The organism is Saccharolobus solfataricus (assembly GCF_900079115.1).
In the GTDB taxonomy this organism is placed as follows: domain Archaea; phylum Thermoproteota; class Thermoprotei_A; order Sulfolobales; family Sulfolobaceae; genus Saccharolobus; species Saccharolobus solfataricus.
In genome coordinates, this window is record NZ_LT549890.1 from 2912441 (window position 1) to 3027783 (window position 115343).

Consider the following 115343-nt stretch of genomic DNA (forward strand, 5'->3'; position numbering starts at 1 on the left):
CCCACCCTGCAGCAGTTCCCCTCTCTTTAGCTCCAAAATATGCATTTATGGATGTCATACCTTGACTAGCCGGACCTATGACGTGGAAGAAAAAGAACAAGAAAGAGAATACTGCAAAGTATATTAAGGGTAGATGATAGATATAAGTAAGTGCAATTAATCCTACTGAAATACCCTCACCTACAGCCCCTATCACATACTGAGATTTAGTACCTATTCTAGGTGTTAGCCATGCAGTTAAATAACCCCCTATTACTCCTCCACTATATAAGAAAGCTGAAGCGATAATTGCAGCTAAAGGTCCTGCTAATTTTAATGCCAATAAGATGTAAGGTACATAAAATCCAAATGTATAAAATATGAAGCTTTGTTCGAAATTACCATTAAATGCATATATTAATTCTCTCCATTTAGTTTTTCTAAATATGCTGAAAGCACTTTTTAATCCTCTTGCTGGAACTCTTATATTTAGATCTACATCTGGTACATCAGCTAGATCAATTCCGTAAGTCTGCTTTAATATTCTTTTCGCAGTAGCTAATTTGCCTTGATATGCAAGCCAAAGAACAGATTCTGGTATTTTACTTCTTAGTAATAATATTATTATTGCCAACAGTCCTCCAACTATCATGATAATTCTCCATAATAATGGTGATGTTAAATCACGCGTAACAAAGTAAAATGGAACTACAATAAAAGCTATTGTGACTTCGTACATAATATACCATTGTATTTGCCATAAATTTGACCAGAATAATCTTTGCTTTTTTTCTAGATATTCGAATATATATGCAAAACCGGTAGCAGTATCTGCACCTAATGCAAAACCTAATAATCCTCTAAAAATAGTTAGCTCAGTAATATCAGTAGATAAACCACCTAAAATTGCCATAGCTACAAAAAGTATCATATTTAAGATGAACATGTTTCTTCTGCCTATACGATCATTTAACCAACCGCCTATTACTGCCCCTATGACAGCACCTAACTGAACAGCGGCTATTGCGAAAGAAATCGCAATTGCAGGTTGTTTAGGAAATGTAGCTTTAAGAGATGCAGTACCAAAAGTCAGTGAGGCGAAATCATACGCATCAAGCCATAAACTAGCTAACGCTAAAATTATTATATACCTTGCAGTTATGTTCTTAGTACCAAGTACTACATCATATATCTTTTTTATACCTTTTTCTATCTCTTCTTTAGAATATTGCGACATATCCTTCTTAAAAGAAACTATAATTATGGATATATTTAAATATATAGCTTTACCAGTAAAGATTCTTAATATGCCTTATTTTTTTGTATATCATGACATAATTTTAAGGAAAAATTATTCATCAGATTCCTAATAATTCTCAGAAGGGAACTTTACTTAAATAAGATTTAATATATACAATATTATGCCTTAACCCTTGAGCTTAATCGAGGTTGCAGTAAATTCTTCTTTGGTCCATTAACAAGATAACCTATTATATAGAAGGCCTCGACTAATATCCGTTTACGAATGTCATAAGACATTTGAATTTTTACGTCTTTTCGCCATCACCTATACGTAATATATGTTCACATTTAGTAATGCATTGAATACTTTCTCGATCTAATGACCAGCATTATAAACTATATAGTTAATTAGAAACTTCTGACTGTAACTAAAATGTTCTTCTTAATTTAAACCTAAAGTTATTTAATACAAAAAGATTTTACCAGAATTATATCTTTCAATTTTTAGCTATACTATCGAGAGCTTGATTTAAATATACATTGTATAATTACATATTTTTGGTAAATAGTAAACTTTATTAATTATTGAAGAATAAAGTCTTTTATGGGAGGAAGGGAAATAAGTACGACTCAAGTGATTAAGGTAGCCGTAGGTACTTCCCTAGGTACCACAATAGAATGGTACGATTTCTTCCTATATGGTTACGCAGCCTCACTAATATTTCCTAAACTATTCTTCCCCCCAACCTACTCTCCAATAACGGCTTTACTAGTATCCCTCTCTACATACGCAGTGGGATTTGTTGCAAGACCAGTAGGCGCAATGATTTTCGGACATCTGGGGGATAAATTAGGTAGAAGAACGGGATTGCTATGGGATTTAATACTAATGGGTATAGGAACTGGGATAATAGGCTTACTACCAGGCTATTCTTCCATAGGTTTTCTGGCCTTAACAATTGCAACAATCTCTAGAATTCTACAAGGTATTGGCGTTGGTGGTGAATGGGGAGGAGCCACAACTTGGCTAACTGAATACGCTGCAAAATCAAGATGGAGAGCTTTTTGGGGAAGCTGGGTTCAGCAAGGGGTACCCATAGGCTTACTATGGGCTTCCGCAATGTTAGGTCTTTTTGCATCTTTTCCAAGCAATTCACCTCTCTCATTATTAAATTATGGATGGAGGATAGCTTTTTGGGTAGGAGCTATCGCAGCAGTAATAGGTATAGTAATAAGATTAGCATTATTGGAGAGCCCATTATTTGAAAGAGTAATAGAAAAGGGAGAAGTATCGAAAGTACCATCAATAGAAGTTTGGAGGAAATACTGGAGCAAAATACTTCTATTGGCTGCCTCATGGGCAGCTCAAAACGCGGGATTCTATCTATATTCGGTCTATTCAGTAACCTTTCTTGCTGGAATAGGTTTCCCTAAGACTCTCGGCCTCTTAAGTGTGACAATATCCGCGCTAATAGGCATATTCATAACGGTACTATTTGGAATCTTAAGCGATAGAATAGGGAGAAGATTAGGAATGATGATAGCGTTTGGATTTGGCTTAGCCTTTAGTTTTCCGTACGTTCTACTGCTATTTTCAAAATCATTTTCGTTAGTACTTTTGGCACAAGTACTCATGGTAGTAGCAGTGCTTGGATCTTACGCTATAATTCCGGCTTTCTTCGCTGAGAATTTCCCTACAAAATATAGGTATTCTGGAACTGGTTTATCTTACCACATGGCAGCGCCATTTGCAGGTGGTCTTGCCCCCATAATAGTCGCCGATCTAGTAGGAGAGAATTACTTAGGAAATTGGTGGGCATTTAGTGCGGTTTTCTCTGCTTACTTCATTATATCATTAATTGCACTAGCTGTACTTAAAGAGACTAAAGGGAAGGAGATGGATTAAAGCTAGCACTGTAAAAATCCATCTTTTAATTCCTTATTTTTTGATAACCACTCCAATACAAGTTCCCTATTTTTCTTGCTTAAGTAAATGAAGTTTCTACACAATGTCTTCCCTAGTTCTGTTGTTAACTTACTATTTAAAGAGAGAAGTTTGAATAGGTCAAAGTCATTTATCCTTCTCCCAATCTGTTCAATAAAAGGTTGTAAATAGTCTTCACGTTTGATTATCAACTCTAATACCTTCTCTTTATTATCGAAAAAGAATACCGCATTGAAAGTAGTTAGAAGTCCATTAGCGAAGTTATCATTAGATAAGGCTAAATCCAAAACTCTTTCTTGGTCTTCTTTCTTCAATTCATAAACCCTACCTCTAATGAAACCAATGAAACTTCCTAAAGACTCACTTATACCTTCCCCAAACCCACGTGCGAAATCGGGATTTCCTTGAGACATGTTAAAGGCAAGACTCTTTAAATCTTCAGTCAAATAGGGTAAAGAATTTCCGAAATTTCTACCTAATACTCTAGACAATTCTGAATCACTCTCTCCTACCTTAATTATTACATCCAAGAATTCGTCTTCCAATAATGAAAGATCAATTGATGATAGAAATCCTGTAGCGAATTCTTTATTTTCTTTCACCTTTTCTATGATCTTCTTCTTCCAGTGGTACGATAAGTTTTGAAAACCCTTTCCTATACCTATGCTAATACTCGGAAAATTGAGTAATTTTTCCTTCATTTTATCGTTAACCTCATAAAGCCTATAGCCTATTATTTCGTCAATCTCCTTAATTTTATTCAAGAAATTCTCAATATTATCTACCTTGTTTAAGTTAACGGTTTGTAAAAACTCATAGAGGAACATTGAATTGTCCTTAAATATCTCTAATATCTGTCTCCTAATCTCAAAAGGTAATTTATCGAATTGTCTCGCGATATTACTCCCCACATTTGGTATATGCTTTAATTGCGATACGTTAATCGCCAAGATCTTCATGATATCTGGATATTTGTAAAGTTCTAGATTGGCTAACATTTCCATTGCCATAACTAGGTTTAAATTTCCCAAATAGAGTACCAAATCCCTATCTAACTCATTCCCGTCCATTCCTCTCGCTATTCCCCTACATAAGCTATGATAATACTCGCATGAGTTGACAAGGACTTTTAATGTTTCTTTATTAATTCTATTTACAACCTTTCCTATACTTAAACCCAACTGATAGAAATTAACATCCCTATCCAGTCTATTCCAATTATCAGTAGTTAATATTTGAATTAATGCCTTAGCATAATCTGTAGGAAGGTTAGAAAGTAAATCTCCTATTCTCTCCACAATAGAAATTTTTAGATATTAGGATAAAAAAGAGTTCATGATTTACACTTATACTCTTCAAACACTCCATCTCTAATTGTATAGCCTAACCCCGGTCTATCCGGAACTACTAAATGACCATTATCAATTTCTATATTCTCTTTGAATATTTTATCTCTTAGATCATTTTTCCTTAGATGCATCTCTATCCAAGGTGAATCTATTGCAGCAGCCACGTGTAAATTGCCAATAAGGGATATACCACCAGCTGAATAATGTGGAATTAGCGGATATCCCATTATCTTTGCCATATTGCCTATCTTCACCATTTCAGATATTCCACCAGTCCACATTACATCAGTTTGTACAATATCTACTGCCCTCTTCCTCATTATCTCATAAAATTCCCATCTAGTGTAAGCAGTTTCGTAACCCGCTATTGGAACTTCCAGCTCCTCGGCTAGTCTTGCACTTAAATCAAGATAATCAGTTTGAATTGGCTCCTCGAAGAACCAAATTCCTAACTTCTCTAATCTTCTTCCCATCTCTAGGGCTTCTTCAAACGTATAAACATTATTAGCGTCCACAGCTATTTTTACTTCCTCTCCAACAACTTCCCTTATAGCCTTAAGCCTCTCGATATCCTCCTCCATGGTTTTAGCGCCAATCTTTACCTTAATTCCCTTAAAGCCCATCTTAACGTAATACGCTTCCTCATCTCTAAGTCTTTCAAGATCCTTCTTTTCGGAATAATAACCGCCAGTTATGTAAGCTCTTACTTTCCTTTTACTACCCCCAAGTAACTTATAAATTGGCTTCTTTGCCTTCTTCCCCATTATGTCCCATAGAGCAGTATCTACACCACTAATTCCAGCTATCACTATTCCTCTTCTCCCGAACCTTAAGGTAGCTTTATACATTTTATCCCATAGGTGCTCAATGAGTTCCTCATCTTCTTTAAGGAGCAATGGCTTTAATACTCTCTCTATTGTAACTTGAACTACATCAGAGCACCCGTATGCCAATGACTCACCATAACCTACATAACCGTCCGAAGTCTCAATCTCGGTCACTACAATCTCCATTGGATGCTCTGCTAAACCTTTAATTGCTAAAGCATCCCTTTCATCATTTATCCCTTCGTAGCACAACTTATACGTTCTGATATCTTTTATCATGATAATAAGTAGCCCATATTGCTTATAAACATGAATCCTAACAAGGTAAAGTTTGAGAGAAATTAATAAGTACTTTTGCAGATTTATTTTTCATGAAGATTATAAGAGACCCAATCCACGGTTACATTGAGGTTGAGGATTTTGTATTACAGATTATTTCAACTGAAATATTTCAGAGGTTAAGACATATTACACAAACCGGTTTAGCTTACTTAGTCTACCCCGGAATGAGGCATACCAGATTTGAACACAGTTTGGGAGTTATGCATTTAGCTAAAGAACTTACCAGATACATTAAGATAAATTCTGAGCAATATACTGATTTAGATTTCATTAATGAGGAATATTTGAAACTAGTAGGTTTGTCGGGATTACTTCACGATATAGGACATCTACCCTTTTCTCACACTTTTGAAAATGCCCTATCCTTAGCCAAAGAGGTTTATGGGATTGATGTGGAATATTATGGTAAGAAAACTCACGTTATATTTGGGAATAGAGTCATAGACTATTACTTGGGTAATTACCTAGATAAGCTGTCTAAGAATTACGATGTTGTGAACTTTGTGCAAAGAGTGATATCCTCTACTCCAAGGACTAAGGAGGAAAGCCTAGCCTCACTGATAATTTCAAGCCCCTTAGATGCGGATAGGGGAGATTACTTACTAAGGGACTCTTACTTCGCCGGAGTTGGATACGGAAACTTCGACATTGAGAGGATAAAGAGATCCCTAATTTACGTTAATGGAAAGTTGGCAGTATTGAAAAAGGCCATCCCAGTGGTAGAGCAATTCCTCTTAGCTAGAATGTACATGTATGAGACCATATATTTTCATAGTGTAGTAGGGTTATATAACGCAGTCTTATCCCACGCAGTTGTTAAATTGATACAAAAAAATCTTATACCTAATGTTGCTCCTGAAAACTACTTAAAGCTGAATGACGTTGTAATCATGTCTAAATTAAATGAGGCAGGAAGGGAATTCTTCGATGCGATAGTATATAGAAAGGGCTTTAAGAGATACAAGAAAGACCTAACTGGTAACTGTTATGAAACATTGGAGAAGAAAAGAAAAGAGATCAATGAGATAATGAGGGAGAATAATGGATTAATATTATATCATGACTTTTATGATGTGCCGTATAGTGAGGATGAAATTTTTGTTTACGATGACGATGAACTAAAACCGCTAAGTACTGAGTCTAAAATTGTCTCATCCCTAACTATTATTAAAAAGGGTATCGTAGGATACCATGAGAGTGCAGAGGATAAAATGAAAAAAATTTATGAAATTTTACAAGAGTGTCCCCTTTGAGGATTAATCTCTCATGAGCGTTCATGAAAGCGTATTTGTATGGAAATGATATTACTGTTCAAAAATAAATCTCATTCTATAGTAACTGGGATTCCTTCCCTCGCCTTAACTTCGTTTAGTTCAGTGTCTTTGACATATAGTAATGTGCCATCTGCCTTAGGAATTACTACGTTATCACTGACTATTACAGTAAATGGTGGTAAAATATACTCTCTTAAACCTATTACTCTGTTACTCTTCGGAAAAGTAATAACAACCTCGGCGTCAAGCTCTCTTAGCTTAACATTAAATTTACCTACTCCGAATTCCCCAGAGAATACTTTGTAGTAGTAATAGTCCTCGTTATTATTATACTCTTCCTCTACCTCACCACTATTTAAGTTAAAGAAAGCAATGGCGTTATACCCCTTTACCTTACCCTTGAGCTTCAATAAAACCCTTTCCCTTAATGGGTCTTTAAACAATAAATCCTCAGTTATTAAAGCCGGCTCATCTACTCTAATAACTTCACCATTTGGGAGGACTGCCATTCTCAGCAGTTCGATGTTTGTCCTCTCTGGATGTCTATCCGTTATATAAATTGGCCCTCCGCTGAAAACTCTTGCAACTAGATGAACCTTTGCGTAGGGATCATAAGACATGAACATATCGTAATCTGGATAAACTATATGAGATGTTAACAAGGAATTATAAGCATTAAACATAATGTGAAGTTTTGTCCCATCCTTCCAGAAGGGTACGTAGTCTATAGAATTCCTCATCACATTACTATAAAAATAGTTACAATAATTTTCAGGATTCATTGACATGCAGTTTATAACGTCCTTCCCTACTGAATATTGCAAAGCAATTTGAATATTCCTACTAGCTAGACCTATTGGGAAGCTATCATATATTGCGTGAATTACCCATTGATTATCAACCTTAACGAGATCGAAGTCCCTTAAGATATTTCCATCAAAGGCTTTGTAAAAACCTATTGCATCCTCAAGATTTGGAGATGGTACGTAACTATTGAGGAAATTGGTGAAATATCCATTAACGTTGAGTGATTTCATTAACTCTTGAGACATCCCTCCCCAATGCGCATTTATGGCGTGCCATAGACCAACATATTTAACACCTAAAGACTTTATTGCTCTTACAGTATTTTTAAATCCATTTGGGAATTTCTTGTTGTCAGGATTTAAACTCCTTATCGCCCTATCGTTATTTTGGTCTTGCCAACCATCATCTATTATTACCCAATTTAACCTCAGTCCCCTTTCGATTATCCCCTTTACAACTTTAATCAAATTCTCCTCATTGAGATCTTTAGTTAAAAACGCATTCCAACTACACCATCCTAGCCCATTCATTACTTTGTCCGGAAATCCCTTTTCCTTTCTCAATTTGAAAGTAAAAGTTTCTTTTGACGCAATATTTATTGCATTCTCTATCGCCTTATACGGATTATCTGAAGTACCAATAGAGAGGAAATAACTCCTCTTAATTTCGTCAGTATTAAAACCAGTGTAGAGTCTAACTGAGTCTCCAAAAAGATATGCCGTAACGTAATTGTTAGAAAGTGTGAAGAACGCTTCATAGGAATTTCCACTCTTAACTAACGCAAAAACAGTGTAATCTGGAATATTGTTAAAGACGGGATAAAGCCAGCACGGATATGTCCTTATGTACTTTTCATGGTCAAGGCTTTTAATATCATACTTTAACTCTTTAGGAGGTTCAGTGACGGGTTCCATGTCTATTGCCAATTGATTATAATACGTAAAGGCTTTCCCATATACTTCAGAGTAAATTTGCTGAGTAGTTAGTGAGAGAATCTGATCAGCCTTCAGGTTAAGCTTTAATGTAATGGGAAATTTAGATAGTTTGACAAATGACTTCCCCTCTATGCTGTATATTTTACCGTCATTGTTATACTCTTTTGTATTAACCTTAACTATTGCTAAATTCTCGCAATTTCCGTTACTGTCACACTGATATTTATTCCCATTCTCGTCTTCTATCCAAATCATCATAATAGTAATTCATCATTATGTATAAAAGTACTTTACCCTATAACGCTCATAACGTTGTCCGATTTGACAAAAATTGGGAAAATTATCACCACTATAATATTTCATGTGATATGATGTGTACTAAATTCAATTGCAAGGAAAGATACATATAAAGCAATTTTAGATGATTTTAGTGTAGTTTAAAGCAGAAACAGAGTCCGTAGCTTAATGGTTATACTCTCAAATACATTCAATTGGTCAACTTTAATCTAAAGGAATTTTTATTGTTTCAACTTCTTTAGTCTTTTCTATGTCTTCGTCAGTTGTGATAACTTTCCCTTTGACTTCCTTTGCTGTAGCTATTAAAAACGCATCAGCTAGTGATAGATAAGAATATTTACTCTTCAATAAAGCGGCATTTTCAGTTATTCTTTCATTAGGAGATATTACTTTAATTGGAGAATTTCTAATATATCTATGCCTAGCTATCGCAACATCTTTCCCCTTCTTTAAAATATAAATATAGAGGAGTTCAGCTAAATTTACCTCACTCATATAAATTATCGCATCGCCTGTATAAATTTCTTCAAAATACTTTTTAATTTCTTTTCTTCCGGCAAATAATAAAGATAAAGGTCCTGCATCAAGAACGTATTTCTTTCTCAACTTCTTTCCTCCTTTCCTTAATTATTTCCTTAGCAATTTCTAAAGCCTCGTCTCCGTCTATTCCAAAAAGATCCAAAAGCGTCAAAGGTTTCTCTATGCTTATCCTATCTCCATTAACAATTAATTCTATTATATCTCCCTCTTTTATTCCAAGCTTTTCCCTTATTTCTTTAGGAATAACTATTATTCCTTTTTTATAAACCTTTACTCTACGTCTTTCCATAAATAGATGTTAAATTGTAAGTATAAATGTTTAACTTAGCGCTAGTTAAAAGTTTAACCTATTCTTATCTTTTGGACCTTATAGTTTATGCGATTTAGTTTAAGAGTTATTAGTGTGAGAAAGGGCATCATCATTTTCACCCCTCACAAAGGTGAACTACTCTTTACATGTAAAACCTATTATTATGATGGTAAAGTCGTTCGGATACATTAAAAGTCAATGAAATAAAGTTTATAAAGTACTCAAAAAGATATATCTTAATGTCCGACAATTACGATCTAAAATACGCTTATAAAGCACTGTTTATCTTAGCTCCAATAGCGATTGCAGTAATGTACACTGAAGCAATGCTAATACCATCTTTGCCCACGATTGCGAACGACTTTAACGTTAATTCAGCAACTGTAAGTTGGATTTTAACCGCATATCTAGTTAGCGGAGTAATTTCAAATCCCATTGTAGGAAAACTAGGTGACATTTATGGAAAGAAACGTATATTAGTTTACGTAATGATAATCTACACAATTGCAGTTACATTCAATGGATTCGCACCGAACTTTACATTGTTCATAATTTTCAGAACAATTCAGGGAATTGGATTAGGAATGTTTCCACTAGCGTTTAGCCTAATAAGGGAAGAATTTCCTCCACATTTAGTCCCTAGAGCCCAAGGTATTGTAAGCGCAATGTTCGGTATAGGCTCAGCAATAAGTTTGCCAATAGCGGCAACAGTGGCTCAAGATTTAGGATGGCAATATAATTACCACTTCATAATACCATTTGTAATATTACTAACTTACTTAACATCTAGGGAAATTAGAGAAAGCAAGTACACTAATCCAAACACTAAAATCGATTACATAGGCGCTTTAATATTGGGACTCTCTTTAGCATTAATGACAATAGCACTTTCAGAGGCTCCTACTTGGGGTTGGTTATCCCTTAACTTTTTAACAACAGTGCTTATTGGAATATTCCTCTTCTTTGGATTTATACTATACGAAATTAGGGCCCCATTTCCATTAATTTCAATAAACTTGTTAAGGGAAAAGAACGTATTAGCTGCGAATATAGCCGCATTTGTAGCAGGGTTTGGAATCTTTATGGCGTATCAAGCAATAACTTATCTCCTTGAACTTCCGAATCCAGTAGGATTCAACCTAGATATTCTCACCACTGGACTGCTAATGTGGCCCGTATCATTAATGCAAATGATAGGAGCCCTATTATCCTCTAGACTTATACTGAGAACTGGTACTAAATTCATAGTAGTAATTTCATCCATCATTTTATCGTTCTTCTATTTCATTCTAGGTTTACTAGCAATAGGAGGATCCTCAAATAATCTTGCTACGATAATAACACTTTCCTCCTTAGCTACGTTAGGAGCTGCAATGCTTAACGTTGTATTAATAAACATCCTAACCTTTTCAGTTGAAAGAAGAGTATTAGGAATTGCGACTGGAATGAATACGGTATTTAGACTCATCGGAGGAGCTTTTGGACCATCTATTGCTGGGTCTCTATTATCAACTTACTATCAGTATTTAGTATATCCAATGATACTAAATGGTCAAGAAACGTTTTTACCAGTTCAACTTCCATCCGATTACGCATTCCAACTCACATTCTTTATAGCATCAGTAGCCGGTTTAATGATGGTTATAATAGGAAGCATGACAAGGGATATAAAAATAAGAGGAACTATAGTATCACAAGAATAATATATATAGTAGTAATCAGCTCTGCAAAAAGCTTTTTCTCGTCATCACTCCTTTGTCCCAGCCCTCATCATACTGAAGTACTTATTTTTCAAATATTCTAATACCTTAGGAATATTTATTTTCATTGGACATACCTCCCTACAGTTACCGGCATGAGAACAAAGTAAAGCTGGTTTATAATCGTTATATACTATACCACTCCACATTGCTCCCATTGGACCAGAATATGGAGGATCACCCCATTTACCATCTAAAACTCTGTAGACTGGACAATGGAAATGACACCTCCCACATCTTATACAGAGTAACGCTTCCCTCAACACCGGATCTTCATTAGCCTTTCTCCTACCATTATCAACCAAAATCAAGTGAAACTCCTTGGGACCATGAGCTGGAGAAACTCTCTTTTGCTCAACATCACCAGTCGATGAAGGACCAGATGTAACGTTTATGTAAGTTGGGGGATATAAACCAGCATAAGCTGCTTGAACTAAGGCTTCGTAAATTGCGTATTCTAAGTTTGGCAAAATCTTCTCCACACCAGTGATCGAAATGTGTACTGGAGGAACTACACTACTCATCCTTATATTTCCCTCATTCTCAACTAAAACAATAGAACCAGCATCTGCAGCTACCGCATTAGCCCCAGTAATTCCTATATCAGCAGTTAAGAACTTCTGCCTCAAGAATTCCCTAGCGACTTTAACAATATCCTCATGCTTATCTCCAGGATCTACACCTAATTTCTCCTTTATCAGTTCTCTTATCCTCTCCCTAGTCATATGAACAGCTGGGGCAATTATGTGAGAAGGAGGCTCATCAGCGAATTGTATAAGCAGTTCACCTAAATCAGTCTCCCAAACCTCATTCCCTAAGGACTGCAAATATTTCCTAATCCCCGTCTCATATGCGACCATTGACTTACCCATAACAACCCTCTTACCATTACCGACGATTTTACCAACAATTTCCCTAGCTTGCTCAGCGTTTTCCACAAAATATGCCTTACCTCCAATCCTCTCCACAGATTTCATGGTCATCTCTATGTAATAATCTAAATTGCTAAGAACCTCCAATTTTCCCTCTCTAACCTTCCTAGCTAGATCTTCTAAATACGGGTGTTCCCTCAGTACCTTAAATACTCTAGGAACGTTATGCTCTACTCCCCTCTTTATCGCAATATCCCAATCATTCACCACTTATCACCTCTGCGAAATCGTAAGCCTCCACATAAGGAGAGAGATTAGCATAACAGAATGGACAAGCTAAGAGCACCTTATTGTGAACACTCTTTAATGCCTCAGCTCTATTTCTAGCTATCTTATCACTGGTTTCCTTATTTATCGGGGCTAAAGGACCCCCACAACACATTGAGGTTTCCTTCCCAGTTATCATCTCATCCTCCTTCAATACTATTCCACTACTCTTAATCACTTCCCTAATGGAATCCCTCATCCCTAGAAACCTCGAATAAAGACAAGAATCATGAAATACGAAAGTACCCTCACCCTTAACCTTAACGTTTTTAATAAGTTCGAAGTAGTTCACAATCTCCACATTCCACGATGGCGAGAGCATTTCCTTTATCCTAAAGAGCGTATAATGAGTGTGGGGGTCTACAGTAATTATCCTCTTAACGCCATGGGAGTCGAAAACTTCAACCAATTTCTTAGCGTATTCCTTAAATTCCTCCACCATGCCCATTTCAAGTAAGATTGTACCACTGTAGGGCTCATCCTCATATAAATAGCCGAAATCAACACTAGATTTTAGAACTGAAGCAATATTCCTCAAAATCTTATATGAACGTGTATCCTTAGGCTTGTAGAAGACCTTCAATATCGACGAAAATCTTTCTACACCCTTAAATTTGGATAATGCAGGCAAAATTTCGTCAAATCTCTTTCCCAATTCAGCCAACTGATAGGAACAGCCAGTGTAGATTATCGTCTCCCCTCCTCTCCTTATATTTAAACCATTAGCCCATTCGTAACAAACACTCCTATTTACCGGAAATGGAAGGTAATCCTCCATTAAATATTTCACTAGATTCTTTCTAATGAAATTGAGCTGATCTTCGTTTATCATTAAATTGTATTATCAACTCCTCATATAATAAGTTTTTATCCTAACGTGTGTAAGATTATATATAATGATTGTTAAAAATTTCATTACTGGACCACTTGCAACAAACTCTTACCTAGTAATTGCGGGAAAGGAAGGGGTAATAATAGACGCTGGAGGAGATATGAGCGAACTAATACAAACAGTGAGAAAAGAGAAAATCAACATAAGGTATATAATAGCAACGCATGGTCACTTTGACCACATCATGGGAGTGAACCAAATAAAGAGGGACTTCCCTTCATCAACTTTCCTAATTAACGAAAAGGACTTAGGATTACTAAAGAGGGCTAGTAGTATGGCACAGTCTTTCCTTAACCTATTAATTTCAGATGTGACTAAACCTGACGGTTTTGTAAAGGAAGGTGATGAAATAGAACTAGGAGGGGAAAAGTTGAAAATTATTGAAACTCCAGGTCATACCATGGGAAGTATCTGCATTATAGCAAATGGATACATATTCACCGGGGATACGTTATTTTACGGAACTGTTGGTAGGACTGACTTAGGTGGATCTGAAAAATTACTGAGAGAAAGTTTAGAAAAACTGAAGAAATTACCAGATGAGATAATAGTTTACCCAGGGCACGGTCCATTTACAGTATTAGGATATGAGAAAGTAAAGAATCCTTTCCTAACCATGGACATATTGCCATAAGTTAACCCAGCTTACTTTCCAACTTATTTTTCAAATCATCTAAAAACACACTTAACTTCCTAGCCACCTTTTTCTCCTGTATTGATTGAATCTTATCTGTTATTTCGTTCAAAAGTTCTTCTGCATCTTCACACTCATCACAATCCTCAGATGAACAATTAACACATTCGTCCACTAACTTTTCAGCCTTATCCAGTAGTTTTCTAACCTCACTTTCCATACCTCTATATATTATGAGGTGCTATATAACCATTTAGCAAGAAATGCCTTGTTAATGTGTTTTCCTAGTGAACTACAATCATACTCGTTTCTACTAATGTATGATTATACAATTTAGGAATGATTCAATTATTCATTGCGAACTCACTTTATTTTCAAAGTTTACTACGAATTTGACTTAATGAAAACTACTGACTAGCAGAAACACGTATTTACCAATATTAACATTTTTATATCTACATTATTCACAAATTACAATTGACAAAGGAGGGCTGAATCACCACCAATTTAGATTCTCGACTACCCTTGAATATTCTGGAGAACTCTATAAGCCAGTTTATCCCTACACTATCATTTCACTTATTTTATATCTATTCGTAATCAAGTGTAGGGACTTAGTCCTCAACCACCCTTACTGGATCAGGAACTCCTTCGAGTCCAACGGCACAGGGCTCACATAAATGCTTAACCTCATCCAACCCTTTTTGGAATCGCCCACGTCAGTATGGGAATCTCATTTTTCTGATATAAATGATAATATATGTAAGATTGAACCGTACCAGTTTTATTCAAATATAACTGCATATATTTTATGAAAATGACAGTTAATAAGTCAGTTTTCAATAGCAGAATATAAATATTAGGAATTAATTTCACGTAGCTGGAAGGAGGTGCATAGGGTTAGCTGGAGTCTAGGGGAATGGCGTCTTCACTTCACGGAACGCGCGTCCTTGTTCCACTCTTACCTCCCTAGTGCTTTCAGAAAGTTTATAGCTTTAGACAAAGGATATACCACTAGATCATAGTCTAAGAACTTTTCCAAAATACTACCGATCGAGGAGATTCGAGAGGGAGACCGAGAACTCCCACAACTTAACCTTCCTCCAAGAACGGATCAAGAACCAGACATTCAAGAGAAGATAGGAAAGCAGAACGAGAACCAGTTCCTTCCTCACGTCACAAGTCCTAGTCCTGACCCTAAACTCCTCAAGAGAGCGAAAAGCATTCTCAATCCCCCACCTCTCCCTATACATCTCGGCAAGGACTATGGCATCATAAAGATCCATCTCCCTCCTCACGAGGAAGGCAATAATCTTGCCGTCTTCCTTCCTCAGAATAATGAGATAAGCTCCACTCCCATGTCTCACGCAGAGAAATCCAGTATATCTAACTCCGCCAAAACTCACATCCACATCCTGCAACATCCCCTTGTACTTCTTGTACATCTGGGCCTTGGCAGATATGACGAAGTCCAAGCCCAACTCCAAGAGGAACCTAATCACTTCGTTCACTGCGAACTCCCTGTCCGCGAAGACCATGACGAGCCTCAGCTTGTCCTCCTCCAACTCCTTCACGATTACCTCCATCACCGCCTTGAAACCTTCAGCTACGTTCTTCACGGTCACTGGGATCACGTCCAAGAAGCTCCTCGTCCTCCCCAGGAGGAAGATCGCAGCTTGAACCAGTCCCCACGACGTCCCCTTAGTTGGCTTTATCCTACTCAAGAAACTCTTGTCAGCGTGGTATTGAGGTATGGCATGGAAGTCCACTGCTACCCTCCTGTCCCTGACTCCCCTTAACGTCATCCTCCCCATCTTCCTCAACGCATCCCTCACGTCCTCAACTTGAACCGCGTTCAACTTTCTCAACGCTCTTCTCCCATCTTTTCCCAACCTGCTCAAGTAGCTCCCACTTGCCTTAAGCAAGGCACTGAGGAGTTCCTCAGGGAAAAGTATTTTAGTGAGGACCGAGTAAATTATCTTGAGGGCGGACCTGGCGAAGTCCCGGTTGAACTTCGCCGGTTTAGTTGTATTCTCATGTTTCATATGTTCAAGTCCGCCCTCGTATATACAAACTTTTCTACAGAAATTCTCATCCTCTCAACTTTTTCTGTATTTCATTCATCTCGTTTTTTACGCAAAAAATGAGATTCCCATACTGACGTAGAATTAGAATTACTGAAAAATAATGAGAAAAATGAATATAAAAAGATCTATGTTAACATGAAAAGGATTCAGCCCCTAAGTGGCTAAAACTCTATATGCTACGCTTCTAACAAACCTAATCTGAGGAATTTTCACTGTGAAATCATCTTTCTCTCTCCCTTAAAATACTTAAAAGCTTAAATTAGTTCTTATAATTATGAGCCAAGAAGAGAGTGGACCATTCTTTGAGGATTTCAAAGTTGGTCAAAAATTCAAAAGCAAAGTTGGGAGAACAATAACAGATGTTGATAATATTTGGTTTACACTTTTAACAAATAATTCTAACCAAATTCACTTTAACAAGGACTACACAGAAAAGTATTTTCCGGGTGAACCTTTTAACGGTAGGCTAGTTGTGAATGGCTTCCTAACCCTCACAATTGTAGCTGGACTATTAGTTGAGCAGACAAGCCAAAATGGGTTTATGCTGGGAATAGAGAACGTTAAATTCCTCCACCCAGTATTTTCTGGTGACACAATTTACGCTGAGGCTGAGGTCATTAAGGTTAGGGAATCTAAGAGTAGACCAGGTTTCGGGATAGTCAAGATAAGATCGTATGGATATAACCAAAAAGGAGAGAAACTCATAGAGTTTGATAGAGTATTTATGGTGAGGAAAAGAGGTGCAAAGTGGTCTAGCTAGTGAAGGCTGTTTCGTTAGGGTAAACTTGAGCAAACACTGTAACGTTATAACCACTAATTTGGAGGACAACAGGATAGTCCCATACGTATCCTGGTAATGAGAAATTGTAAATTAGGGGCTGTGGAAGGTTCCCATTAATAGGATTTGCTTGCCCATTAGCTATTATGAAAGGTATTACTTTAGAAGTAATATTATAAATCACACCACCCTTCATGTAATAAACACCAGTTAACGTATAGTTAGCATTACCCTTCAGTACAATGAGAGTAGAATTAGCCCAAACTGAACTTGAAGAACTTTTTGGATAAGTAGAGTTGAAGAATATTAGAATTCCACCACCATTTATCTGATTCTTTAGAACTTGAACATAGTCTAATTGTTTGGCTGAAGGTACAGAGTAATTACTAAGTATATAAAATAAGGGAATGACTATTAATACTATTATTATTATAGCGATTATAAAACCAATATATTCAGACTGAGCCTTTCTCATGATTACTCACTACGACAAGGATGTCCAATATATTATTATATCGTAGTAAACTTCTATATTCATTGGTTGATTTATTATGACATAAGAAGGAATATTTGGAAATATGTATTCAAAGTAAGTTCCATTAGAGTACTGGAATGTTACTGTTTGTGCACCATAAGAATAGGGTATATTTACTATACCAGTGGGAGAAAAACTATAGTTTCCGCCTATTATCCAATAATATTTATTATAATTGTATACTGTGTCATTTAAGATTAAATTTACACTTCCTGGTAACTTATAACCATAAATATAAATCTCGTAATAATTATAATTGTTATAATATTTTATATAAACTACAGGAGTTTGCGAACTTGAGGGAGGTATAAATAGTATAAATGATCTTGCAGTATAGACATTTCCATTATAAGTAGAGTTTGAGTAAATATAGTGCTTTATTATTCCTTGCTGTTGCTGAGTTGTATCATTAAACTGTAATGTATATAACGTAATGTTTACATAGCCTGCAGGAACTTGAACAGTATAACTTCTTGTAATAGTGTAGTTGCTTCCATCTATATTTACAGTAATTGGAACGTTAGGATCATTAGTACAAATTTTAAGGTTAACCGTGGTTGTTATCACACTATAATTGGCTATTAGCACAAGGGGTTGACCTTGTAAGGTCACTTTAACTCCTTGAGTTGTTGTGGAATTAAGAGTACCTGAACCCAATTTTATCCAGTTATAAAATACTCCAGTTACTATTTGACCCTTACTGTTTTGATAGTAAACGTATTGTGGGGCTTTCACAGTAAAAGTGCCAGTTTGATTAGGAAAAGCAACTGGAGTAGTATAATTCTTAAGTGACCCGTAAATATTAGATGTAATATTAGCTGAAACCGATAATGGACCGTTTTTAGTATAGATTTGTGCTAATATTTCAACTCCACCTTTACTTGCTGTAGCAAATGGTCCTATTGACGATCCAGGTTGTAGGAAGAATATGTTACCTAAAGAAGTTACTATAATTATAGGTTTACCAGAAGTATAGCTTGGCAAATTTATGAGCTGCCCTTGAGATACTACTAAAGGATACTTAATTGAGGTTACGTTTACCCATATTCCATTAGAGTTAAGATAGAGGATAGAAACTATAGTCAAATTCGAAGGAGGTACAAAAGTACCATTTGAGTATATTAGGAAAATAGAACTACCATTATAATAAAGGGAAGGGTGACCAGTAGTTACTTGAGATATTTGAAGGTTTTTTAGATAGACGTAATTGTTAACAACCGACTGAGTGACAGCATTATATTGTGATGAATATTCCAAGTAATATAACATGGGGACTAGAACCAACAATATTATAAATATTAAAATTATTACTGAAATCACATTCGATAATCCCTTATTCATTATCATTACCCCCCATCTTGGTAAGGTTCTCCATAGTATTCCCACTGCTGATAATTTATCAGTATTGTGGGTGAGTTAATATATATTATCCCATAGTTACCTTCATAAGGCTTAGGAGAATAGTTATAAGGAGTATATAGGTTGTATAATGTTAGGTTGTATAATGTTACGTTTGTTGGGTAAGAAAGAAGATAGCTCGCGTTAATTTGACCAAATTGAAACGTACCATTCATCTCATTTAAATAATCTAATGTGATCAATAAATTCGTACCAGCTTTAAAGTAGATTTTCTCTGGTATATAATTCTGAGGATTACCTAATACTATTTGCTGATCGGTTCCTATTTGAACTTGTAATAATTGTCTTGCTATGCTCCCATTAACTGGCGTATTGTTATATGTAGCCCATACCCCGTTCGGAAATTGAAAATAATTCATCGCAATCACTAAATAGTATATCGAATTATTATTATAATTAGCTGTTATTTTTCCACTACCATTAACGAAAACTGTATAGGAGTTTATTACACTTATTTTACTAGTGTTTGTTGATAAACCTTGGAGTTGATAACAATTTATTTGACCACCTTGTATCGTCACTTCTCCATTATTCTGTTTGGATAAACCATTCTTAATTGGTACTGCATTATAAGCGCTTTGGTAGGCACTTGAGGTATAGTTAAATGTTATATTGTAATATGATGGGAATTGTATTATATGATAGCCATAAGTTAATTGTAATTTTATCCCATTAGAGCCTATATAGTATTGTTTACTATCTATTAACACTGGTATTGTTTTATTAAGTGAGGTTAAGGTAACTTGATTATTATTCTGATTTATAGTGCTTCCTAGTGGTAAACCATTAGTATTTATTAATACATTAAATTTCTGTAACTGCGCCTTATATATCGCAGTCAAAACTAGGGGTCCGGTTACGGTAAAAGCGGTAGAAAGTTGAGAAGGCGAATTCAGATTCCCATATCCTACTAGGGTCCAGTTCTGGAATGTAGCGGTCAACCCATAACCTTGTAAGAATATGGTAGAACCGTTCTTGTCACTAATCGAATACGTACCAGGATTTAGATAATAGACTTGTGGAGTTAAGAGTGACGGGTTTGCCCCTAAAATCACTTGGACGCTTACTGGAATTACTTTGCTTCCATTTATTACAAATGCGGTAACGTAAACCGGTATCTTACCCGAAGGTCCCGATATGGTAACTGTGGTAACTGAAGTGTTTGGATTTAGGAAATAGAAGTTGGCTTGAGAAGACACTATTATGATAGGCTGGTTGAATGCAACACGTGGCAAATAAATGTTCTGGTTTCCAGCTACTACTATTGAATTTTTGAGAACTGGAACCCATATACTACCGTTGAAATAGTATATTTGTGTTATGTTAAGTGGATATGGTATTGAGTTATATAGAAATTCCAGATAAGGATGAATAGAGGAATTATAATATATGTTGGGATTTCCTCTAAATACTTGATTTTGCTCATTCTTCTGAAGTTGTTGATAACCAGTACCGGCAATCTGCCCTTGACTTGAGTATATTGGAGTTGAGTTAAATATTAATAATGCTGGTATTAATACGGAGAGGAGAATTATGAGCGTTATTATTAAGAATATTGCGGAAGATAATGCTTTCTTCATGTTGAAGGCACCCCCGTGAAGGTATACCCTATTCTAAACCAATAACCATTTGAGTTATATAACACCCAGACAATTAAAATATAATTACTCCCACCAACTCCATTTACCGTTATAGTAACTGGAGTATTAAAGGGCACTGTGTATGCTGTTATTTGAGAATCATAAATTATCCTACCATTTACATCGTATATTGGAATACTTATTGTAAAGCTTTTGGCTAATTTTTCGTTTGATAAATAAACTGAAAATTGTGGAGGTGACTGAGGTGTTACTAATCCCACATCTTGCTGTAAATATGAAGGTTCTGGGAAGACTATTAAAGTAATGTTTCCAGATATTGCTGGATTATACGCTTCAATTACTGTACTAGCACTACCTGAGTTAAATATTAATGGCCCTACTGACACAGTTGTTGAAGAGGATATGGAGCTAGCTTGCTGTTGAGCTAAACTGAATATCTCATGAGGTATGAAATATGAAGTTACGAAACCAAATAGTACTAATCCTATTAAAACTACTGCAATAATTATAATGAACTCTTCCGTAACCTCTGAAGGCATATCTATTCTGTATATTAAGAAAAAGTTATATATAAATCCTCGCCTATTATTCTATATATGCCTAGTGCTGTCACGAATTTGCTGATAATAATCGCTACTGTTATAATCACACTATCTGCTTTCGCAATATATTCAACATTCCTTTCAGTACAAGGTGTTACATTTTTGCAAGAGGAGAATGTGATAAGTATTTCAAAAACTGTTCAGGTAGTTGTTTCGCAAGTTTCGTTTAAGGGTCTACCACCTAGTTATAATTACTTTAATGTTAGTTACTTACTCTGGATTAACTCACCTACTAAATATGTTACTGTTATACCTTTTGTTGCTTCACCCCGGTTAAACCCATTTTACACTCTTCCTAGCAATAGCCAAAATGCAAGCATATTCTTTTCTACCCCTAATGGTTATACTTCATTAAAATCTTTTGTTTTTAGTAATAATGTATATTTACCCCAACAAAGTCAATTAATTGCAAAAACTAATGGCGTTTATGCTTACAATTTGACCTCAAATCGAAGTTATATCTTATCAGCTAAAGTTTCGAACAGCCAAATAATCGTACTATGGATCTTGTACTATTATCAAGGAAAGTGGTATAGACTAGATTACACATACTTAAACCCATCAAATGCGGGAGTAGGGGTTTATGTATTATCTGGGAGTGGAAACTACGTTGGGAATTCTAAAAATACTAATTTTACACCTCCGCATCAAGTAGCAAACCAGAAGGGTTTGGGCTTTGGATTATGGTTTAAGCTTATCTCTAATGCGACTACCAAGACTTATCTTTTTAATGAAACTATTACACCTACTGATAATAAAAATTTCTCAATTTTAGCTTGGGTTATTGGGAATAAGTTGTACGTTGGAATTTACAGTTCGTTAGGTAATACCGGAAATAAACTTAGCACAAACCAAACTTATCTGTTAACGCTCTCTCCTAACAATTGGTATTTTATTAACTTTAGTCTTGGAAGTATACTAGACTTCTCCAAAAGTCCTGGAAGTCAACTATCGCCGTCCCAAAGCGTTAATTTTACAATTTATAATTTGAGTAGTCAAAAATGGCTTAACACTACTACATTAGGAGTTGGGGAATCTAATGGATATATATCAATAGTGAAGTTTGGCTCATCCTCAGCAACCATTACGATATCTCAAGCTTATTTTGTAACCTTGCAAAATAAGCCGAGTTTAACTAACTTCTATAACGTTTCGAGTATAATGTTCAAAGATGGTCCGTTATATAACAATACTTATAATTACAATAGGACTATAGTGAGTTCTAATAATTTGTACGCAATAGGTTATTGGTATTTTATATATCCAAGTTATCCGCCTCCTTCCACAATCCCGGGAATACTATGGTACTGGCCTATAGGAAATGGCCAAAGTAACACTAAATATCCACAAATATACTACATACCGGAACAAGGTTACAATACGTATGTTTTAATATGATAAAAATTGCACTTTTTTTAAAAAAAAGTTTATTTTGATAATTCTTCAAGTTCAATCTTTGATGCCTTAGGTCCTAAAATTGCTACGTCTAGAGTTACTATAAGAGCCATAATGAATACTATAGTGTACATTGCAACTGGTCCATTACTATATAATACTATTGGTAAGAGGGTTAACCAAATGTAGTTTCCTAACCTACTTAAGGAGTATTGTACACCATCTGCAAAAGCCCTTACTCTCGTAGGGTATAATTCTGCACCGTATTGATGGAAAGCGTTAGAGAATATGTTTGATAGGAAACCGAATGTGAAACCAGTTACTACTGCCTCCAGAGGAGAGGATGAAAATCCAAAGGCTAATCCCACCAATCCCATTAGTAACATTACAATACTTACTTGCCATTTTCTATCAAACTTTTGACTATCTATGATAAAGATTGATGCGAGAGAACTTATAAAATATGAAGTATAGATTATCATCGTGTACTGTAGAGTATGCACCAATGTGAAACCTTTCGCAAATAGCACTGAAGGAGCTAGAGACGCAAATCCATAATATACACCAGCTTGTAAGAATTCAAATATCCAAAGCATTACCGTCCTCTTTCTATACAATGGCGAGAATAGTTCAGATATTTTAACCCTTTGTGAAGTTATAACTTGAACCTGTATTGGTTCTCCTAATTGTCCCTTCTCCTTAATTGCGATCTCCTCCATTTTTCTAACTGTTTTTTCAGCCTCATCCAATCTTCCCTTACTTTCTAACCATCTAGGAGATTCTGGTATTAGGAACCTAAATGGTATTATTGTCAGTATCCCTAACCCTCCTATTATGAATAACCATTGCCATCCGTACAGAAAATACTTGTGAGGCAGAAGAAAATAAGCTAGAACTGCAACAACGATAGGGGCAGTCCACGCTATGGTATAGCCAATTGCTAACGCCTTACCTCTAACGTTAGATGGGAAGAACTCCGTTACTAAAACATCCAAAACTAATATTGCTTCTGGTCCAACACCTACTCCAGCAAGGAATCTTAATATCCCCAAAGTTAGAATATTGGGAGAGAAGGGAATGAGCAACAGAGCGATAGAGGTTATTGTCATATTAATTATTAGTGCTGTCCTTCTACCTACTGAATCTCCTATATAATTGAAAATTATTGCACCTACGAATGCTCCTAGAAAGAAGATTGCAACTGTATAGTAGATTCCAGTTGCTGATGAGACTTTGTAGAATGAGGCTATCTGTGATGCGACAAATCCTCCAGTAAATAGATCGTATAGTTCAAAGAATTCTCCCAGGGTTAGGATAGCTAATAATCTAGTATGAAAGGATGTCCAAGGTAGTCTTTCTATTCTTCCAGCTATACTCATATGTATTAGTAAGGTAAATAAACTAATAAATTTTCTAAAGGAGAGATGTTCGAAATCTGCTTGAGATAGTCTTATTTATCCTTAATTTTCTAACGTAAGATATGGATAAAATTAGGGTTATCGAACTAGGGAGTAACATTTCCGCACCTTTAGTTGGTACCATATTGGCTGACTTAGGAGCTGAAGTAATTAAGGTTGAACCACCACCTTACGGTGATGATAGGAGGAGAGTTAAGCCTGAAATAAACGGAATTAGTGTATATTTTGCGAGTACGAACAGAGGTAAGAAGAGTGTGGTAATTAACTTGAAGAGTGATGAGGGTTATGAGATCTTCCAAAGGCTAGTTAAAACTGCAGATGTTATAGTTACTAACTATAGGCCTTCCGCATTAAAGAGGCTTAAGGTTGACTACGAGAGTGTCAAGAGGATTAATCCTAAAATAATTTATTGTTCAATAACCGGTTTCGGTAATTTAACTGAAGAGGCTGATAGACCAGCTTACGATCCTATCATACTGGCGTTAAGTGGTTTAATGGACATGACTGGTGAGGAAAATCCGGTGAAGTTTGCCACTTCAATTTCAGATATTACCACTGGGTTACTTGCAACTGTGATGATACTATGGGCTTTAAATAAAGGAGGGCCAACATTTATTGACGTCCCAATGATATATACTCAATTTTATTTAACCTTAGAGGACGCTTATATGTATTTAAATACTGGGAAAGTTCCTAAAAGGATGGGTTCTGCACATAGATACCTAGTACCTTATCAAGCGTTTAAGGTTGTTGATGGTTATATATACGTTGCAGTATTCAATGATGAGCAATATCTAAAGCTTTGTAAGGCGTTAAATAGGGAGGACTTATGTAAATTTGACACGTTACAGAAGAGGGTTGAAAATAGGGATTATTTAATAAAAGAATTGGGGAAAATTTTTGAGAAGAATACTAGAGATTATTGGGTAGATTTATTAAGTAAGGCTGATGTACCAGTTGCCCCAGTATTAAGCCTAGAACAAGCGTTTAAAAAGTATGGTAATAGGTTGGTTTATGAGATTGAGGGCGTTAAGTATATTGATTTCCCCATAAACATAACGTCAAATAAGAGTAAAGCACCTAGACTTGGCGAGAATACTAAAGAGGTTTTACTTGAGTTAGGGTATTCGGAAGGGGAGATAAATAGACTTGCTGAAAAGGGGATAATAATGCTAATATGATTTAGGAAGGCCCAGTATATGATGAGCAATGTAAGCTAGGATTAAGTTTTGCGATATTGGGGCTACCTTATATAATCTGGTCTCTCTAAGTTTTCTCTCTATTCCAGTTTCCACAGCATACCCATAACCTCCGTAAACGTCCATTGCGACATTTCCAGCTTCCCAAGCTATCTCAGTAGCTAAGTATTTGGATATATTCGCGTAACTTCCAACAGTTTTTGTATCTTTCCCCTTTTCTATTACTCTTAAACCTTCATTAAAATAAGATGAGAGGGATACCAACTTAGCATATACCTCAGCTATTGGAAACTGAACACCTTGAAAACTACCTATTTGTTTGTCGAAGACGACTCTGTTCTTTGCGTATTCAACTGCTTTGTTTATGAACCACTCCGCATTGCCGATCATTTCAGCTGCTATCATAAACCTTTCCGCATTTAATAGGTCAAGTAAATAGTAGAAACCCTTTCCGACCTCTCCTATAACGTTATCCTCTGGCACTTTGAGACCATCTATAAACACTTCATAAGCATTAGTATTTGACATGGTCTTTATTTCCCTCATCTCAATTCCATCCCTTCCCTCTCTTAGATCAACTAAAAACAAGGTTATCCCATCTGTCTTCTTTTCAACTTTTTCATAGGGTGTCGTTCTTGCTACTAATATCATAAAGTCAGTGTACTTTAACCTAGAAATGAATATCTTGTGACCCTTTATGAAGAAACTATTCCCAACTTTTTCAGCAACTGTCTTAATTTTCGTCGTATCCGACCCAACTTGTGGCTCAGTTAAAGCTAATGATAGTACTTTAGCACCATTTGCAAGATCCTTGAAGTACTTTTCTATTATCCTCTTACCGCTATGTTTTGATAGTAAGGCAGTGTTATAATAATGTCCGTGTACGAAATATGAATTACCACCTCTTAGATTTATATTATAGAGGATTAAGGAAGCTAGTCTGACTCCTTTCCCCACTCCACCATATTCTACTGGTATCAGAATTGATCCCAATCCTAACTTCATAAAGTCATTGAGGAAGTCTATAGGGAATTCCCTCTTTTGATCCTTATCCAACCAATACCTTTCGTTGTATTTGTCCATTAATTGGTCAACTGTTGAGAGGATCAATTTCTCTTCTTCATCTTTTGGTTGCAATAACATACAAATAAAAGGTAATTAACTTGTTTATATAGATTTTCCGTCAAATTTCAACCGGAATTGGTAATCTCCCAACATAACCTCCTATAAAACTCTGTAAGACGACCGAAAACCCAACTAGTACTCCCACGTACGTTAATGGAATTAGGATGAAGGAGTAAAATAGGGCTGGAATCTGGGCATAGAACTCTTCAGTTTGTAGTGAAATATCTTGTAAGACGAAGTTTTGGTTTTGGAGAGGGGAACTGTTGGATATGAGTATTGGTAAAAGTGGGAGCCCCACATAAAACACTATGGTAAAGGATATTAACATGGCTCCAATTCCCTTACCCATCTGAAATGGCAAAGCCATCAATAGTATTCCAATTGCGATTAATACCATATAAGACGATTGGATGAAAATACCTAAATCCATATAGAAGTTTAATAGAATTAATATATCTGTTAGGAATGAAATGTATTGTAAAAGTGGTGTTACCAAGGAGTAGAACTGGCTAGGTACCTTAAAATAGTAGAGTATTAGCGCTATAATGCCGTATAGGAATTTCCCCATATTGATGGCCACACCGGTTTGGATTTGAAGTAGACCTATATCTAAGTAAAAGGTACTCCAATTCGCTCCTACTATGTTTTGTAATTGTGACAATATAGAAAGAATGAGGCCAAAGATGTTGGCTAATACTGCTACGTAGATTGAGTTAACTATCATTTTATGACCCATTTCTTTGAATCCTCTTACTGGTATTGGAGAGCCGTAAAGTAGTGCACCTATAGTGTAAGAGAGGGAGTCTATTATAATCGCTAAATACAGTATTTCAAATGGTGAGTACACGGGAATTTTTAATAGACTATATTGTCTGAGGGAAGACCGATATTATTTTTTAGCTAAATGTTAAATGTTAAACGAGATGAGCTCACTATCAAGCAGGGAAATTAAGTTAATATTCCTAAATTTCATGAGTTATACATTTCTAGTATATAATTATTCGATATTGTTAGTATTTAACTCACCATATATCTCTCAAACGTTATTTAAAGGTTCGTACGTACTCTCACTATTAGGGGTTTATGGCTTACTATTAATAGACGTAGTTATGAGAGTGCCTGGGGCTTACGTATTGGGACCAATAAGCGATAGGTATGGTAGGAAGCTAGTTACCAGAATATCCAGTTTAGGCTCAGCTTTGCCTTTAGTTGCAGTAGCCCTAATACCAGATCCCTCTCCCTTGTTATTAATAATACTATATGTGATACAAGGTTTCTTTACGGGAGGATTATCAGCTGGGATAACTGTAGTAGGTGTCGAGGATTTGCCGGAAAGACATAGGGGTTGGTTTGGAGGATCTGGATTTGCTGTTGGTGGTTCAGCGTACCTTCTAGCGTCAATAGTGTTTTTCATAATAATTACCGTAATAGGTAGTTATAACTATATTGAAATAGGATGGAGAATAATGTTCTTGACCTCTCTTCTTATCTTGCCCTTTGGGTTCTTAATGCCTGAGTCCTTAAGGTTTAGGAGAAATAAGGAGAGGGTAAAATCACCTGCTAAGCTGTTAATTTCGTCATACAAGAGACAATTTATATTGTCATCAACGTTAACGGCTCTTTGGGCTTCGATGAATGCGTTAGTTAACGTCATGTTACCTAATTTTCTTTACGCCGTTAATCACTTATCAAAAGTTGAAATAGGATACATGTCCTTGATATACAGTGTAATAGCTATCATTTCGGCATTTATGGGAGGTGAATTGAGTGAAAAAATTGGCAGAAAGAAGGTATCAATGATAGGTGGAATTTTTGGAATTTTGCTCTCACCAGTTTTCATACTAATGTCCCTATCTTCAAGGTCGTTAATTCCCATTTTTGTTTCAATTCTGGGCTTCGTATCTGTATTTGGAGGTGGTGGGATAATGAGCTACGTAAATGAGAATTTCCCAACCAAAATTAGAAGCACTGGGGTATCCTTAAGCTGGAATATAGGGTTCTTAGTTGGAAATTTCGTCCCATTACTTCTCATAACTGTCCTTTACCTTACTTCAATAACATTATTCCCACTCGTGGAAATGGTAACTATGATCATTCTTGGCGCATTAATAATTTCGGTAAGCGTTATCTCGCATGAGACAAAGGGCAATATAGAGAAGGAGTAGTTTCTTCCAATCCTCCCTAAATTACACCTCAATTCAATTCCTATAATGATGTCTAACAGCAGCGAACTACCCTCACCGGCAGACCCAAAATGACCCCCTTGAAAATAAATCTGTAAGATTATTAAGCGTTTCCTTTGTTTTAATGGAATTATCCTCCGGTATTAATGTAATAAAAGGATGAGTAAAAGTCTTCCCTCTTCACATCCTTGAATGTGGTGAAGAGGCACCACATGCTTCGCCTCTAACAAAGTGGACTGTGGCAGTAACGTGATTTTCTGCCACCGTGGAAGGAAGTAGAGAGCTATCATGAAGATCAGCTTACGGAACGCGAACTTGGTTGAGCTTATGAACGGGAGAAACGACTTGATATTCCTATAGGAAGTCTCTATTGGGTTCACCTTGCTGTAAAGCCTAAACACCACATCCTTGGGTAGATCTAGGTTCGTGGCCCTAGCGAAGTACTCAATTCTTCCTCCTAATCCCTACCTTGAACAATTAACTTGAACTTCACCTGCTCGTCCCTCCTATGTCTCTTGCTATTCTTCGCCTTCATCGAAATCGTCGTAGATTTTCAAGGTACCTACTGGGACTGCAACTTGAAATGGGAGATGAAGTTCAACACGTCTAATGAGTAGAATCCTGCGTCAAGTGTTATCACGTTTACTTTTAGACCCATTGGTGAGATCTGTTCAATAAGTAGCTTGACTATGTCGTCTTTTGTTATCCCTTTTTCTTGTTAGATGAATGCTAGTATTTTCCCGTTGTGTTTTGTCGTTGCAGTTGCGTAGTTCCATGAGTATCCATCTTCTGAGCTACCTAACCTCTCTACCGGTCTGCCACCTTATCGTGGTCCAATCTATTGATATGTTTACTTTCCTCACTGCTTTTAGCATTTCAAGGGATAGTTGCTTCACTCGTTCGAGTAATTTCTCAGCTACTTCTTCTTTCTCGGCGTAGTTCCTCACTGTTTGGCTTGAGGTCTCGAACATCTTTGACTTGTTCTCGATTGAGTCGTTCCACGGCTGTGACGAGGGTTTCACTTGTTCTTTTCCCTTTCTTCCCTTAAAGTCTATCATGGAAAGTAATTTATACCCTATTTGCTGAATTTAGGTGGGGAAAGTCGAGTATTATCATTTGGAATTCACTTCTTGGTAATATAGATCTCCTCACCTTAAATCTTTCTTTAGTCGTTGAGTTCCTAACAAAGCTATAATTTCTATTATTTTTCCAGAATCTAATATTACTCAAACAGAATTATTTTTTGTAAAATAATTTTGGGTCTACCGAGTCCCGAGGGTACCGATCCAGCTCCTACAGCCGAGGTCTAAGAAAATTTTCACATATAACTATAAAAACGTTTCTATAAGGGGGCTATCCATCTCTCACGGAAGGGGACTTTCGCCCCCTTAACCCCCATTAAGTCAAATCCCTCTTTTTATTTGGGAAACTCGATTAGTAGTTTTAGGAAATTCCCTTATCATAAAAAGTCAAAATATTTATCCATGTGTTTATAAATATCTTTCATTGTACTTCTTAATATTATAGCTTATTAATAAACATTTTTCATCTAACCAGGAAAGATTTATTATATATTTTTAACGTAACGTAAAAGTGTAACGATTTTCCTATAAATGCTACTCGATGTTCCAAAATTACGTTAAAATAGGAAAAACATACAGATTATTAAGAATAACCCAGTTTAGACTGTAACACATTTGCATAACTTTTAAATACTTTTAATCATTTCACAATATGATCTTTATTATGATTATGTTTATATATTATTTCCTCTACATTATAAATTGATGAACTCCATACTGATGACGGGCTATGCTCACGAGGTATTGGGGGCGACAAATACGGATGGGAGGGTAGTGGTGTTTCCCTCGACTAGCCCCAATGAGTTGAGGGTGAGTGTGTATGAGCCCTCAAGAGGGGTGCCCGTGGCGGAATTAGAAGTGGTTAAAAGTAAGCAGAAGTTACGCCACGGGTAAACACAGCTAGGATAAGTCTATTCACTTTCTTAACCTTACCCTCTAAAGAACTAATAGCAAAGGATTTAATGAATGACGCTATGGGACCACTTATTACGGTGTTCTTTATCAAACCAATATAATCTTCACCAATCTTGAGCACTATAGCTCTCTGTACTGGTTTAAACTCTACTTTCTCATCCTTTATTGCATTATTCATGGCAACTTCGCCAGCCTGTAAGGAAACTTGTGCAGATTGTGGAATAAACCCATCCTTAAAGTTAGCACAATCCCCCGCGCCATAAACGAAATCATAATCGATTGATCTGAGATATCTGTCAACTAGCATTCTATTGTTCTTATTCGATAATGCCATTTCCTTTATTATTTTAGGACCGGAAAAACCTGCAGAGAAGATTACATAATCACTCCTTATTCTTCCTTGCGTGGTAACTACCTCATTCTGATTTACTTCCTCTACCTTAGCACTTAAAATTACGTTAACGCCTTGATTTTCCAAAACCCTTTGAACTTCCCTAGAGAAATCGGAGACCAGATAGGGTAATAGTCTACTTTCTGCCTCAACTAAATTTACAATATGACCCCTCTTCCTCAACGCTCCAGCCAACTCGACTCCTAACGCTCCTCCTCCGAGAATTGTAACTACGGAACCCTCTTTAAATGACTTAATCTTTTCTATATTTTCCAAAGTAAATCCTATACCGTAATTTTCAGCTCCCTTTATCTTACTTAAATCTTGCTCATAACCTAAGGCAATTATTAATTTATCGAACTTGATTTCACCATTAGTCGTTATTACCTTCTTCTCCTTAAAGTCAACCTTTAAAATCTTAGCCTTAACGTCAACTTTCCTATGAATTAAGGCGTATGATAAAGGAAGGTTCTTCTCTATAACCTCTACCAGCCTTGGAGTAACTACCATGAAGTCCTTTTCGTCAACGAGTATTGCATTAGGATATACTAACTTAGCCGCAATACCTGCAAATCCTCCTCCTAATATTACTACTCTTTCACCTTGCATATGTTTATACTTTACACATAACTATTTAAATATTACAGCTAATCTCTTAACTAATGAGTCATTCTTTAGTATGTTTTGTTTTGATAGATGACGATACTTATATTTCTAGCAACTTTTTAAGAGCGTAAGCGTTTATCATAGTATGAAAAGTGAGGATTTTTTATTAGTGTTAGCTTCCTCCGTAGGTGGAATAGTTTGGGGAGCTAACACGGTTATAATGGCGTTATATCTGAAATCGCTTGGTCTAAATCCCTTAACAATAGGAGTAATATTGGGAAGCGCTATAATAGTTAATACGTTATTATCCTTATTCTGGGCAGTATTGGGAGACGCTTACGGAAGGAAGAAATTCGTATACATATCTAGAGGTGTCGGAGGACTCTCCTTTCTTCTACTTCTAATAACCCCTTATGCATATCTTTTTATAAACCAAGGTTATGGCCTAATCTCCTCAATACTAGCTGAGAAAAGTGGAGATTTGGATAAGGCAATGGCTTATAGGTCATCCTTAAATACAATCTTCTCCGTAGTAGGTTCCTTACTGCCAATAGTGCTAAACTATAGAAGCATTATAGCAGTTGACAGTATCGTAACGTTCTTATCGTTATTACTTCTCATTCCAGTTAAGGAAAATTATAGGGGAACAAGGAAAGTGACGCTTAAAATCTCTTCCTTTAAGGTGTTAGGAAAACTCTCAACCGAGGCAATAATAGGATTGGGAGCAGGGGTCTTGTTACCTATGCTATCTTTATGGTTCAACTTAAGGTTTCACGCCACAGCTTCATCGCTTTCTCCAATATATGCAATATCAGAGATAACCTTAGCATTGGGTACCTTAACCTCGCCGTTTTTAGCTAAAACATTGGGTAGAATAAGAGCAATAGTAATAACGCATTTTGCCGCAATAGCCCTCCTATTTATAATGCCATTTTCCACTTCCTTATTTATTGCTGGAGTAATTTACGTAATGAGAAACGTATTAATGAATTCGACTGGGCCATTGATGAATAGCTTAGTTTTCAAAGTTGTGAAAGAAGAGGAAAGGAGTAGGGTAAATAGTATGCTTCAGCTCCTTGATGCAATTCCCCGATCTTTAGGACCCAATCTGACAGGTTATTTATTTTATATTGGGAACTTAAATGTACCCTTCTTTATAACGGGATCGTTGTATCTAGTTGCGACAATTCTCTTCTATAACTTCTTTAAGGATATAAAAATATGAAATAATAAGAAATAATTACTTTAAAAAAGAGGAATGTATTTATACAAACGGAGTCCATTTAGCGAATCCAGCTAGGTGGCTAGGCACTGCCTCTAAACCTATATATCCTGCCATAAGTGCTGCGAGGATCAATAGTACTGCATCAATTATTAGGAATACCTTGCTGACCTTAACGTTATCAAGAAATACGGCAACTGGATAAAAGAAGATGGAAGATAAACCTGTTAATGCGTAAAGTGCTAATAATGCTATTGGTTCAAGGGTCATATTGTATAAATAACCAGTCACTCCATAGTATATAGTAACTAGTCCGTACAATAATCCCATAAAACCTAAAACTTCCAGCTTATAGTCATTTTTTACACTAACTGCAATGCTCATTAATCCAATTCCTAAAATTGGGTATAAGTCGTAAAATAATATGTTGTAGCTACTAATCAATGGCCATACTAACAGTCCGTAAATTCCAGTAATTGTCATAAATATTCCTAATGCTAGGAGTGGCATATATGCGCTCTTCATGGCGTTCCTATAGTCGACTACTGTACTGTGGACTCTATAGGTCTTAAATAACGCATAAGCTAATACTAAGAAGCTAACTGCCATAGCTATGAGTTGACTTGTTAACGGATCTATGAATAAAGCCATTTTATCACCATTTATAATTATGGATATATTTGACTATAAGCAACACGTGTTAAAGTATATACTTTTGTATTGAAGTAAGATATAAGTATATAGTATTTAGAGCCCTTCGGGTATACATTCTTTTTTAAATCTTTTAGATTTATTCAAAATGTCCAACAAATTTAAAGAGAATAATTGAGTTAGCTTATAAATGTTATGTGTATAAATGTATTGAAATAAACGCTTATGCAGTGGTGTTTCACCAATTTTACTCAAAATGATACAATTTCTATGGAAGAGAAAAATATCAGAGCGAAGTTAGAAAATCGGCTTATTTCAACACAAGAAGCAAAAAATTTTCATATTTGTTGAAGAAACTAACAGAAAACGAGTTTATATATAAAGAGTAATACCATTTGTCTAGTATTATCAATAGAGGAAAGTAGGTGGAAGGACGAGATGAACAAGAAAAGGTTAAAGCGAGGGACTCCATAACTCCGTTATGCAAACCATACAAGTATCCAAAACGGAGCTGAAGTCCCTCGCTATAACTTTAGCAACAAACAATATTAACGTTATCTCTCAAGATCTAGACCCGGAAATAGTGAAAGCAGCACCATCCTTGCTAACCGGAAACAGAGGAAAATACTACTTGAAGGTAGTAAGACAAGGCGAGAAAGTAATTAGTAAAGGTCAGAGAACCTTCAAGTTCTACCCAATCTACAGAGAAGTAAAGGGAGAGACCAACGTAGTCGCTGTAGATGAGACCGGATTAACCGTGGGAGAAAAGGAACAAGAAAAAGCAGAGGGCTTTCTACTCTACAACTGGAAGAGAAAAGGAATAAAGATGAGATCCTTGGACCTCGTATATCCCTTAAGGTTACCCCTCCTAGTGGAGGTAGCAGATTTGAGAAGCGACAGTCCATCACAGTTCCTACTCAGGAGCGTGAGGGAAGTAAGCCAATACATGGAAATAGATTACGTTGTAGCTGACGCCGGATTCTTGAACCTAGGGGTCATCAAGGAAATGCCCGTGAAGACCATTGTGAGAGGAAAGTCGAACTTGAAGGGATTCAAGGAACTATCTAACGTTCCATTAGTTGAGAAGAGATACGAGGTTAAGGACAAGGTTTACGTTGCGTATAGGGTCTTGGAATTTGAAGGGCTTTATTATTACGATGTGGTTTACGTTAAGGGAAAGCCGAGGCACTTCATGTTCGTAACGAACTTCGAGGGAGATCCCTATGAACTGGCTGAACTCTATAGGTTGAGGTGGCAGGTTGAGGAGGGTTTTAAGGTTAGGAAGGCAAGGATAAGGTATGTTAGGAAGTTGAGTAATAAGATCTTCTTGTTCCTCTATTATACGGTTCTGGATTCTGCGTGGAATCTAGTGAATCATCTTCTCTTTAACTTCAAGTCCACGTGTAAGAAGGTTTTGTCCTTCGATTCATTCGTCAAGCTTCTCTAACTTTCTCGGTGTTCAGAGGAGACTATGCACGTCGTTTTCACCACGTGAGAAAAATTCAGAATTCTCCTCTTATTATTAGAATTGTACGCTATATTTTTTGCAAATTATTTTAACATGTTATGTTTCATAATAATTTTATTGTTTTTCTCTATATCAATCTCTTTTTGAAAGTGCTAATATTATATCTTTCAAATGAAATAATTTGGTGAAACACCACTGACGCTTATGTTATAGGTTTTTATGATTCTAATGTCAAATTATCTGAAAGATGATTAGACGGTAAATGAGCTTGACAATTTGGCTTCCTCATTCTTTGGAGTAAGCTTTATATTTTTAAAATCGAATATATTATTTTTAATATTTAGCATTCTGTAGACGACATCTGTTATTACATAGAAAAATAGAGTAAAATTTTAAGCTATTAATAGTGTTATAGAAATATAGGTGATAAAAAATGATAGGAAGAATACTAAGTGGTATAGGTGGTATTATTGCTCTAATAGCTAGTTTAGTGAGTATAACTACAAGAGAGCCACTAATTAATCATTTAGTAAAAATATTGCTCATAACTGGAGATGCAGTAGTAGGTATGGGAATAATAGGACTCATCGGCTCTCTAACTACAATATATGGTGTATATAAGAACAACTGGAAGTACATGGTTAGCGGAGGTATACTAGGTCTATTTGCTCCGTTACTACTTCCAGTAAGTCTATAGTCTAGTATTATTTTATAAAATATTATTAAAAATAATTCCATTGTATTGGCCTTAATGAATACATAAAGCTTATCAACTTGATTAATTGATTCCTTGTTATCACTATTTATAAGAAACTTATTAATGAATTATAAAGTGTAACAAATTTCTGGAAACAGTAGTGTATACTTTCAATACTAAGTATTATAGGGGTTTGGGCTTCATGGGATTTCATGATATTTAATATCAATCCTCAGCCCTTGGGCTTCACCAAAGTCACGGGGAAACCCGTTCATCCCTCTCCGCCCCATTAGCGGAATAACCCCAACCCACACCCGCGGAATATCACGGATGTGAGGGAATCCGCACATCTTGAGATAAATATTCAGTGACGCGTTCAATTGCCTATCCAACTTGAACCCACACCTCTCACACTCAAAGGTCTTACCAACCTTTCGGGATACAAACCCACATCTGGGGCAAGACCTAGATGTAAAGTGTGGGTTCACTTCCTTAACGAAAGAACCGTAAAGCGGAGCCTTGTACTTCAACACTCTATGTATACTCCCCCAAACAGTCCTAGAAATCTTCCTCGAAAGAGAGCCATTAGCATCCTTAAACATACTCTCTTTGCTAAGCTTTTCCACAGCGAAAAACGTCATGGGATATAGGTCTAGTAACGCATTTACAAATTTACGAACGAAGTCCAGAACGCGATTCCTCTCCCTATGCGAATACTTCCTTAACAACTCTCTCCCCCTCTTCGTGTGCTTTGATGCAAATGATTGCACCTTAGCCCTCTTCACCTCCATGGAGTACTTAAGGGAGTACAACTGCTTTAGTGAGATTGTAATGAACTTCTCTCCGTCGTAAGCGTCTAACGTGTATAAGTTGGAGTCAATGGCCAAGAAGTTTAATGGTGTTGCCCAAGGTAACTTGTAACGAAATGGCAAATACACTTTCTCCTCCTTAATTATCGGTTCACCAAGTTCCAACTCCCTAACCCTTCTTGAGAACCACAAGTTACTCCACGAGAAGGTGATGTACTCATAAGGTCTTACAGTTATTCTAACGCTTTCCCCCACAACCTTCCTCAGAGTCGTCTTTATCCTAACGTAAGCATTCTTCACCCCTGGTTTTTCAATCGAAGCTCTCCCCTTTATAGCCCTTTTCCTCCACGACTTCAAGATCGAGAATGCGTCATTAATTGCCTTATCGACGTAGTGTGACGCGAGGTGATTGATCTTCTCCAACTCTTCCCTAAGTGGTTTATACACCTCCTTCTTCTTCGGTAGTGTTATCTTGTAATTACCGTTCTTTCTTACTTGTATTTTCGTTAAACTCCACAAGTAGTCAATTGCTTTCTGTAGTAGTGTTCCGTATTCTTTAATTAACTCTTTGCTCTTCTCCCTCTTGTCGTTCTTGATGGAGTACGTGAAGTACACGTATTCCTCTTCCGGTTCAAATTTTCTAATTCTTAAGTTCTTCAGCACATTTCTTCACCTTTTCGTATTTATGACTCCTCATGCCATAGAGTTTCCCACTGAATGAGACTAGTATTGAGACTAAGTCTTCAACCAGTTCTTCCTCTTTGTCCTCTTGGTTTAGTACTACTATTTCACAACCATGTGCTTTACAAGTCTCCTCCAGGATTTCGAAACCGAATCTGACTAGCCTATCTGGGTAAGCAACAACTACGCGTGATACTTCGTTATTTAATATCATTCTCAACAACTTCAAGAACCCCTTTCTCTTCATGTTTAACCCGGAACCTATGTCAGTAATTACGAGGTCGTATTCTTTGACTTGTTCCTCTAGATACTTCACTTGGTTTACTAGTTCGTCTTTTTGTGTGGAAGATGATACTCTAGCGTATAATATCACTTTTCTCTTTCTAATAATTCCCATTAGCCTCTCTACGTCCTCTTCTCTGAACCTCCATTTTCCGCTCTGTAGTATAACTGGTTTTATGTATCCTTTCTTAACGTATTCTCTAAGTGTTGCATAGGATATTCCTAGTCTTTGGCATGCTTCCTTAGGTCTTAGCATTGTATAAGAGTTTGTGGCAAAATAATATAAACTTTACGGTTTATCTGAAACTGTTGGCAACGGCGGAGTATTGGAGATTAAGGGGCAAAAGGTTTCTAAATAACTTTTTTGACTAATTTTCCTTAAACCGATATTTTTTGCCCCTAGTTTAGTTGACTTTTTTAGTTGTCATGAAATTTTTACCTTATGGAGTGCCCTAAAATCCTTGTCCTATTCTATGGATATGGTTCGATAGTAGATTTAGCTAAAAACGTAGCAGAAGGAGCAAAGGAAATAACAAAAGAAGTTAAGTTGGCTAGAGTAAAAGAATATTTTCCACAAGAAATAGTTAACAAGTTTAGAATTCCTATTGATACTGTTAAGGATATACCGGAGGCTACATTATCTGATCTTGAATGGGCTGATGGAATTGTAATGGGATCTCCAACAAGATATGGAAATATGACTGGCCAATTAAAACTCTTTCTAGACCAAACTGCTGAATTGTGGATAAAAGGGTCATTGTACGGAAAACCAGTGGGATTCTTCACTGAAGCATCAACAATGCATGGAGGGCACGAAAGTACAATATTGGCAATGGCGAATTACGCTTATCACCATGGAATGATAATAGTTCCAGTAGGATATGGAATAAAGGAAGTCTCAAGTACTATGACTGGAGGAAGTCCGTATGGAGCATCGCACTTGGGAAATAAGAAGGAGTTAGATGAAAATGAGATCAATATAGCTAAGTTCTTAGGCAAAAGAGTTGCAGAAGTTGCAAAGAAGTTGAGATGTTAACGTTTATAAATGAACTCTTTTTTTGAGTACTTTTCGTTAGCCAGCCTCATTGCAAGCTTCAATTCCTCATCACTTATATCGTCGAAAAAATAGTCATCGCAACGTAAGAGTGACGAGAAACCTCTTATGAAAGCCTCAATCGCTTCATCATAGGTTATATCGCCTTTTACCAAGTTTGAGAGATTGCTTACTCGATACTTTATCATGTTAATATCTTTTTTTCTGTAATTTTTAGGAGGTATTATTAGTACCTTATGCAATATATCCAAATTAGATGAAACGAGAAGAGTGCCGTGTAAAAGATACTTATCCTCATTTATATATCCAGCATTGCCAGAAATCTTGTAACCCTTAAATGCAATATCAGTTTCGTTATAAACCTCAACTCTATCATTTACCAAATTCTCTATTGCGCTAATCGTACCTCTTAGCAAATAACCGTAAAGATAATCTATGCCACCTTGACCGCTTGTTATGAAAGTATAGTTTATGTTCCCCATATCGTGAAAGACAGACCCTCCACCGCTAATCCTCCTAGCCAATTTCACATCGTATTTCTTAATCATTTCTAAATTAACCTCATCACTTATACTTGACAATATTCCTAAAACTACACTCTTCTCGTTTCTCCATATTCTTAAAATAGGGACGTATTTACTGTGTAATAAAAGCGCTTCGTCCATTGCAACATTCAAATAGGGGTCATTGGGATATTCCGTTAATAATACCCTAAGCTTCACTATGCTTTTTATTTTCCATTATCAATTTATAGTTTGTGCAAGCCGAGTTAAAGATCCCAGAAGATATATGGCCTAGAAGAAGGGATTGGGGAGGGGAAATAGTCTCATTATACATAAAAGAAGGAAGTGAGATTAAGGTAGGAGATGTTATAGCTGAGGTTGAGATCGAGAAGGCAATATTAAAGATTTTATCCCAGTACAATGGTAAGGTAATTAAAGTTTTGGTAAGAGAAGGAGATAAGGTATCGCCAGGATCAGTTATAGCCTTAATAGAGGTTTAGATAATGGAGAAAAAAGTTCAAATTGCAGTTTACGAGAATGAAAACTTCAAAAGAGTAGCAGAGATTGTAAAGAAGAAAAGTATTGCTACTGTGTGTGAAGAGGCGCTATGCCCAAACATTATGGAATGCTGGGGATCTGGAACTGCAACATTTATGATCATGGGGAGCATTTGTACTAGAGGTTGTAGGTTTTGTTATGTGTTAAAGGGAAAGCCCTCACCATTGGACGATGAAGAACCTAAAAGAGTTGCAGAAGCGGTAAAGGAGATGGAACTGGACTACGTTGTAATAACCAGTGTTGATAGAGACGACCTATCCGATGGGGGAGCACAACATTTCGCTAACGTGGTGAAAACAGTAAAAGAACTTAACCCGGGTATAATAGTTGAAGTGTTAACTCCAGACTTTAGGGGGAATATTGACGCAGTTAAAAAAGTAATTGATGCTGGAGTTGACGTATTTGCACATAACGTTGAGACCGTAAGAAGACTAACGCCAATAGTAAGGGACCCTAGAGCCTCATATGAGCAAAGTCTCAATGTTTTAAAATATGCTGAAAACGTGATAAAAAAATCCTCAATCCTCTTAGGTCTCGGTGAGACTTGGGATGAGATAGTAGAAACGATGAGAGATTTGAGAAGTGTAGGAGTTAGTATATTGGTACTTTCACAATATATGAGACCTAGTCGTAAACAATTGGAGGTTAAGAAGCGTTATACTTTAGAAGAGTTTAAGGAACTTGAGGAAATAGCCTACTCAATGGGTTTCTCAGCTGTGATCTCCTTACCATTAGCTAGAACCTCTTATAAGGCGAAAGAGGCCTATTTTAGGGCGATTGAAAATGCTAAGAATCATAGTTGATGGTCCTAGAGATCCTTATTATAATATGGCAATTGATGAGGCAATAATGCTGACTAGAAATAGTGTTAATTATGATACGTTAAGACTATACATGTGGTCTCCATCAGGTGTAAGTTTAGGTAGGGGACAAAACGCTAATGCTGCGTACTTAGATAACATTAAGGAGTTAGGGTTTAAATTAGTGAGAAGGCCAACTGGAGGTGGGGCATTACTACATCCAGAAGATAACGAAATTACATATAGTGTGGTATTGTCAGCTAGCAATACAATAGCTAAATTAAGTGTTGATGAGTCTGCCGTAGAGATCGCTAAGGGTATATTATACACTCTTCAAATCTTAGGTGAAAACGTTGACATTAGAGGTTTGGGGGATATGAAAAAACACGACTTATGTTATTTGAGAAGTGGATCAAGCGATGTGATAGTTGCTGGGAGAAAAATATCTGGATCAGCCCAAGTAAGGGATGATAAAGCGTTATTACAGCATGGTACATTGCTACTTAGATTTGAACCAGAAATTTGGTTAAAGGTGATTAGAGCACCAGGAGTTACTGAGGAGTTCTTAAAAAGTAGGATAGTAGGCTTATTTGAATTTATGGAAGTTGAAATAGATCAAATTTTTGACGCAATGATAAAAGGTTTCAGTAAGGCGTTAAATGAAATAGACGTATTTATGGGAAGTCTGACTCCGAAGGAGATAAAATTATCTAATAAACTTTACAAAGAAAAATATTCTAACGAGAAGTGGAATTTACTAGGTATCCAATAAATCAGCAATATGGTATACGTCATAACCCATTGACCTTATGGCTAATGCACAGACACTATTAGTTACAATAACCTTTTTAGCTTCGCTTTTGGCTATCTTACCCCTCTTAACGTTCATTACCATATCAGATAGCTTAGGATGAGATAACCAATAATCACCACCAGCACCACACTCGAAATGTGGATCCTCCATCTCCCTTATTTTAATTCCCATTTTCTCAGCAACATTACGAATATGTGAAACTAGCTTTTGTCTATAGGCATGACAAGGATAGTGAACAGTAAATGTATCGTTAACCTTAGGTAGTTCAATGCCTTCCTTTATTAGAAATTCAGCAAAATCATATGCGTTAATTTCTATACCAAACCATTCCTTATACTCCTTCATAAATGCTGCACAATTAGACTGCAGCGTTATAACTTTTTTACCCTTCACTTTTTCAGCAAGTCTAATTGCTAACTTTTTAGCCCCTTCATAATTTCCGTTGCTTATGTGAGCTAGCCCACAACAACCATTAATAATCTTTACCTTGTATTTTTTACCTAAATATTTGTAAGCCTTCTCAACAGTTTTCCTAAAGATAACTGATTCTATACAACCAGGGAATAGTATTATGTCCCCTTCTCCATCAGTTTCCAATGGTTCTGAGACTTCATTAGGTTTAACGAATTTCACAAACCTCTGTACTTCTGGATAACTATTCGCCTTGCTTAATAACTTTAACGATTTGGCTAATAACTTTGGATTCTCCAACATTTTTTCCATTACGGTTTTCTTTAGAGAACTCTTCCTAACCGGCGTAATGATTTGGGCGTATTTCACACCCGCTGGGCAAGCAGTTTCGCACAATCTACAATACATGCACGTCTCGAATCCGGTACTATTTATTCCAATCCTCACTGCCTCTATTCTACCCCTCGGTGAGTGCACTTCATTTCTAGTTACAACGTACGTTGGGCAAGTTTCTAGACAAAATCCACAGTGGGTACACATTTCAGTTAATTTTAAGGACGAGATCATATATCTCCCTCTAATAAGTAAGTATGTATCCTATTTACCGTGTTGCATATTTCATTTTTAGCTGGAGGAATCAACTTACACGGATTTAGAAGCCTCTTGGGATCAAATGTCGCCTTTAGTCTTCGCATTAGGGTCAAGTCGTCTTCTGAGTAGTAAAGCTTCATAAACTTTATCTTCTCTATACCAATGCCGTGTTCTCCACTAGGTACTCCGCCTACTTTTATAGCTAATTTTGTAATCTCTTCAGCTGCTTTAATTGCTTTAATTGTTTCATCAGCGTTCTTAGGATCAAAACCTATTAGCGGATGTAGGGTACCATCTCCAGCGTGGAAACTGTTAGCAACGGGCAATCCATATTTCTTACTAATTTCATACGTAAATCTTAACATTGTAGGTAAGGTCGATCTGGGAACATTAGCGTCTAATGTTAAATAAGCCGGAGAGTAATAGGCAAATGATGGAAAAGCTCCCTTTCTACCCCACCACCATCTATTTTTCTCTTCCTCATCTTTAGGGATAAACACTTCACCATTATTATTCCTTATCGCACTCACTACTCTGACCTCCTCCTCTTCCACATTAACACTATACCCGTCAAGTTCTATTAGGAGAATAGCTTCAGCCATAGGATAATTTGCTTTATATTGAGTGTTCTCTATGGCAATTATGGAATTCTTATCTAGAAATTCCATTGCTGCTGGTGTTACTCCAGCTTTATATACGCTTACAACTGCTTTCCCAGCATCGTCAATAGAATTAAATGAGGCTAGAATAGTCTTACTAACTTCAGGTTTCGGGAATAACCTTAGCGTCGCCCTTAAGATAACTCCTAAAGTACCCTCTGCGCCTACAAATATTGATGTAGGATCAAAGAAATTACTACTACCAATCTCCTCAACATGTCCATTACTTAAAAGAACCTTTAACCTAATTATACTGTCGAACGTAGTGCCATATTTTGGAGTATGCATCCCACCTGAGTCGTGACTTATATTACCGCCTATAGATGATACCACATAACTTGAAGGATCTGGGGCGTAGAAAAGGTTAGAATTACCTAATGTTTTATTAATTAAAAAGTTTGCTAATCCTGGTCCTACCGTAATTTCAAAATTATCCAGTGAATAAATTCTGTTTAGCCTTGTTAACGAAATTACTACTTCACCTTGTGTTGGTGTGGTTGCCCCACTTAAACTTGTCCCAGAACCCCTTACTATATACTTTATATTATTCTCATTCAGAAAATTTACTAAAGAAATTACCTCCTCCTCACTTCCGGGTAAAACGACAACTGGAGGTTCTATTTTTAATGGTATAAATGCCGGGTAGGAATATAGTTTAGCTTCATCTCCAGAAATTACCCACTCCTCGCCCACTATTTCAGCTAATTTGCTAATCACATGGTTAACGTCTTCAAAATAGTTTATAAATTACCTTTTATATTTTATCTTTATCATATATAAACTTCCATATTAAAGTATCAACCCAGGTTGAAGAATATTATTGGGATCAAAAGCCTCCTTTAACATTTGTAATGTTTCTTTATCCCTTATTCCCCAGTAATCCCCATTATAATATCCTCTTTCAACAACTACTTGCTCATCAATTTCTCGCCTTAATACCTCAAGATTATCGAATGAAGCCACTTCCAATCTACAATAACCAGTACCAACTATTCCTATTCCCCTTTTAACCCTCATGATACTCTTAGCCTTCCTAATCACATCAACCTCCTTTCCCCTCACAGTATGGATTGAAATAACCTTTTCATCACTAGTGTAATCTATACTATAGAAGCCATCTTCCCCTTTTGCTCCAATCTCTTCCCCTATCTTCTCTATGGCTCTTCTAAATCCAATAAACGTAACGTAAGTCTTATCTCCTTTCTCATCAGTTTCATATATTATAGAAATTGGTCTATATTTGCTAGTTAAGTTAACCTTATCTGTCTGAAATGTTACGATTACTTCTGGAAAAGGATATATTTTTAACGTTGCTTCTAGATAAATACCCAACCAGCCTAACATACCAGATAAGATTTTATGTATTTTATAACCGGAGGAGAATTTAAGGGTCTTCCCGCCTCCCTTGGCTATAATACCGTCTCCAGTAATTACCTTAGCCATTAATATTAAGTTCTTAGGATAACCGTAAAATGAGGAAAAAGGCGTAGGTAAATTAGTTGCCAATAACCCTCCTAAGGATCCATCGTAATATGCTGGAAGAAATAGACCCTTAGCCTTTATTATTTCAAATAAGTCAGAAACTCTTACTCCGACTTGCGATGTAACGTAAAGGTCATCATCTGAAATCTCAACAACATTATTAAATTGGCTTAATTTAACGCCAATATCTATACTAACAGGGGGACCTATATGGTGCATATTGAATGAAAAGGGATAAATAGACAGCTTTTTTTCGTTAGCAAACTTAATTACATCCCTAAGCTCTGCGTAAGTTTGTGGAATGGCTGTAATTTTCCATCTTGCAGGACCCTCATCTTTCCCGTTAGATACTTTGACAATCTTGCCTAATTCATCAACCCAATCCATTAATAGAAAAGGGGACAAATTATAAAAATAGTTTTTGATCAAGAGTATAATATTAATGCCAATATACATTTACTGCATAGATAAAGATAAGTTGATTTACTGCAACAATACTGGAGAACTTTATTATGTGTTTGAGTATACGAGGAATAATGAGTTATTACTATCTAAATGCCGAAACAGTAAATGCGAACAAGTAGACGATGTAATCTCAGAATTAGGAAAATATCGTTTTGCCAATGAGATAGATAATTTCGATGAGATAATGGGTAAGATAGACGAAATAACTTCATTTCTTACGAAACATAATCTAAAGATATATTTTATTGGCGATAGTTCAGTCTTAGAGGCCATATACACACCATTACTATTTTATTATAAATATTTTGGATTAAAGGAAGCCAAGGATAAGGTAAATTATGTAAAATCATGGCTTGATAAGCTTATTTTAGCTAGAAGAGTTCTAGATAAAATAGGAATAATGGAATTCAAATCCCATATGGATACCTTAGATGGAAGATATGCTATTTGGTTGAATACTGAAGACGAGTCTACATCTTTTATCTCAAGTGAAGGGGATTTGGTTAAATGCTGGATTTCATATAATGACTGCGATCTACTTATCGAGAGAAAAGGAAAGAGGATTTGCATTAAGAGTAATTAGACTCTTTCCTCATTTTCTCAATCCCAATTTCTATTAACCTTCTAATTGCGCTATAGGCGTCGTTTATCGTTTCGTAACCATTTATCGTAAACACCCTACTACCTTTAACTTTCCCAATACTAACGATATCTTCACCTTTAATCAACTTTAGATCAAAATCCCCATTAAAGTAGCCGAAATTTATCCTTAGATTAATATCAGATACCATATCATTAATAGAATCTATAATATTCCTTATGATAGTAAACCTTTCCATGAGAGTTCCTACGCTATTTATCGTTAGCAACAGATAATAATCATCAGCTCCTTCCATTCTACTCTCGTCGTAATTAATTATATAATCAACTATTTTATTTATTCCAGTTTCAATATTATCGACAGTATCAAATTTTAACTTATCGATATAATATATCCTATCATAAAAAAGGATAGCTACTTGCTCGGCGTCACTATCATCTTCAACATTAGCAAAGGCGTAAATTTTCTTACTTTCCATTAACGAGACTACCACACTTAATATTACTGTCTTATCATTACTCTTTATCAAATATTGGACTTGATCTTCAATTTTATTCCTACCCAATACTGGATAATTTTCTTCAATAATCTTATTTACAACAGAAAATATCTCAGATCTAACGTAAAGAAATCTATTTGAAGTAACCTCAATAGATCTCTCCTTGACAAACTTTGAAATCGAAAATAGGCAATACTTTACGGATTCCTTATAATCATTAAACTTATACAGACCTTGATTAATGGAATCATGAACTTCATTTAAATCGAAGATTTCACATAGTTTTACCTCTCCATAATAGAAAGTAGTATTACTAATTACAGAACTAATATAGCCCTTGATTTCAATAAGAGAATCGTCTAACGATACCAAGAGAACATCTCCCATGTCGCTGATTACAGTATCTTTTATTGCCTCTTGAAAAGTTTCATATAACGATCTCGGAATCTCAGCTCTTATCATTCAATTACCAGTAATTATATATAAAAATTTAAATTTTAAGTTCAGCTATTTCAAACAATTTAGAAAGTATCCTATATGTCATCCCCCAAATTCTATATTGTTTATAATAGAACGCGTTATCACCCCTTACAAGTTCACTCTCATGAACCCAAAATACCTTATCTACCTCAACCGGATTTGGCCTTGGTTCTATCAGTTCATCAAGTAATGCAATATATGCCCTAACTTTTATTTTAATATTATTAGGCGAAAATACCCCTAAACTAGACCTTATATTTGGCCTGATTCCAACTTCCTCCTCACACTCTCTAATAGCTGCTTGAAAAGCGGTCTCGTTATTTTCTCTATGACCACCTGGCAAAGCCATTTGACCGGACCATGGATCCTTTGGATTGCTTACTCTCTTTATCAATAGGATGTACTGACCTTTAGCTATTAATACTACAACTGCGGCGTCGCTCTCGTTATCATCAGTCAGTGGTAGCTGAAGAAGTTTACTAATATTCATAATTAGAACTCGAAATAGTCTCCAATTAATTTTTATGCAGTACCACGTGCACCATTAATCCAAAGTACAAAAAACCTTTTAAGGATATATAGGAATAAAGAAGTATTCCATGGCTAGAAGAACTTGTCCTAAATGTAGTAAGGTTGTTGAAATTTTAGTAGAGCATGTTAAAAATAAGGTTGTGAAAAAATGTCCAAATTGTGGTTATATATTTATAGAGTACGAAATCAACTCTAATTCATCTGAACTTTCATCTCTCTCTCCATCTACTAAATCTAACGGAGAGGTAAAAGAACAATATAGATTCGAATAACAGAACTAGAAACGATAAGAGTAACATTTCTATACTCGTACTAACCAAATTTGTAATCCCTTGTGAGAATATTGCAGAAGCAGTTGTCGGTAATATGAGCAGGGGTATGTAAAGGGACTTAGGTATTAATGTGTAAGGATAGAATACCGGTGGTATTATAGTTAAAATGCTAGATAAGAGACCAGCAAGACCCCAACCATATCTGGTATGAGGGACTAAACTAGCTAAGAAAAAGCCTATGGAGGATGTCGCAAATAAGAGTAGAGTAATGTCAATTAATAATGGTATGAAGTTGCTTAATGTCAAGACGTGGTACAATATCGCAAGTATAATATACAATATGAGTCCAGGTGAGGAGTATAGTAGATTGGCAAGGATTAATCCAATTATGTAGTCAGAAGGCCCTATACTGGTTGCGACTAACAAATCTTGAAGTCTACTTTCAAGTCTTAAAAATACTAAATCACCAATTAAGGAAAATCCATTATTTGCCATGACGCTAATTAATCCTCCAACAATAGCGAATTTAACGAAATCTCCTCTCGTGATAATATATATTAGGAATAATTCAGCTAAAGGTATACTAAGATAGGTTAGTATATATACAAAGCCTCTCTTTATTGAGGACAATCCGTAAAATATTGTAAAAGCTAGCAGAAAACTACTCTTCAAGACTCTCACCACCATAAATTATGAATAAATCCTCTAGTGTAATTGGTTTGATAACATATTTCCCCACGTAATCTGATGCCTCATTCCTATCCACATAACTAATCCTCAGTCTTCCTATCTTATATTCACCAATACCCTCTATTCTAACCTTATTATCGAATTTAGTCAAGAGCTCTTTTATGCTTCCTTTAGCTATGAGCTTACCCTTATGCAAAAGGATTACCTCATCTGAAAGCTCTTCAGCCTCTTCCATATAATGTGTAGTTAACAAAATCTTACTCTTTATACTCTTTAACACGGACCAGACTTCTAACCTAGAATATGGATCTAAGCCTGTGGTAGGTTCGTCTAATAGTACCAACTCGGCATTTGATGCTAAAGCCATAGCCACAAAAATCTTCCTCTTCATTCCACCTGAAAGCTCATCACTCGGTTTATCCCTTACTTCCCATAGGCCAACTTCTTTGAGAGCGCTTCTGGATATTTCAGTAGCTTCTTTGAACGATAGCCCTCTAGCTGTTAAGTACATGATTAAATGTTCCATGGGACTAGCTATACCTATTGATTTGGCCTCTTGAGGTATTGAAGCTATTATTTTCCTAACCTTCCTGGCGTCCTTTACTACATCATATCCTTCAACTCTGGCAATTCCGCTAGTTGGTAATAATTGTGTTGAAAGAATTCTAGTGAGCGTTGTCTTACCAGCTCCGTTTCTACCTAAAAGCGTAACTACTCTAGTATTTGCGCTAAACGTTAAATTATCCAATGCTACAGTCCCATCTCTATAAATCTTAGTAAGGTTAATAGTTTCAAGCACAAATCTATATTAATGAATGCTTGCTTTAAGTATATAGGTTTTATAAAGAGAAACGACAATTCGACATCTAGAAATGCGATAATTGAAATCCATGTAAATAAAGAGTATGAAGAAGGTTTAAAAGGATTAGAGGAGTTCTCTCACATTATAGTTATATACCATTTACATTTAGCTAGCTTTGATGGAAGACTACTTAGAGAAAAAAAGGGAGTTACTGTGGGGATTTTTGCAACCAGATCACAATTTAGACCAAATCCCATAGGTATATCTGTAGCTGAACTCATTGAAATTAAAGGTAATATAGTACTAGCTAAAGGTATAAACGCGTTTAACAACACTCCAGTTCTAGATATAAAGCCGTTATCAGCAGTTTCAGATAAACCGTAAAGTTTATATTATTTTGCCACAAACTCTTATACAATGCTAAGACCTAAGGAAGCATGCCAAAGACTAGGAATATCCTATGCAACACTTAGAGAATACGTTAAGAAAGGATACATAAAACCAGTTATACTACAGAGCGGAAAATGGAGGTTCAGAGAAGAGGACGTAGAGAGGCTAATGGGAATTATTAGAAAGAGAAAAGTGATATTATACGCTAGAGTATCATCTTCCACACAAAAAGACGAACTAGTAAACCAAGTGAAGTATCTAGAGGAACAAGTCAAAGAATACGACCTCGTAATTACTGACATAGGTTCAGGGTTAAACATGAAGAGAAAGGGGTTCTTGAAGTTGTTGAGAATGATACTGAACAACGAAGTATCACGCGTAGTTGTTGCTTACCCAGATAGGCTAGTCAGATTCGGTTTCGAAATCCTGGAGGAGACTTGTAAAGCACACAACTGTGAAATAGTAGTACTAAACCAAGAGGACAAAGAGGAAGAACTAGTTGAAGACCTAATGTCAGTACTAGTCTCGTTCAGCGGGAAACTGTATGGTATGAGGAGTCATGAATACGAGAAGGTGAAGAAATGTGCTGAAGAACTTAAGAATTAGAAAATTTGAACCGGAAGAGGAATACGTGCACTTCACGTACTCCATCAAGAATAGTGAGAGGGAGAAGAGCAAAGAGTTAATTAAAGAATACAGAACACTACTACAGAAAGCAATTGACTACCTGTGGAATTTAACGAAAATACAAGTAAGAAAAAAGAACGGTAGTTACAAGATAACACTACCGAAGAAGAAGGAAGTATACAAACCACTTAGGGAAGAGTTGGAGAAGATCAACCACCTCGCGTCACACTACGTCGATAAGGCAATTAATGACGCATTCTCGATCTTGAAGTCGTGGAGGAAAAGGGCCATAAAGGGGAGAGCTTCGATTGAAAAACCTACGTTAAAGAAGGCTTACGTTAGGATAAAGACGACTCTGAGGAAGGTTGTGGGGGAAAGCGTTAGAATAACGGTAAGACCTTATGAGTACATCACCTTCTCGTGGAGTAAGTCATGGTTCTCAAGAAGGGTTAGGGAGTTGGAACTCGGCGAACCTATAATTAAGGAGGAGAAGGTTTACCTACCATTTCGTTACAAGTTACCGTGGGTAACACCAGTGAACTTTCTAGCTATTGACTCCAACCTTTATACTCTAGATGCTTATGATGGTGAGAAATTCGTTACAATCTCCCTAAAGCAGTTGTACTCCCTTAAGTACTCCATGGAGGTGAAGAGGGCTAAGGTGCAATCATTTGCATCAAAGCACACGAAGAGGGGGAGAGAGTTGATGAGGAAGTATTCGCATAGGGAGAGGAATCGCGTTCTAGATTTTGTTCACAAGTTTGTTAACACTTTGTTGGACTTGTACCCCATGACGTTTTTCGCTGTGGAAAAGCTTAACAAAGAGAGTATGTTTAAGGATGCTAATGGCTCTCTTTCGAGGAAGATTTCTAGGACTGTTTGGAGGAGTATACACAGAGTGTTGAAGTATAAGGCTCCGCTTTACGGTTCTTTCGTTAAGGAAGTGAACCCACACCTCACCTCGAGGTCTTGCCCCAGATGTGGGTTTGTATCCCGAAAGGTTGGTAAGACCTTTGAGTGTGAGAGGTGTGGGTTCAAGTTGGATAGACAACTGAACGCGTCATTGAATATTTATCTCAAGATGTGCGGTTTTCCTCACATCCGTGATATTCCGCGGGTGTGGGTTGGGGTTATTCCGCTAATGGGGCGGAGAGGGATGAACGTCCGCGACTTTGGTGAAGCCCAAGGGCTGAGGATTGATATCAAATATCATGAAATCCTATGAAGCCCAAACCCCTTACGATAAATGGGATAGGGCAGAAGAAATTAGGGTTCCCGCTTGGCATGATGTTATATGATATTTCCTTTTTTAGAGAAAAAATAAATAGTCTAATACACTTACTATAATATTATGTATGTAGCCGATTTGATTACCAGAAACCCGCTTACAGTCAAGCCCGAAACAAGTATAAGAGATGCTACTAAGATTATGAAAAGGGAAAATCTAGGTTCTCTTATAATAGTAGATGAGACAAATAAGCCAATTGGGATAGTTACTGAAAGGGATATTTTAAGGGCAGTAGCAGATGAAGTAGCATTAGATTCTCCCGTTTCTACAATCATGACAAGAGGTTTGATAACCATTCCTCCAAATAAGGATGTTACAGAGGCATTAATTATCATGTATCAAAATAACGTTAGACATCTAGCAGTAGTTGGACAAAGCGGGGAATTAGTCGGAGTAATATCTATTAGAGATGCTGCCAAGGCAGTAAATCTTTTGGCACTTGATCTATCAATATGGTGAGTTACCTTATCTAAGTAAATTGTTAAAACTATAATGAATTAAATATTGACAACAATCTAATTCCACACTATAAATATTTTTTAATACGAATTTAGTAGATGAGTTTAAATGGGATAGTCCGGAAAAAGATGAGATGAAAAATAAATTTATAATGTATATTATTTTATTCTTACTCTTGATATCATTATCTATTAGTACTATTGGTAATATTAATATACAAAAAGAACAAGTCATTATTCAACAATATTCGACATACCTAATACAAAATGGGGAATCTCTAAATTACACCGTGATAAGTGGAGTTGAAGATAAGATAATCTATAATAACGCGTCACAAGTGGTAATTAAATACAATGAAACAACATATCTACTTAAACCTTTGGGTTTAACGTACTATAACAACTCAATAGTAAATGTTACGATGGATGGAGATAAATTAAAAATATATAGCGGTATTCCGCAATTAGTTAAGGCTATACTTTATACTTCAGATATGCAAGAAGTAGTATGGGCAGGGTATCTTTCAAAACCAGCACTTATTTCGACTTACGCTTATGTAAACGGAAGTGGAACCTTGGAATTGCAATACCTTAATGGTTCTTCGATATATAGTATAAATATTTCAATTGGCAGCAGTCAAAAAATCTCCGTTTTCCTAATTAGTTTAAACTATACAATGTTCATACCAAGATCATATGGTAATATATCAATTTCAACCGAGTTGCCTACACCATATAAATCGTTTGAAAACATTAGTTCCTTCTACATCTCAATGTCATCCTTTTATAATAATACCTTACTACCCTCAATTATTTGGAAATCTAATAATATTACAGCAGTTGAGTTCTTCGGAATTAACGGAAAAATTGTAGGATTCGTAGAGGTAAATAATACAACCCTATTAATCTTGAGGGATCTAAATGCAGAATATTATACACCTAGATACGTAATTATCACAACAATCAATAATAGGACAATATTGTTGGGAATTGGGAATAATAGTGTGGAAAGCACTGATAATATTACGTTTTCATATTTTATTAGTTCTAATAGACAAGAGGGATTATTATTTAGTGTTGAAAATAACCCAAGCGTATTCTTAGCTTTCAATAATGGTAGTGTTTATGACATCGAAATTTCATATCCAAAAAATATATCTGTTTCAAACATCACAATTCAAAACACAGTATTCTTAGCAGAAAAAATAGCTATTTCCCTTAACTCATCATTTTCACTAATTCCGATAACCCTTAAATACAATGGCACATTTTTAATATTAAAAGAATTACCTAATGGTTCAATATTATTTGTAAATGAAACGGACTATTTCATGCACGACAATACCTTGTACCTTATAGCTTTTGAACCAGCTAAAGCGTATTATATCGTATATTCTAATCATCCATTACTAACTATAACACAGACTAAACAAGCTCCAATACCTTATGGAGCTAATAATCTCGTTTTAATCTCTGGAATAGTTATAATCTTGTTAGTGATTGCATCAATATTTACAATAAGGAAAAGAAGGTCGTAATAGATAAAATATATAAGACGTACTTCGTTAAGTGTAAATAATGAGAGTTTCTAAATCAAAAAAACCTACTGAAATATGCCCAATAGTTTCCGCGATAGCTATAATTGGAAGCGAACCAAAGCTTTTAACAATAAGGTACTTACTTGATGGACCTAAACGATTCAACGAACTTCAAAGGCTTACCTCATTAAGCTCTAAAACTCTATCAAAGACCTTAAAAGAATTGGAAAATCATGGAATAGTTGAGAGAAAGATTATAAACTCCCATCCAATTGTAGCAGTTTACGAATTAACAGATAAGGGTAAGGATCTGAAGAGAGTATTTGATGAACTCAGAAGATGGGGAGAAAAATTCGCTCTAACCAAAATTGCTGTAATGAATAGTATACGCGTAAACCAAGAGTTTTAAAATCAAAATGAAATAGTTGAAAGAATAAAATAAAGGACTATTTACTGATGGAAATATTATGATATAATTAAAAGAACGAGATACAAATTCCATTCCAAATATTAGGAAATTTTTAATTTCTTTGTATGATTATTAGGTAAATTACTTCATATATTGCAATTTATTCATAATTAATCTATCTTTTCTTGTTTCTCCTAAAGTGGAACATGTCTCGAAACGGGATCCTTAAAAGAACCAAACACTTACTATATATCAATGAAAACATCCATACTAGCCTTAACCCTAGTGGGAGCGTTCCTAGCGGGGTTAGCAACTGCCGGTGTAGCTGGTTACGGACCATTAGCGTACATATCATACCATATTATGGTAAGCCAACAAAAGGGCCAAGCACAAGTGATACCAGCATATATTAATTTAGGTAATCTGACTGCTGGAGAAAAGGGTAATATAACTGCTACTGCAGCAATCAATATTTCGACTAATGGAACATATACCATAGACTTACTGCATGCTGATAAACTTCAAAAGATCTTTAGCAATTTCACAGTAGAATTAAAGATAAACAATTATACCATAATACTTACGCTAGAAAATGATAGTGCACATGTTAGTCTAGTAAACGGATCTTACAACGTTTCAATATTAATAATTTACCAGGTATCCCAACATCCTAGCGGAGATTTAAACGTCAACAATGAACCACTACTGATTATACATCCACAAGGCGAAGATAATAACAGCTAAAAGGTAATTATTTTTTGTTTTTAATCTTTAATTTGTTTTTATAATTATTTTTGTTTCCCTTTTCTTTAAAGCTCTATCACATGTAGTCCAGTTCTCATATAGTTCCTTATCCTCTTTTCTTAGCAGTCATATTGACTTATGAATTATAATCAACGACGTTTTTGGGAGTAAAGGTTAAGTTTGCTCACATTTCTACTTTAAGAGAGAGTAAATTAAATTAACTTTCCTTTAAATTTTCTAATGCTTTGAGGTTCTATGCAAGAGCTGGTTTACAATGGTATATAGTTAAAAGAGAGGGCTGAAAATGAAACTTGGAGTGGAAAAATTGTTGCCAGCTTATTAAAAACCAAGTGGAGCATTATCGTAGCTGAGAAAACATAGTCCAGTCCTTAATTCTAGCTTTAGTGCGACGTATTTTGTGAAAAAATCGCTTGATTTTTGCATGTTTCAAAACATTTTTATTCATAAAATGAGAGTTTTCATTATGGCTGTAGAGTTTAACGAAAAAGGTGTTACGATAAAAATACCTACATTATCTACTTCCATTTCGTTCTCTAAAGATCAAATAGAAAAAGTTGAAGAAGTAGTTCCCCCAGATGAGATATGTAGATTCGCTAGAAATAGTGGAGTTATATTTGCTGGAAGCACGATAGATGGTAAGGTAATGTACTTTAATGTGAAGAAAGGAGAGAGATGCTTATTATTAGTTCTAAAGGATGGAAGGAAGGTCTATATTGGAACGTGAAAATATCTAGCTAATTAATTTAACTTTCTCATTATTTATTTTTGTTAGAAGAATTTTAATTTCATTGAATCTAAGCGAATCTTTATGAACATTAACTCCCACTTCGTTAAACATTTTTATAATGTTATCATCTATTCCTACTAGCCCCCATCTTGGGATAATATACTCATAATCGTAATCTAAATTTGGTGTAATTACAGTTTTTTCTAGAATTTCCTTAGCCTTGTTCTTATTGTAAGAATATATGATATAAACCATGAAGGCGTCCAATTCTTTTCTACTATCTAATTTTTCGATTACTTTATTGTAGGCTTTTTCTGCTGACACTCTAAATAGGCTTCTTAAATTTTCATATATCTTTATGAAGTCCCATCCATATATATCTATGAGCTTCTTTACTGCTTCATCAGATATCGTATCATATATTTTTATGTTAAGTATAGAAATCTTATCAAAGGCATATTTTAAATAATTATAGTCTGCACTACCACTTTTACTATCTTTCAAATAGCAAGCTTCCAATAAATCTCCATAAAAACCACCCACTTTTACTATACTATCGATTAGACTATAAGTTACAATATCGGAGTATTTAGATAGTGGAATTATTTTATAATAAAAATAGCGATCCGAATTTATCTTATTGGCTAAAAAATCCCCTATTTCCAGCTTCGAAAAATCTACCTTCGAACCTAATTCGTTAATTAGCGATATTTCTCCATTTACTGAAGTCAATGTATAGTCATCAAATTCCACCTTATACTTCCTTTTTCCCTTAATTGGCATTACGTTAGAGTGTGATGATTCTCATATAAAAATTTTTGTGAATAATAAGTTTTCTCGTATTAATCTTATTATATAAATGATATTGCTACAGCACATTTTTTCTTTCCATGTCTTGTCTCAGTTTGGGCCATATCCTTATTGCTTACGACTCTGCACTATCCGCTGATTAAATTATGGGTCCGATTATAACATAAGGGTAGATATGCTTTGTGGATCTCTTCAATTTTTATCTGAGTTAACGTGGAGTTTATTTTTAAATCAAGGCTTGATTTCGGATTTAAGAAAAATTGATAAGCTTAACATCTTAGAAAATTGAAGTATTCAACAAAGCAGGATAGATAGAAATCTTTTAGAGTAAATAGCAAAACTTTTTCACCCTAAAATCCAATAATTTCCTTAGAAAACTTACGTACAATACCATTGAGTATGGACAAGAGTTTTCATTTAAAATTTAGTTTAAACTCCTCTAATACCACTTCGTTAAATACTTCAATTATATAACAAAATTTCTGAAAGATAGTTTAAAAATAGCAACATCTTCTCTGTTAATGGTTAACTCGTATGCTGGATTGAAAATCATCTAATACTTTGTATGATTTATACTCTATTACTGAAATTGTTGTCCAAATTCATACTATTAGTCAAAATAAACTTCTATTCTTTCACCCTTTGTAACATGAAAAACTTCCTCGTGAGGAAGAAAATATTTTGTAATATATCTCTTCCAAATTCTGAATTATTACACTTTCTAAGGAATAATATTCAAGCACTTAATCCAAGCTTATTGTAAAAATATAAAACCTACTTTTTTATGTCGAGAATTGTTCTTCTTGAACAATTACCTCTTCCTTGCTTATTTCCTCTAAACTTTTGCCCTTAGTTTCTTTAACAGCTATTATTGTCACAATTGCGCCTACTAGTGATAGCGCAGAAAGCATTAGTAAAATATTCTTTATTCCCATTGAGGCTAAAAGTGAAGGGAATAGGTAAGTAGTTATTGCTGCCCCTAATTTGCCTGAAGCCGCACTAATTCCATGGCCAGTAGTTCTAGCCCTAGTTGGATAAGCTTCAGCTGGCAGTATAAAAGTCGTAGTATTAGGACCAAAGTCTATGAAGAAGAATGATAGTGCATATATCAAGAATCCAATTCCAGCTGGAATTGTCAAACCAACTACTTTAGTTCCACTAACTATTAGGAACGAAGAAACAACTGCGTAAATTATAGTCATTAATATAAAACCTTGCAACTGTATGATTTTTCTCCCTAATTTGTCCATTAATGCTACTGCAGTAAAGTAACCGAAAAATCCTACCATATATGGTAAACCTTGTTCCAATATTAAATTTGCTATACTAGTAGGTTTTCCTAATATCAATTGAGTTATTGCACCAGAGTATATACCAGTTCCATAGAAAGCTATATCGAGAATAAACCACGGAACCGCAGTTCCAATAAGTATTAACCAATACTTGGAGAGGAATTCTGACAATGATAATGGTTTCGAATAAGCTCTCTTTTCTTCAATTTTTGCACCCAGGAACTCAGCAGCTTTCTTAGCCTCTTGAACATTACCTTTCACCAACATTGAATATCTAGGAGTTTCTGGTGTTTTTCTTCTAAGGTAGATTACAGTCGCAGCCGGTATTGCACCTATGGCTGCCATTACTCTCCAAGAAATATCTAAGGGAAACGCTAGAACAGAACCAATACCAACTGAAACTGCAGCTAAAGAACCTAATCCTTGATTTGCAAAAACTAAAGCTATCAGCTTACCCCTATCTTTAACATTAGCGTATTCACTCATTATGGTGGCAGAGATTGGATAATCCCCACCTATCCCTAAACCCATAATTGATCTGAAAATTATAAGCCAATATATATTAGGAGAGAGTGCGGAGAGTAAAGCACCTACTGTCATTAAAATTGCCTCAACCCCATATATTGCCTTCCTTCCTATTTTGTCACCTAGAAAACCAAATACTAATTGCCCGATTATTGCAGCCCATAATGCTGAAGACGCTAAAAGACCTTCTGTTACGCTATTAAGTGGGAAATTAGGGTCATGTAACTGTAATAAAACATCTAGAATCGCACTTATTATGAATAAATCATAGGCATCAGTAAAAAATCCCATACCTGAAGTATACCAGACTTTTATATGATTGAAAGTTAACTTCAACGAATCTATAGATCCAAAGGGTGTTTTTGAAATTCCTTTATCCATTCTCCTTCATGCTTCTATAGGCTTCTTCTATTATATACTTTACCTATAAAATAAATATAATCTATTGTCAACTATAGAATCTATATAGTACCCTTCTTTGCTTAAATATTAGTAAGCAAAATTAAAAATCTCTAGCGGAATATCTTATTTATAAGCAAAATTAGAATAGTTAATAGAGAAGATATAATAGCTGCAAAAAGGAACGGTATGGGGTTTATACTTAGCGATAAGGATCGAGGCAAAGCAAAATAATATCCCTTGTCGAAAGTTATGAAGTATGTAGATCCCTTAGTAGTCACATATGGAGCATTAAACAGATTATAGTGCCCGCTGAAGCGATAAATTCCGGGATTGTTGACAAAAATTGAGTAGCCTAAGAAGAATTTGCCTTGCATAAAAATGAAACTAGGTTCTTCTATTGTTACATCGTGAATTGGCATATAAGTTATACTTTTGTTAACTATTATTAACGCAGCGGTTGAGTTAACAATTACAAGCGATAAATTGTCTTCGATTAACGAGGATAACGCTATAAATGGCGTTTCTACTCCTTTAGTAGTTATTACAAGATTTTTGACAATTTCAACAGCAGGATATACTCGTTGATTCGAGATATTATAGACGTAAAATGTAAGATTGTTAAAATGTACTAATCCAACCTCTAAGACAGTTATACCATTAATGCCTCTAATTATGTCAATTTGACCTTCCGAGGAGTTAAATACCGTGACCGGTGCGTAAGTGTAGTTGTAAGTGAGTATATAATATGAGGGATAAGAGAAAAAAGACGGTAGAGTGGTGTTTAGCTTTATTGTTTTTAAGATTTCAGTCTTAAAAATATATAAATTACTGATTTCTCCATTATGGAGAACAACTTCTTCTCCCATTGGTATTATTGTATTTAAAGGAATTGGATTAGGATAGTTCATTACCCATATTGTTAAATTCAGAGGATTCATATAAGGGATAAGAAATGACGCAGTAAGACCATTTGTTTCGAAACCACTCCATATTAAATAATTGCCTACAAATATTGAGAATATATTAGGTAAGTTTGTCGAAATATCCAAAGTCCAATTTGGGAAATATGATATCTGGAGTATATAATTAACTGAAGTTATATTTATTGGAGTTAGCTTCTCTTGTATAAGGTATGAGGAATTGGAATAAGAGTAAAGGATCTCTGAGCCGTGAATTTGATACGAAGAATAGTTAACTATAACAACATTACCATGTGACATTAAAGGCGTAAGGAAAAGAAGAGTTAACGTGAGTAGTGATAATCTTCTCATAATACCTATATTGGGCTAAATATTTTAAACGTTATGAGTAAAAGAGTAATACCATGAAGATTAATCTGTTACAATACATTGCTGGATTTCTAGGATTTATAGCATTATTTTACGGAATTTTCTCTTTAATTAGGGAATATCATTTTCTTGAAATCAAGTCCTTAGAAGTATTTGTATTAATCTTTTTTGGTTTTTTTGCCATCACATACGCGTTTACCGACAGAATTATGATAGAAAAACCATTTGCACTAACATTCGCCGTCATATTGTTCTACCTATCCCTTATTACTCCTTTACCTCTTACAAATAAAATACTATTAATTACTGGAGGGATCATTGAGACTCAATTGGCTTCAAGAAAAGGAGTAAAAGGAACTGTGTATATAATACTCGGCATTTTAACACTAATTTACTTCGTATATGCGCATTTCATTAACTTATCATCTATTCTTTCCTTGATTGGAATTGGATTGTCCTCCCTTATCATAGTATTAGGTAACAGAGATAGAAAAGTGAAAGGTATCTCATATCTTACTTATCCAGTAGGTATTCCGTTAGTAGTTTACGGTATTAATGGATTCTTTCCTTTATCAATAAATCCCATATTCATTATAGTAGGATTAGCCATAGTATTACTAAACTTACTTCCGAGCAAAGGAATACCTAGTAGTGATTATGACCTAAAACTTGACCAGAAATTATGTAATGATATTCAAAGAAGTGAGTGTAAGGATGTTATTCAAATTTACAAAAAATATATGGTTTACATTCCACAACATTGTTTAGACAAAGTGGTATTATGCACTATAAACCAGAATGATATGCAAAATTTTAATCTAGTTATAAATAATAGCCTAGCTCGAAGTGTTGCTGAAAGGTATGTAGATAAAATGTCACCAGAGATGTTATATTCGTTAGCGTTATTATCGAGCAGAAAGAAAGAGCTATTAGAATTAGCATGTAAAAAGGGGTATAAGAAAGCTTGTGAGCAGACTAAACCAATTTTAGATATGAAGAACTGGGATCCTAAAGTATGGGTAGGAAAGGAGATATATAATTATAATATTGTTGACATAATTGGAGTTGGTGGTACAAGCTATATACTAAAAGGTGAAAAGGATGGGAATTTTTATGCTCTCAAGATACCGTTAATAAATTACTTAAACAATGTAATGGATTTAGTCGGTGAATCGTCCAAATTAATTGAACTTTCTAACAAATCTCCCTACATAGTTAGATTATACGCAATATATGCTGATCAGCTTGATGTAAAAGAAATCTTAGGAGGAAATCCAGAAATTTACTATAATAAACCACCAATGTTGGTTATTGAATTGATGAAAGGTGGATCTATAAACGATGTAATAAACGTTAAAGAGTTAGTAAAAAGTGAATATTGGAAGAAAATAGTGTTTATTACTACAGCTAGGATTGCTGAAGCACTAGAGACTATACATTCTGAGGGATATGTTCACTGTGATGTAAAACCTCAAAATGTATTATTTAACGAAAAATTACCTCCAAATGCCAGGTTAGCCTATGATAACCTCAAGAATGGAAAGATAATAGTAAAGTTGGCGGATTTAGGTTCTGCAGTAAAGGCCGGGGAAAAGCCATTTAGCTATACCCCTGCGTATGTATCATTCGACCTTGTTAAGTCTACTGCATTTGGAGGGGTTTCTCCAATGGCCGATATATACGCATTAGGCGCTACAGTGTACAAATTACTAACTGGCGTAACATTAAATACCAACGTTATGATTGAGGCTATGGATAAATTTGAAGCTAATAAGGATATTAGATACTTAGACAATTCTTTATATAGTACGAGAAACTTGGATTTGTTAAGAAAATACGTGGATAAAAATACTTATCTCTTCATATCAAAAATGGTAGATCCGGATCCTAATAAAAGACCAACTAGTAAGGAAATAAAGGAGTTTTTCTACTTTAGAGTATAAATACTGTTATTGAGGAGCTCATTTAACGACTAAAACTGGAACATTGGACTTTGATACTAAAGCACTCGAAACGCTCCCTAATATCGCCTTCTTAATTCCAGTAAGTCCTCTACTACCAGTTACTATGAGACCACATCCTATATTATTACAATACTGTAATATCGAGTCGGCTACCTCATTACTCTCCAAAATTTTTTGCACTATTTTATAATCACCAAGTTCATTTACTACCTCATCTTGCATCTGCTTCGCTCTTTGCTCACTTTGTATTATAACTTGTTCTGGACTTCTGGGTGCTTCCTTTACTATTGTAACTAGGTGTATTTCGTCTTCCTTCTTAATTAGATTTAGTGTGAAAAATAAGGCCTTTTTAGCGTGATCTGAACCATCATAACCTATAACTACTTTCATATAAATAATTCTCTATGTACAGTATTTTAAAATTTCTATCGTGGATATTAAAAAGTTTATAAAAATAAGACGGATAAACAAACCGTTAAGGAAATACATTAATGAGCATTTACGGCTTTTATCTTTTTGAGGTATTCATCTATAGTTACTACATTATTATTCTCATCAACCACTAGTGTTCCCGGGAACCCCTTTCTAGCTTTCAATACATACCATGAAACCACAATACTAGCAAATACAGTGATCATTAAAAGCTGAACAATATCCATTTGCAGTATAGATTGGGCATCCCCCCAAGAGTTTATTATAGTTGCTATAAGGGGTATCACTACATTACCTATTCCCAAACTATTTATTCTCCAGTAGAAGATTGGGGCTCCAAAGCCATCTAATATTCTACCTAGGAGCCACAACACTCCCTCAACTGCAGCTACTTCAGTAAAAGCTCCGGTGATACCCAATACTGAAACAGATAATACTGTAATTATGGCTGTTGAAATACCGATTACTGCAGTTGCGACCAATGGTTCTCCACTTCTATTAACTTTTGTAAAAATCTTAGGTGCTGCATTTTCCCTTGCTAGATTAAAAAGGATTCTAGCTGCACCTATCGTGGTCCCTATATTAGATGCTAACAAACTATTAATTGATAGTGTTAATGATATATAAAGCGCAATTATTCCATATTGTATCATTTCTACGAATAATGGTTGATTCGAATTAGCCAAACCACTTATCGTGCCAGGCCACAATACTATCATAGCGTAAGTTCCTAAAAACATGGAGACACCGCCTATAATTAGGGCTAGCCACATCCCCTTAGATATATTCTCATGAGGCTTCTTCGTCTCTTCACCTAGGTAAGTCGCAGCTCCAGCCCCGGATATACTTACGGTAGTTAATACATATGCCGTAGCCAAATCTCCGAAATTCTTAAATTTTGGTACGAAATAATCGAAATGAATACCCTTACTTAACGATAAGAAGAATAACGAAATTAATAACGCTGCTTCAGCTGTAGCACTTATGGTTACAACGTATCCAAGTAATTTTTTAACGTGTGTAAATGAAATTAATGTAGGATAAGCTATACTGAAGCCAATAACAAAATAAATTACATAATTTGGAATCACGACTCCTAAAATGTCAGATAATGCTGATAATATTGTATAAACCGCGATTACGTTAACAACGTTTAAAAGAGTATAGGCTACCAGTTCAGTAAGTGCTTCCAAAAATGCAAGTTTTTTACTTCTCCACGCTCCATAATTTAAGTTATAATATCCTCCAGCAGAAGCTAACTTTTTAGTATACATCGACAAGGTATAAATCCATAAGGCACTTGTTATTAAGGATAAAAACGTGGTGAATATAACTGAAGATCCAGCGTATAATATTGCAGCTGTAGTTGTAGAAACTACACTACCTAAGGGTGCCGTAACTGCCATTGCTTGAGCGTAAGTCTCCTTGAACGATAGAACAGCTCTCTTGAGTTCCATGATATCTCCCTTTAAGCTTTACTATCCTAAAAGTTTAAAAAGTTTCCCTAAATTAGGGCAGAGAGTTTCATGAAAGCTTAAAAGACTTTCCCTTAAACAATTTAAAAAGTGGCTTATAGGTTAACGAAAAAATATTCAAATATACCATCATCAATTCTATCAAATACGTTTTACAAAAGATTATAAAGGGAAAAATTATTTATTTATTTTCACAACTAACTCTAGATTTTTCTTTAAATCTTCAAATCGTATTTTCATTTCAGGAGGCATCGGTTTCTTAGGAGAAATAGAATTTATAATCTCTAGAGATTTCCTAACTTTCTCTACAGCAACATTCTCATTTTTGTAAGCATCATAATATGCCTCTCTGATTAGCCTAATGGCTTCCCTCCACTTCTTTAGGTCGTCCTCTGTCAATATCCCTTCCTTAATGTGATACATCTTTATATCATCTTCAACTAATGGTGCTTCATTATTTAGAACCTTCCATAAAACATTCTTCACATCTTCCATACGTTATAATCTAAAATAAAAAGAGGATTAAAAAGTCTCATGTGTATTTTAATGAAGTTTGCTGTTGAGGTTCATAAGGACCAAATCTTTGGGTGAATTTCAACATTATGCTAACTCCAGCATTTCTCACGTTTAATAGAGTATTGATAAATTCGTTTGCAGTTAAGCCGTCTATAAATATTGGTTTAGATACTTGAATAACATTAGGAATCTCTTGATTTGGAGGCAATGCTACGAAATCCACTCCATAGCGTAAAGCTTCCAGTTGTAAATCTATTATAAATTTGATTCTTTCCTCTCTATTTAGAGCCATCAAAGCACTGACATGAGTTGGGTGTATTCCTATTCCCATCGCTATAATATAAAATTTTGAACTATCATTTACTCTCACTACACTAATAGTAGGCCCACCCTGCGGAGGAGTAGCAACGACATGAAAGAATTCTTTAGCTTGGGGTGGCCTACTCGCAACTAGTCCTAATTCCCTTAACCAGTCCTCTATTTGTTTATCTACCGATTTATCAAACATAATCTTCCCTTCTTACTTCATTATCTGCAATTCCCCTATCTATATATTTTTTCACATTTAAACAAGCTATGAGCATTGCCCTCTTCATTATACTCTCATTGCCATAAGCCCCAGCGGTGTGTAGAGTTCCAGTAAAGTTATCTAATTCCCAAAGCTTCGTATTATAGAAATCCTCCTTACCGTTTTTTCTCCAAAACACATCAGTCCCAAACCTTACGTCTTGCCTCTCCTTAAGTAACTTATAAATACCTTCTTCATCCACAGTCTCACCTCTCCCAACATTAACAATTATGGCATTACGCCTTATATCTTTAAGTAGATCATAACTTAAAAGACCCCTAGTTTGTTTGTTTAGAGGTAGCGTATCTACAATTATATCAGCCTCTCCAATTTTCTCCCTTAGCATAGTCATTCCATGCCTTTCGTCAAACCATTCAGGTTTCTTGAAAGATCTGGAAATACCTATTACGTAATTCCTAAATGCTGTTTTACCTATCCTTGCTACTTCAGATCCTATCCCCCCACCACCTAAAATCAACAACGTTTTTTCAGAAACATCATAAACTATAGTCCTCTTTTTTGTTCCTACACCTTTGGCTGATGCTAAAATTAGAGCCCAAGCGTGTTCAGCTACAGACAAAGAGTAAGCACCCGCATTTGAGAATACTTTAACATGAGAAGGAATTATAGAGAAGTCTAAATCATCAACTCCCGCCGAAAACGTTTGTATTACCTTAAGATTAGGCATCTTACCTATCAGATCGTTATTTACTCTACCAGGCCACGTTAGCAAGATCTCTGCATTTTTATAATCCTCTTCCGTTATATTCTCATCTTTAACACTGATTATATTTTTACACTCATCCGGAACTTTTTCTGTAGATATTATCTTCATAAACCCTACTTTACTTCATAGGTTTTAATCTTTTAATATAACAGAACACTTTTCAGAAACCGTTAAGTTTCAGACTCTCTATTAGTTTTCTTCCCTCTTCAGTTATCTTGTATATATCGTCGATACGCTTTATTAATCCATTAGACTCCAATTTACTTAAATACGTCCTAACAGATTTTCTACTTAGATTTAGCTTAGTAGATATATATTCTACTGTTAAGCCATCCTCTGCTTCTTGAACTAACTCTAGAATTTTTAGCAAGTTGTACCTACATTTTGCATCCATTATAAAATTGGAAGTTAAGGGGACATATACTAAAAATGGACAACTGGAGGGCCTGTAATTATGGTGTTTGGATATTAACAAACCTATATGGAATAGAGTTATGCTTATGGCAAATACTACTGATTTTTTGATAATCATCGCTAATATGAATAAAAGATAATATTTATCTCTTGTTCCCAGTTGTTTTGGCTCTTACATGGGACTGATCAACTAATTTTGAGCATAAAATTTATTAATTAGTATACTTCTAATGTCATTTACTTGTCTAAGTAAATTATGAACGATTATCTAATCATACTTTTGCAATGGATAAGTAAATTTAAATAGGGGAATTTAGAAGATAGCGTGTGAGTAACAAAAATAGAATATTCGTAAGGGAGACTTCTGGTTTAATAAAGAACGTATCATTATGGGATGCAGTTGCACTCAATATAGGCAATATGTCAGCTGGAGTAGCATTATTTGAATCAATATCACCATATGTACAACAAGGAGGAGTATTGTGGCTGGCTTCATTAATAGGCTTCATCTTCGCTATACCACAACTGTTAATTTATGTATTTTTAACGGAAAAAATTCCGAGAACTGGTGGAGATTACGTTTGGATTTCGAGAAGCCTAAATGGCGGTTTAGGATCCATAATGGCTTTAGCATTGATGATAGAGTCTACAGCTTACTTCGCACTTGTAGCGTTTTTTACGTCTTCTGCTATAAACACTGCCCTAACAGTAATAGGCGAATATCAACACTCTCCCATCCTCTTAAACATAGCAAACAACGTGATAGTTGATCCATATGTAGTAACACCCACCTTACAACAAAGCTTAATAATTTATGGAATTTCAGCGTTGGTTTTCGTAGTAATAATTCTACTTAACATATTTAGGGCTAAGTGGGGGTATAGAGTAGTGTCAGTTTTGGGAATATTTTCGATAGCGACGTTAATCTTAGCAATGATAGTTCTAGCACTAAATTCAAGTGACTTTTACTCAAAACTCTCGACATTAATAACCGCTAATAACCTTAATATTACTATTCCATCGTCAAGAGGATCGTTTTTGCCTTCTTCGCTATCTTGGTCTGCTACATTATTCCTCCTACCATTCTTCGCATTATATACATATCCTTGGATGCAAGCTGGACCTGCAGTTGCTGCTGAGTTTAGGGGAAGGAAGACCGTAAAGTGGAACTTACCGATAGCGCTAATAATCACTGGAATACTGGTAACATTAGCGTTTCTTGAGATGGATTTAATTGGAGGTTATAATTTCAATTTAGAGGCTTATCCAACCTTCTTATACAACTTCTGGACTGCAGCAATAGCTGTAGCCTCAAATCCCATATTGCAATGGATAATCGCATTAGGGCTAATAGTATGGAACATATACATACTTGCTTACGGTGTTATAGTATTTGCCAGATACGTTTTTGCATTATCCTTCGATAGAGTTTTACCGACTAAGTTCAGTGAGGTTAATAAACATGGCTCACCAGTATACGCTCACGTATTCGATCTCTCACTAACTTTACTATTACTTTTAGTTCCAGCATTCTCCATAGGTGCAGCAATATCCCTCTATGGTGCGACGATACTTGGAAGCTTATATTTTCTCGTGGTAAGTATAGCTGGTATTGCATTTGGAACTAAGGATAGAAATTATGTATTATCTATAGCTGGTATAATTTCAGCTGCTTATTTCGCATATCTGACCTATGTGGCCGCAACAAATCCAGATTTCGGATTCATGACTTCTAGCGGACCTAACTTAATTACGACTATATTTGTGGTAGGGACATTCATTGCTGGTGCATTGGCATACATCATATCAAAGATTGTTCATAAAAGGAAAGGTATTGATATAGATTTAGCATTTAAGGAAATACCGCCTGAATAATTTTTTGATAAAAATTACTTATATTTTTTATTATTGAAGTCATAAGAGGGAAATTTAAGGTAAAAACATAATTGACAATTGATACTCATTATTGCAGTTATAGGTTTACGAGATTTTATAATCTGAAGCATATCATTCAAATTCTAACTATTAGCTCTCACCCTACTCATTCAAGGGAGAGGTTATAATAAGGATAAATATGGTCTTCGTTATAACAACACTCTTCCTAATTACATAGGGAAAATACTAAAATCATTTACTTTCGGGCGATTCAAGTGTCTTTTGCGAATTGTAATTTGTAAATAATGCAGTTGCAAAAATGTTAATATTGGTAGTCATGCATCTCTACTAGTTAATCGTCTTCATTCAATTAAATTCGTAGTAATCTTTGAAATAAAGTAAATTTGCAATGGATATCTGAATCTCCCTTACTTTCAAGTTTTTATAATCTTCACAGAAGCTGTATTAATAATTGGAGTATTACCATATTTCCCCTTAGCAAAACCTATAATACTATTAATTGGCTTACCGTCAAGGTCAAACAAGAAAGATTTAGGAATAAACAAAACTCCTCTTGGGATTAAAGGGTCTCTTTTAAACATGACCTTTACCTTACCGTAATTCGTTGATAAATATCCTATTCCATCAAATTCCGAGTTATAAACGATAACCATCTTATTCCCATAAACTTCCTTAAATTGACTATTAGTATAGTTGGGATGTGAGGAAAATACAATAATATTTCCACTAGGTTTACTGAACTTCTCCGGAAGTGGTTTAACTCTTACCTTACCCTCTGGATATCTTGGTAATAACTTTACGAACCCTTTAGTCTTTAGCTCTGTGATATTAACTCCAGTAGCTTTGCCAATAGCTAACCACTCATCCTCAAAAATTACGTTATCATTAATTTCTAGTTTAATAGCCAACATTCTCATTAATTCCACTTCAGTTATTCCTCTCTTTGGTAGAATTGGCTTATTGAAAACTAGATAATTGTGCCAATAACTGTAAACCACGTCCTCTTTCTCAAGATATGTGGGAGCTGGTAATACTACATTAGCTATCTTTGCAGTTTCTGACCAGTATGGATCATGTACAACTAGAAATAACCTACCCTCCTTTACAGCATCATAGATTCTATCAGACATTGGTAATGAGTGTAAGGGGTTAGAATTCCAAACAAACATAAACGTTATCTTACCCTCTTCAATCTCCTTACCAACTTCAGCCATACCTACAATTCTTGAAGGAGAGTATTTGTGAAGTCCTCGCAAATATTTAAAATCTATTCCGAGTCCTTGAGAATTAGCGTAGAAAAACCCCTTTTTCATCCCAATTAATGCCGGTATTAATGAGATTAATGAGATAGCGTCACCTCCATTTATGCTCCTACCTAACGCAAATCCAATAATTGTTAAAGGTCTTCTATAGTAGTACAGTTCAGCTAACTCATCAATTTTTGAGGAATCCAGACCAGTAGCTTCTTCAATTTCTTCATCATTAAATGAGTATACATAGTTCCTTAATTCCTCTGGCTCATCTAAGAGTGATAAGTCAGCCCAATTTCTCTCAAATAATCTCTTTATGATCCCTATTGCTAAATATACGTCACTCCCAGGTTTCACAATATAGTATTTATTACTCCTCTTAGCGGTTTCCGATATCCTAACATCGATCGTTGCCTTATACTTATCTCTAATCAGATTCCAACCATGGATGAAACTAAATACTAATTCACTTCCCCATATGACAAACGACTCGTACTTAAGAAAATCCTCTGGTAAAGCGCCTATTGAATTACCGTAATGTAACTTAATTGCCTCATGACCTTCTGAACTACATATTGAGTAGTCAGTTGATGCTGCACCTATTACGTTCCATAATCTTGCTGGGTAATACCACGTTAATAGACCTTGGTTTCCATCATAATCAACGTGAAGAATTTCCTCTTTTTTACGTTTTCTTATCTCCTTAACTATTAAGTCTAATGCTTCATCAATATTGCTTAATTTGCCTTCTATATAAACGCTATCGACTCTATTCAATGAGTTTCTCTTTAAATCCGCTATACCTCTAGAACATGTAAACCCGTTAAAAGGAAATGTATCAATTGGTTTATGATTATCGTCAAATATACAAGTATCATAACAGTCTCTTGTGCAAGCGTGAACCATTATTTTTTAAATAGGAAAATACAGAATTTAAGTTTGAGTGAAGAGAGCGACCGTACCTGAAATGTGACGAAATTCCTTTAAGCTGAAAACCTTAGTAGAATTGCGATTAGAATTGCATAGATTCCGAAGAGAGATAATCCCTCTTTGACTTTTATGTTTCTATCCTTTATTATTCCTAAAGCCAATAGACTCGTAGCTAGTATTAATAAAAGGTATAGAAGTGATGGTCTAAGACTAACTGTCTGAGAAATACCTATTATACTTAAGAGTAGCGTCATGTTTTCCAATTTACTGCCTATAAAATTCATTAATGCTGTAGTTGCACTTGATGGCGAATCGGATATCAACTTTATTGCAGTTAAATTTTCCTCTAACTCTGCTGCAATAGGAGTTATTAGTATTGCTAGGATTAATGGTTGGACATTAAACACACTGGCAATACTGCTTATAGTAGAAATTAGATACTTGGATATAAAAATCAGTGGTAAACCTCCTATCATAACATAGGCTAATCCTTTTATTGCATTACCCTTGTTCTTTTCATTTTTTAATATACCTCTATAATTTTTATATCTTCTATAAATATAGTATATATAAGGAGAAAGCAAAAAGAGTCCTATGTAGTAGTTTAACTTACCATATACAATTGCTATACCTAAAATTATTACCGCCAAAAGAAATGAACTATATTCTATATTTATATCGCTATCTAGAGTAATAATATTAGACTTGTACTTCAGATAATAGAAAATAGAGATAAGCCCTATCCCTAAGGTAAGTAATAATATATTTCCACCTAAAGCAGAACCTAACGCAATATCATAAAAACCGTTTAAGACAGCTTGAATCACAATAATAGTTTCCGGCAATGCATTTATGAAACCTAATATTAACCCTCCCGCTATTCCTTTGCCGAAAGACCTTTCTAATTCTCGTGTCCCCTTAGCCATTAAAGTAGCTGAAAATGCAACTAAAATAAGTAAGACTATCAGCTGTAATATTAAAAACCACACCAACTTAATTAATATTTATGTTTTACTTCCCTATAAGCTATAATTAAAAAATTACAAGTATTCCCAAATACCTTTCCCTTTATAATTATAGACTATTGATTTGTAAGCTGTTACATATTGAATTGTATACCCAATCCCCTCTCTGCCAATTCCAGAATCCTTCCTTCCGCCAAACGGGAAATAGCCAATTCCATGTCTAGGATAATCGTTTATATAAATGGCACCCACTTCTAAGAACCTTTGGAGCTTCCTAATCTTGTTTATATCTTTTCCAAATATTGCCGCGTCTAATCCATATTTTCTACTATTGGAAATTTCTAAAGCCTCGTCAATGTTTTTAACTTTAATTAAAAGCGCTGCGGACGCAAATACCTCCTTATTATAGAAGTACATGTCCTTAAGGGTCTCTTTTGGTGCCTCTATTAAAACTGGTTCAATATAAGTAGGACCTAATCTCTTACCTCCAAATAATATTTTCCCACCTTTTTCTACCGCATCTTTTATAGCCTTTTCCCATTCATCAACTGTTTTCACATCTATGACTGGCCCAACAGTGGTTAACGGATCTCTAGGGTCTCCGACCTTAACGGATTTCGTTAATTCCTTTATAAGCAAATCTTTAAGCGTATCATAAACTTCCTCTTCAACTAGAACTAACTTCACTGAATCACATCTTTGACCAGTATAACTTATTATTCCAGCTGCTATTCTCTGGGCAGCCCACGCCAAGTCCGCATCACTCAAAACAATAGCCGGGTCTCCTCCACCTAATTCCATTATGAATTGTTTGATCCCTGCATTCCTTACTACTTCTTCTCCAGTTTCAGTACTTCCAGTTAATGATATAGCTTGAATCCTCTTATCTCCTACCACCTTATTCATATCCCTACCGGGTATTGTAATAATCGCAAACGAATCCTTAGGAAAACTTGCTAATTCCATAACCTTAGCTAACATTAAGATAGGTAATGGGGTTGATGACGGAGGTTTAATAATTATCGCATTTCCAATTACGGTAGTATAAACTATTTTATTTACAGTATCAAATAGAGGATAATTAAACGGAACAATTGAAAGAACAACTCCCACTGGCTCTTTTCTTACAACAGCTTCAGTTTCCAAAGTCTCTGAACTCCAATCACCGGGTACATAGTCTCCTCTTGTCTCTTTAACATCTAGATCTGCTCGTAGTAACCTTTCTATTGCAGCCTTAACCTCGCCTTCTGCAGCAGACTTAGTTTTACCATTATTAATCATTAGCACATTAACGAAATCTTCCTTAAATTTATCTAACAAAGACGCCATCTTCTTGTATATATCTAACCTTTTCTCACCTGGTGTATCTCGTATACTCCACCTTCCTTTTCTATATATATGCTCCAAGGTATCATCTATTTGATTCCAGTTTAATTTAGGAATTTTCCCTATAATATTTAAATCGATTGGACTAATTACATCTTGCCACTCGTCTCCACTGATCCACTGACCCGATAGATAGGTCTTAAAGTAAGGCACCCCATCCTTTAGTTCATAGATTTCCATAAGTTCCTTAGACTTTATCAACACTGATGTTTTCTCCATAATATATATTCATAAATGGAAAAATTTAAATGTTAGACTTTACGTTTTAAACTCATTTAAAAATCTTTCGGCATCCTCAAGAGTGGGCGTCAGCTCATTATCTCCCCTCACTGTTATAACTAAAGTTGATGCTGCTATTCCATGAGCTAACGAGTATTCTATATCTTTTCCCTGCAAGTACAAGGAAACAAATGTCCCTGCCATGGCGTCACCAGCCCCAGTTGGATCCTCAACTGGAACTTTATAGGCATCTTTAAAGGCCTTTACGTTATCTTTATATGCTATAGCCCCTTTAGAACCTAATTTGTAGAGTAAGACTTTAACTCCAAGCTCCTTATACTTCCTATATGCCTCGTCTGGATCTGTAACATCTAGCAAAATTTTGGTATCATCTGGATCAGTTATTAGTACCTCAATATCGTATTTTTTTAATATCGAAAGGATAGTTTCCTTGGCTTTTTCAAGGCTGCTCCAAAGTTTAGGTCTGATATTAGTATCAAGACTTCTAGATTTTGCTAGCTCAAACGCTTTAATCACAGCCTCTTTGGCATTATCACTTATGGCAAGTGTTATCCCAGTGGAATGAACTAACCTAGAGTTCCTAACATAATTTTCATTAATATCTTCTGGAGAAAGTCTACTTCCTGCACTACCTTTTCTGTAATACACCAGTTCACTTTTCATAGGTATTGGATAACCCCTTTGTATGAAATATATCCCAGTGAAAGACTCGTTATCAACCTTTATATGGCTAGTATCAATACCTTGAGCTCTAGAATATTCTATAATGTTCTTACCAAACTCATCATTCCCTACTCTTGCTATTAAACTACATGATAAATGATTCCTAACAACAGCAATGCAGAAATTTAACTCAGATCCTGCTACATGTTTTTCAAAATAGTTTACGAATCTCAACGGACCAGGGTTAAAAGAGTTAAATTGGATTAAAGGCTCTCCCAAAGCTATTACATCAACCATGATAGTATACTATTCTTTCAATATTTTAAGCTCTACAAGTTTCGCCCTTATACCCTCAACTTTCTTAATTAGCTGCCTTTCTTCTTCATCATCTAGTGGGAATATTGGAGGTCTAGGATATCCTAAATCGTATCCTTGGAAATACTTGGTTAATACGTAATTTGAAGATAAGCTCCCAAATATTCTAGACGCCTCTATTACCTCGTCATGAAGGAATTGTAACTTAAGTGCTTCATCAATTTTCCTTTCCATAGCCAATTTCTTAATTGTCACAGTAACCTCTGGAAGATAATTCGAACCTGCTGCAACATTACCATCTAAACCCGTAGAAGCTACCGTTGCTATTAACATATCAGAGCCACTATATACTAACATGTTAGGATTTAGACGTTTGTAGTCTAAGGTGTGAATTATGTTTTCAATAGTATCCTTTACTCCAGTAAAACAGCCTATCTCTTTAGCGACTTTTGCATCTATGTCTTTTCCCGTTGCCGTCGGGTAATTGTACAAATAGACAGGGTGTGGAGATACTTCACACAAGGTCTTAAAATACTTTACCAAATGCTTCTCAGACATTCTTGGGTAATAATATGGAGCATACGAGGCTATACCGACAATATCAAAGTCTTTACTTAATTTAGCCAATCTTATAGCATCGTCTAGATTCAATCCACCAACTTGAAATATTATCTTATTGGTGACGTCATAAACTGCCTTTAAGTTCTCTAACTTCTCCTCTGGAGATAACGAAGGACCAAGACCAGTAGTACCGTTGACGAACAACTTATCTATTCCCTTCCTAATGAGATTCTCCGCATGTATCTTTAATTTTTCCTTATCTATTCTATTATCTTTAGTGAATGGGGTTATGATTGGAGTTATGATTTCTGGCATCCTCAAACACCATAATTCTTCCAGGTTCCCTTGACGACCCAAACCGGTTCTTCAATTACATCTAATGGTATTGGTTCAGCTCTTAGCTGTTCTATTATTTTTTCATTAATTGAAACACCTAGTCCAGGCTTGTATGGAACCTTAACGTGACCTCCTTCAACTGGCGTTTCATTATATACTAAATCCCTTTTCCACTGAGGGAACCAATCATAGAAGTTCTCAAGTAAATACAAATTCTGTGTAACTGCACTTAGTTGTATTTCAACTGCATTCTGTATTGAACCAAAGGCGTTGTGAAAAGCCACCTCTACATCATTAGCTTCAGCTATTTTTATAACACTCCTACCTACTGTTACACCACCTATATTAGTTAAATCTGGTTGCAATATGTTTACAAGACCTTCCTCAACGTAAAACGCAGTTTCCTTTTCACTTATCAGTCTTTCTCCCAATGCAACCCTTAAATGAGTACTGGCTTTATACTTTCTTAAACCAATTACGTCCTCATGATGTACCGGTTCCTCCATAAATCCCGGATTGTATTTTTCCAATCTTTTCGCTATCATAATAGCCGAATTCGCATTAAACCTACCGTGATGCTCTATTAAAATATCCACGTTGTCTCCAACTGCCTCTCTAACAGCCTTTACTCTCTCCTCAGCTTCTCTTAGACCTCTCTCATCTATCCAATCGTAATATGGACCAAACGGATCAAATTTTAAAGCCTTATATCCCATCTTTACAACGTCTTTTGCCTTTTCCGCAAATTCCTCTGGAGTTACGCAGTCCTGATACCATCCGTTTGCGTAGACTGGTACCCTATCCCTGGTTTTTCCTCCTAATAATTTATGAATTGGTGCTCCAAGCTCTTTCCCTATTATATCCCATGAGGCTATATCGATTGCACTTACTGCAGTTGCTGATTCAAAAGACCTAGCTAAATAGAAATCTTGTTTATACCATTCATGATAGTTCTTCTCAACTTCCTCTACCTCTTTCCCTATATAAGCCTTACTAACTTGTTTAATTGCGTTATATACAGATATAACTCTTAGTGTGGGTACTGCCTCACCATAGCCTACTTCCCCATTTTCCGTAATGACCCTTGTGACAATCATTATAGATGCCCAAGTTGCACTTCCTTTCTCTTTCGAGGTGAGTACTATTGGTTCTATTTCTCTGATTCTCATAAACTATATTTTGGGTAGCAAATATAAACTTACATAATGGCAAGAATCAGCGATAAAGACTTAATAAAATTTGTAGGATATATTATAAGGATCATTCTATTCTTTGGAATAGGAGTACAAATTATAATAACTGTGTATGATATAGTAACTAGCATATTTTCCCTAAATTTGTTGGATTTAGTAAACGCGACAATAACGGGTCCATTACTAATTTTGGTGTTAATAGAATTATACATAGCAGTAAACAGTTATTTAACTGGAAAAGAAAGAAGCATAATTAACGTAATTGATGCTGGCATATCGTTTTTCGTTAGGGAACTAATCCTTGAGCTGTTCTCCCACAATTACACTATAACTAATATATTTATAATAGCAGGCATAGTAGGAATATTATCGTTCTCTAGATTTATCGCAAACCGTTGAACAAAGTTCTTGTAAATCGTTTACAATAAACAAATGAGATTTTGCGTCTTTATCATCACTAGAACCAAATTCTTCTATAAATGCATTATTTTTACTAAATAACAAGGCTAATTCTTTCTCCCCAACGTGATTCATCACAAATACTCCTATTGGTTCACAAGCTTTTGTTAAGTAGTCTATATGCCAGTGATAGTTGCTCTTTTCTTTATTAAAATGTCTACTCACACGTCTACCACAAGATCTTCCACACGATCCAACATAGGCATAAACACCTTTCCTTATTAAAAACTTCTTGCTCTTGGTCCTTATAGTCGTATCAGTTTTGCATTTAATTAGCAGAATGTAACTTTTCATAGAACTGGTCTCCTTCTCAAATGCTTACCTCCTTGACCTTTAAACCGCTCTTCCTCCCATACGTTTCCTCTTTCATGATATCCCCTTTCCTCCCAGTATCCATCAACATAATCCTTTATGAACTCTATTTCAGTTAGCCACTTTGCGCTTTTCCACGCATATAAATGAGGAATTATTGGCCTAGCTGGAAAACCATGCTTTAAAGGTAACTTTTCACCATTCATAAACAACGCTACAATTACATTATCTTTTAGCAAATCTTCAAACGGTATTATTGATGTATAACCATCTAAACTGTAGAACATCACCCAGTTCACCTTATTTTTCACCTTGGCCATTTCAATCAATAACTTAAAGGGAATCCCCTCCCATTTAACACTCTTTATTGACCAGCCCGTTACACAATGGAAATCCTCGACTATTTCTTTCCTTGGTAGTTTCATTAATTCTTCATACGTAAATGACAGAGAATTTTCTACTTCTCCACTGACTTTTAGCCTATATGTTTCTAAGTTAACCTCTGGTATACCAAACTCAGCGTACACTATAAAGTTCTTTATGTATTTTTGATTTGGTGGTCTCTGAACTTCTTGCATAATCTTTATTGTGAAATTACGTTTAAAAAATTGTGTTAGAAATATTTACTCATGAATTCTTAACGGTACTTAACTCCCTCTTATACGCTTCTATAATTCCATCGTATGTTAAAATTCCTAGAAACTTACCCTTATCCACAACTGCAACCCACCTAGTCTTGTTAGTAGCCATCACCTCTAATGCGTGTTCCAATGTGGATGTTAAAGATACGGAAGGAGAACCCCTAGTTATATATTTTCCCAGTTGGGATTCTGGATCAACCTTTTCTAAATCTCTTAAATAGACTACGCCTAGAAATGTATTATCATAATTAACCACCGGTAGACTCATAAAACTGTTCTCAATCATTATTCTTATAGCTTTATCCACCTTATCATCAGCGTGAACCTTTATATCTTTCAATTCACAATTTTCCACACGTATAGTAGCCATTAATGGAGTTTCATATTCAGCTTTATGAGCTGGGGAGTCCCTTCTCGTTGGCAGTTGAGAAATATATATTGTACTATTTCCGGAAACTAAATAGGAAATAGCGACAGCAACCATAGCACCCGGCAGTAACTGAAGACTTGAGGTCATTTCTGTTACCATTATTAGAACTGATAAGGGGACCTTTCCCGCCCCAGCAAAGAAGCTCATCATACCTATGATAACGAATGGAGCTATGTCGGGCACAACGCTTGGAAATAAATAGTGGAACATTAATCCAATACTTGCGCCTATATATGCACCTATAAATAACCCCGGAGCGAAAACTCCACCACTGCCACCAGAACCTACAGAGAATGAAGTCGCTATGATTTTTAAAAATGGTAATATTACTATTAATATAATCGCCGGGAGCACTGGGGAATATAGTGCGAAAAACTTCTCATATTCCACCAGGTTAATCCAACCGTACCCAGTGCCAAGGATCTCTGGAGCTAATAATGCAATTACTCCAGTGACAAGCCCACCTATTGCTGGTTTCACGTGATCGGTTATTCGTAATTTTTTAAAGAGCGAATTAATTCCATAGAAGGTCTTAGGATATAATATTGCCACTAAACCAGAAACTAGGCCTAAGACTGCATACATTGGCAACCTTAGTGGGTCAAAAGTTCCAGTGTAATAACCGAAAACTGGCGTAAAACCAAATATACTTCCGAAAATGGTATAACCTATTGCTGAGGCTATTAATGCAGGATATATTACTTCTGGTTCTAAATCCCTCCTATATAGAATTTCAGCGGCTAAGATAGCCCCTCCAATTGGTGTTTTAAAGATTGTACCTATTCCAGCTCCAATGCCTACAGCTACTGCCCTTCTTCTATCCTCTGGACTAAGATGTAGTAAGTCAGCAATAACAGAGCCTACTCCAGCTGAAAACTGCGCAGTTGGTCCTTCTCTACCTGCACTACCTCCAGAACCTATTGTAATAGCGGAAGCTATTATTTTAACTGGAATAACTACCCATTTTACCTTGCCTTGAAAATAATGATAAGCCTTTATTGCTGCATCCGTACCATGTCCCTCAGCCTCTGGGGCGAAAGTATAAACGATTAGTCCAGAAATTAAACCGCCAATCGCTGTTGAAATGGGTATAAGAAGGTAGTTCCCGGGATGAAAGACAAAATTTAATGTTCCTCCCTCACCAAGTGGTCTAGGATAACTCATCCCAATAAGATGAAATAAAAATATGTCCTCAAACACATGTAATAGTAAGTAGAATGTAGTTGCTGCTAGCCCTGCTACTACACCTAAAACTATTCCTAGGATAAACCACTTCTCGAAATAGGGTAATGAGGATAAGTTCATATCATATAAAAGGATATTAATAATAAAACTTTGACTCACTATTAGATAACGATCCAGTATTTATATCAATGTACACTTTTTAAGTTTATAATTACAATTAATACTAAGTAAAGTTTTTTAATATCATACAAACACTTTTATATGATATCATATGGTACAAGAAATTACAGAAAATATTAAAGAAATAGAGGAAAAAGTTGATTATAATACAAGGATTTATAGAGAAATTTATAGGGAAAGCATAGAGAACCCAGGTAAATTCTGGGGTAAATTAGGTGAGGATTTAATTGACTGGTTTGAACCTTGGAAGGAGATCTATAAGCAAGAAACTCTTACAAAGTGGTTCTTAGGAGGAAAACTAAACGCAAGTTATAATGCAATTGATAGACATTTGAACAGTAGTAGAAAGTTTAAAGCCGCGATAATTTGGGAATCTGAAAAAGGGGAGAGAAAAATACTTACCTATCAAGACTTATTTTACGAAGTTAATAGATGGGCTAATGCGTTAAAGCAATTAGGTGTAAAAAAAGGTGACAGGGTTACAATTTACATGCCTTTAACCCCAGAAGGAGTTACAGCAATGTTAGCGTGTGCCAGAATAGGTGCAATTCACAGTGTGGTATTTGCTGGTTTTGGTTCCCAAGCGTTAGCCGATAGAATTGCCGATGCACAATCGAAGATTGTCATTACTGCAGACGGATATTATAGAAAGGGTAGACTCATAGAGCTTAAGAAGACCGTTGATGATGCTTTATCGAAATTACAAGATAATTCCGTAAAGAATATTATAATATTTAGGAGGATTGGGATAGAAATTCCATTTAAAGAAGGAAGAGATGTGTTTTTTGATGAAATAGGAAAGTATAAATATATCGAACCAGAACCAGTAGAGGCCACTCATCCGTTATTCATCCTTTATACTTCTGGGACTACCGGTAAACCTAAGGGTATAGTACACTCAACTGGTGGATATCTTGTAGGCACAGCTACAATGTTGTTATGGAGTTATGGATTAAGCCAAGAAAATGATGTATTATTCAATACTTCAGACATTGGCTGGATTGTAGGACACTCATACATAACATATTCACCGCTCGTGATGGGTAGAAGTGTAGTAATATATGAGAGTGCACCTGATTATCCAACTCCCGATAAATGGGCTGAACTAATTGAGAAGTATAAGGCTACGACTTTTGGAACTTCTGCAACATTCTTAAGGTATCTGATGAAATATGGTGAAGATTACATTAAAGCTCATGACTTATCCTCGCTTAGAATAATAGTAACAAATGGAGAACCGCTAAATTACGCTCCGTGGAAATATGGGTTAGAAATTATAGGTAAGGGTAGGGTGTTTATGTCACATCAGTGGTGGCAAACTGAGACTGGAGCTCCGAATTTAGGTTACATGCCGGGATATCCAATCTTCTTAACCATGAAATCTGGCCCAGCGTCCGGTTTCCCATTACCGGGTAATAAAATAAAAGTTGTCGACGAAAATGGAAATCCGACCAGGCCTAGAGAGAGAGGTTACCTAATAATTGAACCACCATTTCCACCAATGATGATGATAGGTATGTGGAACGACGATGGAAATGAGAGGGTTATTAAGACTTACTTTAGTAAATTCCCCAACTTATATTATACTGGAGACTTTGCCATGATAGATGAAGATGGATACGTGTGGGTATCTGGAAGAGCAGATGAGACATTGAAGATAGCTGGGCATAGAATAGGAGCAGGTGAAGTTGAGTCTGCAATAACCTCGCACCCTGCAGTAGCAGAGGCAGCTGTAATAGGCATTCCAGATCCAGTGAAAGGAGAGATCGCTCACGCATTCGTTGTGTTAAAACAAGGGTATCATCAAAACAATGAGTTATCTAAGGAAATACAAGAACATGTGAGGAAAATTATGGGGCCCATAGTATTATTAGAGGTACATTTCGTTAATGCGTTACCTAAAACTAGGTCTGGTAAAGTAATGAGAAGAGTAATAAAAGCTGTTATGACGGGATCTAATATAGGAGATATTTCGACGTTAGAAGATGAGGCATCAATGGAAGAAATTAAAAAAGCTATAGAGGTATTGAGAAGACAGTTAAACCCATGAAATTACTGTCTTTATTTCTCCCTTGGGTTTTGTATATAATACTTCTGGAGCTTGCTCTGGTTTAATAACTCTAGTTATCATTCTATTTAATACACTTGGATATCTATATTTCCAGATTGTAAGATAATTCACACCGTTTTCAAAGTCCTTCTTACTGGCATTAACACTCCCAAATAATAAAATGTTATTTTCTACAAGATATGTTATTAAATCAGCATTAACCTCAAATTTCTCTCCACCGGTAGTGCCAAATAGTATAATTGCTGAGTTCTTGTTTAACCTACTCATTAGGGGAATAAACGCTGATGGATACCCTGAAGTGTCTATAAGTAAGTCTATTGTATTAGGTAGTCGATCTTTATTAGTATTTATAAATTTAGCATTGCTCTTCTCTACGATCTCAGCCTCAATTGGAAAAGGATCTCTCTTATTCAAAACAAATGCATTAAAACCTTGAATAGAGAACATTAAGGAAAACATGAGACCTATTGGCCCAGATCCTACTATTGCAACATTTCTACAATTATAACTGCCGTCCTTACACCACCATGTCATTCTTCTTTGCACTAGCATTAGCTCACTATAAGCCTTTACCACATTGGAAAGTGGCTCAAGCAAAACTGCGATATCAACTATTTCATCTGGTATTTTAACTAAATAGCTTGCATTATCTATATAAAATTCCCTCATAAAACCGTCTAAACCTCTAATTCCAGCTTCCACAAATTCCCCAGTTTCACAAAAATCTTGCCTTCCAGCTAAACAATTGGAACACTTTCCACATCCCCTTCTAACTATCGAGACTACGTAGTCGCCTTTACCTAAGCCATGTACCTCTGGTCCCTTATCAATCACTTGACCCAAATTTTCATGTCCTAACACTAAATCATTTTTTCCATTTGGTGGTCGAGAGAATTTCAATAAGCCAGAAACAATACCACGATCAGTTCCACAAATGCCATTTGCTATCGTTTTAACTAAAACTTCATCTGCGGTGAGTGATCGATGTATATCGTTTATCTCTTTAACATGCACTCCTTTGTTTGGTGGATTAACTACTATTGCCTTCATAAAAGTATAATCGCATTTAAATTTTTAAACGTAGGAGAACTTAATACCAATTATGAATTTAGTTATCTCACGCTTAAGGATTATAGGAAGCTAATATCTATCGCTATGTTGTAATGGAGATTATCGCTATAGTCAGCAGTTTTAGATAAATATTGTTGGTTCATTTAATGTAATTGTGCTAGGTGCTTCACCAAATGTGGACTTGTCCCAAATACTTGGTGCTAAAAAACGCAAGATGCGTAGTTTCTCGGCATCCGTAAACTGACGTTAGTTAGGAGTTCTCTGCAACAAATCCTATGATAGAATTTTGAGTATAGTATTTGTTAGCTACTTATATAGGTTATTCCGCTAATGGGCGAAAAGGATGAAGGGAATAAGAGTCCGTGACTTTGGTGAATCCAAAGGGCTGAGAGTTGGATTCATGAAAATTCAACGAAGCCAAAATCCCTAAAAACCCTCTTTATTTATCGTAAACACATATTTATAAAGTAAGGTAATAGATAATAAATGTGAATATAGAGACTTTAATGATAAAAAATCCACCAATACTATCTAAAGAGGATAGATTAGGCTCAGCGTTTAAGAAAATAAATGAAGGAGGAATAGGTAGAATAATTGTAGCTAATGAAAAAATAGAAGGACTGTTGACAACTAGAGACCTTTTATCTACTGTAGAATCGTATTGCAAAGACAGTTGCAGCCAAGGCGACTTGTATCATATTTCTACTACGCCGATAATAGATTACATGACTCCTAACCCTGTTACAGTTTACAATACAAGTGATGAGTTCACTGCAATAAACATAATGGTTACGAGGAATTTCGGATCATTGCCGGTAGTTGATATAAATGATAAACCCGTGGGAATTGTGACGGAGAGAGAATTCTTACTGCTTTACAAGGATCTAGACGAGATATTCCCAGTAAAGGTTTTTATGTCAACTAAAGTTCAGACTATTTATAAGGAAGTTAGGTTAGACCAAGCGGTTAAGTTGATGTTGAGGAGGGGATTTAGAAGATTGCCCGTCATTGACGATGATAATAAGGTAGTAGGAATAGTAACTGTCGTAAATGCTATTAAGCAGTTAGCTAAGGCGGTAGATAAATTGGATCCGGATTACTTCTATGGCAAGGTAGTAAAAGACGTCATGGTCACAAACTTAGTGACTATTGATGAGCTAGCCTCGGTTAATAGAGCAGCAGCAGAAATGATTGTAAAGAGAATAGGTTCCCTATTAATATTGAACAAGGATAATACCATAAGAGGTATAATCACTGAAAGAGATTTGTTAATAGCTTTACATCATATTCTTGTTATGGAGAAATTTAAGGAAAAACTTTAAACTATTTTCGATTTAGTAATTCACATGAAGGAAATAATTTTCACGGAGAAAGCTCCTAAGCCAATAGGTCCATACTCTCAAGGAGTGAAGGTTGGAGATATACTTTACGTATCAGGACAAATTCCAGTAGATCCTAAAACTAACGAAGTAGTAGGCAAAAACATAGAAGAACAGACAATTAGGGTTATTGAAAACATAAAAGCTGTTCTAGAAGCAGCAGGTTATATGTTAGATGACGTAGTAATGTCCTTTGTTTATCTAAAAGATATAAAGGACTTTCAAAGATTTAATGAAGTTTATTCGAAATATTTCAGTAATAAACCTCCCGCGAGAGTTACTGTAGAAGTTTCAAGATTACCAAGAGACGTATTAATAGAAATAACTGTTATAGCTCAGAAGAGTTAAGAAAAAATCTTTTTCAATAGCTTTTCTACGTGTGGACAATCCAGATCGAATAGATTATGATTCCCGTGTTCAACGCAGCTTGCTTGGATTGGTTTACCTTCTAATAAGACAACGCTAGCCTCATCGTCTTCCCATATCGTATACGCTAGTCCTTCGAACACTTTCTTAGCCATTGGCTCTATCATTCTTTTTCACCGATCCTTTTATTTTATATAACTGTCATCAATAGTTTATAAGCTTTTCTGCTTCACTGTTCAGATTATTAATGTCTATATTATAATCTTCGACCAAAATTTCTTCCAATCTCTTATTTATTTCTAACATGCTAATTTCACCCTTCAACCCCATCGTTATAAGATCTTTGAATTCCGCAGGTACATAATCAAGTCTAGGCGTTGCGTTGTGAAAATCATCCAAGGCTTGTTTTCTCTTTTCTGGATTCTTTACCGCTTCTTCGATTTCGTTTTCTAGCCATTCGGGAAATGGAAAATTATTAGTAAGAGATACGTAAAGGGATACTGAAAAAGAGTAAACGTCAAACATGGTTTCGGCTCTATTACCAAATCTTTGTAAGGGATGAGCATAGTAGGGAGTATAGTGCATTACCGGAGTACCTATTTTTACCGAAGAACCCAAATCAGATAATTTAGGTACAACTTCAAAATTGAGCAAAGAATTTAGAGCATCTTCACCGTATCTTGGCAGTTTCTTATTGAACAAAATATTAGATGGTTTTATGTCACAATGTGTATATCCCTCTTTATGAACTTCTATAACGGCCTTGGCAATTTTAGAAAATATTAAAGCTACCACTTGAGGCCATTTAACGGAATGACGCAAAGCAGAATACTCTTGATCCACTAGGATTGACCTTAAGTCACCTCCTTCCATATATTCCATTATTATTGCGGGTGGAGAACTGAAGTAATCTGTCCAGTTCTCATCTAGAAAACTAGCGAATATTTTAACTAAGTATTCAGACCTCTTAGAGATTTCTTGCATTTTTGCAACTTCATAAAGCATCTCTATAAAAGTATACTCCTTCTTCATCACTTTCATAGCGTATTTCTTACCATTCCTCTCAACTAATAGTACATAACCCATACCGCCATTTCCCAACAATTGCTTTACCTCATATCCATAGAGTACATAACTTAACCAAGCAGTTGCATCAAATGGTTCTGGTATGTATAGTTTGTATGATCTAGTCTTCATGCACGCGTCAATTATACCTTCCCTACACGCGTAAAGAAACTCCCTTTCAGCTTGAGATGGAGCATTCAAACCTTCTAAAGCTAAACCTTTTATGTATGCAGAACCAGCGTTACGCTTAATTTTCTCTGCCTTCTCAATAACCTCTAACGCTTCCCTATATCTCTCATTACCTATCAAAGACCACGCATATAACAAGAGGTTATGGAATGTTGGTACTCTTTTAACAGCTTCTTCAAAGTATTTTACCGCTTCCTCAAATTTTCTTTTGTTAACATAATGCCACCCTAATTCAATAAGCGGTGCATCATACGTTGGTAGCATCTTAACTGAGTCTATTAAGAGTTTCACATTCCCCTCTTTCCTATACTCCTCAATAATTGCGTTTACCTTGCTTCTTATCTTACTTTCCAATTCCCTATACTTCTCCTCAGATAAAAATGAGTAAATCTTTAAGGCTTCCAACTCGTCTCCTATTCTCTCCATGCATTGAGCTACTGCTAAGGAAACCTCTGGGTCGGAAACTCTCAGTTCTTTATAATATCTTACTGCATCATCACATTTCTCAAATTTAACTAAAGATAAAATGGAATGATTAACTATACTAGAATCATTCCTAAAACTATTTAATGCGTATAACGCTACCTTGTAGTCTCTATTTATAGCCTCGATTATCTCGACTTTAGAACCTAAAGCAATAGGTATACCATATATAATCATATATGGAAAGTTTAATTTAGGATTAGAAATATTTCCAAAATATACATATATTGTATTACCATATTCAAATAAATACATATTCAACTTATCTACTTTCTCCTTCAATACTGCTTGCGTAATTACATTGCTATCGTTTACTCTCACTACCTTATAATCATATAAAACTTTAACCTTACCTGCGTCATAAATAACACCATATCCTATCACATCATCTTTAGTCTTTATCTTACCGTCAAAAGGCCTAATTACGCCATCAACGTATAAATATTTCTGATCATCTAACTGTAATACTAACTTCACACTAACTCTGTTCTAAGGAATATCTTAAGTAACTTAAATCACATAATACCTCGTCTTCACTAAGAGCCATATTATAGCCAAATTATAGACACCACATCTTTTATACCTTTTAAAACGTCTTTCTTCAGAGTTTTCTGAGCTATTTAAATTTTCGAAATCCTCTCATAATCCTCATCACTTAGATTCCATCCTAAAGCTCCAAGTATCTCATCAATATGATCTTTACTAGAAGCCTTAGGTATTGGGATTGATCTTCTCAAAAGGTAATTTAAGGCTACTTGAACAGAGGTCTTATTGTATTTTCGTCCAATCTCCTCTAGTATTTTATTGTTTTTAGCATTTCCCCTAGCGAGAGGAGAATACGCTATGACTTTTATATTATTCCTTTCGCAGAACGGTATAACATCCTTTTCCGCACTTTTATTTTCAACATTATACTCTATTTCATTTGCAGTTATTTCATATTTCTTAGTTATCGACATTGTTTCTTCTAAAAGTTTAATATCAAAATTGCTTACTCCAATACAATTTACAATGCCTTGATCTACCAACTCCTCCATTGCTCTTAAACTTTCCTCTAGTGGTACAGAGGAATTCGGCCAATGGATTAAGTATAGGTCAATATACTTCGCGTTAAGCCTTTTTAGACTATTTTTAGCAGACCTAATTAAATCATCGTACTTCAGATGATTAGACCATACCTTAGTTATAATGAAAATTTTATCCCTATCAAAATTCTCTATAGCTTTTCCAACAAGTTCTTCAGAATGTCCTCCACCATACATTTCCGCAGTATCGATAACGTTTATTCCCTTACTTATCACATACTTTAATATTTCTATATAATGGGAATCCTTAGAATAATCTGGATTCCAATACCCTCCTCCAATTTTCCAAGTCCCAAAACCAATTTGTGAGACGTCCTTATTACATAACCTCATGATTATCTCACCTTGTCTACTATAACTTGAATCACAGCTATTTTATTCTCTCTTCTCATTTTCTCTAAGCCCCTTATTAAGGCAGGCTTAATCTCCCAAGGATCCTCAACTAGTTCATAGTAGCCATGAAAAGTTTCAACAGTCTTCCCAATCTCGAACCTTCTATCAAAATCTGCGCCAGGATAATACTTTTTACTTTTTGCTAAACCCTCAGGAAAAACCTCATCTACTGCCTCAGCTGATGCCAACCAGCCACCATTATCATAAATCACAACCATCGTCGGATATTTCGATGCTACATAATAGAAGGCTTCCGGAACGCCAAATATAAATGAGCCATCACCAGTAGTGATAAGTACGTCCTTGTTAGTAGCTATCTTATATCCAACGCCAGCACCTAATGCGAAGCCTAGATATCCTACGGACAAGTCAGCAAAGTAAGAACCAAACTCATTTAGCCTAGCGTATCTAGGATTAAATTGATACTCATTAAATATTACCAAATTGTACTCAGACGCAACAATTCCAATTTCATATGATAAATATTTCGGATGAATTGGTTTCTTATCCTTTAATCTCTCAATCTCTTGCTTCTTATATTCTTCTTGCTTAGCCCTTAGCTCCTTAATCTCGTCATAACTCTTCGGTCTAATCGAAATATAATCAAAGAAGTTGCTGGGTGTGGATTGTATACATAGATCACATCTAAAGCCATAATATGGAATGTAAGAATAAGATGGATCAACATCAATCTTAACTATTGGAATATCTAGGTCAATTTTCTTCGGAAAATACGGCACTTCTGCCTCCACTACTAATAACAAATCACTATTTCGTAAATCAAACCTATCCAAAGCCATTGGTCCACTGCTGGGATAATTCAAAACCTCGCCAGCGTAGTTCAGAACTGGAATATTATAATTATCTGCAAATCTCCTTAGGGATTCAAACCATTCTTTTCTCCTTCCAGCCCTCCATGTTATAATTAGTGGTCTTTCTGACTTTTCCAGCATTTCCTTAGCCTTGTTAATTTTATCCGGAGAAGGTGCGGGTTCATAATAATCCATTGGTATTCTCCTAGCTTCATTAACTTCTTGAATGCTAACTTCTCTTGGCAAAACAATATATACTGGACCTCTTGGTTCACTCATCATTATTTGAATTGCTCTAGATACTACTGCTGGTAACTGATCAGCCATCCTAATTTCAAAATCGTACTTGACATATTGCCTAACCAATTCTCCTTGATCCCTAGCCTCTTGTGTCCAGTGGATTCTCAAGTTCCTGCTTGCAGTATTGCCTTTCTCAGTATATGGACTCCTCCCCGCAATAACTAAAAGTGGTATTCTGGAAGTGAACGCACTCATAATACCTCCCAATGCGTTTGCCGTTCCAGGTGTAGTGTGAACTGCAACAGCACTTAGCTTATTGCCTAGTGCGTAACCTATTGCAGTTGATATAGCAGTAATCTCATGAGGTACTATTTCAAATTCTGGTAAACTGGAATCTTCGACCTTAGCCTCTATTAATGAAGCGTAATCCGTACCAGATACTATAAATATTTTATTTACCCCGCTTTCTTTAAGAAGAGATAAAAATAGCCTTCCGGCATTCATAACTAAATATTTTATCATGAATATAAAATACTACCTTTCCTCCCGAAGAAAATATTAAAGATCGATAATTTATTGTATTACGAAAAACGAATAGTGAGTATTGTTACTTTAAGAAACTAGGAAAAATTAATATACTATAAGTTCGAAATTAAAACGATGAGCAAGAAAGTAGATGAGTTGATAAAAGAGGATCAAGAATATTTGATGCAATCCTTTAGGAGATGGTATCCATTTGTAATAGATCACGGTTTTGGGGCAATAGTTTACGATATTGAAGGAAACGAGTACATTGATTTTAACGCGGGAATAGGAGTAGTTGCATTAGGCCACAAAAACGAGAAGATCATTAATGCAGTAAAGGAGCAAATGGACAAGTTTTTCCATTATAGTCTTACAGATTTCTACTATGAAGTTGCGATAGAAGTAGCGAAAAGATTATCCTCCTTAATGCCATTCTCAGCTAAGGTATTTTATGCTAACAGTGGTACTGAGAGTGTTGAAGCAGCAATAAAGATAGCTAGAGGGCATACAGGGAGACAATGGATTATAGGTTTCATTAATTCCTTTCATGGAAGAACCTTAGGCTCCTTAGCCTTTACCTCAAGTAAAGCTATCCAAAGGAAATCGTTCTCTCCCCTTTTACCATCAACATATTTAATCCCATATCCAGATAGGAGAGACCCACTATGTAAAGAAGAGTGTACTGAAGAGTTGTTAGGATTTATAGAAGACTGGGTTTTCAAGAAGGTAGTCGATCCCAATGAAGTAGCTGCTTTTATTGCTGAGCCAATACAAGGAGAAGGTGGGGTTATAGTACCTCCTAAGGATTTCTTTTATAAATTGAATAATTTACTTAAGAAATTTGGAATCTTACTTATCCTTGATGAAGTACAGACTGGAATCGGAAGAACTGGGAAAATGTTCGCATTTGAGCATTTCAATGTAACGCCAGATTTAGTATGTTTAGCTAAGGCATTAGGTGGAGGACTTCCACTGGGTGCAGTTGTTGGAAGAAAGGAGATTATGGATTTGCCTCCGGGTTCTCATGCTAACACTTTTGGGGGAAATCCATTAGCATTGGCTGCAGCGAATGTTATTTTAGAAGAGGTTCCGAAGCTATTAGACCATGTAAGCAGTATAGGCAAGAAAATTATCGAGGAACTAACAGATACTAGATCACCTTACTTATATGATGTCAGAGGATTAGGTCTTCTCATAGGTGCTGAGTTAAGAAAAAATGATAAACCATTTGTAGAAGGTCTAGAAAAAGTATTATATAATTCTTTCAGAAGAGGAGTATTGGCAATAGGAGCTGGAGAATCGGTAGTTAGAATAGAACCTCCGCTAATAATAAGTGAAGAGTTGGCCATGAAAGGTACTAAAATATTAAAGGAAGAAATAGAAAAACTTTAACTTTTCTTTTCTACAAAGATTAGTATTAACGATAATACTATTAGGATGACATCGAGAGCTAAGGAGATATCTACATAATAATTAAATGGAAGTTTCTTTCCTACAAGTAATGCTGGTCCTAATCTGGTCTCACTAAGCAATGTTAAGTCTATGGCATAGAATGCAGTAATTAACGGATAGCTATACTTTATTCCTTGAATAGCTAAGACCGCAGCTATTATAGCTAATGCTGACGTAAACCCGAAGAACGTATCGTAAACCATCGTTGCAGTTGGATTAGGTAGTACTGCGTGTGTTAGTACCATGTGAACTCCAGCCCACAATGCAGATGACATTGCCGTTATCCATCTTAATATCAACCTTGCAATTCCGACTTCTTTTTCAGCCATGAGTACATTTTTCCGCAATAATATAAATAGAATTTTTCCCAAATCGATTATTGTTTTGAAACATATCAGACATTAATCAAACCCCTAAAAGAGATTTTTAAGGTATGAAATCACTTATGTAAATAATGATAGTAACTTACCTTTCGGCACTTGAGACAATATTGGCTGGAACAACGATAGTTTTTGGTGGAATAGTAGAAGGTTATGGATATGGTTTATCGCTAGGAACTAATTGGCCCTATACTAATGATATCATGCAACTGGCTGCTAAAAAAGATCCCGAGGCAATACACAGAATTTTAGCTACACTAGTTGGAATCTTTTCTCTAGTCATATTAATAATTCATCCTACCCTTATATCAATAATTGGGTTTGTGTCCGTAGTTTTCACAGCACTTTTAGGTATGGCGACACTATACGTACTAGCTGGAAAATTACCTTCAGTATTCCAAGGCTTGCATGATATAGCAGCTTATACAACTTTCGTCTCTTACTTCCTCATTATGTTACAAGGATTAGGAATATTTAAGATAGATATAGTGTCATTTCTGATTAGCGCAATAGTTCCTCCACACTTTTTATACTTCGTCATCTTTATGGGAGGTGTAGTAACTGGAACTAGAAGAATGAAATTAAAGATAGGTAGGCCATGGGAAAGAGATAAGGAGAGAAATTCGTGGCTGCAAGCTGCTTGGACAATTCACGGTATAGTAGCCCTAATCTTTATAATTGCTGTTGTTCTCCTACATTACTGGTTAACATTAATTTTCACAGCTTTAGAAATAATTGTCGGATTATGGGTATGGGATTCCAGCAACAGAAATCCGTTAAAACCAGGTATGTCCATTGGATTGCATCAACTATTCTCAATCCTTGTCGTAGTAGCAATAATATTGAATAGTATCAGTTGAGGTGCATTAATTCACCTAATCATATTGTTGTGAATTCATCACATCCTTTAACGTTAAACCTACCTTACTATCAGCGGTTAAGTTATAATATTTTTTCATTAACTTTGATATAGCAGAATATATTAATTCGTATATATGTGTTCTATTACTACTAAGCACAGTAGATACATAACTCCATGGCTTACCTTGAAGAACTTTAGCTATTAATACTAATTCCTCATCCTGAGTCAAACTCCAATCTCTTTCTCCATCCCAGAAATACTTTAGCGTTAACATGTGTATTCCATCAGCTGAGGATTCATATGGACTTACGCCTTGAAGAAATGATATGGTTTTGTCTAATATTATTGGACTTACATTAATGGTTTTACTAACTATCTTAGTGCTTGTCAACATTAGCCTAACTACTTCAGGGTTCATATTAAAGTATACGTCGTGTAAAGTATTAAGAAGTTTCTCTTTTAACATATATGCGGATATTTTTACAATTTTTGTTGCAATATCACTTATAGGTCTAATAACAACAACTGGATAGTCGCCTAATTTTTCATTTTTCTTTGGTGATATATGAACTGGAATAAAGCCGTTCTTTATCCAGAAATTTAAAACTTTTTGATCAGACATAAAAGAAGAACCAACCCAGTCCACTCCTTTATCCCTAGCCTCTTCGTATATCATTTTCAATAGCTCACTACCAAATCCCTTATCTTGAAGTTCTGGAGCCACTGCAATTCTAACTATCCTCCACCCACGTAGCTTAGCAAAGTCCTTAATCCTAACGTGCTTTATAATTCTGTCCGGTATTAGATCACCATCAAACGTACCACCTTTTAAGGCAATATCTACCATATTATCAGAAAGTTCACCCTCTTCGGCTATTTGACAAGCGGCAATGTACGAATTCTCCCCAATACGTATGGCCTTTATCTTATGATGAATACCATCTAACATAATCATTAAATCATCTGGATTATTTTTGTAGTGGGCTGTTACCATTATTCCATAAATAGCTCTCAGTCTGTTATCATCATTAGCCAGTTCAGATTTATCCACATCTTCGTAAATCATAGTATCATTAAGATACTGTGGCTCTGAAGGTTCTGCGTCAAGCAACAACGCATCATAGAGCCATTTTTCTATAGGGTCTCCCTTCGCATATCTTAAAGGTTGTTCCATATTTACCCATTTGACCCTAATCCTTTTACTTTCAATTAGTCTTCTTAAATATCTAAGAAATGCCTTATTAGAACCTTCATATCCATGTACCGTAGTTACTAGTGCTACCTTTTTCCATGCCCTCAATGCTAAGTCTATGTAATTAATACCCAAGGCTGCGGCCTCGTCTATGATTAAAAGTTCACCCTCATCTTCTATGGCAGCATCAGGCGGAACATACTCCAACTTGAAATAGTCGCCTCTTAAACTCTTTATATGTCCAGTATCACTAACTTTTACCGAAAGTTCCTCGCCTAAAGCTTCTAAACCTAATTTTGCGAAAGACATTACTTGAGATGCACTGGCTATTGAGGGTGCAGTAACTATTATTCTAATACTCTTCTCTTTTCTTTCCCTAAGTTTCTCTATTAACCCCGCTATAGATAGTCCGGTAGCTGCGCTTTTTCCTCTACCCCTAGCAGCTGTTAAAACTAAGGCTCTTTGTCCTCCACTTAATAGATAAGTGAAACTCTCTATAACTCTGTTTTGATCCTCACTTAGCGATAATTCATGAATTTCTTTTGGCATTAATGGGTTTCTTGGGACTTTCTTCTCTGCCTTTGGCATTGTGTTACCAGAAAACGGCTTAGGAATATACTCGTTAACGTCAATGATAAATATCCCTTCATGCTCATACAATTTTCTTTTAAACCTTTTCTCATATTCATCTAAAATTAAACCATTCCTCATTATTGAAGTTCTAAAAGTCTTATCCTTAATTAGATTATTTGTATAAATTATTATCAAACCCCCACCTCTAGCTAGATCAACGAGTCTACCTATATTAATTGGTTGAAAATTATCTACAGTGTCCAATATGACTAAATCATAAGTGTTACCTAAGTAGTATTCAGCATTGGCGTAATCAATATCGTCAAATTTGGAGAAATATTCTTTTATAGTTCTCATTCTCTCTTTAGAACCACTTGCCCAAGGTACGAAACCATACGCTACTGAAGGATTTGATTTGAAGTTAAGAAATAGACTTATAATTTCCTTAACGTGATCAAAGTAGTCATCCCTCTCTATGTAAATCAAGTTCCTATAATATCTAGTATTACCATCCTCTAATGCCTTTCTTATTTGATCATAAAACTGCTCTTTATTTACCATTGCTTACAATTTATACTTCTTCTTTAAAGCTTCTTCTATATCTATACCTTCTAAGTTAGCTATGGATACTGTCCAAGCTATGACATCCGCCAATTCCTCTTGGATAGAATCTAAATTATTGGAAAGAAGTGCTTCAGCTAACTCTCCTACTTCTTCTACTAGCCAAGTAAATGTAGCATAAATACCCCTTTGCGAGTCTTTCTCGAAATACATTTCCTTCATTTTTGACTGTAGTTCCTTAAGTTCCAAGTCCAATTTCCCTCCGCATCACTCTTATCTCGTTATCAGAAAAAGTTATCCTTAGCTTAATTTCCACATTAAAGCTATGATTAACGAAATATATGTCAATCCATTTCTTATGTGAAACATTTTCAACAAATTTAGCATCTACTCCATATTCAACGGTTAATGGATTTGAAGGGTCGTCCATGATTATATGTCTAAAAATTACCTCTCTACCTTCCCTATCTATTTCAAATAGTACTTCGACGTTCGCATTTTTAGGATAGTCTTCACTCATACATACTACTGAATCATTACAGCACGTTAGACATAGGCCATCACTTAGATTATTCCTAACTTCTGCCGGAAATTCCATGATAGTGATAAATATTTTATGCTCAACCAACTATTAAATAATTATGCCTTCAGCAGTAGGTAAAAAAGTTGTCACAACGCAAAATTACATAGCAAGTTACGTTGGAGCTAAGGTTTTAGAAGAAGGGGGAAATGCGTTTGACGCTGCTATCGCAATAAGTGCTACCTTATCTGTAGTGATACCGCATACCAGTGGCCTTGGAGGTGATGGATTTCTATTAGCGAAAACACCGGAGGGTTTAATTGCTTATAATGCATCTGGCTGGGCTCCTAAGGAGTTGAAAGTAGACAAAATAAACAGTGATAGAGGTCCGCTTACTGTGGTTGTCCCTGGGTTAGTAGATCTATGGGAATTCATTTATGAAAACTACGCCTCAAAATCACTACATGAATTGCTTATTCCTGCGATTTCATTAGCGACCAATGGGTTTATGGTGGGAAGAGGATTACACCACGCAATAATAAGTTCGTTTAAATTATCTGATGATTGGAATAGGGTTTATGGAAGCAAAAGATTTGGTGATGAAATAAAGCTCAGGGGAATTGCTAAGGTCTTGAAGGAGATTTCAAAAGACCCTAGAAGTTTCTATGAAGGAAAGATCGCAGAGGAGTTAACCAAAGGATTAAGAGAAAGGGGAGTACCAGTGAGTTATGAAGATTTTAGTGAATTTCACGGTGAGATTATAAATCCAATAAAAATGAAGTATAAGGATTTTATGCTATATGAGTTACCACCAAATACACAAGGACTTACTACACTAGAATTACTTAAAATGATTGAAGTAACTGAAATAAACAAATTGCCCTTCAACGACGTGAGGAGAGTAAATGATCACGTGCGATTAAGTGCACTAGCTTATGCTGATAGAAATAACTATATAGCTGATCCAAGATTTGTAAACGTGCCCGTAGAAATGTTATTATCGGAGAAGTATATTGCAAATAAGATAGCTGAATATGGATTCGAGGTAAAAGTAAACGTTACTGGAGATACAACGTTTTTCGCTGTTGCTGATGGCGAAAATGAAATTGGATTTATACAAAGTCTATTTTATCCCTTTGGCTCTGGGATAGTGGTAAACGATATACCGTTTAACAATAGAGGTGCAGGATTTTCTGAAGGAAATAATAAACCAGAACCTAGGAAGAGACCCTTACACACACTTTCTATACTAATGGCCGAGAAGGACGATGAGAGAATCTTTATAGGTTGTGCTGGTGGAGATCTGAGACCACAAATCCATGCTGAAGTATTTGAGTATTATGCCGATTATAACATGGAAATTGATGAAGCAGTTCAAGCTCCTAGGTTCATGTATTTGGGAAATAAGGTTATTGCCGAAAAGAGACTCGGTGTACCTGCTACACAAACAGACTATTATTCGCCTGAGGTGGGAATAGTGCAAGCCCTAAAGTATAAGAAAGGAAGATATATCGGAGTTGCTGACATTAGAAGTGAAGGCATAGTATTACCTATTTAGTTATTTTCCTTTGGATCTGCTTTGTTGATCCAACTGGATATCTTTTCACAGAACTGAACTACTATTTTCCTTCAATTAATATTCAAGGTGTACAATTTTGGCCTGTAATGCCTATTAACTCTCTGTGAAAACTCAACAGGTCCACAAAGTACCTTGGATTATGAAGTCTGTGAGCTACCCCCTCATAAATGAGGGAGCTTCCTGCTTCACAGCCCCACCTTGCCAGAGTACTGGTAGAGGGCGGAGCTCCACACTAAGGGTCGCTCCGACCCCGCACCCTTCAAAATGTTAAGAGAAGCATTATAGTCACGATCTGCAATCCAACCACAGTTGGGACAAACGAAAACACGATCAGATAGAGACAAGTCATTTTTCACATACCCGCACCTAGCACAAGTTTTGGAAGTGTATGCAGGATTAACTAGGATGAGTTTCTTTCCGTATTTTTCCAGCTGATACTTCAGCACATCCCTCAACTCACCAAATCCCACATCACTCAGCCTCCTCCTCAGAGACCTCAAGGACTTACCCACAAGTTGTTTAGCGTGAATACCCTCCATCACCACAACGTCATAATGCTCAGCAAACCACTTACCCAACTTCATGTAAAGATCCGTTCTTAGATTCTTCAAATACTCATAAGCCCTAGCAAGCTTAACCTTAGCCTTAAACCAATTATTAGAGAGGAACTTCTTCCTTGAAAGCTCCCTATGAAGATGCTTCACTTTCCATAAAGCTTTCTCGTAAGGTCTCAAATTAGGAAAATACTCACCATCTGACGTTACTAACAACTTTTCTACACCAACATCTATCGCCACTACCTTACCAGTGTTAGGTAACTTGGGGAATTCGTGATCAACTACGAAAGTGATGTATATCCTCTCAGATCTTGTTAGCTTCACTACCACCCTCTTTACTTTGTCAAGGGGAAAGTCTCGGTGAACTATTACCTTGAACGTACCAAGATTTGATAGTTTAAGCGTTATTAGTTTCTTCTTGCTTCCTTTTCTTATTTCTCTAACGTTAGTGCTTTCAGAAAGTTTATGGCTTTAGGCAAAGGATATACCACTAAATCATAGTCTAAGAACTTTTCCAAAATACTAGTGAAGTATTTTCCAACCGCTTTGCGTATAGACAAGGGAGTAGTATTTATGAGGTTTCTTTTCTTTTGGGAAACGTGCTAAACCTTCAAAAAAACCTCTGTCTAGCTTCGTAGTAACGGTCAGCTACTTGTTGAACCACTTGCGAGTAGAGTTGCTTATACTCATCATCTTGTTTTCTCAGATCTAGAGCCAACTGTCTTAACTCAGTCTGCGTAAGTCCTTTCCCATCCCTTTGGTAAAAGTATATGTCTGCCCACCTTAAGGTGTTGTAGATTTTGCACGCTAACTTCAACTGGGCTTTTAACGCCCTAAGGGTTTGTTCGTCAGTGTATGCACGGAAGCGAAACCCTAAGGTGGGTATTGATGTGTATTTTGTTATTTTCCTATTTTTAACTTTTCTACAAAGGGATTCATCTCAAAGAGGCGAAGTTTTCCGCCCCCTTTGAACCCCCGTCTGTTATAAACATAATACGCAATCATAGGTCAGATTGACTACAGATGATAGCTTATATGGCTGAAATGTAGTATAAAAATACCTAAGACGTACTGGTGTTTACCCGTGGCGTAACTTCTGCTTACTTTTAACCACTTCTAATTCCGCCACGGGCACCCCTCTTGAGGGCTCATACACACTCACCCTCAACTCATTGGGGCTAGTCGAGGGAAACACCACTACCCTCCCATCCGTATTTGTCGCCCCCAATACCTCGTGAGCATAGCCCGTCATCAGTATGGAGTTCATCAATTTATAATGTAGAGGAAATAATATATAAACATAATCATAATAAAGATCATATTGTGAAATGATTAAAAGTATTTAAAAGTTATGCAAATGTGTTACAGTCTCCAACATTTGGAATCTTATTGGTTAAGATTGCCCATAGAGCGGGGAATATTTAGTAGATCATAATGAAGCCTAGGAATACTATATACAAGCCAAGAAGTTGACACTAATTCATGAAAATTCAGTAAAGATAAAGAGCATAACAAGTATGGGCAAATAAGACTAATGGCGCTAATGGAAAATTCTAACTTCTCACGCAAGAGTCTTAGGAATCTTCAAGCTAACTATATATTATATTATACAAAATTTTATTTTTACTATTTCTATTCTACCAATTTAGTACACTGGAATCGCACTCTGAGTATTTAAAGGCTAGTAGTAGAGCACCTTGTTCTGGCTCATGTTCTGCAATTACCCCTTTTATATTATTATTATCTAAATAATTTCTAAAGAAATTATAATATACTGAAGAATTAAACATTCCGCCTTTTAGGAATATTTTATCAACACCTATTTTTACTGCCAGCTGAACAGCATAACTAGCGAGCTCAAAGGCTGCGTTTTTCAATATATCTAAGGCTATCCAATCCCCTTCATTAGCCGCTTCATCTACTATTTTTGCTAATGATGCGATATCCTTAACCTTATGACCCTCATGATAAGCCCACTTTATTAAATCATCAACATCATTTATATTCAAATTCTTCATTATCTTATCTGCAATTATTGTTTTGTTTATCCTGCCATCTAACATCTTTCCAAAAGCTCTCAGTGCTTCTCTTCCTATCCAATAAGCTGAACCTTCATCAGCTATTAACCATCCTAAGCCTCCAAACCTAACCCTCCTATTACCATCATAGCCAACTATAACACTCCCAGTACCTGCTATAACTATAACTCCAGGGTTTCCTCTAGTTTCTGCATAAAGAGCGACAAAACCATCGTGATCGACATAAACGTTTTTTGCAATAGATCTCAATGCTTCTGCCATTATGTTGTAATCATATCTAGAATCTACCCCAGCCAAACCTACATAAGCTACATCTGGTTTCATACCTTTTGTGGCTAATAAAATCGCTCTGTTAACGTTTTTTACAGCCTCTTCAACACCTACATTATGGAAATTCGCAGGTCCAGCTAAACCCTTGCCTAAGAAGGATCCGCTACAAGTATAAGCTATAGCACTTGTTTTACTTCCTCCCCCATCCACTCCGACAAGTATCATGAAATATATTATGTTGTTAAAGAAATTTAAATGAATAGTTTAATGCGTCTAGATAGCTTTTAGGGTCTCCTACGTTTAACCATTTCTCATCTTCATTCATTTCTAACGCGTAAACTTCTTTACCATCTAGCAACAAATTATGTATCCCATAAGTTAACTCCAACTCTTTACCTTCCTCAACCTTAATTTGCCTTAAGGCACTGAATATACTAGGCTTAAAAATGTAAACTGCAGCTATGGCTAAGTTAGATTTTGGATGTAATGGTTTCTCCTCCGCGTCAATTACCCTATATAATTTGTGACCATTGTACATACCCTTATCTTGAACAGTTACCACACCATATCTACTAGGATTTTCCACTCTTCTGACTAAAAGTACGCCATCTGGACTTATTTCATTAAATAGCAATTTGAGAGAGTCATATCCTTTAGTTAGAACACCATCATCAGCATGAACGAAGAAAGGTTCATTTGTTGAGAAGTCCTCTGCCCTCAAGACTGCATCGCCAAATCCCTTAGGCATATCTTGAAATACAAAAGTTGGTGTTCTATCGAATAAGTATTGCATTAGTAACATTCCATTTCTTCCTACCACGATACAGAACTTTTCTACACCAATCTTATTTAATGAATCCATTATTAAATCTATAACTGGTCTAGTTACCTTCCCTCCATTTTCCGTTACGAATAAGGGTAATAATGCCTTTGGTAATACATTTGTTATATGTTTCATTCGACTTCCTTTTCCAGCTGATGTAATTACGGCCTTTTCAAGCATTAATTCATATTAAAGTATTCATATTATATATGCTTTGTGGATTGCTTCAGAATTGTACAAAAAGTTTATAAATTATTCGTTTAAGTATTACCTATGGGAAAGAGTAAGTACAAGAGGGACTGGAGCAAGTACGACGAGAACGTCATTACTAGATATAAGTTGATGTTCCCCTTCTACGTATTCGAACATTGGTGGGACTTATTAGCAGAGGAGAACAGGAACGCTAGGACAAAGTATAAAGCTCCGAAGGAGTTCGACGAATTCCTAGCCTTCCTCCACATCTTCCTACCTTACAGAGCAATAGAAGGAGTATTAAGAGCCTTAGAACAATTGAAGATCATCCCCACAAGCCTCGATTACTCAACAATATGGAAGAGAGTGAGGAACATGAAAATAACCTTCCCCGAGGCAAGTGACGAACTTGAAGTAATTGCAGACGCTACAGGCATTAGCACAAACACGGGAGGACAATACATTGTTGCCAAGTGGGGTAAGACTAGGGATTCAAAATTCCTCAAGATCGAGATAGTAATGGACAATAACGAATTCAACGTGATAAACGCTGAGGTCACTAGCAACGAGGTTGAAAGCGCTGTAAAAACAGTTAAGGATCTTCAAGATAAGGGAAAGAAGGTCAAGAAGTTTTATGGAGATAAGACATATGACGCCAATGAGGTTTACAAGACCGGAGTTGAGGTTGTAGTTCCTCCCAAGAAGAACGCTTCTACTAAAAGGGGCCATCTTGCTAGACGTAAGGCTGTGCGGGAGTTTAGGAAGTTGGGTTATGATCGTTGGAGGGAGGAGAAGGGTTATGGCGTTAGGTGGAGGGTCGAGTCCTTGTTCTCTGCGGTGAAGCGTACTTTTGGGGAATCGGTTAGGGCAACAAGTTTTGCTGGACAAGTAGTTGAGGCTAAGCTCAAGTTCTGGGCTTACGCGTGGATGGTTCACTTGGCGAATTCTGTAGTCGGTAGGGCTCCGGGCATTAGGGTGTAAGCTTGAGAGGAACGTTGAAATAAATATTAATTACTGAAAAATTAGTGTTATACAATATCGTTTTAATGAGACAAATTGAACAAATCAACAAAGTATATTATATAAGATCATTGTGAAGTTATTCTTCTTGCTCACTTTCCTCTTCCATCATACTTAACGTCTCAGCCACTAGAAAACCTATTATTATGAATGACATAAAGATATATACTTCTATAGGAGAAGCAGAAGACAAAGAATTTATTAGCTCAAATATACTAAAGGTCACTGCTGAAATTCCAACTATAATTTGGAACAGCCTCTTTCTGAATTTCTTGATTGAAATTTTTATTAACGAAAAATTGGCTGCTACGTGTACAAATAAACTTGAAAACAGAGCTATAGCTCCTAATACGCCAAATGCGACGAATGGGTTATTTATTAAATATAAACCGAATAATGAGGTTATAAAGTATAATATAACGGACAATATTACAGCATTGGTAGGTCCTTTGTAATTTTCAAATTTGCTGAAAACTTTAGGTAAAAGATTAGTATAAGACATAGCGAAGATTGTCCTAGATGTTGCTATAATAAATCCTAAACTTCCTAAGATACCATCGTTTATGGCTGCAAATAAAACAAATATGAAAGTAATAAGACCAAATCTATTTTCTATTAGATGTAAAATGTCGACGTTATTAGCTGATATGTTGTAGAATAATAAATGATCACCTATTGCGTAAATATCGAATGCAGCTAGCAATCCTCCTAATAGAATAACTGTTATTATAGCCCTACTAATTGTCTTTCTTGCATCTTTAGCCTCACCAGAAACTGGTGCTATTGCTCCATAGCCAGTAGGTATACTAGAACCGAATAGAATAGCATATGCTAAAGTTCCTAAGTTTACATGAAAAGATAATGGATTATAAAAGTGAAATCCAGTAGAGCTTAAAAATACTAGTGCAAGTGTAGTCATAATACCTATTTCTAACAAGCTTGTAAAAACAGCGTATTTTGTGCTAATCTTTATACCCATAATTGCAAAAAAGGATGCAATTGATAGAAGACCTAGCCCTACTATCCAAGGATTTATCCCTAGGATGTGATAGAGAATATATGTAGTTCCAAAAATATACGCAACACCATATGTAGTAGAGTATAGTACATAGAGCCATCCAGTTTCAAAACCTAAACGTTTAGTTAAAGAATAAAATGCATATGTATAATAACCACCCGCTTTAGTAAATCTCTTTGAAAGTTCATAAACTACCAATCCATTTAGGAGTACTAGTAAGGTGCCTAAAATGATTGCTATAGGGGCTAAAAAACCAGCAATAATAAACGCTTCTACGCCATATGTCAAGATACTCAGAAAGGGTGATTGAGAACCCATTGAAAGAAAAACGATATCAATAAAGCCTAAATGTCTTTTAGGTTCTTGATTCTGTTGTGCTTTGCTGATTGACGAGGTACTCATCCGAAAATCACTTTTCTACGACTATTATTTAAACTCTTTCCCTTATACTGTTAAAAAATTACTTTAGAATATTTATCTTTTGGACTAGTTTAAATAATGATACCACTACGTATGCATCTACTACTGGCATAAAATCTGTTACATAAAAACTAAAGAGAGTATGATTTCCCAAGATATAAACAATTACAAATCCTATCCACATAGTCCACGCCCACATTGTAGTAGTTATCAGCTTACTGTCTCTAAAAATAAACGCAAGTGGAGTTGTAATTATCCATAGTATTAACACATAAGGATTAGTACTGGCATACAAATTGTAACCAAGATAGAAAGGATGAATGTTTAAGAACCAATCCCATGGAGTTGAAATCTGAGAAGTCGCAGTTAAAGTAATATGGCCGTTAGTAACGTCCCACAATGCTCTGTGAATTATAGTAGCGTCTAGCCACGCCTTAATTCCACCGTAATAAGCTATTAATGGGGTAGAGAACAAAATGTATATCAAAGCTGGAATTCCTATTCCATAAATCGCTCTTTTCTTAACATTATTTGAAATCTCTCCTAGATAGTAAAGAAACGGAAATATTAGAACATAAGCTGATTCCTTTGACAGCATAGCCAAGGCTAACGCTATACTAGCCCATAGTGGTTTATCGTTCAGTAGAAAATAAAGAGATAGAAAACTGAAGAAGGATACGTAAATATCAAGAAGCGCTATACCGTGAAGAGACCACACATTCGGATCCAGCGCAATAAGAAGAGCAGTAAGTATTCCAGCTAAGTTGCCTAAAATTCCGTTACTAACTAGTTTTTTGCCAAGAAAATAACCTACGATAAGCATGAGATCACCTAGAATCCAACTAGGTATTCTCCAAACTATCGGATAGTATCCCACAAAGTAGATGAAAACTGCCATAATGTATTTAGCTAGAGGAGGATGTTCTGGATTTATATATGTTTGAATATTCTGCTCATTCGGATATCCTATATTTGTCATTGGTGGGGGAGTTACATGAAACACTAATTTTAGCATATTATAAGCAGCTGTAGGATACCATACCTCATCACCTATATATGCGTTAATAGGTGAAAACGTAATTACTGTTTCATAAGTATATACAGAAATAAGTACAATTAAGGACAAATAAAAGAAAAAGTTAATCCACTTTAATTGCATAAACTAAGCCTTTACTTCAAAATTTTTAAAGCTTCTCCAATATCCGCATTCTCGTGAATAACCTTCGATATAGCTTTAGCTAGCTTGTCTGGTTCTTCCGCTTGCCATAAATTCCTGCCTACAGTTACACCCTTAGCTCCAGCTTCTAGAGCATCTCTTAGCATCCTTAAGAATTCCTCAGTTGTATTTGTCTTAGGACCTCCTCTAATTAGGATTGGACTAAATGCCACGTTAATGACTTGTCTAAATGATTCCTTGTTTCCCGTATAATCAACTTTTAGAATATCAGCACCTATTTCTGATGCTAATCTAGTCACATACTTTACCAAATCTACTTCTTTTACTGAATCTGGATTATCTTTTGTAACATATAAAGGTTCTACAATGAACGGTATCCCATAATCATTTGCCTCTTTTCTTAAGGAAGATAAGACACTCAAATTATACCCTTCTACTGTGTCGTTTCCATAGCCGACTACTAGATAAGTAACTACAGCATCTGCTCCAGCACTGATCGCGTCCTTTACTGTATAAATACTCGCATAATAACCCTCATTGTAGACCTTGTATTTTTGCCTCCATACGTTCGCAGTATCCAATCTAGTTATTAACATAGGTGACCCTCTTGAAAAGAAGTTCTCCTTAACAAGTTTTACCATTGAAGGTGTCATTTGTAAGGCATCTGGACCATTTTTAGCAATTTTAGCTACGACTTCTACAGGATTTTCTATTCCCTTCAATGGTCCCATTACCAATCCGTGATCTAAGGCAACAACAAAAGCTCTACCTTTATCAAATAACTTGGCCATTCGAATTTCTGAACCAATCATAGAAGTAGATTAAACTCTTTGCTTAAATTCTCTTATAATCGCTATTACCAACCTTCTACCATAAGGGTTAAAAGCGTAGTTGTATAGAGTAAAGACCAAAATTGCTACGACAGCATATATGCCCATTGCCAAAAAACTTACTGGTCTATAAACAGTTGACAAAGGCAAACTGAGTGCGCTTAAGCCTAATGGTATAAGAAATTCTCGCAATGGAAATCTAAAATTATAAATTCGCTTACATACATTATAGGAGGTAAACAGCATTGAAAATGAATTAGTTATTATCCCAATACTCATAAAGGCTGCTAATAAATAAGGCGAGTAAGAGGAGAAGAAGTAAATCAGTAAAGTTGAAATTCCTAAACCTAGTAATGAAAAAAGTAAATTGGAAGTTGTAAGCTTAAATAGGTAACCCTTAAATTCATCCTTGGATTCTACTGACAGAGTGGGATCGGCCATTGTTATACTTTGATAGAAGATACTATACAAGCCTCTTATGAAATTTGAAAAAGTAAGTATATATAGTGAGAAAATAGCTGCTATATACTCAGGTCTTAGTTTGTATAAAACTCCATATCCGTCTAAGAAAATAAGAATTAAAAATAAGCTACCAACTATTGAGTAAAGTTTGATTGCATCAACGATTATAGATGGATTTTTATCTTCAGCTAACTTAGCCATAAGCCCTGTATATATTGCTTGTGACCAAATTTGAATATTACTAACTATAATTGCTGATTCAAAATATGCTACTACTAGATCTGAATTTACTATACCTAGAGTTATCCATACTATTGATGCTTCTAGAATATATTGAATATAATTCGCTATATATACTACTGCTTTTCTAACAGCCGAAAAAGCTACCTTAAAGTCAATCTTGAGATTAGCTCTTATAAAGAATAAATTGAATAATACTTGAGCAAGATAGCCTATACTGTAAGCTAAGATTACTGCCAGAATAGAAAGATTAAATATAAACATGAATATAATCCCTGAAACTAATCTTAAAACTTGAAAGATTAGTGCAGAAATTCCAACAATCTTGGGTGTTCTTCCTTGAGCTATTGAATTTGTTACAGTCAGTAAATAGGTTAAAATGATTAGCGATATTGCAGAATAGAAATAGATAGGAACATCCAGCTTAGTTAAAGAAATGTAGTATGGAACTAAAAGAGCGAAAACCAAACTTGAACTAATTCCAGCTATCAAGTTAATTATTACTATTCCTCCTACATTCTTCCTTTCTGCAGAATATCTTGACGTTATTAATGAGAATAGATTTGCGGGTATCGTAAAATAACCTATTGTGAAAACGTACAAGGTTTGCCATGTCGCAAAATAAGTAATACCATAAGGAGGATTCGATAAGTACTTTGCAACCATTAACGTGAAGACAAATGAAATAGGAGCACCTAAAGCCCTAGTTAGTAAGTTAATAATACCTATTCTTGTAACTCTCACAGTCTCTTTTTTATCCACATTTTTACGTATCGAAAATAAAGTATTTATAGTCTATCGAATCAAAAAGGTTTGAGATTAATCTAATAATATTATAAAAATCTCTTATCAACAGAGTTGTTAGCCTTCTAAAATATCATCTATTGCCCGTGCAATATCTCTTATAGATATTATTCCCCTTAAGTTTCCATCATAATCAATAACTGGTAAATGTCTAATGTTATATGTTCTCATAAGGCTTAATGCTCCAGTTATTGGTGAATCTTCCTTGATAGTTATAAGGGAAGCAGTCATTATTTCTTCTGCTATGGTATCTAGACTTTTACCTTTTCCAATAGCCCTAACTACATCACGTTCCGTTATTATGCCAATAGGTTTCCCATTATCCACTACAATTACTGAACCTACGTTATTATCTGTCATAATTCTAGTTACTTCTTTAAGCATAGTATTTCTACCTACTGTTATTACACGGGTTTTCATATATTCTTTTACAAATTCTTCTTTCATATTTATCATTGTATAGGAAAAAAGATAATATAAATTTAAGCTATATATGCTCTTACCGATAATATGATAAAGAAAAGACAAGCTTCATCCTTTTAGGTAGTTACAAAATCGTTTTCATAAGATTTCTATAAGAGATCGTAGTGACCAACCTTAATTACATGCATTGTTATTTGTAATTAAAATAATCTTGTATAAACAATTTTGGAAGTATTATTTAGGACAGGAGAGAAGTCGGATGTAATGTGATTAGTCGACTTGTTGAATATTTTTACACTAAACTGCTATTAACTTCCTTTCAATTAATGATAGCGTGTTCAATTTATATTTGTGATGCACCTTAACCCTTTATGCGAATTCAACAAATCCACGAAGCAGATGTGATGAAAAATAATATAAACTCCCTGCACGAGATTAGCATATGAATTGGGAAGTAGTAAAATTAAGATTAAATATGGCGTTAGCAACTCTAGGAATTACCTTACTAGGATTTGCATTGGCGTTAGCAGTTGCGGATTATGCGTTCGGGGCGCAATTTGGAGTAGGATTAATATTATCTATCTTAATATTTATATTCTTCCTTAACATTATTCAATGGTTGTTCGGACCATATATGATAAACTGGGCATATAGGACAGTAGAAGTAACTCCTACTGATCCAGTTTATGGATGGTTATACAGTACTGTAGCCGAAGTTGCAAAATATAATGGATTTAGAGAAGTACCAAAAGTTTACATTGCTGATGTGCCATTCCCTAATGCTTTTGCATATGGAAGTCCGATAGCTGGTAAAAGAATAGCCTTTACATTACCAATATTAAAATTACTAAATAGGGATGAAATAATGGCAGTAGCGGGACATGAGCTAGGACATCTAAAGCATAGAGATGTAGAATTGCTAATGGCTGTAGGTCTGATTCCAGCTTTAATTTATTACTTAGGTTGGTGGTTATTCTGGGGAGGATTGTTTAGTGGAGGAGGAAATGGTAGAGGGAATAATGGAGGATTAGTTTTCCTTTTAGGAATTATAATGATGGCAGTAAGTTTTGTTTTTCAACTACTAGTACTATCCTTAAATAGAATGAGAGAAGCCTACGCAGATGTTAACTCGGCCTTAACAGTACCTGGTGGAAAAGAAAACTTGCAACTAGCCTTAGCTAAATTAACACTATCAATGGATCCAGAAGCATTAGAAAGATTTAAGAAAAAGAGTACTACAAACCAAATGGCAAGTATGTTATTCTTTACCAACGCCATTGAAGAAGTTCCAACATGGAATGCCAAAGAGTTAGTGGAAATTTGGAAAACTACAAAGGTTCCATGGTATGCTGATATATTTATGGATCATCCACATCCTGCCAAAAGGATACAGTTACTAGATAAAGTTTCAAAATATTAATTATTCGAACTCTATAGTTGCAGGTGGTTTAGAAGTAACATCATAAAGTACTTCTTTAACATTAGGTATTTTTTGTAATATTTCAGAACTAATTTTACTTAAAATTTCTTTAGGTATTCTAACATAATCAGCTGTCATGAAATCCTCAGTAGTGACTGCCCTTATTGCGACACTGTATTTTCCGCTATTCCTTTCGTCCAAGGTACATAATACATGAGTAATGTCATATTTAACTAAAGTATCTATAATGTTTTTCACATTATTAATATTACTGCACTCAATCTTTGCTATATTCCCATAAGCCCTAACGTCACCCTTAACTCCAGTAGCCCTAGCTTTGTATAGAAAAGCATCAATACCGTCTAAATTTACAAGATTACCATAGGATTCAAAGGATACTGCAAAATATTGCGAGTAGTTAAAAGGATCTAAATACTTTTCAACTATATCATTAGCTTCTCTCACTACTTCCAACTTTTCCCTAGTCAGTTTCCCCACCGCCCTAACTAGGAGACCAGGGCCAGGAAATGGCTGCCTTTCAGAAATTTCCTTAGGTAGTTTAAGATATCTAGCTAGTTCCCTGACCTCATTCTTATAAAGGTCTGCCAATGGTTCGATTAATGTAAATCCCCATTCTTTCTCAGTGTCTATACCTATTTGAACTAAGACATTATGTTGTGTCTTTATTCCACCTTGAGTCTCTACCCAGTCAGCGGCTATGGTACCTTGCATTAAATATCTTGCGTTGAACTTTTTCATTAATGATGAAATAGTAGAGTAAAAAAGTTCTCTGAATCTCTTCCTTTTCATTTCGGCATCGTCAATTCCCTCAATTTCAGAGATAAATGTCTCCTTCTTGTCTACTATAATAAGGTTAGGTAAAATATTACTTAAATAATCTTTAATTTTCTCAGCTTCGTTTTTCCTTAAAAAGCCGGTATCTACTAAAACGGGAATTACTTTATCGCCTAACAAATTATAAGCGAGAACTGCAGCTGTAGTACTATCAACACCACCACTTACCGCAGCTAAAACTTTCTCATTGCCAAGCTTCTGTCTCAACTGCGGCCCTATTTCCTCGACAAATGAAGCAGGATCAAACATTTAGTTAAGACTAAAAATTCATTGCTTATAAATTTCGACTATTTCGTCAATATGTAAATATTTCCTTAAAAATTGCTCTACACGAATTGCTTGCTGTTTGATTTCTTCTTCCATCGATTGGGAGTGAATATTAATATTGAACTCCTTCAGTAATTTTTTCATTCCATCAGAAAATAAGGTTCCATGTACACTTATACCAATGATATTATCCTTTTTTGCCCCATCCTCAACGCTTACTTTTTCACCATTCCTTAATGTTATCTTAAGCAAAGGCTTTTCACCCATGTATTTTATTACTCCTCTTCTAATTTCATAACCATTCATTTCTCCATATTCAGAAATGCCAGTTGTCATTGAAACAACCTTATCCTTGCTATAATGTACATTAATATCAAATATTCCTAACCCTTCATATTCTGTAGGATATCCCGCCTCAATCCCGTAAGGATCCACAATCTTTTTACCTAAAATTTGGAAACCACCGCAAATACCTAAAATGTTCATAGATCTTTGCCTTAGCTGTTCTACAAATCCGTTTTCCACCAACCACTTCAGCGATTCTAAAGTATTTCTACTACCCGGTAAAATTACAAGATCTGCCTTTGCAGTTTCTTTGGGCTTTCTTACGAAGGATACACGTGCATTAGACTTGACTAAGGCGTAAAACTCATTGAAATTACTCATGTAAGGATAGGCAATTATGGCTACTTCAACATTGCCATCGCCAAAATTGTAAACATTCATAGAATCTTCCGGCATTATGGGAGGCTCACTAAAAAAGGGCAGATAACCTAAATATCTCATTCCAGTTTTCTCTTCAAGCCATTTTATGGCGTCATTCAGAAACTTTTCATCTCCTCTAAATTTATTAATAATGAACCCTTTCAGGTTCTCTCTAACGGATTGAGGAAGCATCATATAAGTACCATAGGCGGATGCAAATGCGCCTCCCCTATCTATATCTAATACTAAAATAGCCGGAATTCTCTTTTCCTTCATTACTTTTATTGCTGTAATATCCTTGTCGATAAAATTCGGTTCTCCTATACCCCCTGCCGCCTCTATCACAACATCGTTTGATAAGAATTGTGAGACCTTTTTCCATAACTTCTCAGTTGCCAAATTGTAATACTCATTGCCACTCATGATACCAAGCGAACTCCCCATAAAGATTACTTCAAGACCCTTTCCCATTATCTTAAGCAAGATTGGGTTCATATACCTCTCTGGTCTTAATCCAGCTCCCCAAGCCTGGTATGCTTGTATAAAAGCTATTTCTCCTCCATCCCAAGTCGAAATACTATTCAAAGACATGTTCTGAATTTTAAGTGGTTTTGCGTTTAGAATCCTCACTAAGCCAGTGGTTATAAATGATTTACCAGAATCGCTCATTGTCGAAGCTACTATTATTGACACTTAATCATATCAACTCGGCTACTAAATAAATTCACATGCACCTAAAAGAGATACTTGCGCAGTTTTCGTTTTTCACAGCAATACCAGTTAAGAGTAGTGCTTCCTTAGAGGAAATTGCGGAATCCTCTTACATATCGCCAATAATTGTGGGTATATCGTTGGGGTTAATTGAGAGTGTTGCGTACTTAATTCTATATAGAATTCTTGGAGAACTTACTGGAATAGTATTGTTAGGTATAATAGAACTGCTTAGGGGATTTAACCATCTAGATGGCTTACTGGACTTGGGGGATGCATTAATGATAAGGGGAAATAGAGAGAAAAAAATAAAAGCGTTGAAGGATGTTGAAGTTGGCTCAGGAGGTATAGGTTTACTTTTAGTTTACTTATCAATACAAATAGTAGCTTTATTAAAATTAGATTTCTCGCTATACACCATATTCTATTTAATCTCATCTAATGTACTTTCCATGTCGTTAAGTCTTTATATACTTTCAACCATAAGTCCAATTCCAGAAAGCAATTTAGGAAGAATCTTTCACGATAAATTGAAAGGAAAATCAACTATATTACTTCTAGAATTAATTCCTTTTATCTCATTATACAATGTGATAGTCTTTATAATATTTTACATGATAATGTATAAAATCTGTGGATCACTTGGAGGCTCCTCAGGTGATATAGCTGGTGCGTCAATAACTCTTTCCTTTCCACTCTTCCTTATCACCGACGAGATAACCAATTTAAATTACTCACTACTATCTATCTTGTGTTATTTATTCTCGCACTTGCACTGATATGGGATTTAACGATTTCAGAACCGCCTATTTACATACACCCTGTAGTTTGGACTGGGAAAATATCGGAAATATTAATTAAACCATATAAGGGCTATTTCTACGGAGTCATCTTATGGATCTTATCGGTCTTACCTCCATTACTTATTTTCGTGTATTTACCAATAGTAGCAGAAATTCCAATTTATCTTAAAATAATAATCTTAACATTTTCCTTGAAAACGACATTTTCAATTAAAATGCTGTATGATATTGTAACAAAAGGATCAAGACTAGATGACCAGGCTAGGTATTATGCACAACAGATTGTCAGAAGAGACTTAAGTAAGAGCGAGAAAGGTCATATAGCTTCCGCCTTAATTGAATCATTATTTGAGAGTACCGTTGATGGAATAACCTCCCCAATCTTCTGGTTTCTTATTTTTGGACTAATTGGAGCAATGCTACAAAGACTTGCAAATACAATGGATAGTATGGTAGGATATAAGACCCCAGAACTTAGAAAAGAGGGTTGGTTCTCAGCTAAAATTGATACTATACTTAATTATATCCCAGCTAGACTAACCGGAATGATAATGCTAATAGCTGGTTTAATCTTAGGACTTGACGTAAAACAAGGATGGAAAGCACTTAGAGAGGCAAAAATGGAAAGTGTAAATGCCAAGTATCCAATAGCTATTGCTGCAGGTTTACTAAATGTAAGTTTAGAAAAGGTCGGCCATTATAAAGTGGGCTTTGGAAATTTACCATGTGAGGATGATATTGAAAAAGCACTTAAGTTATTTAAATTAAGTCTAATCTTGTACTTTCTAGTTATTTCAACTATATATTATTACCTTTATGGCATTTCCCTCCTTACCTATCCTTACGGCCTCATTGAACTCATCTAATGAGAATCTATGAGTTATCAGTTTAGTTACATCAATCTTCTTATTAGCTATTATAGCTAAAGCTTCCTTTGTATCCTCTTCCACAGCAGCATTACTAGGAATTATTGAGATCTCATTATTTAAGAGGTCACTAATATCGTAATTAAGTATCGTCCCCTTATATGGCACACCAAATAGTAAAACTCTACCACCCTTTCTAGTAGCATTAAGACCAGAGACTATTGCAGAAGGAGATCCAGAGGCTATTATAGTAACATCAGCGCCTCTACCATCGGTTAATCTCTTAACTTCATCAACTACATTAACTTTCTTCGCATTAAGGGAATAGTTAATACCTACTTTGTATCCAAATTCGGTTCTAAAATCACTTACGTCTGATGCTATGATAACTCCTGCCTTATTTACCTTAGCCATCATTGCGTGTAATAGTCCCATGGGACCAATTCCAACAATAAAGACCGTATCGCCATTATCGATAGCTACTCTCTTTTGCGCCCTAATAACGGTAGCTAATGGTTCTATGAATGCCCCTTCTTCGAAACTTACATTATCTGGCAACTTTAATACTCCCCCTCTTGCAACATTCCAAGCTGGGACTCTGAAGTACTCCGAAAATCCACCGGGATCTAAGTTAGTTTTTCTATAATAAGGACACATGGTCGGGCTTCCCTTTTTACAATAATAACACTCATAGCATGGGACATGGTGATGAGCAAAGACCCTATCCCCAGGCTTTAGCCAATCCACTGTAGATTCTTGGATTATTCCAGTCGGTTCATGACCCAATATTGGTTGTGATGCGGTGTATTGCCCACAAATCTTCTCGATGTCAGTACCGCACAATCCACAAGCCTTCATTTTAACTAATACATCACCTTGCTGTAATTTAGGTAATGGTAGCTCCTTTATTACAGCCTTTCCGTTCTCCATAATTACGCTTTTCATAGGTGAGAATCCCTCCACCATCTTAAAAAGGAATATATGGTAATACTTGCGTTATATTAATAGTGGATTTAATTATTACTTTCGGTTTACTCACACTGGTTGTTTTACTTGAATTCATAGTAGTACCCGCAATAATCCTTAAAAGGGGGACAAAATTTTCAACGATTTATAATTATCCTATATATATTATAAATTCTACTGAAATAAATGCATACTCTTTAACATCTGTTTGGGGAAAGTTCATAGTTTTAACTAGGGGATTGGTAAATGGGGAAGATGAGGAGCACATAAAAGCAGCTATTATGCATGAAGTTGGACACCTAAAGTTAAATCATCATGTGAAAATGAGCCTCTACATTATTTCCGTAATCATGGTCTTTACCTATCTCCTTGGAGTAAATATGCTAACATTAATTCCTTTTGCCCTTGTAGCCTTGCTGGTTCAAAGATATTTACAGAGAAGGCTGGAATTGGGTGCAGATAGATTTGCGTTAAGATTCATTAACAAGAAAATGCTGGAAGATTTAATAACGAAATATGATATGAAAGAAACGACATTTTTATCTACACATCCAAATATTCACGTAAGACTTAAAAACATCAACGAGTAGATTAGATTGTGTACGTTGGCAAACCTATTAAGCGAATCGAAGATCCTAAATTCTTAACTGGAGGCTCAACATACGTTGATGATATAGAACTTCCAGGTACATTATTTGTGGCATTTCTCAGATCGGTTAAACCACACGCTAAAATAAAGATAAAGAAGAATGGTAATAACGTATTTACTGGTTATGACATCAATCCAGGTAAGGATTTTCCAATACCCATAGAGGAGACAACTTACGTTGGTCAACCATTAGCTATTGTAGTAGGAAGGGATAGATATGAAGCTTATGACTTGTTAGAAAGTATTGAAGTAGAATATGAGGAGTTACCTTACGTTATTGATCCTCAAGATGCTTTAAAAAACGATGTAAAAGTTTACAGTAAGAAGGAGTCTAATATTTACGAATATAAGAAATGGGAAGGAGGAAATATTGAACAGAGTCTTAAAGAGGCTGATGTGGTAATTAACGGAGAGTTATATAATCAAAGAGTAATAGCAAACCCCTTAGAAACTAGGGGAATATTAGCTTACTTCGATGGTAATAGGTTAAATGTATGGTCATCTACTCAATCAGCTCATTATCTTAGAAGAAATCTCATGAACTTTCTTGGAATTGATAACATAAGGGTAATTCAGCCAGATGTAGGAGGAGCGTTTGGGAGTAAAATTATAGCTCATCCGGAAGAATATGCTATAGCTAAGCTAGCCTTAAAAATGAAGAGACCTTTAAAGTGGATACCAACCAGGTCTGAAGAGATGCAGAGTGCAGGTCATGGAAGAGATAAGAGATTAAAGTTTAAGGTTGCAGTAAAGAGAGATGGTACAATACTAGGTATAGATGGTACTTTAATTGCCGATTTGGGAGCGCCTTATCCAGACGCAAACGATGATGAGATAGGCAATGTTCACAGTACAGTTAGAATGCTATTGGGACCTTATAGGATTCAAAACGTGAGAATAGAGGAATACGCTGTAAACACCAACAAGGCACCTACTCAATCATATAGGGGAGCGGGTAGACCAGAGGCAACATATTTCATAGAGAGAATTATTAATATAATCTCTTTGGAGCTAGGAAAGGATGAATTTGATATAAGAGAGAAGAATTTGATTAGAGAACTACCATACAAGAATGCCTTGGGTATAACCTATGATACTGGAGATTATATTGGTCTATTAAATAAAGCAAGAGAATACTATGAGACGTTGAAAAAAGAAGCTAGCACGGATGAATGTATAGGTTCAAGTATGTACGTCGAAATAACAGCATTTGGCCCTTGGGAGACCGCAAGAGTTCTAGCTAAAAGTGACGGAAAAATCATGATAATAACTGGCAGTGGACCTCATGGGCAAGGTGATGGTACTGCTTTTGCCCAAATAGTAGCCGATGTTCTAGAGATTCCAATAGAGAATATTGAAGTTAGATGGGGAGACACTGATATAATTTCAGATGGGATTGGAACTTGGGGAAGTAGAACAGTAACAATTGGTGGGTCAGCGATGTATAAGGCTGCAGAAGAGTTAAGGAGAAGATTGATTGAAGTAAGTGCAAAAATGTTAAACGCTGACGTGGAAGAGGTAGAGTATAAGAATGGGATATTTTCGCATAAGAAGAGCAGTAAGAGTTTTACTATAAAGGAAGTAATACAAAACGCTTATTCAATGGGATACTCCTTAGATGTAACCTATGTCTATAACGTAACTAAACCAGGTTACACTGTACCTTATGGAGTTCATTTAGCGTTAGTTAAGGTAGATAAAGAGACTGGAAGTATAAGAGTGAGGAAATACATTGCCTTAGACGATGTTGGGAGAGTTATAAATCCACTACTTGCAGAAGGTCAGATAATTGGTGGGGCTTTACAAGGGATAGGACAAGCTATATATGAAGGAACAATATATAGTAAAGAGGGTTATTTGCTAAATTCAAACTTAACCGACTATGGGTTTCCTACTGCAGTGGAAGCACCAAGGATTGAGTGGCATTACATTGAAAAGGGATTATCAGGCCATCCTACTAATTCTAAAGGAATAGGCGAGGCTGGAGCTATTGCCTCAACTCCTGCTGTAGTAAATGCAGTAGAAAAGTGCATTAGGAAGAAAATAGTTAACATGCCGATAAGACCAGAAGAGGTTATTTAACTCATGCAAAGACATGTTATGTCATCTAAAGACTCTAAGATTTTTATCAACAAGATAAAAGAGAAGTATAATGTTGATATTTCTAATGCTAAATTAGAGGTAGGTAAGGAGAAAAAGGAGATATGGTATTATGTAAACGATATTTTAGCATTTTTCGATGACCTAATTCCTACACTTTGTGCAATAATCAGGTTAAAAATCAATCTCCCTTATGTAATTATAGATGAGGGAGCTGTAAAAGCTGTGAGTAAAGGAGCTGATCTTTTCGCCCCAGGTATAGTAGAATATAACTGCGAATGTAAGGAGAATGAGATTGTTTTAGCGAAGACCAAGACAAATTTACCTGTTGCAGTATTAAGAGTTCTAATGCCAAAGGAGAAGGCTTTAGTTGAAAAGAAGGGAAAGTTCGCCCTTAATCTCCACCATATTGGGGATAAGATATGGGAGATGTGTAATGGGTAACTTTTCTATTGTTATACCCACTTATAATGAGAGAGACAATATTGTAAAACTAGTAGAGGAGATAAATAGGATAGTACCATATAATTCCAGAATTCTTATAGTAGATGATAATAGCCCAGATGGAACAGCATTAATATTGCAAGAGTTAAACATTCATAACCTTACTGTATTAATAAGACATAACGAAAGAGGCTTAGGATCAGCGTTAAGATATGGAATTAGTAAGGCGATAGAGC

At 35.7% G+C, this 115343-nt stretch carries 106 protein-coding genes and 5 pseudogenes (2 of these 111 running past the window's edge); 42 read left to right on the forward strand and 69 right to left on the reverse strand.

The window, feature by feature from the left end; genetic code table 11:
- Positions 1–1216, reverse strand: the 5' portion of a protein-coding gene (locus SSOP1_RS15395; protein WP_063492886.1) for an MFS transporter. The gene continues 206 nt to the left of window position 1, outside the view; 1216 of the gene's 1422 nt are visible here — the first part of the coding sequence; it begins with the start codon at positions 1214–1216; its stop codon lies beyond the left edge, outside the window.
- Positions 1217–1825: 609 nt separating this feature from the next.
- Between SSOP1_RS15395 and SSOP1_RS15400 the strand changes: the two genes are divergently transcribed.
- Positions 1826–3127: an MFS transporter gene (locus SSOP1_RS15400; RefSeq protein WP_063492887.1), complete on the forward strand. Its 1302-nt coding sequence runs from the start codon at positions 1826–1828 to the stop codon at positions 3125–3127.
- A gap of 2 nt (positions 3128–3129) precedes the next feature.
- Here the strand turns inward: SSOP1_RS15400 and SSOP1_RS15405 are convergent, their stop codons facing one another.
- Together SSOP1_RS15405 and araD are read right to left on the reverse strand one after the other, a co-directional pair.
- Positions 3130–4464 (reverse strand): hypothetical protein, encoded by a 1335-nt coding sequence (locus tag SSOP1_RS15405; protein WP_063492888.1) that lies wholly within the window; start codon positions 4462–4464, stop codon positions 3130–3132.
- Between the two features lie 35 nt (positions 4465–4499).
- The gene (gene araD / locus SSOP1_RS15410) at positions 4500–5621 is read right to left on the reverse strand and encodes an arabinonate dehydratase (RefSeq protein ID WP_063492889.1); all 1122 of its coding nucleotides are present in this window, start codon (positions 5619–5621) and stop codon (positions 4500–4502) included.
- A gap of 92 nt (positions 5622–5713) precedes the next feature.
- Here araD and SSOP1_RS15415 point away from each other — a divergent pair, with 92 nt between their 5' ends.
- Positions 5714–6937, forward strand: coding sequence for an HD domain-containing protein (locus tag SSOP1_RS15415; RefSeq protein ID WP_009989947.1), 1224 nt, complete (start codon positions 5714–5716; stop codon positions 6935–6937).
- Between the two features lie 71 nt (positions 6938–7008).
- Here the strand turns inward: SSOP1_RS15415 and SSOP1_RS15420 are convergent, their stop codons facing one another.
- The 3 genes from SSOP1_RS15420 to SSOP1_RS15430 form a co-directional block, all read right to left on the reverse strand.
- On the reverse strand, positions 7009–8958 hold the full coding sequence (locus tag SSOP1_RS15420) for a Sip1-related alpha-galactosidase (protein ID WP_009989948.1): 1950 nt from the start codon (positions 8956–8958) through the stop codon (positions 7009–7011).
- A 243-nt stretch (positions 8959–9201) separates the two neighbouring features.
- Complete coding sequence (locus SSOP1_RS15425; protein ID WP_009989951.1) at positions 9202–9603, reverse strand: type II toxin-antitoxin system VapC family toxin; 402 nt, start codon at positions 9601–9603, stop codon at positions 9202–9204.
- Complete coding sequence (locus SSOP1_RS15430) at positions 9581–9826, reverse strand: AbrB/MazE/SpoVT family DNA-binding domain-containing protein (protein ID WP_009989953.1); 246 nt, start codon at positions 9824–9826, stop codon at positions 9581–9583. Before SSOP1_RS15430 ends, SSOP1_RS15425 begins: the two co-directional genes overlap by 23 nt.
- Positions 9827–10086: 260 nt before the next feature.
- Between SSOP1_RS15430 and SSOP1_RS15435 the strand changes: the two genes are divergently transcribed.
- Positions 10087–11550, forward strand: a complete 1464-nt coding sequence (locus tag SSOP1_RS15435; protein ID WP_009989954.1) for an MFS transporter — start codon at positions 10087–10089, stop codon at positions 11548–11550.
- Positions 11551–11594: 44 nt separating this feature from the next.
- Here the strand turns inward: SSOP1_RS15435 and SSOP1_RS15440 are convergent, their stop codons facing one another.
- Complete coding sequence (locus SSOP1_RS15440) at positions 11595–12746, reverse strand: LUD domain-containing protein (protein ID WP_009989955.1); 1152 nt, start codon at positions 12744–12746, stop codon at positions 11595–11597.
- Positions 12739–13638 (reverse strand): heterodisulfide reductase-related iron-sulfur binding cluster, encoded by a 900-nt coding sequence (locus SSOP1_RS15445; protein ID WP_009989956.1) that lies wholly within the window; start codon positions 13636–13638, stop codon positions 12739–12741. The genes SSOP1_RS15440 and SSOP1_RS15445 overlap by 8 nt, the downstream gene beginning before the upstream one ends.
- Positions 13639–13702: 64 nt before the next feature.
- On the opposite strand from SSOP1_RS15445, the gene SSOP1_RS15450 reads away from it, so the two are divergent.
- Positions 13703–14332: an MBL fold metallo-hydrolase gene (locus SSOP1_RS15450; protein WP_009989958.1), complete on the forward strand. Its 630-nt coding sequence runs from the start codon at positions 13703–13705 to the stop codon at positions 14330–14332.
- 1 nt (position 14333) lies between these two features.
- Here the strand turns inward: SSOP1_RS15450 and SSOP1_RS15455 are convergent, their stop codons facing one another.
- Positions 14334–14552, reverse strand: coding sequence for a hypothetical protein (locus SSOP1_RS15455; protein WP_009989960.1), 219 nt, complete (start codon positions 14550–14552; stop codon positions 14334–14336).
- A gap of 691 nt (positions 14553–15243) precedes the next feature.
- Positions 15244–16377, reverse strand: a pseudogene (locus tag SSOP1_RS15460) (ISH3 family transposase).
- Positions 16378–16693: 316 nt separating this feature from the next.
- On the opposite strand from SSOP1_RS15460, the gene SSOP1_RS15465 reads away from it, so the two are divergent.
- Positions 16694–17179: a MaoC family dehydratase gene (locus SSOP1_RS15465; RefSeq protein ID WP_009990919.1), complete on the forward strand. Its 486-nt coding sequence runs from the start codon at positions 16694–16696 to the stop codon at positions 17177–17179.
- On the opposite strand, the gene SSOP1_RS15470 is transcribed toward SSOP1_RS15465, so the two are convergent.
- From SSOP1_RS15470 to SSOP1_RS15485, 4 genes are read right to left on the reverse strand one after another with little or no spacing between them, the layout of a single operon-like run.
- Positions 17172–17672, reverse strand: a complete 501-nt coding sequence (locus SSOP1_RS15470; protein WP_009990918.1) for a hypothetical protein — start codon at positions 17670–17672, stop codon at positions 17172–17174. The two genes, SSOP1_RS15465 and SSOP1_RS15470, sit on opposite strands and share 8 nt — an antisense overlap.
- 9 nt (positions 17673–17681) lie before the next feature.
- Positions 17682–19079 carry a hypothetical protein gene (locus SSOP1_RS15475; protein WP_009990917.1) on the reverse strand — a complete coding sequence of 466 codons (1398 nt, stop codon included), beginning with the start codon at positions 19077–19079 and terminating at the stop codon, positions 17682–17684.
- Positions 19079–20731: a hypothetical protein gene (locus SSOP1_RS15480; RefSeq protein ID WP_009990916.1), complete on the reverse strand. Its 1653-nt coding sequence runs from the start codon at positions 20729–20731 to the stop codon at positions 19079–19081. The genes SSOP1_RS15475 and SSOP1_RS15480 overlap by 1 nt, the downstream gene beginning before the upstream one ends.
- A complete protein-coding gene (locus tag SSOP1_RS15485; protein WP_009990915.1) occupies positions 20728–21291 on the reverse strand; it encodes a hypothetical protein in 564 nt (187 codons plus the stop codon). Before SSOP1_RS15485 ends, SSOP1_RS15480 begins: the two co-directional genes overlap by 4 nt.
- Before the next feature lie 57 nt (positions 21292–21348).
- On the opposite strand from SSOP1_RS15485, the gene SSOP1_RS15490 reads away from it, so the two are divergent.
- Complete coding sequence (locus SSOP1_RS15490) at positions 21349–22752, forward strand: hypothetical protein (RefSeq protein WP_009990913.1); 1404 nt, start codon at positions 21349–21351, stop codon at positions 22750–22752.
- A 29-nt stretch (positions 22753–22781) separates the two neighbouring features.
- Here SSOP1_RS15490 and SSOP1_RS15495 read toward each other — a convergent pair whose 3' ends face one another.
- The gene (locus SSOP1_RS15495) at positions 22782–24128 is read right to left on the reverse strand and encodes an MFS transporter (protein WP_009990911.1); all 1347 of its coding nucleotides are present in this window, start codon (positions 24126–24128) and stop codon (positions 22782–22784) included.
- Positions 24129–24229: 101 nt separating this feature from the next.
- Here SSOP1_RS15495 and SSOP1_RS15500 point away from each other — a divergent pair, with 101 nt between their 5' ends.
- On the forward strand, positions 24230–25348 hold the full coding sequence (locus SSOP1_RS15500) for a CaiB/BaiF CoA transferase family protein (RefSeq protein WP_009990909.1): 1119 nt from the start codon (positions 24230–24232) through the stop codon (positions 25346–25348).
- On the opposite strand, the gene SSOP1_RS15505 is transcribed toward SSOP1_RS15500, so the two are convergent.
- Both SSOP1_RS15505 and cedE read right to left on the reverse strand, forming a co-directional pair.
- The gene (locus tag SSOP1_RS15505) at positions 25340–26509 is read right to left on the reverse strand and encodes an acyl-CoA dehydrogenase family protein (RefSeq protein WP_009990908.1); all 1170 of its coding nucleotides are present in this window, start codon (positions 26507–26509) and stop codon (positions 25340–25342) included. The genes SSOP1_RS15500 and SSOP1_RS15505 overlap by 9 nt on opposite strands.
- Positions 26510–26549: 40 nt before the next feature.
- Complete coding sequence (cedE, locus tag SSOP1_RS15510; protein WP_009990907.1) at positions 26550–27338, reverse strand: DNA-translocating protein CedE; 789 nt, start codon at positions 27336–27338, stop codon at positions 26550–26552.
- Positions 27339–27402: 64 nt separating this feature from the next.
- On the opposite strand from cedE, the gene SSOP1_RS15515 reads away from it, so the two are divergent.
- A complete protein-coding gene (locus tag SSOP1_RS15515) occupies positions 27403–28656 on the forward strand; it encodes an MFS transporter (protein WP_010924144.1) in 1254 nt (417 codons plus the stop codon).
- Positions 28657–28728: 72 nt separating this feature from the next.
- Here SSOP1_RS15515 and SSOP1_RS17790 read toward each other — a convergent pair.
- Positions 28729–29732 (reverse strand): annotated as a pseudogene (locus SSOP1_RS17790) (DUF4322 domain-containing protein).
- Positions 29733–30455: 723 nt separating this feature from the next.
- Between SSOP1_RS17790 and SSOP1_RS17990 the strand changes: the two are divergent.
- Positions 30456–30650: pseudogene (locus SSOP1_RS17990) on the forward strand (hypothetical protein); the annotation flags it as partial.
- Here the strand turns inward: SSOP1_RS17990 and SSOP1_RS15525 are convergent.
- Positions 30619–31671, reverse strand: coding sequence for an NAD(P)/FAD-dependent oxidoreductase (locus SSOP1_RS15525; RefSeq protein WP_010924147.1), 1053 nt, complete (start codon positions 31669–31671; stop codon positions 30619–30621). The pseudogene SSOP1_RS17990 and the gene SSOP1_RS15525 overlap by 32 nt on opposite strands.
- Positions 31672–31813: 142 nt before the next feature.
- Here SSOP1_RS15525 and SSOP1_RS15530 point away from each other — a divergent pair, with 142 nt between their 5' ends.
- Complete coding sequence (locus SSOP1_RS15530) at positions 31814–32893, forward strand: MFS transporter (protein ID WP_009991648.1); 1080 nt, start codon at positions 31814–31816, stop codon at positions 32891–32893.
- Between the two features lie 39 nt (positions 32894–32932).
- Here the strand turns inward: SSOP1_RS15530 and SSOP1_RS15535 are convergent, their stop codons facing one another.
- Complete coding sequence (locus tag SSOP1_RS15535; protein WP_009991647.1) at positions 32933–33541, reverse strand: DUF981 family protein; 609 nt, start codon at positions 33539–33541, stop codon at positions 32933–32935.
- Positions 33542–34022: 481 nt separating this feature from the next.
- Here SSOP1_RS15535 and SSOP1_RS15540 point away from each other — a divergent pair, with 481 nt between their 5' ends.
- Together SSOP1_RS15540 and SSOP1_RS15545 are read left to right on the forward strand one after the other, a co-directional pair.
- Complete coding sequence (locus SSOP1_RS15540) at positions 34023–34988, forward strand: ISH3-like element ISC1439A family transposase (protein ID WP_063492890.1); 966 nt, start codon at positions 34023–34025, stop codon at positions 34986–34988.
- Between the two features lie 454 nt (positions 34989–35442).
- Positions 35443–35706 (forward strand): hypothetical protein, encoded by a 264-nt coding sequence (locus SSOP1_RS15545; RefSeq protein WP_009991894.1) that lies wholly within the window; start codon positions 35443–35445, stop codon positions 35704–35706.
- 200 nt (positions 35707–35906) lie between these two features.
- Here the strand turns inward: SSOP1_RS15545 and SSOP1_RS15550 are convergent, their stop codons facing one another.
- On the reverse strand, positions 35907–37178 hold the full coding sequence (locus tag SSOP1_RS15550) for an RNA-guided endonuclease InsQ/TnpB family protein (protein WP_010924148.1): 1272 nt from the start codon (positions 37176–37178) through the stop codon (positions 35907–35909).
- Positions 37156–37734: an IS607 family transposase gene (locus SSOP1_RS15555; RefSeq protein ID WP_063492891.1), complete on the reverse strand. Its 579-nt coding sequence runs from the start codon at positions 37732–37734 to the stop codon at positions 37156–37158. Before SSOP1_RS15555 ends, SSOP1_RS15550 begins: the two co-directional genes overlap by 23 nt.
- Before the next feature lie 186 nt (positions 37735–37920).
- Between SSOP1_RS15555 and wrbA the strand changes: the two genes are divergently transcribed.
- Complete coding sequence (wrbA, locus tag SSOP1_RS15560) at positions 37921–38514, forward strand: NAD(P)H:quinone oxidoreductase (protein ID WP_009989963.1); 594 nt, start codon at positions 37921–37923, stop codon at positions 38512–38514.
- Here the strand turns inward: wrbA and SSOP1_RS15565 are convergent.
- Positions 38511–39254 carry a lipoate--protein ligase family protein gene (locus tag SSOP1_RS15565; RefSeq protein ID WP_009989964.1) on the reverse strand — a complete coding sequence of 248 codons (744 nt, stop codon included), beginning with the start codon at positions 39252–39254 and terminating at the stop codon, positions 38511–38513. The two genes, wrbA and SSOP1_RS15565, sit on opposite strands and share 4 nt — an antisense overlap.
- A 35-nt stretch (positions 39255–39289) precedes the next feature.
- Here SSOP1_RS15565 and SSOP1_RS15570 point away from each other — a divergent pair, with 35 nt between their 5' ends.
- From SSOP1_RS15570 to SSOP1_RS15580, 3 genes are read left to right on the forward strand one after another with little or no spacing between them, the layout of a single operon-like run.
- Positions 39290–39535 carry a biotin/lipoyl-containing protein gene (locus tag SSOP1_RS15570; protein ID WP_009989966.1) on the forward strand — a complete coding sequence of 82 codons (246 nt, stop codon included), beginning with the start codon at positions 39290–39292 and terminating at the stop codon, positions 39533–39535.
- A gap of 3 nt (positions 39536–39538) precedes the next feature.
- The gene (lipA, locus tag SSOP1_RS15575) at positions 39539–40396 is read left to right on the forward strand and encodes a lipoyl synthase (RefSeq protein WP_009989967.1); all 858 of its coding nucleotides are present in this window, start codon (positions 39539–39541) and stop codon (positions 40394–40396) included.
- Positions 40377–41165 carry a lipoate--protein ligase family protein gene (locus SSOP1_RS15580; RefSeq protein WP_009989969.1) on the forward strand — a complete coding sequence of 263 codons (789 nt, stop codon included), beginning with the start codon at positions 40377–40379 and terminating at the stop codon, positions 41163–41165. Before lipA ends, SSOP1_RS15580 begins: the two co-directional genes overlap by 20 nt.
- Here the strand turns inward: SSOP1_RS15580 and SSOP1_RS15585 are convergent.
- The 3 genes from SSOP1_RS15585 to SSOP1_RS15595 all read right to left on the reverse strand — a co-directional run bounded on the left by SSOP1_RS15585 (position 41151) and on the right by SSOP1_RS15595 (position 44737).
- Positions 41151–42185 (reverse strand): (Fe-S)-binding protein, encoded by a 1035-nt coding sequence (locus tag SSOP1_RS15585; RefSeq protein WP_009989970.1) that lies wholly within the window; start codon positions 42183–42185, stop codon positions 41151–41153. The genes SSOP1_RS15580 and SSOP1_RS15585 overlap by 15 nt on opposite strands.
- On the reverse strand, positions 42182–43585 hold the full coding sequence (locus SSOP1_RS15590) for an FAD-binding oxidoreductase (protein WP_009989971.1): 1404 nt from the start codon (positions 43583–43585) through the stop codon (positions 42182–42184). Before SSOP1_RS15590 ends, SSOP1_RS15585 begins: the two co-directional genes overlap by 4 nt.
- Positions 43586–43657: 72 nt before the next feature.
- Positions 43658–44737 carry an FAD-binding oxidoreductase gene (locus tag SSOP1_RS15595; RefSeq protein ID WP_014511466.1) on the reverse strand — a complete coding sequence of 360 codons (1080 nt, stop codon included), beginning with the start codon at positions 44735–44737 and terminating at the stop codon, positions 43658–43660.
- Between the two features lie 478 nt (positions 44738–45215).
- On the opposite strand from SSOP1_RS15595, the gene SSOP1_RS17995 reads away from it, so the two are divergent.
- On the forward strand, positions 45216–45398 hold the full coding sequence (locus SSOP1_RS17995) for a hypothetical protein (RefSeq protein ID WP_009989975.1): 183 nt from the start codon (positions 45216–45218) through the stop codon (positions 45396–45398).
- On the opposite strand, the gene SSOP1_RS15610 is transcribed toward SSOP1_RS17995, so the two are convergent.
- The 4 genes from SSOP1_RS15610 to SSOP1_RS15625 all read right to left on the reverse strand — a co-directional run bounded on the left by SSOP1_RS15610 (position 45385) and on the right by SSOP1_RS15625 (position 48687).
- Entirely contained in the window at positions 45385–46377 is a 993-nt protein-coding gene (locus tag SSOP1_RS15610; protein ID WP_009989976.1) for a hypothetical protein, read from the reverse strand. The two genes, SSOP1_RS17995 and SSOP1_RS15610, sit on opposite strands and share 14 nt — an antisense overlap.
- A gap of 28 nt (positions 46378–46405) precedes the next feature.
- Positions 46406–46885 carry an NUDIX hydrolase gene (locus tag SSOP1_RS15615; RefSeq protein ID WP_009989977.1) on the reverse strand — a complete coding sequence of 160 codons (480 nt, stop codon included), beginning with the start codon at positions 46883–46885 and terminating at the stop codon, positions 46406–46408.
- A 250-nt stretch (positions 46886–47135) separates the two neighbouring features.
- Positions 47136–47879: an ABC transporter permease gene (locus SSOP1_RS15620; protein WP_029552531.1), complete on the reverse strand. Its 744-nt coding sequence runs from the start codon at positions 47877–47879 to the stop codon at positions 47136–47138.
- On the reverse strand, positions 47860–48687 hold the full coding sequence (locus SSOP1_RS15625; protein WP_009989979.1) for an ABC transporter ATP-binding protein: 828 nt from the start codon (positions 48685–48687) through the stop codon (positions 47860–47862). The genes SSOP1_RS15620 and SSOP1_RS15625 overlap by 20 nt, the downstream gene beginning before the upstream one ends.
- 12 nt (positions 48688–48699) lie before the next feature.
- Between SSOP1_RS15625 and tsaA the strand changes: the two genes are divergently transcribed.
- The 8 genes from tsaA to SSOP1_RS15665 all read left to right on the forward strand — a co-directional run bounded on the left by tsaA (position 48700) and on the right by SSOP1_RS15665 (position 54889).
- Positions 48700–49074 carry a tRNA (N6-threonylcarbamoyladenosine(37)-N6)-methyltransferase TrmO gene (gene tsaA, locus SSOP1_RS15630; protein WP_009989980.1) on the forward strand — a complete coding sequence of 125 codons (375 nt, stop codon included), beginning with the start codon at positions 48700–48702 and terminating at the stop codon, positions 49072–49074.
- Between the two features lie 33 nt (positions 49075–49107).
- Positions 49108–49686, forward strand: a complete 579-nt coding sequence (locus tag SSOP1_RS15635; protein ID WP_010924154.1) for an IS607 family transposase — start codon at positions 49108–49110, stop codon at positions 49684–49686.
- Positions 49664–50932: an RNA-guided endonuclease InsQ/TnpB family protein gene (locus SSOP1_RS15640; protein WP_010924155.1), complete on the forward strand. Its 1269-nt coding sequence runs from the start codon at positions 49664–49666 to the stop codon at positions 50930–50932. Before SSOP1_RS15635 ends, SSOP1_RS15640 begins: the two co-directional genes overlap by 23 nt.
- A 126-nt stretch (positions 50933–51058) precedes the next feature.
- A complete protein-coding gene (locus SSOP1_RS15645) occupies positions 51059–51454 on the forward strand; it encodes a CBS domain-containing protein (RefSeq protein ID WP_063492892.1) in 396 nt (131 codons plus the stop codon).
- Positions 51455–51587: 133 nt separating this feature from the next.
- Positions 51588–52991 (forward strand): hypothetical protein, encoded by a 1404-nt coding sequence (locus tag SSOP1_RS15650; protein WP_009991718.1) that lies wholly within the window; start codon positions 51588–51590, stop codon positions 52989–52991.
- 40 nt (positions 52992–53031) lie between these two features.
- Positions 53032–53400 (forward strand): winged helix-turn-helix transcriptional regulator, encoded by a 369-nt coding sequence (locus SSOP1_RS15655; protein WP_009991717.1) that lies wholly within the window; start codon positions 53032–53034, stop codon positions 53398–53400.
- A gap of 255 nt (positions 53401–53655) precedes the next feature.
- The gene (locus SSOP1_RS15660; protein ID WP_009991716.1) at positions 53656–54144 is read left to right on the forward strand and encodes a hypothetical protein; all 489 of its coding nucleotides are present in this window, start codon (positions 53656–53658) and stop codon (positions 54142–54144) included.
- A 442-nt stretch (positions 54145–54586) separates the two neighbouring features.
- Positions 54587–54889, forward strand: coding sequence for a hypothetical protein (locus tag SSOP1_RS15665; protein ID WP_009991714.1), 303 nt, complete (start codon positions 54587–54589; stop codon positions 54887–54889).
- Positions 54890–54895: 6 nt separating this feature from the next.
- Here SSOP1_RS15665 and SSOP1_RS15670 read toward each other — a convergent pair whose 3' ends face one another.
- From SSOP1_RS15670 to SSOP1_RS15680, 3 genes are all read right to left on the reverse strand, one after another.
- A complete protein-coding gene (locus SSOP1_RS15670; RefSeq protein WP_009991712.1) occupies positions 54896–55675 on the reverse strand; it encodes a hypothetical protein in 780 nt (259 codons plus the stop codon).
- Between the two features lie 809 nt (positions 55676–56484).
- Entirely contained in the window at positions 56485–57900 is a 1416-nt protein-coding gene (locus SSOP1_RS15675) for an MFS transporter (RefSeq protein ID WP_009991711.1), read from the reverse strand.
- Between the two features lie 131 nt (positions 57901–58031).
- Positions 58032–59192 carry a hypothetical protein gene (locus SSOP1_RS15680; protein ID WP_009991710.1) on the reverse strand — a complete coding sequence of 387 codons (1161 nt, stop codon included), beginning with the start codon at positions 59190–59192 and terminating at the stop codon, positions 58032–58034.
- A 53-nt stretch (positions 59193–59245) separates the two neighbouring features.
- Between SSOP1_RS15680 and SSOP1_RS15685 the strand changes: the two genes are divergently transcribed.
- Positions 59246–61153: a serine/threonine-protein kinase gene (locus SSOP1_RS15685; RefSeq protein ID WP_009991707.1), complete on the forward strand. Its 1908-nt coding sequence runs from the start codon at positions 59246–59248 to the stop codon at positions 61151–61153.
- An 18-nt stretch (positions 61154–61171) separates the two neighbouring features.
- Here the strand turns inward: SSOP1_RS15685 and SSOP1_RS15690 are convergent, their stop codons facing one another.
- The 6 genes from SSOP1_RS15690 to SSOP1_RS15715 all read right to left on the reverse strand — a co-directional run bounded on the left by SSOP1_RS15690 (position 61172) and on the right by SSOP1_RS15715 (position 65424).
- Positions 61172–61564, reverse strand: a complete 393-nt coding sequence (locus tag SSOP1_RS15690) for a universal stress protein (RefSeq protein WP_009991706.1) — start codon at positions 61562–61564, stop codon at positions 61172–61174.
- Positions 61565–61662: 98 nt separating this feature from the next.
- Positions 61663–63063: an APC family permease gene (locus tag SSOP1_RS15695; RefSeq protein ID WP_009991704.1), complete on the reverse strand. Its 1401-nt coding sequence runs from the start codon at positions 63061–63063 to the stop codon at positions 61663–61665.
- A gap of 195 nt (positions 63064–63258) precedes the next feature.
- Entirely contained in the window at positions 63259–63576 is a 318-nt protein-coding gene (locus SSOP1_RS15700) for a hypothetical protein (protein WP_009991703.1), read from the reverse strand.
- Between the two features lie 37 nt (positions 63577–63613).
- Complete coding sequence (locus SSOP1_RS15705) at positions 63614–64105, reverse strand: DUF2299 domain-containing protein (protein ID WP_009991702.1); 492 nt, start codon at positions 64103–64105, stop codon at positions 63614–63616.
- Positions 64098–65000, reverse strand: coding sequence for a glycolate dehydrogenase (locus SSOP1_RS15710; RefSeq protein ID WP_009991700.1), 903 nt, complete (start codon positions 64998–65000; stop codon positions 64098–64100). The genes SSOP1_RS15705 and SSOP1_RS15710 overlap by 8 nt, the downstream gene beginning before the upstream one ends.
- Before the next feature lie 52 nt (positions 65001–65052).
- Positions 65053–65424 carry a winged helix-turn-helix domain-containing protein gene (locus tag SSOP1_RS15715; RefSeq protein ID WP_009991699.1) on the reverse strand — a complete coding sequence of 124 codons (372 nt, stop codon included), beginning with the start codon at positions 65422–65424 and terminating at the stop codon, positions 65053–65055.
- A 209-nt stretch (positions 65425–65633) separates the two neighbouring features.
- Here SSOP1_RS15715 and SSOP1_RS15720 point away from each other — a divergent pair, with 209 nt between their 5' ends.
- On the forward strand, positions 65634–67181 hold the full coding sequence (locus tag SSOP1_RS15720) for an APC family permease (RefSeq protein ID WP_009991697.1): 1548 nt from the start codon (positions 65634–65636) through the stop codon (positions 67179–67181).
- A gap of 434 nt (positions 67182–67615) precedes the next feature.
- On the opposite strand, the gene SSOP1_RS15725 is transcribed toward SSOP1_RS15720, so the two are convergent.
- From SSOP1_RS15725 to SSOP1_RS15750, 6 genes are all read right to left on the reverse strand, one after another.
- Positions 67616–69358 (reverse strand): molybdopterin-dependent oxidoreductase, encoded by a 1743-nt coding sequence (locus SSOP1_RS15725; protein ID WP_009991694.1) that lies wholly within the window; start codon positions 69356–69358, stop codon positions 67616–67618.
- Between the two features lie 77 nt (positions 69359–69435).
- Positions 69436–70374, reverse strand: coding sequence for a sodium:calcium antiporter (locus SSOP1_RS15730; RefSeq protein ID WP_009991692.1), 939 nt, complete (start codon positions 70372–70374; stop codon positions 69436–69438).
- Positions 70375–70422: 48 nt separating this feature from the next.
- Positions 70423–71952, reverse strand: a complete 1530-nt coding sequence (gene gapN / locus SSOP1_RS15735; protein WP_009991691.1) for an NADP-dependent glyceraldehyde-3-phosphate dehydrogenase — start codon at positions 71950–71952, stop codon at positions 70423–70425.
- Between the two features lie 39 nt (positions 71953–71991).
- Positions 71992–72933 carry a bifunctional 2-dehydro-3-deoxygluconokinase/2-dehydro-3-deoxygalactonokinase gene (gene kdgK, locus SSOP1_RS15740; RefSeq protein WP_009991690.1) on the reverse strand — a complete coding sequence of 314 codons (942 nt, stop codon included), beginning with the start codon at positions 72931–72933 and terminating at the stop codon, positions 71992–71994.
- A gap of 9 nt (positions 72934–72942) precedes the next feature.
- Positions 72943–73827: a bifunctional 2-dehydro-3-deoxy-phosphogluconate/2-dehydro-3-deoxy-6-phosphogalactonate aldolase gene (locus tag SSOP1_RS15745; RefSeq protein WP_009991687.1), complete on the reverse strand. Its 885-nt coding sequence runs from the start codon at positions 73825–73827 to the stop codon at positions 72943–72945.
- A gap of 2 nt (positions 73828–73829) precedes the next feature.
- Positions 73830–75017, reverse strand: coding sequence for a mandelate racemase/muconate lactonizing enzyme family protein (locus SSOP1_RS15750; RefSeq protein WP_009991686.1), 1188 nt, complete (start codon positions 75015–75017; stop codon positions 73830–73832).
- Positions 75018–75053: 36 nt separating this feature from the next.
- On the opposite strand from SSOP1_RS15750, the gene SSOP1_RS15755 reads away from it, so the two are divergent.
- Positions 75054–75440, forward strand: a complete 387-nt coding sequence (locus SSOP1_RS15755) for a phosphate-starvation-inducible PsiE family protein (RefSeq protein ID WP_009991685.1) — start codon at positions 75054–75056, stop codon at positions 75438–75440.
- Here the strand turns inward: SSOP1_RS15755 and SSOP1_RS15760 are convergent.
- The 3 genes from SSOP1_RS15760 to SSOP1_RS15770 are packed head-to-tail and all read right to left on the reverse strand — an operon-like array spanning position 75408 to position 78188.
- The gene (locus SSOP1_RS15760; RefSeq protein WP_009991683.1) at positions 75408–75794 is read right to left on the reverse strand and encodes a GIY-YIG nuclease family protein; all 387 of its coding nucleotides are present in this window, start codon (positions 75792–75794) and stop codon (positions 75408–75410) included. The genes SSOP1_RS15755 and SSOP1_RS15760 overlap by 33 nt on opposite strands.
- Entirely contained in the window at positions 75791–76390 is a 600-nt protein-coding gene (locus SSOP1_RS15765; protein WP_009991681.1) for a sulfite oxidase-like oxidoreductase, read from the reverse strand. Before SSOP1_RS15765 ends, SSOP1_RS15760 begins: the two co-directional genes overlap by 4 nt.
- Positions 76391–76439: 49 nt before the next feature.
- Positions 76440–78188, reverse strand: a complete 1749-nt coding sequence (locus SSOP1_RS15770) for a chloride channel protein (protein WP_009991679.1) — start codon at positions 78186–78188, stop codon at positions 76440–76442.
- 151 nt (positions 78189–78339) lie between these two features.
- Here SSOP1_RS15770 and acs point away from each other — a divergent pair, with 151 nt between their 5' ends.
- Positions 78340–80298: an acetate--CoA ligase gene (gene acs / locus SSOP1_RS15775; RefSeq protein WP_009991677.1), complete on the forward strand. Its 1959-nt coding sequence runs from the start codon at positions 78340–78342 to the stop codon at positions 80296–80298.
- Here acs and SSOP1_RS15780 read toward each other — a convergent pair.
- Positions 80287–81369 carry a glucose 1-dehydrogenase gene (locus SSOP1_RS15780; RefSeq protein ID WP_009991676.1) on the reverse strand — a complete coding sequence of 361 codons (1083 nt, stop codon included), beginning with the start codon at positions 81367–81369 and terminating at the stop codon, positions 80287–80289. The two genes, acs and SSOP1_RS15780, sit on opposite strands and share 12 nt — an antisense overlap.
- A gap of 509 nt (positions 81370–81878) precedes the next feature.
- On the opposite strand from SSOP1_RS15780, the gene SSOP1_RS15785 reads away from it, so the two are divergent.
- Positions 81879–82712 (forward strand): CBS domain-containing protein, encoded by an 834-nt coding sequence (locus tag SSOP1_RS15785; RefSeq protein WP_009991674.1) that lies wholly within the window; start codon positions 81879–81881, stop codon positions 82710–82712.
- A 24-nt stretch (positions 82713–82736) separates the two neighbouring features.
- The gene (locus SSOP1_RS15790) at positions 82737–83117 is read left to right on the forward strand and encodes a RidA family protein (RefSeq protein ID WP_009991672.1); all 381 of its coding nucleotides are present in this window, start codon (positions 82737–82739) and stop codon (positions 83115–83117) included.
- On the opposite strand, the gene SSOP1_RS15795 is transcribed toward SSOP1_RS15790, so the two are convergent.
- From SSOP1_RS15795 to SSOP1_RS15810, 4 genes are all read right to left on the reverse strand, one after another.
- Entirely contained in the window at positions 83114–83302 is a 189-nt protein-coding gene (locus tag SSOP1_RS15795; RefSeq protein ID WP_009991670.1) for a hypothetical protein, read from the reverse strand. The genes SSOP1_RS15790 and SSOP1_RS15795 overlap by 4 nt on opposite strands.
- Positions 83303–83339: 37 nt before the next feature.
- Positions 83340–85349: a protein kinase domain-containing protein gene (locus SSOP1_RS15800; protein WP_009991669.1), complete on the reverse strand. Its 2010-nt coding sequence runs from the start codon at positions 85347–85349 to the stop codon at positions 83340–83342.
- A 143-nt stretch (positions 85350–85492) separates the two neighbouring features.
- Positions 85493–86290: an aldo/keto reductase gene (locus tag SSOP1_RS15805; protein ID WP_009991668.1), complete on the reverse strand. Its 798-nt coding sequence runs from the start codon at positions 86288–86290 to the stop codon at positions 85493–85495.
- A gap of 2 nt (positions 86291–86292) precedes the next feature.
- Positions 86293–87906, reverse strand: a complete 1614-nt coding sequence (locus SSOP1_RS15810; protein ID WP_029552586.1) for a thiamine pyrophosphate-requiring protein — start codon at positions 87904–87906, stop codon at positions 86293–86295.
- Between the two features lie 156 nt (positions 87907–88062).
- Between SSOP1_RS15810 and SSOP1_RS15815 the strand changes: the two genes are divergently transcribed.
- Positions 88063–89319: an acetyl ornithine aminotransferase family protein gene (locus SSOP1_RS15815; protein WP_009992747.1), complete on the forward strand. Its 1257-nt coding sequence runs from the start codon at positions 88063–88065 to the stop codon at positions 89317–89319.
- Here the strand turns inward: SSOP1_RS15815 and SSOP1_RS15820 are convergent.
- Positions 89316–89708, reverse strand: a complete 393-nt coding sequence (locus SSOP1_RS15820) for a hypothetical protein (protein ID WP_009992746.1) — start codon at positions 89706–89708, stop codon at positions 89316–89318. The two genes, SSOP1_RS15815 and SSOP1_RS15820, sit on opposite strands and share 4 nt — an antisense overlap.
- Before the next feature lie 122 nt (positions 89709–89830).
- On the opposite strand from SSOP1_RS15820, the gene SSOP1_RS15825 reads away from it, so the two are divergent.
- A complete protein-coding gene (locus SSOP1_RS15825; RefSeq protein ID WP_029552623.1) occupies positions 89831–90619 on the forward strand; it encodes a hypothetical protein in 789 nt (262 codons plus the stop codon).
- A 15-nt stretch (positions 90620–90634) separates the two neighbouring features.
- Here SSOP1_RS15825 and SSOP1_RS15830 read toward each other — a convergent pair whose 3' ends face one another.
- The 3 genes from SSOP1_RS15830 to SSOP1_RS15840 are packed head-to-tail and all read right to left on the reverse strand — an operon-like array spanning position 90635 to position 93545.
- On the reverse strand, positions 90635–92947 hold the full coding sequence (locus tag SSOP1_RS15830; RefSeq protein WP_009992744.1) for a tRNA(Met) cytidine acetyltransferase TmcA: 2313 nt from the start codon (positions 92945–92947) through the stop codon (positions 90635–90637).
- A gap of 3 nt (positions 92948–92950) precedes the next feature.
- On the reverse strand, positions 92951–93196 hold the full coding sequence (locus tag SSOP1_RS15835; protein WP_009992741.1) for a MazG nucleotide pyrophosphohydrolase domain-containing protein: 246 nt from the start codon (positions 93194–93196) through the stop codon (positions 92951–92953).
- Positions 93186–93545 carry a hypothetical protein gene (locus SSOP1_RS15840; RefSeq protein ID WP_009992740.1) on the reverse strand — a complete coding sequence of 120 codons (360 nt, stop codon included), beginning with the start codon at positions 93543–93545 and terminating at the stop codon, positions 93186–93188. The genes SSOP1_RS15835 and SSOP1_RS15840 overlap by 11 nt, the downstream gene beginning before the upstream one ends.
- A 43-nt stretch (positions 93546–93588) precedes the next feature.
- Here SSOP1_RS15840 and SSOP1_RS15845 point away from each other — a divergent pair, with 43 nt between their 5' ends.
- Complete coding sequence (locus SSOP1_RS15845; protein ID WP_009992739.1) at positions 93589–95025, forward strand: gamma-glutamyltransferase family protein; 1437 nt, start codon at positions 93589–93591, stop codon at positions 95023–95025.
- A 174-nt stretch (positions 95026–95199) separates the two neighbouring features.
- On the opposite strand, the pseudogene SSOP1_RS18000 reads toward SSOP1_RS15845, so the two are convergent.
- From SSOP1_RS18000 to SSOP1_RS15865, 4 genes and pseudogenes are all read right to left on the reverse strand, one after another.
- Positions 95200–96489: pseudogene (locus SSOP1_RS18000) on the reverse strand (RNA-guided endonuclease InsQ/TnpB family protein).
- A 192-nt stretch (positions 96490–96681) separates the two neighbouring features.
- Positions 96682–96876: pseudogene (locus SSOP1_RS18005) on the reverse strand (hypothetical protein); the annotation flags it as partial.
- Between the two features lie 364 nt (positions 96877–97240).
- Entirely contained in the window at positions 97241–98137 is an 897-nt protein-coding gene (locus SSOP1_RS15860) for an N-acetylglucosamine kinase (protein ID WP_009989688.1), read from the reverse strand.
- Between the two features lie 16 nt (positions 98138–98153).
- Entirely contained in the window at positions 98154–98915 is a 762-nt protein-coding gene (locus SSOP1_RS15865) for a nucleotidyltransferase family protein (RefSeq protein WP_009989687.1), read from the reverse strand.
- Between the two features lie 93 nt (positions 98916–99008).
- On the opposite strand from SSOP1_RS15865, the gene SSOP1_RS15870 reads away from it, so the two are divergent.
- The gene (locus tag SSOP1_RS15870) at positions 99009–99908 is read left to right on the forward strand and encodes an IS5-like element ISC1058 family transposase (protein WP_010923619.1); all 900 of its coding nucleotides are present in this window, start codon (positions 99009–99011) and stop codon (positions 99906–99908) included.
- A 118-nt stretch (positions 99909–100026) separates the two neighbouring features.
- On the opposite strand, the gene SSOP1_RS15875 is transcribed toward SSOP1_RS15870, so the two are convergent.
- From SSOP1_RS15875 to SSOP1_RS15895, 5 genes are all read right to left on the reverse strand, one after another.
- On the reverse strand, positions 100027–101367 hold the full coding sequence (locus tag SSOP1_RS15875; protein WP_010924168.1) for an APC family permease: 1341 nt from the start codon (positions 101365–101367) through the stop codon (positions 100027–100029).
- Positions 101368–101425: 58 nt separating this feature from the next.
- Positions 101426–102544, reverse strand: a complete 1119-nt coding sequence (locus SSOP1_RS15880; protein ID WP_009989685.1) for a glycosyltransferase family 39 protein — start codon at positions 102542–102544, stop codon at positions 101426–101428.
- A gap of 11 nt (positions 102545–102555) precedes the next feature.
- Positions 102556–103374: a class I fructose-bisphosphate aldolase gene (locus tag SSOP1_RS15885; RefSeq protein ID WP_009989683.1), complete on the reverse strand. Its 819-nt coding sequence runs from the start codon at positions 103372–103374 to the stop codon at positions 102556–102558.
- A gap of 9 nt (positions 103375–103383) precedes the next feature.
- Positions 103384–104856: an MATE family efflux transporter gene (locus tag SSOP1_RS15890; protein WP_009989681.1), complete on the reverse strand. Its 1473-nt coding sequence runs from the start codon at positions 104854–104856 to the stop codon at positions 103384–103386.
- A 99-nt stretch (positions 104857–104955) separates the two neighbouring features.
- Positions 104956–105345 (reverse strand): CBS domain-containing protein, encoded by a 390-nt coding sequence (locus SSOP1_RS15895; protein ID WP_009989680.1) that lies wholly within the window; start codon positions 105343–105345, stop codon positions 104956–104958.
- Between the two features lie 418 nt (positions 105346–105763).
- On the opposite strand from SSOP1_RS15895, the gene htpX reads away from it, so the two are divergent.
- The gene (gene htpX / locus SSOP1_RS15900; protein ID WP_009989679.1) at positions 105764–106741 is read left to right on the forward strand and encodes a zinc metalloprotease HtpX; all 978 of its coding nucleotides are present in this window, start codon (positions 105764–105766) and stop codon (positions 106739–106741) included.
- Here htpX and SSOP1_RS15905 read toward each other — a convergent pair whose 3' ends face one another.
- Together SSOP1_RS15905 and SSOP1_RS15910 are read right to left on the reverse strand one after the other, a co-directional pair.
- Positions 106742–107845, reverse strand: a complete 1104-nt coding sequence (locus tag SSOP1_RS15905; protein ID WP_009989678.1) for a GMP synthase (glutamine-hydrolyzing) — start codon at positions 107843–107845, stop codon at positions 106742–106744.
- Between the two features lie 18 nt (positions 107846–107863).
- Complete coding sequence (locus SSOP1_RS15910) at positions 107864–109261, reverse strand: cobyric acid synthase (protein WP_009989676.1); 1398 nt, start codon at positions 109259–109261, stop codon at positions 107864–107866.
- Between the two features lie 35 nt (positions 109262–109296).
- Here SSOP1_RS15910 and cobS point away from each other — a divergent pair, with 35 nt between their 5' ends.
- Both cobS and SSOP1_RS15920 read left to right on the forward strand, forming a co-directional pair.
- Complete coding sequence (cobS, locus tag SSOP1_RS15915) at positions 109297–110058, forward strand: adenosylcobinamide-GDP ribazoletransferase (protein ID WP_009989675.1); 762 nt, start codon at positions 109297–109299, stop codon at positions 110056–110058.
- Positions 110031–110948 carry a cobalamin biosynthesis protein gene (locus tag SSOP1_RS15920; RefSeq protein WP_009989674.1) on the forward strand — a complete coding sequence of 306 codons (918 nt, stop codon included), beginning with the start codon at positions 110031–110033 and terminating at the stop codon, positions 110946–110948. Before cobS ends, SSOP1_RS15920 begins: the two co-directional genes overlap by 28 nt.
- On the opposite strand, the gene SSOP1_RS15925 is transcribed toward SSOP1_RS15920, so the two are convergent.
- A complete protein-coding gene (locus SSOP1_RS15925; protein WP_009989673.1) occupies positions 110877–111914 on the reverse strand; it encodes a zinc-dependent dehydrogenase in 1038 nt (345 codons plus the stop codon). The two genes, SSOP1_RS15920 and SSOP1_RS15925, sit on opposite strands and share 72 nt — an antisense overlap.
- A gap of 41 nt (positions 111915–111955) precedes the next feature.
- Between SSOP1_RS15925 and SSOP1_RS15930 the strand changes: the two genes are divergently transcribed.
- The 4 genes in view from SSOP1_RS15930 to SSOP1_RS15945 are tightly spaced (at most 8 nt apart) and all read left to right on the forward strand, a layout consistent with a single transcriptional unit that may run on beyond the window.
- Entirely contained in the window at positions 111956–112504 is a 549-nt protein-coding gene (locus SSOP1_RS15930) for a M48 family metalloprotease (RefSeq protein WP_009989672.1), read from the forward strand.
- An 8-nt stretch (positions 112505–112512) separates the two neighbouring features.
- Positions 112513–114645: a glyceraldehyde dehydrogenase subunit alpha gene (cutA, locus tag SSOP1_RS15935; protein WP_009989671.1), complete on the forward strand. Its 2133-nt coding sequence runs from the start codon at positions 112513–112515 to the stop codon at positions 114643–114645.
- 3 nt (positions 114646–114648) lie between these two features.
- Positions 114649–115107, forward strand: a complete 459-nt coding sequence (locus SSOP1_RS15940; RefSeq protein WP_009989670.1) for an RNA-binding protein — start codon at positions 114649–114651, stop codon at positions 115105–115107.
- Positions 115100–115343, forward strand: partial view of a polyprenol monophosphomannose synthase gene (locus tag SSOP1_RS15945; protein WP_009989669.1) — the 5' end (the start) only. Its footprint extends 458 nt past the window's final position; 244 of the gene's 702 nt are visible here — the first part of the coding sequence; it begins with the start codon at positions 115100–115102; its stop codon lies beyond the right edge, outside the window. The genes SSOP1_RS15940 and SSOP1_RS15945 overlap by 8 nt, the downstream gene beginning before the upstream one ends.

Coding starts and splice junctions, on each gene's coding strand:
- SSOP1_RS15400 (WP_063492887.1), top strand. CDS start 1,826: ATGGGAGGAAGGGAAATAAGTACGACTCAAGTGATTAAGGTAGCCGTA.
- araD (WP_063492889.1), bottom strand. CDS start 5,621: ATGATAAAAGATATCAGAACGTATAAGTTGTGCTACGAAGGGATAAAT.
- SSOP1_RS15415 (WP_009989947.1), top strand. CDS start 5,714: ATGAAGATTATAAGAGACCCAATCCACGGTTACATTGAGGTTGAGGAT.
- SSOP1_RS15420 (WP_009989948.1), bottom strand. CDS start 8,958: ATGATGATTTGGATAGAAGACGAGAATGGGAATAAATATCAGTGTGAC.
- SSOP1_RS15430 (WP_009989953.1), bottom strand. CDS start 9,826: ATGGAAAGACGTAGAGTAAAGGTTTATAAAAAAGGAATAATAGTTATT.
- SSOP1_RS15435 (WP_009989954.1), top strand. CDS start 10,087: ATGTCCGACAATTACGATCTAAAATACGCTTATAAAGCACTGTTTATC.
- SSOP1_RS15445 (WP_009989956.1), bottom strand. CDS start 13,638: ATGATAAACGAAGATCAGCTCAATTTCATTAGAAAGAATCTAGTGAAA.
- SSOP1_RS15450 (WP_009989958.1), top strand. CDS start 13,703: ATGATTGTTAAAAATTTCATTACTGGACCACTTGCAACAAACTCTTAC.
- SSOP1_RS15455 (WP_009989960.1), bottom strand. CDS start 14,552: ATGGAAAGTGAGGTTAGAAAACTACTGGATAAGGCTGAAAAGTTAGTG.
- SSOP1_RS15465 (WP_009990919.1), top strand. CDS start 16,694: ATGAGCCAAGAAGAGAGTGGACCATTCTTTGAGGATTTCAAAGTTGGT.
- SSOP1_RS15470 (WP_009990918.1), bottom strand. CDS start 17,672: ATGAGAAAGGCTCAGTCTGAATATATTGGTTTTATAATCGCTATAATA.
- SSOP1_RS15475 (WP_009990917.1), bottom strand. CDS start 19,079: ATGATAATGAATAAGGGATTATCGAATGTGATTTCAGTAATAATTTTA.
- SSOP1_RS15480 (WP_009990916.1), bottom strand. CDS start 20,731: ATGAAGAAAGCATTATCTTCCGCAATATTCTTAATAATAACGCTCATA.
- SSOP1_RS15485 (WP_009990915.1), bottom strand. CDS start 21,291: ATGCCTTCAGAGGTTACGGAAGAGTTCATTATAATTATTGCAGTAGTT.
- SSOP1_RS15490 (WP_009990913.1), top strand. CDS start 21,349: ATGCCTAGTGCTGTCACGAATTTGCTGATAATAATCGCTACTGTTATA.
- SSOP1_RS15495 (WP_009990911.1), bottom strand. CDS start 24,128: ATGAGTATAGCTGGAAGAATAGAAAGACTACCTTGGACATCCTTTCAT.
- SSOP1_RS15500 (WP_009990909.1), top strand. CDS start 24,230: ATGGATAAAATTAGGGTTATCGAACTAGGGAGTAACATTTCCGCACCT.
- SSOP1_RS15505 (WP_009990908.1), bottom strand. CDS start 26,509: ATGTTATTGCAACCAAAAGATGAAGAAGAGAAATTGATCCTCTCAACA.
- SSOP1_RS15515 (WP_010924144.1), top strand. CDS start 27,403: ATGTTAAACGAGATGAGCTCACTATCAAGCAGGGAAATTAAGTTAATA.
- SSOP1_RS15525 (WP_010924147.1), bottom strand. CDS start 31,671: ATGCAAGGTGAAAGAGTAGTAATATTAGGAGGAGGATTTGCAGGTATT.
- SSOP1_RS15530 (WP_009991648.1), top strand. CDS start 31,814: ATGAAAAGTGAGGATTTTTTATTAGTGTTAGCTTCCTCCGTAGGTGGA.
- SSOP1_RS15535 (WP_009991647.1), bottom strand. CDS start 33,541: ATGGCTTTATTCATAGATCCGTTAACAAGTCAACTCATAGCTATGGCA.
- SSOP1_RS15540 (WP_063492890.1), top strand. CDS start 34,023: ATGCAAACCATACAAGTATCCAAAACGGAGCTGAAGTCCCTCGCTATA.
- SSOP1_RS15545 (WP_009991894.1), top strand. CDS start 35,443: ATGATAGGAAGAATACTAAGTGGTATAGGTGGTATTATTGCTCTAATA.
- SSOP1_RS15555 (WP_063492891.1), bottom strand. CDS start 37,734: ATGCTAAGACCTAAGGAAGCATGCCAAAGACTAGGAATATCCTATGCA.
- wrbA (WP_009989963.1), top strand. CDS start 37,921: ATGGAGTGCCCTAAAATCCTTGTCCTATTCTATGGATATGGTTCGATA.
- lipA (WP_009989967.1), top strand. CDS start 39,539: ATGGAGAAAAAAGTTCAAATTGCAGTTTACGAGAATGAAAACTTCAAA.
- SSOP1_RS15580 (WP_009989969.1), top strand. CDS start 40,377: ATGCTAAGAATCATAGTTGATGGTCCTAGAGATCCTTATTATAATATG.
- SSOP1_RS15585 (WP_009989970.1), bottom strand. CDS start 42,185: ATGATCTCGTCCTTAAAATTAACTGAAATGTGTACCCACTGTGGATTT.
- SSOP1_RS15595 (WP_014511466.1), bottom strand. CDS start 44,737: ATGGATTGGGTTGATGAATTAGGCAAGATTGTCAAAGTATCTAACGGG.
- SSOP1_RS17995 (WP_009989975.1), top strand. CDS start 45,216: ATGGAATTCAAATCCCATATGGATACCTTAGATGGAAGATATGCTATT.
- SSOP1_RS15610 (WP_009989976.1), bottom strand. CDS start 46,377: ATGATAAGAGCTGAGATTCCGAGATCGTTATATGAAACTTTTCAAGAG.
- SSOP1_RS15615 (WP_009989977.1), bottom strand. CDS start 46,885: ATGAATATTAGTAAACTTCTTCAGCTACCACTGACTGATGATAACGAG.
- tsaA (WP_009989980.1), top strand. CDS start 48,700: ATGAATGCTTGCTTTAAGTATATAGGTTTTATAAAGAGAAACGACAAT.
- SSOP1_RS15635 (WP_010924154.1), top strand. CDS start 49,108: ATGCTAAGACCTAAGGAAGCATGCCAAAGACTAGGAATATCCTATGCA.
- SSOP1_RS15645 (WP_063492892.1), top strand. CDS start 51,059: ATGTATGTAGCCGATTTGATTACCAGAAACCCGCTTACAGTCAAGCCC.
- SSOP1_RS15650 (WP_009991718.1), top strand. CDS start 51,588: ATGAAAAATAAATTTATAATGTATATTATTTTATTCTTACTCTTGATA.
- SSOP1_RS15655 (WP_009991717.1), top strand. CDS start 53,032: ATGAGAGTTTCTAAATCAAAAAAACCTACTGAAATATGCCCAATAGTT.
- SSOP1_RS15660 (WP_009991716.1), top strand. CDS start 53,656: ATGAAAACATCCATACTAGCCTTAACCCTAGTGGGAGCGTTCCTAGCG.
- SSOP1_RS15665 (WP_009991714.1), top strand. CDS start 54,587: ATGTTTCAAAACATTTTTATTCATAAAATGAGAGTTTTCATTATGGCT.
- SSOP1_RS15670 (WP_009991712.1), bottom strand. CDS start 55,675: ATGCCAATTAAGGGAAAAAGGAAGTATAAGGTGGAATTTGATGACTAT.
- SSOP1_RS15675 (WP_009991711.1), bottom strand. CDS start 57,900: ATGGATAAAGGAATTTCAAAAACACCCTTTGGATCTATAGATTCGTTG.
- SSOP1_RS15680 (WP_009991710.1), bottom strand. CDS start 59,192: ATGAGAAGATTATCACTACTCACGTTAACTCTTCTTTTCCTTACGCCT.
- SSOP1_RS15685 (WP_009991707.1), top strand. CDS start 59,246: ATGAAGATTAATCTGTTACAATACATTGCTGGATTTCTAGGATTTATA.
- SSOP1_RS15690 (WP_009991706.1), bottom strand. CDS start 61,564: ATGAAAGTAGTTATAGGTTATGATGGTTCAGATCACGCTAAAAAGGCC.
- SSOP1_RS15695 (WP_009991704.1), bottom strand. CDS start 63,063: ATGGAACTCAAGAGAGCTGTTCTATCGTTCAAGGAGACTTACGCTCAA.
- SSOP1_RS15700 (WP_009991703.1), bottom strand. CDS start 63,576: ATGGAAGATGTGAAGAATGTTTTATGGAAGGTTCTAAATAATGAAGCA.
- SSOP1_RS15705 (WP_009991702.1), bottom strand. CDS start 64,105: ATGTTTGATAAATCGGTAGATAAACAAATAGAGGACTGGTTAAGGGAA.
- SSOP1_RS15710 (WP_009991700.1), bottom strand. CDS start 65,000: ATGAAGATAATATCTACAGAAAAAGTTCCGGATGAGTGTAAAAATATA.
- SSOP1_RS15715 (WP_009991699.1), bottom strand. CDS start 65,424: ATGATTATCAAAAAATCAGTAGTATTTGCCATAAGCATAACTCTATTC.
- SSOP1_RS15725 (WP_009991694.1), bottom strand. CDS start 69,358: ATGGTTCACGCTTGCACAAGAGACTGTTATGATACTTGTATATTTGAC.
- gapN (WP_009991691.1), bottom strand. CDS start 71,952: ATGGAGAAAACATCAGTGTTGATAAAGTCTAAGGAACTTATGGAAATC.
- kdgK (WP_009991690.1), bottom strand. CDS start 72,933: ATGGTTGATGTAATAGCTTTGGGAGAGCCTTTAATCCAATTTAACTCT.
- SSOP1_RS15745 (WP_009991687.1), bottom strand. CDS start 73,827: ATGCCAGAAATCATAACTCCAATCATAACCCCATTCACTAAAGATAAT.
- SSOP1_RS15750 (WP_009991686.1), bottom strand. CDS start 75,017: ATGAGAATCAGAGAAATAGAACCAATAGTACTCACCTCGAAAGAGAAA.
- SSOP1_RS15755 (WP_009991685.1), top strand. CDS start 75,054: ATGGCAAGAATCAGCGATAAAGACTTAATAAAATTTGTAGGATATATT.
- SSOP1_RS15760 (WP_009991683.1), bottom strand. CDS start 75,794: ATGAAAAGTTACATTCTGCTAATTAAATGCAAAACTGATACGACTATA.
- SSOP1_RS15765 (WP_009991681.1), bottom strand. CDS start 76,390: ATGCAAGAAGTTCAGAGACCACCAAATCAAAAATACATAAAGAACTTT.
- SSOP1_RS15770 (WP_009991679.1), bottom strand. CDS start 78,188: ATGAACTTATCCTCATTACCCTATTTCGAGAAGTGGTTTATCCTAGGA.
- acs (WP_009991677.1), top strand. CDS start 78,340: ATGGTACAAGAAATTACAGAAAATATTAAAGAAATAGAGGAAAAAGTT.
- SSOP1_RS15780 (WP_009991676.1), bottom strand. CDS start 81,369: ATGAAGGCAATAGTAGTTAATCCACCAAACAAAGGAGTGCATGTTAAA.
- SSOP1_RS15790 (WP_009991672.1), top strand. CDS start 82,737: ATGAAGGAAATAATTTTCACGGAGAAAGCTCCTAAGCCAATAGGTCCA.
- SSOP1_RS15795 (WP_009991670.1), bottom strand. CDS start 83,302: ATGATAGAGCCAATGGCTAAGAAAGTGTTCGAAGGACTAGCGTATACG.
- SSOP1_RS15805 (WP_009991668.1), bottom strand. CDS start 86,290: ATGAGGTTATGTAATAAGGACGTCTCACAAATTGGTTTTGGGACTTGG.
- SSOP1_RS15810 (WP_029552586.1), bottom strand. CDS start 87,906: ATGAATGCCGGAAGGCTATTTTTATCTCTTCTTAAAGAAAGCGGGGTA.
- SSOP1_RS15815 (WP_009992747.1), top strand. CDS start 88,063: ATGAGCAAGAAAGTAGATGAGTTGATAAAAGAGGATCAAGAATATTTG.
- SSOP1_RS15820 (WP_009992746.1), bottom strand. CDS start 89,708: ATGGCTGAAAAAGAAGTCGGAATTGCAAGGTTGATATTAAGATGGATA.
- SSOP1_RS15830 (WP_009992744.1), bottom strand. CDS start 92,947: ATGGTAAATAAAGAGCAGTTTTATGATCAAATAAGAAAGGCATTAGAG.
- SSOP1_RS15840 (WP_009992740.1), bottom strand. CDS start 93,545: ATGGAATTTCCGGCAGAAGTTAGGAATAATCTAAGTGATGGCCTATGT.
- SSOP1_RS15845 (WP_009992739.1), top strand. CDS start 93,589: ATGCCTTCAGCAGTAGGTAAAAAAGTTGTCACAACGCAAAATTACATA.
- SSOP1_RS15860 (WP_009989688.1), bottom strand. CDS start 98,137: ATGATACTTGTCGGAGTGGATGGGGGAGGAAGTAAAACAAGTGCTATA.
- SSOP1_RS15865 (WP_009989687.1), bottom strand. CDS start 98,915: ATGCTTGAAAAGGCCGTAATTACATCAGCTGGAAAAGGAAGTCGAATG.
- SSOP1_RS15870 (WP_010923619.1), top strand. CDS start 99,009: ATGGGAAAGAGTAAGTACAAGAGGGACTGGAGCAAGTACGACGAGAAC.
- SSOP1_RS15875 (WP_010924168.1), bottom strand. CDS start 101,367: ATGAGTACCTCGTCAATCAGCAAAGCACAACAGAATCAAGAACCTAAA.
- SSOP1_RS15880 (WP_009989685.1), bottom strand. CDS start 102,544: ATGCAATTAAAGTGGATTAACTTTTTCTTTTATTTGTCCTTAATTGTA.
- SSOP1_RS15885 (WP_009989683.1), bottom strand. CDS start 103,374: ATGATTGGTTCAGAAATTCGAATGGCCAAGTTATTTGATAAAGGTAGA.
- SSOP1_RS15895 (WP_009989680.1), bottom strand. CDS start 105,345: ATGAAAGAAGAATTTGTAAAAGAATATATGAAAACCCGTGTAATAACA.
- htpX (WP_009989679.1), top strand. CDS start 105,764: ATGAATTGGGAAGTAGTAAAATTAAGATTAAATATGGCGTTAGCAACT.
- SSOP1_RS15905 (WP_009989678.1), bottom strand. CDS start 107,845: ATGTTTGATCCTGCTTCATTTGTCGAGGAAATAGGGCCGCAGTTGAGA.
- cobS (WP_009989675.1), top strand. CDS start 109,297: ATGCACCTAAAAGAGATACTTGCGCAGTTTTCGTTTTTCACAGCAATA.
- SSOP1_RS15925 (WP_009989673.1), bottom strand. CDS start 111,914: ATGGTGGAGGGATTCTCACCTATGAAAAGCGTAATTATGGAGAACGGA.
- SSOP1_RS15940 (WP_009989670.1), top strand. CDS start 114,649: ATGCAAAGACATGTTATGTCATCTAAAGACTCTAAGATTTTTATCAAC.